The sequence below is a fragment of the Enterobacter cloacae complex sp. IR5458 genome (assembly GCF_049238025.1).
GTDB lineage: Bacteria > Pseudomonadota > Gammaproteobacteria > Enterobacterales > Enterobacteriaceae > Enterobacter > Enterobacter kobei.
On the sequence record NZ_JBMKIF010000003.1, the window covers coordinates 57,672 to 173,014 of the forward strand.

Here is a 115,343-nt window from a genome sequence, read left to right on the forward strand (position 1 = left end):
AGTCGCCCATGCTCAGTACGCGAACACGTTCGTCATACTTCTCACCAAACAGCGCCATCGCACCTTTTTTCTTCGCGTCCTCGAGGTCCATGATATGGGTCTCGATCGGCAGGTTACGACGGATCTGAGCGTTCACCAGATCCTCCACCGCACGGATTTCCGACGGTTTCATCGCTTCAAAGTGCGAGAAGTCGAAACGCAGCACTTTGTCATTAACCAGAGAACCTTTCTGTGCAACATGGGTGCCCAGCACGTCGCGCAGGGCAGCGTGCATCAGGTGGGTTGCAGAGTGGTTCAGACGAATACGCGCACGGCGTGCTTCATCAACATTCGCCTGCACGCCCTCGCCCACTTTCAGCGAACCGGAAACCAGTTTGCCCTGGTGACCAATCGCCTGACCGAATTTCTGGGTGTCGCTTACGCTGAAGCTGAAACCATTGCCTTTCAGTTCGCCCTTATCGCCAACCTGGCCGCCGGACTCAGCGTAGAACGGCGTTTTGTCCAGAATGACAACCGCATCCTGACCTGCACTGATGCTGTCTACGGCTTTACCGTCAACAAACAGGGCGGTCACTTTACCGGTCAGTTCCAGTGCGTCGTAGCCTTTGAATTCAGACGCGCTATCAACGCGGATCATCGCGTTGTAGTCTGCGCCGAAACCGCTGGATTCACGCGCACGACGACGCTGTTCTTCCATCGCGGCTTCGAAGCCCGCTTCGTCAACTTTGATGTTACGCTCACGGCAAACGTCCGCCGTCAGGTCAACCGGGAAGCCGTAGGTGTCGTACAGGCGGAAAGCGGTTTCGCCATCCAGCGTGTCGCCCTTCAGTTTTGCCAGTTCTTCATCCAGCAGCGCCAGACCGCGCTCCAGCGTACGGGCAAACTGCTCTTCTTCGGTTTTCAGAACCTGCTCGACCTGCGCCTGCTGGCGTTTCAGCTCGTCACCGGCTGCACCCATCACGCCAATCAGTGGCCCAACGAGTTTGTAGAAGAAGGTGTCCTTCGCGCCCAGCATGTTGCCATGACGGATCGCACGACGAATGATACGACGAAGCACGTAGCCACGGTTTTCATTCGACGGGATTACGCCGTCGGCAATCAGGAACGCACAGGAACGAATGTGGTCTGCAATCACGCGCAGCGATTTGTTGTTCAGATCGGTCGCACCGGTCACTTCCGCAACGGCTTTGATCAGGGTGCTGAACAGGTCAATTTCGTAGTTGGAGTTAACGTGTTGCAGCACGGCGGCAATACGCTCCAGGCCCATACCGGTATCAACGGACGGTTTCGGCAGCGGCTCCATGGTACCGTCTGCCTGACGGTTGAACTGCATGAAGACGATGTTCCAGATCTCAATATAGCGATCGCCGTCTTCTTCCGGGCTGCCAGGAGGTCCACCCCAGATGTGGTCGCCGTGATCGTAGAAGATCTCGGTGCACGGACCGCAAGGACCGGTATCACCCATCTGCCAGAAGTTGTCAGACGCGTATGGCGCGCCTTTGTTATCACCGATGCGAATAATGCGCTCGCGCGGGATACCGACCTCTTTTTCCCAGATTTCGTAGGCTTCGTCATCGGTTTCATAGACGGTAACCCACAGACGCTCTTTCGGCAGGTTGAACCAGTTTTCACCGGTCAGCAGTTCCCACGCATATTGAATGGCATCGTGTTTGAAATAGTCGCCGAAGCTGAAGTTACCCAGCATTTCGAAGAACGTGTGGTGACGCGCGGTGTAACCGACGTTTTCCAGGTCGTTGTGTTTACCGCCCGCACGCACGCAACGCTGTGAGGTTGTGGCGCGGGAATAATTACGCTTGTCGAGACCAAGGAACACATCCTTGAACTGGTTCATCCCGGCGTTGGTAAACAGTAAAGTCGGGTCGTTGTTCGGTACCAGGGAGCTGCTGGCAACAACCTGGTGTCCCTTACTATGGAAAAAATCGAGAAACGCCTGACGGATCTCAGCGGTGCTCTTGCTCATAATTATCCTGAAATCAAGCTAACGAAATGTCGCAGCCAGCCTGTATCGATAAACCGTTGGACAGACCAGCTACTGGAAAAAGTGGGAATAAGATAAGTTTTCTTTGGTGGGAAGTAAAATCCCGCATGCGTTCAATCCACAAAATTGCGCCAGATATCCTGAATATCTTCCATCAGAAAGCCGCGGTAGAGCAAAAAGCGCTGGATTTTGACTTTATCTGAAAAATCACGCGGCAGCGGTTCGCCGTACTTTCGAATCGCCTGCTCTTTCGCCAGTTCACACCAGTCTGTGTCGCATTCACGCATCGCTTTTTCAATCGATTCCCGGGCAACCCCTTTCTGATTCAGTTCCTGGCGGATGCGTGCAGGACCGTAGCCTTTACGTCCGCGGCTGGCGAGAAAGCGGGCGGCAAAGCGTTCGTCATCGAGGTAATGATGTTCATAGCACCAGGCAACCACGCGGTCATAATCTTCGGCAGTGGCATCAATCTCTTCCGGCCCGTTTTTGCTCATGACAGGCGCTGACAGTTTTCGTCTTAGCTCCTGTTCGCTGTGGTCACGCACGGCAAGTATACGTACGGCACGGTCCAGCAAGCGCGAGTAGGCGGGTCGGCGTGTGGTCGGTTCACTCATATAAAACCTGCAGATTCAGAAATGCAAAAAGGGCCGCATCAGCAGCCCTTCATCTTTACACGAGAGACTTAAAAGTCTTCGTTGGTTTCTTCAGCATCCGCAGCATCCACCACGAAATCAGGTTTAGAGTCCTGGTTGCTCAGCAGAAGCTCACGCACCTTCTTCTCAATCTCTTTCGCCGCAGCCGGGTTCTCTTTCAGCCAGGAAATCGCATTCGCTTTACCCTGACCAATTTTGTCACCGTTATAGCTATACCAGGCGCCCGCTTTTTCAATCAGCTTCTCTTTCACGCCCAGGTCAACCAGCTCACCGAAGAAGTTAATCCCTTCGCCGTAGAGGATCTGGAATTCAGCCTGTTTGAACGGTGCGGCGATTTTGTTCTTCACAACCTTCACGCGCGTTTCGCTACCAACGACGTTTTCACCCTCTTTCACCGCGCCGATACGGCGGATATCCAGACGGACAGAGGCGTAGAATTTCAGTGCGTTACCACCGGTTGTGGTTTCCGGGTTACCGAACATCACACCAATTTTCATACGGATCTGGTTGATGAAGATCAGCAGCGTGTTGGACTGCTTCAGGTTACCTGCCAGCTTACGCATCGCCTGGCTCATCATACGTGCCGCGAGGCCCATGTGAGAGTCGCCGATTTCACCTTCGATTTCCGCTTTTGGCGTCAGTGCAGCAACGGAGTCGACCACGATAACGTCAACAGCACCAGAGCGCGCCAGCGCGTCACAAATTTCCAGCGCCTGCTCACCGGTGTCCGGCTGAGAACACAGCAGGTTGTCGATGTCCACGCCCAGTTTACGCGCATAAACAGGATCCAGCGCGTGCTCGGCATCGATAAACGCACAGGTTTTACCTTCGCGCTGTGCCGCAGCAATCACCTGCAGCGTCAGGGTGGTTTTACCGGAGGACTCTGGCCCGTAGATCTCTACGATACGGCCCATTGGCAGACCGCCCGCGCCCAGCGCGATGTCCAGAGAAAGCGAACCGGTGGAGATCGTTTCAACATCCATGGTACGGTCTTCACCCAGGCGCATGATGGAGCCTTTACCGAATTGCTTTTCGATCTGGCCCAGTGCTGCCGCCAACGCTTTCTGTTTGTTTTCGTCGATAGCCATTATTACTCCTGTCATGCCGGGAGAAGCGACTGTGCTTCACCGTGGATTTCTGTTCTGTTGGTGCAATTATACTGTATAGTCATACAGTATCAAGTGTTTTGTAGAAATTGTTGCCAGAGCGTTTTTAACGCATATTCCGTTGCCTGACGACGCACGCTTTCACGATCGCCGCTAAAGCACTCCCGGCGAGTGATCCCTTCACCTTTCGAGGTCGCAAAACCAAACCAGACGGTGCCTACGGGCTTCACGTCACTGCCGCCGTCCGGGCCCGCGATGCCGCTGATTGAAATCGCGTAATCTGCCCGCGCCTCTTTTAGCGCGCCAATGGCCATCTCGATCACCACCGGCTCGCTGACCGCGCCGTGCTGTTCCAGCGTGGATTCGCGCACGCCAATCATCTGTGCTTTAGCTTCGTTACTGTAGGTCACAAAGCCGCGTTCAAACCAGGCGGAACTGCCGGCAATATCGGTAATCGCTTTCGCCACCCAGCCGCCGGTGCAGGATTCCGCGGTGGTAAGGGTCGCCCCGCGTTGCTTAAGCGCCAGTCCGACTATCTCGCTAAGCTGCATCAATTCATGGTCAGTCATTCTCGCTCCAGGCTTCAGAAAAACGTGCAGCACAAGATAGCACTTTCTCGTCAAATATGGGGATGCGCTTCGGGTTTTACGAGGGGGCTTCAGAAAAAAGCCGATGCGGGCGCACCGGCTATGGGGGAGGTTATTTCATACTGTCAGCGAGGGTGTTCACGTTGTGGCGAAATGCCTTAACGTAGGTATCAGCAACCCCACCTTTTGCCGACAGGGCTTCCGGGTAAAGTTCGCCTCCCGGCTGCGCGCCTGTCGCCGTCGCAATTTGCTTCACCAGACGCGGATCGAGCTGGTTTTCCATAAACCAGGTTTTCACGCCATCGGCTTTGATCTGATTGATAATCTCAGCGACCTGCGCTGCGCTGGCCTCGCTCTCTGAAGAGAGCCCTTGCGGTGCCATGAAGGTGACGCCATACGCGCGGCTAAAATAGCCGAATGCGTCATGGCTGGTCAGCACGTTACGTTTTTCCTGTGGGATCTGGCTAAAGCGGGTTTTGGCCCAGCCGTCCAGTTGCGTCAGTTGCGCGATATACGGCTGGCCTGAAGCCTCCAGTGCCGCTTTATCCTCTGGATCTGCTTTCACCAGCCCGTTCAGAATATTTTGTGCATACAGCGCACCGTTCGCCGCGCTATTCCAGGCATGCGGGTCGGTCACGGTCTTTCCATCTTCCTCGAGCGTGTGCGTTTTTACCCCGGTTGAGGCCACAACCAGCTGCCCTTTGAAACCGGAGGCTTTCACCAGACGGTCGAGCCACCCTTCCAGCCCCAGGCCGTTGACCACCACCACGTCAGCCTTGCTCAGCGCCGCGCTGTCTTTAGGTGACGGTTCGAAGGTATGCGGATCGCCGTCCGGCCCGACCAGCGTCGTCACGTTCACATGGTCGCCGCCCACTTCCTGCGTAATATCTCCCAGTATCGAAAAGCTGGTCACCACATTCAGCGTTTTCGCCATCACGCCGTTCGACAGCATACCCAGCGCAAGCGCCATCACTAATCCTGTAAGTTTCATCGTTTCCCCTTGCCTTAAAAAAGCGCGCGCAGACTGCCAGCCAGCCTGCTTCGCGTGCCAAATAAAACAGAAATAAAGAACAACGCGCTGGCGGTCAGCACAATGGACGGTCCGGCGGGAAGACTGATTGCCCAGGACAAACTTAAGCCCAGCCACGCGCAGAAAATTCCGCTGATGCCGGCCATCAAAAGCAAACCTGGCAATGTGCGCACCCAGCAGCGTGCCGCCACCGCCGGGAGCATCATCAGCCCGACGGCCATCAGCGTGCCGAGCACCTGAAAACCGGCCACCAGGTTAAGCACCAGCAGCGCCAGAAACAGTCCGTGGAGCAGGCCGGGCAACCCGCGGGCATTGACCTGCAACCAGGCGGTATCAAAGGCTTCGGTCACCAGCCCACGATAGAAAATCGCCAGCGTTATCAGGGTGAACATGCAAACGCCCGTGACAAACAGCGCCGCATCGTTGTCCACCGCAAGAATGGAACCAAACAGCAGATGCAGCAGATCGACATTCGACCCGCGCAGCGACACCAGCGTGACGCCCAGTGCCAGTGAGCCAAGGTAAAATCCGGCAAAGCTGGCATCCTCTTTAAGCGGCGTGCGTCGGCTGACCAGGCCGGCCACCAGCGCCACGGTAATGCCGGCAATAAAACCACCGATACTCATCGCCAGCAGCGACATGCCGCTGAGCAAATACCCTACGGCGACACCGGGTAAAATGGCGTGAGAAAGGGCATCACCCATCAGGCTCATCCGGCGCAGCTGGAGGAATACGCCGAGTGCGGTGGTACTGACAGAAAGGGCCAGGCAGACCACCAGCGCACGACGCATAAAGCCGTACTCAATAAACGGCTGGAAAAAGAGATGCCAAATCATGCCACCCTCACCCGCTCGGTTTTCCAGTGGGGAATGTCAGCATCCAGCATTAATGTCTGCGGGAAGTGGCGTGCCACACGCTCGCTGTCATGCAATACCGCAAGCAGAGTCTGGCCCTGCATATACATCTCCAGCATCAGATCCATCAGCACGTTGCAGGTCGCTTCGTCGACGCCGGTGAAAGGCTCATCGAGCATCACAAGCGGTGCCTGCTGCACTAAAACGCGGGCAAATAACATGCGCTGAAACTGGCCACCGGAGAGTTCATCAATGGTGGAAAGCGCCATCGACGCCAGCCCGACCCGCTCCAGCGCGCTGGCAATGCGTAACCGCGTTTCCCGACGAAACCCGGATAAGAGCGATATGCCCGGCCAGCAGCCCATACTCACCACGTCCTGAACGGTAAGCGGAAATTGCGCCTCGAGTGCGTGGCGCTGTGCCAGCCAGCCAATCACCGGGCGCTTACCCTGCCAGCGAAAGCTGCCGCCCACGGGAGGAATAAACCCGGCGAGCGTTTTCAGCAGCGTGGATTTTCCGCAGCCATTGGCGCCGACGATAGCCGTCATACTGCCGCGCTCAATCGTGCCTGAGAGGGGCCGCGTTACAGGCTGGCGGTCATAGCCCGCGACCAGTTCATTCATCAGGATCATGGCAGCGCCACCGCCCAGCGCACGGCCAGCCCGATAAAAACAATAAGCACCAGCGCCAGTAAAAGCCGAACCGGAGCAGACAGAGAGAAAAGGGACGTTGACATCTCGATACCACGTTAAATGTTATAACATAACAATAATGAAAGGTGATTGAGATGTAAATGGCGGGTTTGAAAAGGGAGTGTGGCGAAATGTTTCTGTAAAACGTCCCTCTCCCGTGGGAGAGGGTCAGGGTGAGGGCATCAGGCCTACCCGTCAGAACGACTTACTGACTAAACGGTGACGCCGCCGGCACGCGGGCCTGCGAGACCGCCAGCCCCAGCTGCCACACGGCCATGGCATAATGAGTGCTGTGGTTATAGCGGGTGATGGTGTAGAAGTTCGGCATGCCGTACCAGTACTGATAACCGGTTCCCACGTCCAGACGCAGCAGGCTTACCTGGTCAACATTGCCCAGCGGCTGCGTTGGCGTTAAGCCTGCCGCCGTCAGCTGCGCGACGCTGTATTTGGTTTTAAAGCCGTTTTCCAGACCAAATGCCTCGCCGTTCGCCTGCACGGCTACCTGTCCACCTGGCGTCCAGCCGTGCGCTTTGAAGTAGTTTGCCACGCTGCCGATGGCATCCACCGGATCCCACAGGTTGATATGACCATCGCCATTGAAGTCGACGGCATATTGTTTATAGGAGGATGGCATAAACTGGCCGTAGCCCATCGCACCGGCAAACGAACCTTTCAGATCGAGCGGGTCGTCCTGCTCGTTGCGCGCCATCAGCAGGAAGGTTTCCAGCTCGGAAGAGAAATACTCCGCGCGGCGCGGGTAGTTAAAGGAGAGCGTCGCCAGCGCATCGAGGATGCGGGTTTTGCCCATTACGCGGCCCCAGCGGGTTTCCACGCCGATAATCCCGACGATGATCTCCGGCGGCACGCCGTATACCTGCCACGCGCGATTAAGGGCATCTTCATACTGATTCCAGAACACCACGCCGTTTTGCACGTTGTCCGGGGTAATAAACTGTTTGCGGTAGCGCAACCATGCGCCGTTTGGCCCGGTAGGGACCTGTGCCGTCGGTGCCTGTCTGTCCATCAGGCGCAGCACATAGTCCAGACGCTTTGCCTGGGACAAAATTTCGTGCAGCTGCTGGCGGTCAAAGCCGTGTTTGCTCACCATTTTATCAATGAACTGCTCGGCCGCCGGGTTATTCGCGAAGTCGCCACCCATCTGCATCATATTGTGCTGCGGCTCCAGCAGGAACCCTCCGGAAGGGGCGCCAGCCGTTTGCTGAACAGCTTCGGTCTTAGGTTTGCTACTGCAGGCAGACAGCAGAATAAGCGCTGGCAACAGCGCTGCATAACGACGCTTGAACATGAGACATCCATTTAACGGGTTCGATAAGAACCCAGTATGGTAAAGCATCCGTAACACCTCAAGGAAGCGGTACGCACCTCCCCAACGCAAATCCGTGCTTTTTTCCACCGGAAATCATTCATCACATCAATTAACTTTCAAAATAATCCATTTTTCTTTCATTGTGAGATCTAACTAACACTTTAAAACCTTTCAAAGTGATTATTATTAGCCCCAGTAATACAAAACAAAAAAGCCCCACAGGAGAGAAGAATGATAGAAACCATCACCCACGGCGCCGAGTGGTTCATCGGGCTGTTTCAGAAAGGCGGAGAAGTGTTCACCGGCATGGTGACCGGGATCCTGCCCCTGCTGATCAGCCTGCTGGTGATCATGAACGCGCTGATTAACTTTATCGGCCAGCATCGCATTGAACGCTTCGCTCAGCGCTGCGCCGGGAACCCGCTGTCCCGCTACCTGATTTTGCCGTTCATCGGCACCTTCGTGTTCTGCAACCCGATGACCTTAAGCCTCGGCCGCTTTATGCCAGAAAAGTACAAGCCGAGTTATTACGCCGCCGCCTCCTACAGCTGCCATTCGATGAACGGCCTGTTCCCGCACATCAACCCCGGAGAGCTGTTTGTTTACCTCGGTATCGCCAGCGGCCTTACCACCCTTGGTCTGCCGCTCGGCCCGCTGGCGGTCAGTTACCTGCTGGTTGGCCTGGTGACCAACTTCTTCCGCGGCTGGGTCACAGACCTCACCACCGCCATTTTCGAGAAAAAAATGGGTATCCAGCTTGAACAAAAAGTCCATCTTTCAGGAGCCACAGCATGAACCGGATCCGCATTGAGAAAGGCACGGGTGGCTGGGGCGGCCCGCTGGAGTTCGACGCCACCGAAGGCAAAAAGATCGTTTACATCACCGCAGGCACGCGCCCGGCGATCGTCGATAAGCTGCGTGAGCTGACCGGCTGGGAAGCCATCGACGGCTTTAAAGAGGGTGAGCCGCCGGAAGCGGAAATCGGCGTGGCGGTGATCGACTGCGGCGGCACGCTGCGCTGCGGCATCTATCCGAAGCGGCGTATTCCGACGGTGAATATCCACTCCACCGGCAAATCCGGCCCGCTGGCACAGTACATCCTTGAAGACATCTATGTGTCGGGCGTGAAAGAGGACAACATCACTCTGGTGAATGGCAGTCCCGCGCCGCAAAAAGTGGCCCCGCGAGATTACGATACCAGCAAGAAAATCACCGAGCAGAGCGACGGCCTGCTGGCGAAGGTCGGGATGGGGATGGGCTCCGCCGTGGCGGTGCTGTTCCAGTCCGGGCGCGACACCATCGACACGGTACTGAAAACCATTCTGCCGTTTATGGCGTTCGTCTCGGCGCTGATCGGCATCATCATGGCGTCCGGCCTGGGCGACTGGATTGCCCACGGCCTCGCCCCGCTCGCCAGCCACCCGCTCGGGCTGGTGACGCTGGCCCTGATCTGCTCCTTCCCGCTGCTGTCGCCGTTCCTCGGCCCGGGCGCGGTGATCGCTCAGGTCATCGGCGTACTGATTGGCGTACAGATTGGCCTCGGCAATATTCCGCCACACCTCGCCCTGCCCGCCCTGTTTGCCATTAACGCCCAGGCCGCGTGCGACTTCATCCCCGTCGGACTGTCACTGGCCGAAGCGCGCCAGGACACCGTGCGCGTAGGCGTGCCGTCCGTACTGGTCAGCCGCTTCCTGACGGGCGCGCCGACGGTGCTGATTGCCTGGTTTGTCTCCGGCTTTATCTATCAATAAGAGGTTCCTGCGATGACCGTGATTTATCAGACCACCATTACCCGCATCGGCCAGAGCGCAGCGGATGCGCTCAGCGACCAGATGCTGATTACTTTCCGCGAAGGTGCCCCGGCGGATATCGAAGAGTTTTGCTTTATTCACTGCCACGGCGAGCTTAACGGCGAGCTGAAAGCAGGAAGCCAGCTGGAGCTGGGCGAGACGCGCTATGCGGTAACCGCCGTCGGCGATGTCGCCGAGCAAAACCTGCGCGAACTGGGCCATATCACCCTGCGTTTTGACGGACAGCCGCAGGCGGAGTATCCCGGTACGGTTCACGTAGCGGGCCCGGTTCCGCAGGCTGTCACCCCAGGCTGCACGTTAAAATTTGTTGCGTAATTAAGGAGAAACACATGAGTCAGGTTGCCGTTGTCATTGGTGGAGGACAAACCTTAGGTGAGTTCCTTTGCCGTGGGCTTGCCGCAGAAGGCTACCGCGTGGCGGTCGTGGATATTCAGAGTGAAAAAGCCGCCCGCGTGGCGGACACCATCAACACCGAATTTGGTGAAGGGATGGCGTACGGGTTTGGTGCCGACGCCACCAGCGAGCAAAGCGTAATGGCGCTCGCCCGCGGCGTGGACGAGATTTTTGGACGTACCGACCTGCTGGTCTACAGCGCGGGAATTGCGAAAGCGGCGTTTATCAGCGATTTCGAACTGGGGGATTTTGACCGCTCGCTGCAGGTCAATCTGGTGGGTTATTTCCTCTGCGCCCGCGAGTTTTCCCGCCTGATGATCCGCGACGGTATTCAGGGGCGCATTATTCAGATCAACTCGAAATCCGGGAAAGTGGGCAGCAAGCACAACTCCGGCTACAGCGCGGCCAAGTTTGGCGGCGTGGGGCTGACGCAGTCTCTGGCGCTGGATCTGGCTGAATACGGCATTACCGTTCACTCGCTGATGCTGGGCAACCTGCTGAAATCGCCAATGTTCCAGTCCCTGCTGCCGCAGTACGCCACCAAGCTCGGCATCAAGGCTGAGGACGTGGAGCAGTACTACATCGACAAAGTGCCGCTGAAGCGCGGGTGCGATTATCAGGACGTGCTGAACATGCTGCTGTTTTACGCCAGCCCGAAAGCGTCGTACTGCACCGGGCAGTCGATTAACGTCACCGGCGGGCAGGTGATGTTCTGATCGAGCGGTTTTGCCCGGTGGCGCTAACGCTTACCGGGCCTACAAAAACCTTCAAACCGTAGGCCGGGTAAGGCGCAGCCGCCACCCGGCAATTAAAGGAGTCAATATGGTCACCGCACTCATCACCGTCGCCGCCCTCGCCTGGATCTGCCAGATGGCGTTTGGCGGCTGGCAGATCCATCAGTTCAACCGCGCGTTTGATGCCCTGTGTCAGAAAGGTCGCGTGGGCGTCGGACGTTCCGGCGGACGCTTTAAACCGCGCGTGGTGGTCGCCGTTGTGTTGGATGAACACGATCGCGTATGCGATTCCCTGATCATGCGTGGCATGACGGTGTTTGCTCGTCCGACTAAAATCCAGGCAATCAACGGCATTTCACTGCAGGAATTACGGCCTGATGTGATCTTTCCCCATGATTCAGGCTGTCAGAATGCACTATCATTAGCGCTTAATCTGAAACATGGATAATTTCGTTGTGAAAGCTATAGACTTGCGAAATTATCATTTCGCAACCTAAGGAACGAAGCGCCTATGAAACCACGTCAGCGGCAGGCGGCCATTCTCGAGTATCTGCAAAAACAGGGGAAATGCTCGGTGGAGGATCTGGCCCACTACTTTGACACCACCGGCACGACAATACGCAAGGACCTGGTATTGCTCGAAAACTCTGGCGCCGTCATCCGAACTTACGGCGGGGTGATGCTGAATAAGGACGAAGCTGACCCGCCTATCGATCACAAAACGCTGATCAATACCCACCAGAAAGCGCTTATTGCCGAGGCCGCCGTTAAATTTATTCACGATGGTGATTCCATCATCCTCGACGCAGGCAGCACCGTCCTGCAAATGATCCCCCTGCTCAGCCGCTTTAACAACATCACGGTGATGACCAACAGCCTGCATATCGTCAACGCCCTGTCGGAATTTGACAGCGAGCAGACTATCCTGATGCCCGGCGGCACCTTTCGCAAAAAATCGGCGTCGTTTCACGGTCAGCTGGCCGAGAACGCTTTCGACCACTTCAGCTTCGATAAGCTGTTTATGGGCACCGACGGCATCGATCTGAACGCAGGCGTCACGACCTTCAATGAGGTATTCAGCGTCAGTAAAGCGATGTGCAACGCCGCACGGGAAGTGATTTTGATGGCAGACTCGTCGAAGTTTGGCCGCAAAAGCCCCAACATTGTCTGTAGCCTTGAAAGCGTTGATAAGCTGATTACCGACGCGGGGATTGATCCGGCGTTCAAAAAGGCGCTGGAAGAGAAAGGTATCGACGTGATCGTAACCGGAGAGAGAGATGAGTGATTTTCTGTTAGAAACGGGCCGCCAGACGCTGATGCTGGAGCTGCAGGAAGCCAGCCGCCTGCCAGAACGTCTGGGCGAGGATTTTGTCCGCGCCGCCAACACGATTATCCACTGCGAAGGCAAAGTGATCGTGGCGGGCATCGGTAAATCCGGCCATATCGGCAAAAAAATTGCCGCGACGCTGGCGAGCACCGGCACCCCGGCCTTCTTCGTGCATCCCGCCGAGGCGCTGCATGGCGATCTGGGGATGATTGAAAGCCGCGATGTGATGCTGTTTATCTCCTACTCCGGTTCGGCCAAAGAGCTGGATCTTATTATTCCGCGTCTGCAGGAAAAATCGGTCGCTCTGCTGGCGATGACCGGCAAATCCCGCTCGCCGCTGGCGCTGGCCGCCAAAGCGACGCTGGATATTTCCGTTGAGCGTGAAGCCTGCCCGATGCACCTTGCCCCGACCTCCAGCACCGTCAACACCCTCATGATGGGTGACGCGCTGGCGATGGCGGTGATGCAGGCGCGCGGATTTAACGAAGAAGATTTTGCCCGTTCGCATCCGGCGGGCGCGCTCGGCGCGCGGCTGCTCAATAAGGTTCATCATCTGATGCGCACTGACGATGCCATTCCCCAGGTCAAGCTCGATACCAGCGTGATGGACGCGATGCTGGAACTGAGCCGCACCGGGCTGGGGCTGGTCGCGGTGTGTGACGACAACGGTAGCGTCCAGGGCGTATTCACTGACGGCGACCTGCGGCGCTGGCTGGTGGGGGGTGGCAAACTGGAAACGAAAGTGTCTGACGCGATGACCAAAGGCGGGCTGACGCTGAATGCCGACAGCCGCGCCATTGAGGCCAAAGAGGTGCTGATGAAGCGCAAAATCACCGCCGCACCGGTGGTGGATGACGCCGGCAAGCTCTGCGGTGCCATCAACCTGCAGGATTTCTACCAGGCGGGGATTATTTAACCCTTCAGCCCAAGACGCTTCGCCAGCCGGTGCAGGTTGGCGACGTCCATCTCCAGCGCCCGCGCGCACGCCGCCCAGCTGCGGTTGTTCTGCTCCAGCGCGCGGGTAATCATCTGACGCTGGAACGCTTCCGTCGCCTCGCGCAGGTTTTCATTTGCATTCTCCGGCACACGCTGAGCCACCGCCTGCACGGCGTCATCGTGCAACGCAAAATGACGCGCGTGGATCACAACCTCATCACCCGCACGCGCCGCCCGCGCCAGCACCACCGCACGGTGAATCGCATGCTCCAGCTCCCGCACGTTGCCCGGCCAGCCGTAGCTCAACAGATGCGCCCTTGCCCCCGGGCTGAGTACCACGCGGGAAAGCCCCATTCTGAGACGGCATTGCTCGCAGAAATAGCCCGCCAGCAGAACCACATCTTCTCCGCGCTCGCGCAGCGGCGGCACGGTAAGCGGGAACACGCTCAGACGGTGGAAAAGATCCGCGCGGAAATGCCCGGCCAGCACCGCTTCTCGTAGATCGCGGTTGGTCGCCGCCAGCACGCGCACGTCCACCCGTAAGCTGCGGTCATCCCCCACCCGCTGGATGTCACCGTACTGCAATACGCGCAGCAGTTTGGCCTGGAGCGAGAGCGAAAGCTCTCCAATCTCATCGAGAAACAGCGTCCCGTTATCGGCCATCTCAAACTTACCGCTGCGGTTGCTGATGGCCCCGGTAAATGCCCCTTTGACGTGACCAAACAGCTCGCTTTCCGCCACGCTCTCCGGCAATGCGGCACAGTTAAGGTATACGAGCGGGTTGGCCGCGCGTGGTGAGACTTCATGAATTGACTTCGCCACCAGCTCTTTACCGGTGCCGGTTTCACCGAAGATCAGCACGTTCAGGTCGGACGCGGCGACAATCTCAATCTCTTTTTTAAGCTGCGCTATGCCCGGCGACAGACCGATCATCTCCGTGTGCGCCACCGGCTCAAACGCCGACGGGCTGCCGGGAAGAATATTCTGGCTTTCCAGCTGTTCTATCAGCAACGCGTTATTGAGCGCCCCGGAGGCCAGCGCGGCAATCAGCCTTAACTCTTCATCACTGAAGGTGTCGAACTGGTCCGGCGACATGCCGTCGAGGGTTAATGCGCCAATCAGGTGTTGTCCGGCAAACAGCGGCAGACCGATACAGGCGTGCACCTTCAGGCTCTCCTGCCCCGGGATCAGACCGTCGTAGGGATCCGGCAAGTCGCTGTCCGCCGGGAAACGTACCACGTCACCCGCACGGGCAATGGTTTCCAGCCGCGGATGCCCTTCAAGAGTAAACCGCCGCCCGAGAACATCTTTCGCGAGCCCGTCGATAGCCAGCGGAATAAACTGTCTCCCCTCGTAGCGCAACAGCGCCGAGGCATCGCACGCCAGCACGTGACGCAGCGTGGAGATAAGCCGCTGAAAACGGTCCTGATGACCGATACCGGTTTGCAGTTCAATGGCGATCTTCGCCAGCACATCTACGGAAAAACTCATGGCTGCCTCGCTGTCATTTTGACAATAAATAGTGTCATATTGACCGTCATCAGGATAGTCATAATGACTACTCATCACGAGGCATAGAAAAAATAATCCATTAAAATCAATAAAATAAAAGTTGGCACGCTATGTGATATAGGCAAATCATCTTATTCAAAAACGCTGTATTACGTTGAGGTTGCTATGTCTATTCTGGTTAAAAATAACATTCATTGGGTGGGTCAACGTGACTGGGAGGTGCGTGATTTCCACGGGACGGAATACAAAACGCTGCGCGGCAGCAGCTACAACAGCTATCTTATCCGTGAAGGCAAAAACGTCCTGATCGATACCGTCGATCACAAATTCAGCCGCGAGTTCGTGCAGAACCTGCGCAGCGAAATCGATCTCGGCGCAATCGACTACATCATCATCAACCACGCGGAAGAGGATCACGCCGGTGCGTTGACCGAGCTGATGTCGTACATTCCGAATACACCGATCTACTGCACCACCAACGCCATCGACTCGATCAACGGTCATCACCACCATCCGGAGTGGAATTTCCACACCGTGAAAACCGGCGACTCGCTGGATATCGGCAACGGCAAACAGCTGATCTTCGTTGAAACCCCGATGCTACACTGGCCGGACAGCATGATGACCTACATGACCGGCGACGCGGTATTGTTCAGCAACGACGCCTTTGGCCAGCACTACTGTGACGAACGCCTGTTCAATGATGAAGTGGATCAGACCGAACTGTTTGAGCAGTGCCTGCGCTACTACGCCAACATTCTGACCCCGTTCAGCCGTCTGGTGACGCCAAAAATCACCGAGATCCTCGGCTTTAACCTGCCGGTGGACATGATTGCCACCTCCCACGGCGTGGTGTGGCGTGAAAACCCCACCCAGATCGTCGAGCTGTACCTGAAATGGGCGGCGGATTATCAGGAAGACCGCATCACGATTTTCTACGACACCATGTCCAATAACACCCGCATGATGGCGGACGCCATTGCCCAGGGCATCAACGAAGTGGATCCGAACGTGGCGGTGAAAATCTTCAACGTGGCGCGCAGCGATAAAAATGAGATCCTCACCAATGTCTTCCGCTCAAAAGGCGTGCTGGTGGGCACCTCCACGATGAACAACGTGATGATGCCGAAAATTGCTGGCCTGGTGGAAGAGATGACCGGCCTGCGTTTTCGCAACAAACGCGCCAGCGCGTTTGGCTCTCACGGCTGGAGCGGCGGCGCGGTAGATCGCCTCTCTACCCGTCTGCAGGATGCAGGTTTTGAGATGTCCCTGAGTCTGAAAGCGAAATGGCGCCCGGATATCGACGCGCTGGAAATTTGCCGTCAGCATGGCCGCGACATTGCCCGTCAGTGGGCGCTCGCACCGCTTCCTGAGGCGTCTGCAAAACCTACCGAACAGCAGGAAGCCTGTGCCTGTGCAGCTGCCGCTGCTGCAAACCGCGGCCCACGCATGCAGTGCAGCGTTTGCCAGTGGATATATGACCCGGAACGGGGCGAACCCCTTCAGGACGTTGCCCCGGGCACACCGTGGTGCGACGTGCCAGATACCTTCCTCTGCCCGGAATGTTCCCTCGGTAAAGACGTCTTTGACGAACTGGGTACGGAGGCAAAATGAATCACGGAATCGTCATCATCGGTTCGGGCTTCGCCGCCCGCCAGCTGGTGAAAAATATCCGCAAACAGGACGCTAACGTGCCGGTGACGGTGATCGCCGCCGACAGCATGGATGAGTACAACAAGCCTGATTTAAGCCATGTCATCAGCCAGAATCAGCGCGCCGAAGACCTCACCCGCCAGACGGCGGGGGAGTTCGCGGAACAGTTTAACCTGCGCCTGTTTCCCTACACCTGGGTTACCGATATCGACGCCGCCGCGCACGTCGTGAAGGCGAAAGACAAAATCTGGCAGTACGACAAGCTGGTCATGGCCACAGGGGCCTCTGCCTTTGTGCCGCCCGTTGAAGGGCGAGAGCTGATGATCACCCTAAACAGCCAACAGGAGTATCAGGCAAGCGAAACGGGGCTTCGCGATGCGCAACGCGTAATGATCGTCGGCGGTGGGCTGATTGGTACCGAGCTGGCGATGGATTTCTGCCGCGCGGGTAAAACCGTTACCCTGGTTGACCACGCGGCGAGCATTCTGTCGGCGCTGATGCCCGCAGAAGTAAGCAGCCGCTTACAGCATCGTCTGACCGACATGGGCGTCCATCTGCTGCTCAAATCGCAGTTACAGAGTCTGAGCAAAACCGCAGGCGGCATTCGTGGGGCGCTCGACCGCAACCGCAGCGTTGAGGTGGATGCGGTGGTTGCCGCGACGGGTCTGCGCCCGGAAACCGCGCTGGCACATCGCGCAGGCGCCGAAACAGACCGCGGCGTAAAGGTCGACAGCTACCTGCAAACCTCACAGCCGGACATTTATGCCCTGGGCGACTGCGCGGAAATTAATGGCCGGGTGCTGCCGTTTCTGCAACCGATCCAGTTGAGCGCCATGGTCCTGGCGAAAAACCTGATCGGCGTCAGCGCGCCGCTAAAGCTTCCGCCGATGCTGGTGAAGGTGAAAACGCCGGACCTGCCGCTGCACCTTGCGGGAGAAACGCAGCGACAGGATCTGAACTGGCAAATCGCCATTGAATCACAGGGGATGGTGGCGCGCGGCATCGACGCAGATGACCAACTGCGCGCCTTTGTGGTGAGCGAAGAGAGAATGAAGGAGGCGTTCGCGCTGCTGAAATCGCTACCTGCTTAACCGTCGTATTGCCGGGTGGCGCTGCGCTTACCCGGCCTACAAAACAACAAAAAGAGAGTTGAGGCAAAAATTCAGGAGCGCACCACCAGCGCATCGTAGCCGCGCCAGCGGTAGTTGGCCATGGAGATCAGCCAGCAGGCGACAAACAGCCCGACCACCACAAATCCGGCGTTGCCGAGGTTATCGTTCACCGCGCCCACCACATCCCAGACGCCGCCGCTAAGGGCAAATTTATCCATCAGCAGACCCAGCGCTTCCAGCCCACCAATGAACAGCGCCACCACCACGGAGGTACCGGTAATGGTCATGTTGTAGTAGAGCTTGCGCTGCGGTTTGTTAAACGCCCAGCCGTAGGCACCGACCATCAGCAAATTGTCGAGGGTATCCACCAGCGCCATACCGCTGGCGAAGAGCGCCGGGAAGATCATGATTGACCACACCGACATCCCGCTGGAGGCGCTGGCGGCAGAAATCCCCAGCACGCCAATTTCAGTGGCGGTATCAAACCCGAGACCAAACAGGAAGCCCACCAGGTACATCTGCCAGCTTTTATTGACGAGGCGGAAGGTTTTGCCAAACAGCCAGCTCATCACCCCACCCTGGGCGGGAAGCTCCACGTCGCTGCGGGCCGCATGCCCCTTTTTCAGCCCCTGGAAACTGCACCATACGCCGCGCAAAATCACCATATTCACCAGCGCCATCGCCAGCAGGAAGGTGGCGGAAACGGCGGTGCCAATCAGGCTCCCGGTCTCGTGGAACCATGCCATATTTTTCTGAAACGCCGTGGCGGTGGCGGCGATAGCGATGGAAGCCAGCACCACGATGGTGGAGTGCCCCAGCGAGAACCACGCCCCCACGCCGGACGGGCGTTTGCCCTGCTGCATCATCTTACGCGTCACGGTATCAATGGCAGCAATGTGGTCGGCATCCACCGCATGACGCAGCCCGTAACACCAGGCCAGCAGGCTTGCCGCCATCAGCGCCGTACTGCCGCTGAAGGTGTGCCATGCCCAGCCCCAGGCCAGCAGGTTTGCCATTACCAGTGCCAGCAGCAGAAGCGCGGCGCGAGGTTCATTGCGTAACAGTCGTAACATTTTAAATCCTTTGTGAACATGACCGGGCAGCGGCGACCACCGCCTGCCCGAAGGAGATCGCTCCGTCACCTGCAGGCAGGCGCGAAGGAAAAAGAAGCGTAAAGTCAGAAAGATAATGCCGCAGGCGCGCGCGCAGCAGGCGGTTATGTAACACACCGCCACTGAGGCAGATTGTTGAAAGCGATAAGCGTCGGGCATGGGATGCGGCATGCTCCGACAGCCCTCTTGCCAGCGCATCGTGAAACGCCCACGCGCGCTCGCAGGGCTCCGCCTGCCAGGCAAGCCACTGTTGCCAGAAAAGTGCAAGGTCGTCCACCGACAGCGTAACCGGGTGTTTCACACCGTTGCACCGTGCCGCCAGCGCCTCCAGCCTGCAGGCCGCTTCGCCTTCGTAGCACTGCGTATCGATGCCCAGCGCACAGGCAACCGCATCAAACAGGCGTCCACAGGACGAGGCCTGCGGCGCGTTGATGCCACGCTGGATCGCCGTCGCCAGTAGCGGCCAGTTCTGGCCCTGAACTGCCCGCGTTTCCGGGAACTGCTGCCAGTCAGGCACAAAGGCCAGGCAGTGGGCGAGCAAATTGCGCCACGGCTGCTTCGCTGCCAGATCGCCCCCCGGCAGCGCAACGGCAGGCAGGCCACCCAAATGTTCGCAGTCGACATAGTTCACCCGCAGGCACTCTCCGCCCCACAGCGCGCCGTTCTCGCCCATGCCGATCCCGTCCAGCGTCAGGGCGATAACGTCCCCACCGCCGAGCGGCCAGCCATTTTCAGCCAGACACGCCGCCGCATGGGCATGATGATGCAGCAAGGTTTCAACGGGCAGCGCCTGCTCCAGCGCCCACTGACTGGCGTGATACGCCGGATGGGCATCGCACACGACACGCGCGGGCTTAAAGGCATAAACCTGTTGCATCATTGCCAGCGCCGAACGCCACTGTGCGTCGACCCCCTCGTCACTGAGATCGCCAAAATGCGGGCTCAATACAGCCTGATTTCCGCGCACCAGGCAGAAGGTATTTTTCATCTCTGCCCCGGTAGACAATATGGCAGGGATATCGCCAAACCCGGCGGGTAACGTGATGGCATCCGGCACGAAACCGCGCGCGCGACGCAGCATCGCGCCCTCCCGATCCACCACCGAATCATCCATTCGTTGCAGAATGTCGCGGTTGTGCAGCAGGAAGCCGTCAGCCATTTCGCCGAGCGTATCCAGCGCTTCCTGATTCGTCATCGCAGGCGGGCGGCCGCTGAGGTTGCCGGAGGTCATCACCAGCGGGCGCTGGCAGTCCATCATCAGTAAATGCTGAATCGGATTCGCGGGCAGCATCACGCCGACACAATCGAGCCCCGGCGCAATGGCCTCAGGCAGTGCGGGAAGCGAGGCTTTGGGCGTCAACACAATGGGCGCAGCAGGAGAGCGTAGCAGGGTCTGCATCGCCTCCGGCAGGTCAGACGCATCGGGGATCATCACCGCCAGCGGCTTCGTCGGGCGCTGTTTGCGTGCCCGTAGCGTCGCCACCGCCTGCGGGTTAAGCGCGTCGCAGGCAAGGTGAAAGCCTCCCAGCCCCTTGATGGCGACAATACCGCCGCTTTTTAGCTTCTCCACTGCTGCGCGTAATGCCGGTTCGCGCGTGGCGACGCTGTCCCCGGCTCGCCACATCAGCGCTGGCCCGCAGTCCGGGCAGGCCACCGGCTGAGCGTGAAAACGCCGATCGGCCGGGTTGCGATACTCGGCTTCACACGGTGCGCACAGCGGGAACTCGGCCATTGACGTGGCCGGGCGATCGTAGGGCATGGCGCGGATGATGGTGAAGCGCGGGCCGCAATGGGTACAGTTGATAAACGGGTAACGATAACGGCGCTCGCGGGGATCGCGCATCTCCGCCAGGCACGCCGGACAGGTCGCGGCATCCGGCACGATTTGCGTGTCCATCGCTCCGCTCTCGCTCTGGCGGATGGTAAAATCCGTCGGCAGAGCGGACCAGCTAAAGGGCTGCGTGTCTACGTCGTCAATCCGCGCCAGCGGTGGGCAGTCCTGGCGCAGCCTCGCGGTAAAGTCCCCCCCATTACCCGCGAGACGCACCAGGACACCCTCTCCGTCGTTACAGACGTCGCCCGTCAGCATCATCTGGTGCGCCAGCTGCCAGACAAAGGGACGAAACCCCACGCCCTGCACTTTGCCACGCACCCGAAGCTGTACGCCGTTAACGCGCATTGCGACTTAAAACAGCAGCGATGACGAGGTATCGAACGCCGCGCGACGGCGTTTTTCTGCGCTCATCTGCTCGAGCTTGTCGCGATCCACGCAGACCAGCGCGTGTGTCGGGCAGGCTTCCATACAGGCCGGGCCAGCTTCGCGGTGGTAGCAAAGGTCGCATTTGTTGGCCTCGGCTTTCTCCGCCCGCACGCTCAGGCCCATACCGCTGTTACGTACTACCGGACGGACAACCACTTCCATCGCGCCATACGGGCAGGCGACCACGCAGGTTTTACAGCCAATGCAGCGCTCCTGCATCACATGCACAAAGCCCTTCTCGCGTTTAATCGCCCCGTTCGGGCAGACGTTCGCGCACGGTGCGTCTTCGCACTGGCGACAAATAGCGGCGGTGGAAATATTCACGCCTTTAATGACGTGGATGCGTGGCAAAAACGTGTCGGGGGTAAGTGATGCGCAATCCTGCTCCGCCTGATGGGAAACTACGCACGCCACTTCACAGGTACGGCAACCAATGCACTTACTGGCATCGGCCATAATAAAACGGTTCATCTGCTTCTCCAGCATTACAGTTATGCGCGGAGCTATTCATAAACCGTGCCAATTATTAACCAATTGATTTTAAATGACTTTAAAAATCACAGCCGCGCTGTCATCGTCACTTATGACGATGACAGCTGTCGACATCAGCAGTGGGGGCCGTCAGTCACGGAGTCGCGCAGGATAAGCTCGCCGGAGAACGTTTGCTGATATTTGAATTCACCGCCGTCGAGCATGAAAATCAGACGACTGATGGTTTCCTGGATCATCTCCGTGACCGGAATACGCACGCTGGAGAGCGAAGGCACAATGTACGGCGCTATCGCCACGTCGTCGAAGCCGATAACTGACACCGCGTCCGGCGTGGCAACGCCGCTCTCGTGCAGCTGTTTAATGGCGCCAATCGCCATGTCGTCATTGCTCGCCACCAGCGCCGTAAAGCGTTCGCCGCGTGCGAGCAGTTCGGATACCGCCGCCGCGCCGCTGGCCGGGTTCCACTTCCCTTCGGCGATAAGCTCGTCGCGCAGGGCAATACCGTGCTGCGTCAGCGCATCTTTGTAACCGGATAGTCGCTCAACGCCGGTCGGGGAATCCAGCGAACCGGTGATAAACGCAATCTCCCGGTGCCCTTTTGCAATCAGCTGCGACACCGCGTCCTGACAGGAAGCTTTATGATCGGACCAGACGCTGTGGCTGCTGTTTTTCCGCAGGCGGCGGTTGAGCACCATAATCGGCTGCTCACACTTCTCGACGATCGCATCCAGTTCATCCACGTTCAAAAAGCGCGGGTAGATGATCACCGCGTCGCAGCGCATATCGAGCAGATACTGGATCGCCTCGCGCTCTTCATCCGCGCTGTGCTTGCCGTCCGCGAGGATCAGCTGCCGCCCTTTCTCTTCCGTCATTCGTGCGGCATGAAACAGCAGTTCGCTAAAGTAGACGCCGTGATAAAGGGTGTTCGTCACCACCAGCCCCAGGGTCTGGGTACGTTTGGTCGCCAGGTTTCGCGCCAGTAAATTCGGGCGATAACCGCTCTCTTCAATGGCCTGAAAAACCCGGTCTTTGGTCTCCTGGCTGACATAGCCATTTCCCGACAGCACGCGGGATACCGTCGCTTTCGAAACGCCTGCCCGCTTCGCCACTTCAAGCATCGTGGTCATGTTGTTATTCCATCTGAATCTGATGAAGCGCAGTGTACTGCACTGCAGAAAAATTGTCGCAGCGGCGAAATCACGCTTTCGCTACCGACCAGTGATCATCATCACGAATTGAAAAAATGACTAAAAAGCGATCTTGTTTCACTCAAAGAAACTCATGATGATTATGTGGAACCGGTTTCCTACATTTCACACAACGATAACAGGATCACATCCGATGGCCAAAAATTACGCTGCGCTGGCGAACGACGTTATCAGCGCGCTGGGCGGCAAAGAGAACATCGTCGCCGTCACCCACTGCATGACGCGACTGCGTTTCGTTCTGAAAGACGAAACCCTCACCGACGCCGCGCGCCTGAAAAGCATCAGCGGCGTGCTTGGCGTAGTGCGTAACGACAACCAGTGCCAGGTGATCATTGGCAACACGGTTTCTCAGGCCTACCGCGAAGTGGTAAGCCTGCTGCCCGTTGACCTACAGCCCGCGGTGCCGGAAGGCCCGCAGAAGCTGACGTTACGCCGCATTGGCGCCGGGATCCTCGACGCGCTGATCGGCACCATGTCGCCGCTGATCCCCGCGATCATCGGCGGTTCGATGGTCAAGCTGCTGGCGATGATCCTTGAGATGACCGGCGTGCTGCCAAAGGGCGCGCCAACGCTAACCATTCTGACGGTGATTGGCGACGGGGCATTCTTCTTCCTGCCGCTGATGGTGGCCGCCTCGGCGGCAGTGAAATTCAAAACCAATATGTCGCTGGCGATCGCCATTGCGGGCGTGCTGGTGCACCCGAGCTTTATCGAGCTGATGGCGAAAGCCGCGCAGGGCGAGCATGTTGAGTTCGCCTTTATCCCGGTGACGGCGGTGAAATACACCTACACCGTTATCCCCGCGCTGGTGATGACCTGGTGCCTGTCTTACATCGAACGCTGGGTCGATCGCATTACCCCGGCGGTGACGAAAAACTTCCTCAAGCCGATGCTGATCGTCCTGATTGCCGCCCCGCTCGCCATCGTGCTGATTGGGCCGCTCGGGATCTGGATCGGGAGCGCTATCTCCGCACTGGTTTACACCATTCACGGCTATCTGGGCTGGCTCTCCGTCGCCATCATGGGCGCACTCTGGCCGCTGCTGGTCATGACGGGGATGCACCGCGTCTTTACGCCAACCATCATTCAGACCATTGCCGAAACGGGTAAAGAAGGGATGGTCATGCCGTCAGAAATCGGCGCCAACCTGTCGCTCGGCGGTTCATCTTTGGCGGTGGCATGGAAAACCAAAAACCCGGAACTGCGCCAGACGGCGCTGGCTGCGGCGGCTTCTGCCATCATGGCGGGGATCTCTGAACCGGCACTGTACGGTGTGGCGGTACGTCTCAAGCGTCCGCTGATTGCGAGCCTGATCAGCGGCTTTATCTGCGGCGCGGTGGCCGGCATTGCGGGTCTTGCCAGCCACTCCATGGCGGCACCGGGGCTGTTTACCAGCGTGCAATTCTTCGATCCGGCCAACCCGATGACCATCGTCTGGGTATTCGGCGTGATGGCGCTGGCAGTTGTGCTGTCGTTTGTTCTGACCCTGCTGTTAGGGTTTGAGGATATCCCGGTCGAAAACGAGGCCGAAAAAGCGCGCGCTCTTCATACCGCGCCGGTACAGAACAACGCAGCAAAAGCATAAATTGAAAGCGAGGTAAGAATGTCTGTTTTTCCACAAGGATTTTTATGGGGCGGCGCGCTTGCCGCTAACCAGAGTGAAGGTGCTTACCGTGAAGGCGGCAAAGGACTGACGACGGTCGATATGATCCCCCACGGCGCCAATCGTCTGGCGGTGAAACTCGGCAAGGAAAAGCGTTTTTCGCTGCGTGACGACGAGTTTTACCCGAGCCACGAGGCGATTGATTTTTACCATCGCTATAAAGAAGACATTGCCCTGATGGCGGAGATGGGCTTTACGGTATTCCGCACCTCAATTGCCTGGAGCCGCCTCTACCCGAACGGCGACGAACCGCTGCCGAACAAAGAGGGCATAGCCTTTTACCGCGCGGTATTTGAGGAGTGCAAAAAGTACAACATCGAGCCGCTGGTGACGCTCTGCCACTTCGACGTGCCGATGCACCTGGTGACGGAATACGGCTCCTGGCGCAACCGCAAGATGGTCGACTTCTTCGCCCGCTACGCCCGCACCTGCTTTGAGGAATTTAACGGGCTGGTGAAATACTGGCTGACTTTCAACGAAATCAACATCATGCTGCACAGCCCGTTCTCCGGTGCCGGGCTGGTGTTTGAGGAAGGTGAAAACGAAGATCAGGTAAAATATCAGGCCGCGCACCACGAGCTGGTGGCGAGCGCGCTGGCAACCAAAATCGCCCACGAGGTGAACCCGGAAAATCAGGTGGGCTGTATGCTGGCGGGCGGTAACTTCTATCCGTACTCCTGCAAACCGGAAGACGTGTGGATGGCGCTGGAGAAAGACCGCGAGAACCTGTTCTTTATCGACGTGCAGGCACGCGGCCGCTATCCGGCCTACTCCGCTCGCGTGTTCCGTGAGAAAGGCGTGGTCATTGTCAAAGACCCCGGCGATGACGAGCTGCTGAAAAACACCGTCGATTTTGTCTCGTTCAGCTATTACGCCTCGCGCTGCGCGTCGGCGGATATGAACGCGGGCAACACCAGCGCGGCAAACATCGTGAAGTCCCTGCGTAACCCGCACATTCAGGTGAGCGAATGGGGCTGGGGCATTGACCCGCTTGGCCTGCGCATTACCATGAACATGATGTACGACCGCTACCAAAAGCCGCTGTTCCTGGTGGAAAACGGCCTGGGTGCGAAAGATGTCATTGATGAAAACGGCGAGATTAACGACGACTACCGCATCAGCTATCTGCGCGAGCATATCCGCGCGATGGGTGATGCGATTGAGGACGGCGTGCCGCTGATGGGCTACACCAGCTGGGGCTGTATCGACCTGGTTTCAGCGTCTACCGGCGAAATGAGCAAACGCTACGGGTTCGTGTACGTTGACCGCGACGATGCGGGGAACGGCACGCTGGACCGGAAGCGCAAGAAATCGTTCTGGTGGTATAAGAAGGTGATTGCGAGTAACGGGGGCGATCTCGAGTAGCCTGTTGCCCTCACCCCGGCTCTCTCCCACAGGGAGAGGGAACGGGTTTGGCAGGCCGGGTAAGGCGAAGCCGCCACCCGGCACTGCTCAGAGCGGAGAAAACCCCCCGTCCCCAACCCACCCTTCAAGCCGTGAATAAACCACTTCCACCGCCTCTTTTACCGGCGGCGTCATCGGGTAATAAAACCCAACAATGTCCGGCTGAATCCCCAGAAACAGCACCTCACCCACGTCGTCCTTGATCTGATCCACGAGGTAATTCAGCGGCATATTGTGGGTCGTCATCATAAACATCCCGGCAATGTCGTCCGGGTCAATGAGTCGGATCTCTCCGGGGTTGAGCCCCATATCGGTAGCATCGACAATCAGCAGCCTCTCCGGGCGCAGCTCGCGGATGGCGACCACGTCATTTTCTGGCGCGCTACCGCCGTCAATCACCACCCAGTTGCCCTGCGGGTTCGCGGCGCACATCTCTGCCAGCAGCGGGCCCGCGCCGTCGTCGCCCATCATGCTGTTGCCGACACACAGTAAAACGTCAGTCACGTAATCTCCTCACCATCAGGTAGATGGCACTCTCCTGATGAATATCATGCAGCATGCTGAGCAACGTTTTGCTCCACGCCTGCTGTTCGGCGGATTGCCTGCTCAGCGCCGCATCAAAGGCGTTGGCGAGCATCGCAATGTGGTTGGCATCGATGACGATCTCACCGTACTTTGGCACGCCTTCCATTTTACGCCGCGCCGTGCTGCCCTCCTCCAGCGTGGCGATCCACGCCAGATACTCAGGCCAGGGGCAGCTCAGCGCGGCCTCCAGACAGTCAATCACCCCGAGGTGATGCCCAATCGCCAGGCTGTAATAGACCACCTGCTGCGCCGCATCCGGCGTGGCATCGTTCTCATCAATAAACTTACGGCTCAGTTGACTGAACACCACCGTTTCACTCATCGGATACGCGCCTCGTCCACAATGCTGTTCAGGTTCGCCACAATCTCATTCAGACGCGGATCGTTTTCCGCCTCCAGCCAGCGGGCAACCTGCTGCTCGCCCTGGCTCAGCAAACGCAGATAATCGTCGGCAATCTGACGACCATAACGGTAGCCCGCCAGCCTGCGCGCCGTACGGTCGACCTTCACCCGCAGCGGCTGCACCATATCCGGATGGAGGAGCATCGCGGGCTGGTTGTCGAGCTCGCCCGGTTCACGGGCGTGGATTTTCTGCTCCAGCAGGCCAAGCGCCATCGCAAAGCCGTACAGCGTGGCGGCAGGCGTCGGCGGGCAGCCCGGAATATAAACATCCACCGGTACGATTTTGTCGGTGCCGCCCCAGACGCAGTAGAGATCGTGGAAGATGCCGCCGCTGTTGCCGCAGGCACCGTAGGAGATGCAGATTTTCGGGTCTGGCGCAGACTGCCAGGCACGCAGCGCGGGCGAGCGCATGGCACGGGTGACCGCCCCGGTAAACAGCAGAATATCCGCATGGCGCGGAGACGGCACCACTTTGATACCGAAGCGTTCAGCGTCAAACAGCGGCGACAGCGTAGCGAAGATCTCGATCTCGCAGCCGTTACAGCCGCCGCAGTCCACGCGGTAGACGTAGGCCGAACGTTTGATTTTTTTCAGCAGCGACGCCTTCATGCTGGCAATGGATTCCTCCACCGTCATTGGCACCGGCATGCCATTGTCGTCGCGCGGGCCGAGTAAGTGTTCCATCAGCTGGCCTCTCTCATATGGCGGGTGATATCAATCCGGTCGGACGGCAGCAGGCATTTCTGACGCTTACACTCCGGGCAGGTTTCAAAACTTTCACGGTGATGTTCCGCCCGGACGTCACCGTTGTGCTGCAGCAGCGCGATGGCGTAGTCGATCTCTTTTTGCACGGCGAACGGACGCTTGCAGACGCGGCAGTGACACAGCGCGAAACGCGACTGCTGGAGGAAATCGGCTTTCTTCCACACTGCCAGCTCGTACTCCTGCGACAGGCGAATGGCGACCGTCGGGCAAACTTCCTCGCAGCGGCCGCAGAAAATGCAGCGTCCGAGGTTAAACTGCCAGGCCAGTTCGCCGGTTTTGAGATCCGTTTCCACCGTCAGGGCATTCGACGGGCAGGCATTGACGCAGGCCGCGCAGCCTATGCACTGCTGCGGATTGTGCTCCGGCTTGCCGCGAAAGTTTTTATCGACCGGCATCGGCTCCAGCGGATAACGGCTGGTCTGCGTGCCGGTTTTGATCACTTTTTTGATAAAGGTAAACATGACGAGTCCTTATTTCAGCGGCGAGTTCTTACGCTCGATGCTGTAGCGCTCAAGCTCTTTGTACGGCACCACCTGACTTTTCTTCTTGCGCACGTCCACCACGGTCATGCGGTCGGTGCAGGAGTAGCACGGGTCGAGGCTACCGATGATCAGCGGCGCATCGGAGACCGTATTGCCGCGCAGCATGTAGCGCAGCGTTGGCCAGTTGGCGTAGGTCGCCGCACGGCAGCGCCAGCGGTAGAGCTTCTGGTTGTCGCCAGTCATGCTCCAGTGGATATCGTCCCCGCGCGGCGCTTCTGCAAAGCCGAGCGCGAAGCGGTTCGGGATGTAGGTGAAGCCCTCTACCATCAGCGGACCGCCCGGCAGGTTATCGAGGCCGAAGTCGATCATGTTCAGGGCAGTGAACACCTCGTTAATGCGGACTTTCAGACGTGAGATGACGTCGCAGCCCTGCTCGCTGTGCACGGTCATGGGCAGCAGGCCGTAGCCGACGAACGGGTGATCGGCGCGGGTGTCGCGGGCGTGGCCGCTGGCGCGCACCATCGGGCCGACGTTGCTGAAGTCGCGGGCAATTTCCGGATCAAGACGGCCAATCCCTACGGTGCGCTGCTCGATGTTTGGCGTGCTGAGCAGCATATCCACCAGCTCCTGCACGTCCCGGCGCATCTGCTGCGCCAGCTGACGGGTCTGGATCATGTCATCTTTCAGCAGGTCGCGGCGGATCCCGCCGATCAGGTTCAGCCCGTAGGTTTTACGTGCCCCGGTGAGGATCTCCGCCATCTTCATCGACACCTCACGCACGCGGAAGAACTGCATAAACCCGGAGTCAAAACCGACGAAGTGGCAGGCCAGGCCGAGGTTTAGCAGGTGCGAGTGCAGACGTTCCACCTCCAGCAGAATGGCGCGGATCATCTGCGCACGTTCCGGCACCACGATCCCCATACCGTTTTCTACCGACGTGGTGTAAGCGGTGCTGTGGGCAAAGCCGCAGATGCCGCACACGCGGTCAGAAAGGAACGTCACTTCGTTGTAGCCCATGCGGGTTTCCGCCAGCTTTTCCATGCCGCGATGGACGTAGAACAGGCGGTAGTCGGCGTCGATAATGTTTTCGCCGTCGACGAACAGACGAAAGTGGCCCGGTTCGTCGGAGGTGACGTGCAGCGGACCAATCGGCACCACGTTGTTCTTTTTGCTGCCCAGCTCGTTGATGAACTCGTAGGTTTCGCTGTCGGTGGTCGGCGCCGGGCGCTGGCGGTAGTCCATGCTGTCTTTACGCAGCGGATAGAGTTCATCCGGCCAGTCGTCCGGCAGCACCAGACGGCGCTCGTCCGGCAGGCCGACCGGCACCAGGCCGTACATGTCGCGCACTTCGCGTTCGCCCCAGACGGCAGCAGGCACCCGCGGCGTAACGGACGGATATTCCGGCTTATTCGGATCGACTTCAACGCGCACGGTCAGCCAGCACTTCTCGCCCTGCTCCATCGACATCACGTAGTACACGGCGTAATTGCCGCACAGCTGGCGCTCGTCGTTACCGAACAGCACCGACAGCCAGCCGCCCTGCTGGTAGTAAAGAAACTCCACCACCTCCGGCAGGTCGTTCACCTTTATGGTGACGGTGATCTGGTCTTTGGTTTGCCAGGACTCTTCCAGCACCACGCCGGGGAAAGCCTGGTGCAACGCGGCGAGATACTGCTGACCTTTCTTTTCTTCAGACATAAACACTCTCTTTAATCACGCCACCAGCAAGGAGACGAACGCTAAAAATGCAAAGCCAAAACCGGCCCAGGTGATGCGCGAGGTCGCCACAAAACGCAGACGCGCCATGCTGTTCTCGAACAGCGCAATCACCAGCACGCCGATAAGCAGCTTGATCGCAGCAACCACGAAGGCCAGCACCAGGCCGCCCGCGGAAAAGTGCGTCATCTGCCCCCACGGGAAGAAGACGCCGACAAACATCTGCAACACCACCAGCTGCTTGAGGCTGATCCCCCACTTCAGTACCGCAAAGCCGTAGCCGCTGTATTCGGTGAGTGGCCCCTCCTGTAATTCCTGCTCGGCTTCCGCGAGATCGAACGGCAGTTTGCCCATCTCAATAAACGTGGCGAACGCGCAGGCGCAGAGTGCCAGCACCAGCGGAATGGAGCGGCTTATCGGCCAGTGATAAACGGTATGGGTGATAAAGCTGATATGGGTGGAGCCTGCGACCTGCGCGGCGACCCACAGCCCCAGCAGCAGGATCGGCTCAACCAGCACACCCAGCATCGCCTCGCGACTGGCACCGAGGCCGGTAAACGGACTCCCGGTGTCCAGACCCGCAATCGCAAAGAAGAAACGGGCGATGGCGAAGAGGTAGATAAGCGTGATCAGATCGCCGAGCGCAGGCAGCGGTGAGCCCACCGTGACGACGGGCAGCGCGGTGGCGATGGTGAGCATCACGCCAACCATCACAAACGGCGTCAGGCGAAAGACCCAGCCTGCGGCATCGGGCGCCACGCTCTGGCGAGAGAGCAGCTTGAAGAGATCGCGGTACTCCTGGAGCACGCCAGGCCCGCGACGGTTGTGCATCCGGGCGCGCGCCACGCGCGTGATGCCCGAGAGCAGCGGCGCAACGGCAAACAGCACCAGCGCCTGAAGAATTGCCAGTAACAGACTCATGTCAGGCTCCTCGTGAAATCACAATGACCACCAGCACCGACAGCTCAATCAGCGCCAGACGGCGGAACAGTGCGGGCGCGGCAGCACTCTGCCAGCCCGGAACCCAACCCTGCGGGTTGAGCCAGTGGCGCAGCTTCAGCACGGCGGCGAAGTTCTCTTTTACCGGCATGGCGAAACCGTGGGCGGTGATGACCATTGACTGCTCGTGTTTGTAGCCGCAGGCCCAGGCTGCGCCGCGCGCACGGGAGGCGAGTCGATCGCGTTTAAAGAACAGCATCAGCACGAACGGCAGTAGCGGAGAGGCAATCAGCAGCAGGGCTATCATCGGTTGGGAAACGGTGGTTTGTGCCGTCTCAAGCGGCAACGGAATAGCGTTTCCGAGCAGCGGCAGCAGCCACGGCGCGGCAACCCCACCCGCAATGCAGCACAGCGCCAGCGCAACCACGCTGGTGGCCATCAATACCGGTGCACAGCAGGCATTTTCAGCCTCACGCGTGCGCGGTGCGCCAAGGAAGGTAACGCCGTAGACTTTCGCCATACACATCACCGCCAGCGCCCCGGTAATCGCCAGGCCGACCGCCAACATAGGGCCCAGCAAACGGCCGATAAACGCATCGCTCTGACCGAGCGCGAAGAAAGACTGGTAGATCACCCACTCGCCGGCAAAACCGTTCAGTGGCGGCAGCGCGGCCATCGCCATCAGCCCCACCAGCATCGCCAGGGAAATCACCGGCATCTTTTTGCCAATGCCGCCGAGCTTTTCGATATCCCGATGACCGGTTCGGAACCAGACGCTGCCCGCGCCGAGAAACAGGGTGCTTTTAAACAGGCTGTGGTTGACGAGGTGATACAGACCACCGATAAACCCGGCGGCAATCAAGGCGGGCTGATTCAGCGCCAGACCGGTGACGCCCGCGCCAAGACCGAGCAGGATAATGCCGATATTTTCGAGCGTGTGGTACGCCAGCAAACGCTGGATGTTGTGCTCCATCAGCGCGTACAGGCCACCCACGAACGCGGTGATCATCCCGGCCAGCAGCAGCACGACACCCCACCACAGCGGCGGTTGCCCGCTGGTCAGCGTGAGTACCAAAATCCCGAACAAACCCACTTTCATCACCACCACAGAGAACAGCGCGGCGGCGGGTGCGGAGGCATTGGCATGCGCCTGCGGCACCCAGCCGTGCAGCGGGATGATCCCGGCGAGGAGGCCAAAGCCCACTACGCCCAGGAGCCAGACGTCATTCCCCAGCGGATGGCCGTTGAGCGCAGAGAAATCCAGCGTGCCATAGCGTTGCCACACCAGCCAGCAGGCCAGCGCCAGCAGTAGCGTGCCGAGGCGACCGAGGGCAAACCACAGCTTGCCGGAGGCGCTACAGCCCGTCAGGAACACGCCGCACAGGGCCATAATTTCGGCCATCACCACCAGCGCGCCAAGATTGCTGGCGATAACGGTGCAGACCGCCGTCGCCATGAGCAGGTTTACCAGCAGACCATTAGCTCTGGTGTGCTGGTTGCGGTGCCAGTCGATATTGAACAGGCTGACAAACAGCCCGCACAGACCGAACGTCACCAGCCAGATGGCATTCAGCGGCGTAATCTCAACGCTGTGACGAATCAGCGGCATCACGGCCTCTGTGGATTGCCCCCCCAGCAAAACGACACCGCCTGCCGCGAGCGTCATCAGGCTGCCGAGCGCCCCGCCGATACCGGCTATCCAGCCGCTCAGGATTTTATGGAAAGAGAAGAGCAGCGCCAGCACGGCGGCGGCCGCAAAGTACGCTACGGCGCTGTTAATCATGTCTATCGCGTTCATTTCGCCCCCTCGTTAAGCGCCTGCAGAAGCGAAAGATCGCCGACGTCGGTATTAATGGTCAGCTCGCGCTTGCGTTTGCTGGTACGGGCGATATCGCGGATGTTAACCAGAATGAGCGCCTTGGTCGGACAGGTCCGCACGCAGGCCGGTCCCTGTTCATCAAAGCTGCACAGGTCACACTTCACCGCCACGGCGCGGATGCCGGGAACCCAGTCCAGTAGCGTACTTACGCGTGCCGGAGCCGGTGGCGCGGGCGGCGCTTTCGGGGAGTTGGCATTGGCCGGAATGTGCAGCGGACGGCTGCCGGAAAATTCAATGGCGCCGAACGGGCAGGCAATGCCGCACAGCTTGCAGCTGACGCACAGGCTTTCGTTCAGCTGGACCGCGCCATCAACGCGGGTGATGGCATTCACCGGACAAACACCCGCGCAGGGGGCATCTTCACAGTGGTGGCAGAGCTGCGGAGCAGACTCTTTTTCATTACGCATGACGCGAAGGCGCGGCATGGACTGCAGCCCGTGCAGGCGGTGGGTTTCCGAACACGCCGCCTCACAGGTTCGACAGCCAATACAGACCGTCGAGTCAGCAATTACAAAACGGTTCACCGGGCAATCCTCAGGTGATGGTCATTTTTGACGACGAAAAGCTGTCTTCTCGACACTTTTCGACACTCGGTTCTCAGGCAACGTTTGCGGAAGGGTTTCCGGCGATCAGCTGTTTCAGGTCGACCGGTAAGTCGTGTTCAACCGCGTGATAAAGCCCGTTGTAAACCGGCGCGATTTTCTCCAGATAGTGTTCAAGCACCTGCTGGCGATCGCGGTTGCTGACGTAGCCATCGACCATGCCGTCAGCCATCAGTTGCGCTTGCGCAATACACTGTTTTTCACCCTCTTTGTTCTCGACGTAGTACTCAATGGTGTGGCTGTTAAAGCTGTCTGCCAGGGTGACAAAGACCGTGAAGTGGCCGAAGAGGACAAAGCGCATATCGCCTTGCGCCGCACAACTCATCGCATGATGCAGACGCGCTTTTGACAGGGTGATCCCCTGAACCAGAGAGTTGCAGTAGAGGTGCCACTGCTCCTGTAGCTGCTGGTGGCGCTGCGCGATGTAATCCGCTTTTTCGCTGATTTCCCAAATAGTCATAAAAGGTATCCGGTTAATGGAGATAGCGGCTGTTAAGCAGATTCCGTGCCAGTTTTTAATCAACTGATTTTATTGATCTTTAATTTCAAAACTGCTGTCAACGCGGCGGTGTCGACGTGTCATTTCGACAGCATTGACATCGTCACGCCCTGACAAAATACAGGCTGGCACTGTTATTGCATTACCGGGGCAATTCATTGAGGAGGCGTCATGCACGAAATCACCCTCTGCCAGCGAGCGCTTGAACTTATCGAACAGCAGGCAGTGCAAAACCACGCGAAACGCGTCACCGGCGTCTGGCTGAAGATCGGGGCATTTTCCTGCGTCGAGACCAGCGCCCTGACCTTCTGTTTTGAGCTGGTATGCCGCGGCACGCTGGCGGAAGGCTGCGAGCTGCATATCGACGAGCAGCAGGCGGAGTGCTGGTGCGAGCAGTGTCAGCAGTACGTCACGCTGCTCTCCTCAAAGGTTCAGCGCTGTCCGCAGTGCCAGCGTACCGGGCTGCGGATCGTGGCGGATGACGGTATGCAGATCCAACGCCTCGAAATCGAGAAGGAGTAATGTATGTGTAGTACCTGCGGTTGCGCCGAAGGCAACCTGTATATAGAAGGGGACGAACACCGCCCCCACTCCGCGTTTCGCTCCGCGCCCTTTTCCCCTGCCCCGCGTCCTGCGGCAGTTCTGACCGGCATTACCTTTGCGCCGCAACGCTCTGACGCGGGCGACCTGCACTACGGCCAGGGCGAAGCGGGCACTCATGCGCCGGGCATGAGCCAGCGGCAGATGCTGGACGTCGAGATCAACGTGCTGGACAAAAATAACCAGCTCGCGGCCCGCAATCGCGCGCGCTTTGCCGCCCGCAAACAGCTGGTGCTGAACCTGGTCTCCAGCCCGGGTTCAGGCAAAACCACGCTGTTAACAGAAACACTCAAGCGCCTGAACAAACGCGTCTCTTGCGCGGTGATCGAGGGCGATCAGCAGACGGTAAACGATGCCGCGCGCATTCGTGAAACCGGCACCCCGGCGATTCAGGTCAACACGGGCAAAGGCTGCCATCTGGATGCGCAGATGATTGCCGATGCCGCACCGCGTTTGCCGTTTGAAGAGAGCGGCATCCTGTTTATTGAAAACGTCGGTAACCTCGTGTGCCCGGCGAGCTTTGACCTCGGCGAGCGCCACAAAGTCGCGGTGCTCTCCGTCACCGAAGGGGAAGACAAGCCGCTGAAGTACCCGCATATGTTTGCCGCCGCCTCCCTGATGTTGCTGAACAAAGTTGACCTGCTGCCGTACCTGAATTTCGACGTGGAGAAATGCCTGGCGTATGCCCGCGAAGTGAATCCGGAGATTGCGATCGTGCTGGTCTCCGCCACGCGCGGCGACGGCATGGACGCATGGCTTAACTGGCTGGAGAGCGAACGATGTGCATAGGCGTACCCGGACAAATTCAGGCAATCGACGGTAACCAGGCCAGGGTGGAGGTCTGCGGTATATTGCGCGATGTGGATCTGACGCTGGTGGGCAGTACCGATGAAACCGGCGCGTCACGTCTCGGCCAGTGGGTGCTGGTCCATGTGGGCTTTGCAATGAGCGTGATTAACGAAGCGGAAGCCCGCGACACGCTGGATGCGCTGCAAAACATGTTTGACGTGGAGCCTGACGTGGGCGCCCTGCTGTACGGCGAGGAGCGGTAGCACATGCGTTACGTTGATGAATACCGCGCGCCAGAACAGGTACTGCAGCTTATCGGGCACCTGAAAACACGGGCGGCGCTGCTGAACAACACGAAAGAAAGGCCGCTGCGGATCATGGAGGTATGCGGCGGACACACGCACGCCATCTTCAAATTTGGCCTCGACCAGCTACTGCCAGATAACATCGAGTTTATCCACGGCCCCGGCTGCCCGGTCTGCGTGTTGCCAATGGGCCGCATCGACAGCTGTATTGAAATTGCCAGCCAGCCTGACGTCATTTTCTGTACCTTTGGCGATGCGATGCGCGTGCCGGGGAAAAATGGCTCGCTGCTGCAGGCGAAAGCGCGCGGTGCGGACGTGCGGATCGTCTACTCGCCAATGGATGCCCTGACGCTGGCGAGGGATAACCCTGAGCGCAACGTCGTCTTTTTTGGGCTGGGTTTTGAAACCACTATGCCCGCGACGGCCATTACGCTGCAGCAGGCCAAAGCCCGCAACGTCACTAATTTTTTCTTTTTCTGTCAGCACATCACGCTCATTCCCACGCTGCGCAGCCTGCTGGAGGAGCCGGATAACGGTATCGACGCCTTTCTGGCCCCGGGACACGTCAGCATGGTGATTGGCACAGACGCCTACGGTTTTATCTCTGAACAGTACAATCGTCCGTTAGTGGTCGCTGGTTTCGAGCCACTTGATCTACTGCAAGGTGTGACCATGCTGGTTGAGCAGAAAATAGCGGCCCTGAGTGCGGTCGAAAACCAGTACCGCCGCGTGGTGCCCGATGCGGGAAATGAACGGGCCCAGCAGGCCATTGCCGACGTGTTTAGCGTTGAAGGCGACAGCGAGTGGCGCGGTCTGGGGCTGATTGCCGAATCCGGCGTGCGCCTCACGCCAGCCTATCGCGCGTTTGATGCAGAAACACATTTCCGCCCGCAGCCGCAGCAGGTGTGCGACGATCCCCGTTCTCGCTGTGGCGACGTGCTCACCGGTAAGTGTAAACCTCATCAATGCCCGTTATTTGGCAACAACTGTAACCCGCAAACCGCGTTTGGCGCGCTGATGGTCTCCTCCGAAGGGGCATGCGCCGCGTGGTATCAATATCGCAACCAGGAGTGTGAAGCATGAACACGGTGGAAATGGCGCACGGAAGCGGTGGGCAGGCGATGCAGCAGTTGATTAACCGGCTGTTTATGGAGGCTTTTAACAACCCCTGGCTCGCCGAGCAGGAAGACCAGGCGCGCATCGCGCTCTCGACACTCACTGCCCAGGGCGACAGGCTGGCGTTCTCCACCGACAGCTACGTCATTGACCCGCTGTTTTTCCCGGGCGGTGATATCGGCAAGCTCGCCATCTGCGGCACAGCCAACGATGTTGCCGTCAGCGGCGCCATTCCACGCTACCTCTCCTGCGGGTTTATCCTTGAAGAGGGGCTGCCGATGGAGACGCTCACGGCGGTGGTCAACAGCATGGCACAGACGGCGCGCGAGGCGGGGATCGCTGTCGTCACCGGCGATACCAAAGTGGTTCAGCGCGGCGCCGCCGACAAACTGTTTATCAACACCGCCGGGATGGGCGCGATCCCCGCCGACATCCACTGGGGCGCACAGCAACTTAGCGTGGGCGACGTTCTGCTGGTGAGCGGCACGCTGGGATGCCATGGCGCGACGATTCTTAATCTGCGCGAAGGGTTAGGGCTGGACGGCGAACTGCGTAGCGACTGTGCGGTGCTTACCCCGCTGATTCAGACTCTGCGCGCCATTCCTGGTGTGAAAGCCCTGCGCGACGCCACCCGTGGCGGCGTGAATGCCGTCGTCCACGAGTTCGCCGTAAGCTGCGGGTGCGGGATTGAACTGACCGAGCGTGGTCTGCCTGTCAAACCCGCCGTACGCGGGCTGTGCGAGCTGCTAGGGCTTGATCCCCTCAACTTTGCGAACGAAGGCAAGCTGGTGATCGGCGTTGAACGCGCAGCGGCGGAATCTGTCCTGGCCGGGCTGCGGTCGCATCCATTAGGGAAAGATGCCGCCATCATTGGGGAAGTGGTTGAGCGCAGAGGGGTGCGCCTGACCGGGCTTTACGGCGTGAAGCGCACACTGGATCTGCCGCACGCTGAACCGTTACCCCGAATTTGCTAGAACCGCGCCATAAGCGGTCAGCACTGAATGTCTCTTTTCTGCCAGTTTCAATTGGAAAGCAATAATGCCGTATACACCGATGAGCGATCTTGGACAGCAGGGCCTGTTTGATATCACGCGCACACTTTTACAGCAGCCCGATCTCAGCGCGCTAAGCGATGCTTTGACGCGACTGGTCAGGCAATCAGCCCTGGCAGACAGCGCCGCAATTGTGCTCTGGCATAGCGGAACGCAACGCGCGAGCTACTACTCAACGCGTGATAATGGCAAAACGTTTGAATACGAAGATGAAACGTATCTGGCGCATGGTCCGGTGCGCCGCATTCTCTCCCGTCCGGAAGCCCTGCACTGCAATTTTGAGGAGTTCAGGATGGCGTGGCCGCGGCTTGCCGGGAGCAACCTCTATCAGCCTTTTGGCCACTACAGCATGCTGCCGCTGGCGGCGGAGGGCCATATCTTTGGCGGCTGCGAGTTCATCCGCACGACCGACCGGCCCTGGAGCGAAGCGGAGTACGAGCGTCTGCACACCTTTACCCAGATTGTGGCCGTGGTGGCAGAGCAGATCCAAAGTCGCGTCACCAATAACGTGGATTACGACCTGCTGAGCCGCGAGCGCGATAACTTCCGCATCCTGGTGGCAATCACTAACACCGTGCTGTCACGTCTCGATATGGATGAGCTGGTCAGCGAAGTCTCAAAAGAGATCCACCACTATTTCAAAATCGACGCTATCAGTATTGCGCTGCGGGGGCATCGCAAGGGCAAGCTGAATATCTATTCCACGCACTATCTCGATGAAGCCAACCCGGCGCATGAGCAAAGTGAAGTGGATGAAGCGGGCACCCTTTCTGAACGGGTATTCAAAAGCAAAGAGATCCTCCTGCTTAACCTGAGCGAACAGGATCCGGTGGCGCCGTATGAGCGAATGCTGTTTAACACCTGGGGCAATAAGATCCAGACCCTGTGCCTGCTACCGCTGATGTCCGGCAACACCATGCTTGGCGTGCTGAAACTGGCGCAGTGTGATGAAGCCGTGTTTACCACCGCCAACCTGAAGCTGCTGCGTCAGATTGCCGAGCGTATCTCCATCGCGCTAGATAACGCCCTCGCCTATCAGGAGATCCATCGCCTGAAAGAGCGGCTGGTGGACGAGAACCTGGCCCTGACCGAGCAGCTTAATAATGTGGACTGCGAGTTTGGCGAAATCATCGGGCGCAGCGATGCGATGTACAGCGTCCTCAAGCAGGTGGAAATGGTGGCGCAGAGCGACAGCACGGTGCTGATTTTGGGTGAAACCGGCACGGGTAAAGAGCTGATTGCCAGAGCCATCCACAACCTGAGCAATCGCAACAGCCGCCGGATGGTGAAGATGAACTGCGCGGCGATGCCTGCGGGCCTGCTGGAAAGTGACCTCTTCGGCCACGAGCGCGGCGCATTTACCGGGGCCAGCAGCCAGCGCCTGGGGCGTTTTGAACTGGCCGATAAAAGCTCGCTGTTCCTCGACGAAGTGGGCGATATGCCGCTGGAGTTGCAGCCTAAACTGCTGCGCGTCTTGCAGGAGCAGGAGTTTGAGCGCCTTGGCAGCAACAAGCTTATCCAGACTGACGTGCGGCTGATTGCCGCCACCAACCGCGACCTGAAAAAAATGGTCGCCGACCGCGAATTCAGAAGCGATCTCTACTATCGCCTGAACGTCTTCCCGATCTGCCTGCCCCCGCTGCGCGAACGTCCGGAAGATATCCCCCTGCTGGTAAAAGCCTTTACCGCGAAGATCGCCCGCCGAATGGGGCGAAATATTGACAGTATTCCTGCCGAAACGCTACGCACCCTCTCGTCGATGGAGTGGCCGGGTAACGTCCGCGAACTGGAAAACGTCATTGAGCGTGCGGTGCTGCTCACGCGTGGCAATGTGCTGCAACTCTCCCTGCCGGAGGTTTCTCTGCCTGAAACGACCGTGACCGCAGCCGAGATCGCAAAAGAGGGAGAAGATGAATATCAGCTCATTATGCGCGTGCTGAAAGAGACGAACGGCGTGGTTGCCGGCCCGAAAGGGGCTGCCCAGCGTTTAGGCTTAAAACGCACGACCCTGCTGTCGCGCATGAAGCGCCTCGGGATTGATAAAGAGAACCTGCTGTAAGTCCGCATGCTGGCGGTGTTATTCTGGCACCGCCTTTTGTCACCCTGCGCAATTGTCCCTCATTGACACAAAATCGTTTCCTCTGTATAAAATTCCGCCTTAATAATGAGTTTCATTTGCATCAAAAAATAATTTTAATGAAGGGTAGCGTTTAATGAAAAAGGTCATCTGCGCGTTGGGCCTGGCGATTGCGTCGGTCAGTTCTGCTCTGGCAACCACATATCCTCTGACCATTGAAAACTGTGGTTATAAAGAGACCTTCACCAAAGCGCCGGAACGCGTCGTGGCCCTGGGTCAGAATACCGTCGAAATTTTGCTCCTGCTCGGCCTGCAGGATAAGGTGAAGGCCAGCGCCTTCTGGCCGACCAAAGTGCTGCCACAGCTGGCTGAACAGAACGCAAAAATCAAAACCCTGACGGTAGAAATCCCTACGCTTGAATCTATCCTTGCGCAAAATCCTGATTTTGTACCTGCCCAGCTTCCTCTGTTACTTGGGCCTGAGAGTAAGGTCGCAAAACGTGAAGATTTGGCGACCGTCGGTGTGAATAGCTACGTCTCACCGGGCATGTGCGCGACCAAAAAAGCCACAGGGGATATGTACGGCAGCCGCCAGAAGCTGTGGGACATGACCTATCTCTATAAGGAGATTGAGGATTTTGCCAAAATCTTTAACGTGGAAGATCGCGGCCAGGCCGTCATTGCCGATTTCAAAAAACGTGAGGCTGACCTGCGCCAGGAGTTTGGTAAAAACAAAAAGGACCTCTCCTTTGTTTTCTGGTTCTCAAGCTCCTCTCCTTCGGCTGATGCTTACGTCGGCGGTAAAAACAGCGCCTCCGGATTTATTGCCAACGTGCTGGGCGGGCACAACGCCATTACATCTGAAACCGAATGGCCAACCGTGGGCTGGGAAAGCATTATTGCCGCTAATCCGGATGTGATTGTGGTCTCCAGTCTGGACCGTAACCGCTGGGCGCTGGATAACGCGGAAGAAAAAATCAAATTCCTGAAAAACGATCCTGCCGTCAGCCAGCTTGATGCCGTCAAAAAAGGCCATATCGTGGTGATGGACGGCCAGGCGATGAACCCAACGATTCGTACAATTTACGGTGCTGAACAGGTGGGTGAACAGCTCAGAAAACTGGGGCTGAACTGATGACAGCCGCTGTACTTCAGGCCCGCCAGGGCCTGTTCCTGACCACGTCTGCTCTGCTTGCCATTGTACTGTTGTTTCTGGTCATCGCCCTTGGCGTCAGCGTCGGTGAACTGTCCATCCCGCTGGATAACGTGTTTTATGCTATCAGCAATAAAATGGGGCTCACCGAGGTTCCGCTCAACCGCATCTATGAGAGCGTTATCTGGGACTTTCGTCTGAGCCGTGCGCTGGTTGCTGCCTGCTGTGGCGCCGGGCTAGCCATCTGCGGTGCCGTCCTGCAAAGTCTGTTGAAGAACGCGCTGGCGGAACCCTATGTTCTCGGCGTGTCTGCGGGGGCCTCAACCGGGGCGGTTTCCGTCGTGGTGCTGGGTGTGGGAACGGGAGCCGTTTCGCTGTCTGCGGGGGCCTTCGCGGGTGCCTTCGCCGCCTTTGCATTTGTCGCTTTTCTGACGAACGGCGCGCGCGGCGGCAATGAACGCACTATTCTGGCAGGCGTTGCGGCTTCGCAGTTGTTCAATGCCATTACCGCCTACACCATCAGCACGTCAGCCAGCGCACAGCAGGCGCGAGATGTCATGTTCTGGCTGCTGGGCAGCTTCAGCGGCGTACGCTGGCCGGAATTCCAGCTGGTACTGGTGGTGGTCCTGCTGGGGTTAGCCGTTTGCCTCTTCTATTCCCGGGCGCTGGATGCCTTTACGTTCGGTGACGACGCTGCCGCATCGCTGGGGATTGCCGTTCCCTGGGTACGCCTGGCGTTATTTATCACGACCGCACTGATTACCGCGACCATCGTCAGTATGGCAGGCTCCATCGGCTTTGTGGGGCTGGTGGTTCCGCACGTCATGCGTTTCCTGTTCGGACCTTTGCATCGCACGCTGCTCATTGCCAGCGCGCTGGCCGGGGCGATCCTGATGGTGCTGGCAGACATTGCCTCACGCATGCTGATTGCGCCGCAAAGCCTGCCCGTCGGCGTAGTGACCGCACTGGTGGGCGTTCCCTTCTTTGCCGTGATTATTTACCGTTCAAGGAATAAGTGATGAGTATCTGCGCTGAAAATATTACCTGGAAGGTCGGCAAAAAGGCGATCGTCAATGACGTCTCGCTGAAGGTCTCCCGGGGGAAACCGTCGGCCTGCTGGGCCCAAACGGCTGCGGAAAATCGTCTCTTTTACGTATCCTCGCGGGACTGCGTCGCCCGGATGCGGGCCGCGTGACGCTGGACGGGCAGGACATCTCCCGCATCGCCAAAAAGCAGCTTGCCCGCCGGGTAGCGTTCGTTGAGCAGCACGGGATGACCGACGCCAACATGCGCGTTCGCGACGTGGTGAAACTTGGACGAATTCCGCACCACTCCGCTTTTTCCAACTGGAGCACGCACGATGACGAGACCGTCACGGCGGCATTGCAACGCGTGGATATGCTGGATAAAAGCGACCAGGGCTGGCTGAGCCTCTCCGGCGGAGAGCGCCAGCGGGTGCACATTGCCCGCGCGCTGGCCCAGACCCCAACGGAAATCCTGCTGGACGAACCGACCAACCACCTGGACATTCATCATCAGATGCAGCTGATGCAGTTGATCAGCGAATTACCGGTCACCAGCATTGTCGCTATCCACGATCTCAACCACGCCTCGATGTTCTGCGACTCGCTGATTGTGATGCAGAAGGGGCAAATTGTGGCGACGGGGACACCTCAGGACATCTTATCCGAGTCGTTGCTGTGGGATGTTTTCCGGGTCAAAACCAAAATTGAGATCTCGCCGTTCCATGGCAAAAAGCACATCCACTTTATCGTTTAGGGGCGCGTAAATCACAATGCTCCTTCGCCCAGCCGCCACGCTCTGGCCGCCCGTCTTACTGGGTAGCCAGTTTGTTTTCAACATTGGCTTTTACGCCGTCGTTCCTTTCCTGGCGATATTCCTGCGCGACGACATGCTGCTCTCCGGCGGACTGATCGGGCTGATTCTGGGCCTGCGCACCTTCTCCCAGCAGGGGATGTTTATCGTTGGTGGTGCCCTCTCGGACCGGTTTGGCGCGAAAGTGGTTATCCTCAGCGGCTGTATTGTTCGTGTTTCAGGTTATCTGCTGCTGGCCTTCGGGGAATCGCTCTCGCCGATTATTGTGGGCGCATGTCTGACGGGCATCGGCGGCGCATTATTTTCCCCTTCGATTGAGGCATTGCTGGCCAAAGCGGGCACGCACAGTGAGGCGAAAGGGACACGAAGCCGGGCGGAGTGGTTTGCACTGTTTGCAGTCTGCGGGGAACTCGGCGCAGTACTGGGCCCGGTTGCTGGCGCCCTGTTAACGGGGCTTGGCTTCCGCCAGGTGGCGCTGGCGGGTGCAGGAGTCTTTATTATTGCGTTAGTGGTGCTCTACTTCTGCCTTCCTGCTTCTGGCCGCCGTTCACAAACGCTGAAAATACAGCCCTGGTGGACAACCTTCCGCCAGCCTCGCTTCGTCGCCTTCATCATTGCCTATAGCTCATGGCTGTTAAGCTACAACCAGCTTTATCTGGCGCTGCCGGTGGAGATCCAGCGATCTGGTGGTAACGAGAAAGATCTCGGTCCGCTTTTTATGCTCGCCTCCGTGCTGATCATTACCTTACAGCTGCCGCTGGCACGCTTTGCCCGCCGCGTGGGCGCGGTGAGGATCCTGCCGGTGGGCTTTTTGCTGCTTTCTACGGCCTTTGCGAGCGTAGCGATGTTTGCAGCGACTGAACCGCCGGAGGGCTGGTTGCGGTTGCTGCCGTCGGTCTTATTTGTCACGTTACTGACGCTGGGACAAATGCTGCTGGTCCCCTCGGCAAAAGATCTCATTCCGCGGTTCGCCGAGGAATCAACGTTGGGGGCGCATTATGGCGCACTCGCCACCGCCGGAGGGATGGCGGTACTGGCGGGAAATTTGTTGTTTGGCAGTCTGCTGGATCGCGCGCTGGTGCCTTCGGCTCAGGCAATATACCCCTGGCTGCTGCTGGCCCTCTTCCCGTTGTGCAGCGCCCTGGCCCTGCAGGTAATTTGCCGCCCACTGCGAAGCTGAACGGCTCACTTTTTCGGGCGATACTTTTCCGGTAATTCCGGCACCGGACGACGATCGTCAATCAGATGACGAACGGTCAGGACAGGATGACGCCATAACATGCGTGGCCCCGCCCAGCGCATAATCTGCTTCATCTCTTCCCGCTTTGCGGGCTGGTAGCAGTGTACCGGACACTGTTTACAGGCAGGCTTTTCTTCACCAAAAACACACTTATCCAGGCGCTTATCGGCATACGCGTTCAGCGCCTGATAATGCCCCTCTTCCCGAGACGCCTGCGGGCACTGCTTTTCAAACAACGCGATCATTTTCGCGATAGTCTCTTTTTCTCGTGATATGCGTTTACCGGACATAGCGACTTACCGATTAATAAGATGCATCAATAATACTCTTTTAAACCCTGAATTTCAGTTGTTGCATTCCGTTTTCTGAAGCCTGATTCCAGCATTAATGCTACACCTCCTGAAAATCACGGGTATTTTATACAGGCATCAGGATTGACCGTTGTCCGTATTGTCTGGAGGTTCTATGCAAGAGATCGCGACTGGCAAACCCTACCGCCATTTAAAAGTGGGATATTTCAGAAAACGTCACGAGGATCGAAAAACTAAGATACCTAAGCGTTACAGCGTACATGCGGCGTTGAGCTTAAAAGGGGACTGGCTTGAAAAGGCGGGCTTTACTACCAACGCCCAGGTCAGGGTGGGCGTGGAACATGGCAAAATTGTCATCGAGTTGATGCCGGAAGGCACGTCGTAAAGCCGCGACATTTTTCTGCGACATCGCTTTTTTTCATGCGACAATAGCAGGCACTAACGGCCACTGAGCCGCTCAAAACGGTTTCTTTTCAAAGAAATGGACATCATAACTCCATGAGCACAATCGACAATTTCGACGCACATACGCCGATGATGCAGCAGTACTTTCATTCAACATCTTACCTATTGATATTATTGAATAATTCAATATTTAACCAAATTTGGTATACATATGGGCTACTATATCTTAAAAAAAAGCAATGATAGATAGCTTAGGGGAGTATACCAAGTCATCAAAAAATAATGGAACGATACTTCTTGTTCACACAGATTTAAGTTATATTCTGAATAAGTATAGGTCATCATCCTATTAAATAAAAAATAAATTTAATTCAGATGGAGAAAGAAATGTTCAGTAGAGGCTCAGAATGGAATAAATGGGATCTTCATGTCCATACTCCTGCATCAGTTTTGAGAAACGAATATAGAGACGACTGGGATAAATATATTATTGATTTATTCACTAAAGCTATCGAAGAAAATATAAAAGTAATAGGGATTACTGATTATTTTTTCATAGATGGATATAAAAAGATAAAAAATGACTACTTATCTAACCCTGAAAGAATGGAGCAATTATTAGGTGCTGAAAATTATGAGTTAGTTAAAGAAATAAAGGTATTACCAAACATCGAGTTCAGAATTGATAAATTAGTTATCGGAAAGGAATCAGATTTAAGGTGGAATAGAAAAGTAAATTACCATCTCTTATTATGTGATTCTGTTTCTCCAGAAACCATAGAAAAAGAAATTATAAACTGTCTGAAATTTGATTTTTATTCAGAACCAGGTGCCAGAACAGACAGAAGAAACTTCACAAAAGAGAATATAATCGAATTTGGCGAAAAACTATGCCAACATCAACATAATTTTGCTGGACAAAATCCTTTATTTGTAGGGATGATAAATTCATGCTTCAATCTTGATGAACTCAAAGACATATTAAACACGAACGGAAAATTCAAAGGAAAATATATATTAGCTTTACCAGCAGACGAAGATCTAAGTAAAGTCAGTTGGAAGAGTCAAGGCCATGCCGTTCGGAAGCATCTCATAATGCAATCACACATGCTCTTCACTTCAAATAGTGGCACTATTGATTTTTGCAAAGGTGAAAAACACGAGACGATAAGAGATTATCTGAAAGAGTTTGGAAACATAAAACCTTGCGTTTGGGGTTCAGATGCACACTCCTCAGATAAAATGTTTAAACCTGACGATAACAGACACACCTGGATAAAAGCTAATCTCAGTTTTGATGGGCTAAAACAAATAATATATGAGCCTGAGTCGAGAGTTAAAATCCAAGAATCTCACCCTCAGACAAAAGCTGGATATCAAACGATATTAAGAGCAAGATTTATATGTGAAGATAAAAAATTCCCCAAAAATTGGATATATTTAAATAAAGATTTGAATACAATAATAGGTGGAAAGTCTTCTGGAAAATCACTTTTACTTTACTTCATTGCAGCGGCTATAAATAAAAGTGCTGTTTTAGAAAATATAAACTTAGCTGACACCGATAACTATAATACACAAGGTGTTGACTTTGAGGTAGAATGGGATGATGGAAGTATTAGTTTGCTCTCTGACTTAGAGGATACAAAACCTATAACTTACATACCTCAATTGTATATTAATAAACTTGCGGAAGTTGAAGGAAAAAATCAGCTCAAAAAACTTATCGAGTCAATTCTGAAGCAGAATAGAGATTTTTATGAATTCAGTGAAGTAAAAGACTCTGAAATTAAATTAAAAAACAAAGAGATAAAAGAAAAAATTGAACTTCATCAGACATTTTCAGATAATTACACAACATTATGTGATGAAAGAAATAAGATTGGTGATAAATTCTCTATTGAAAAGGAGATCAGTTCATTAGAAGAACAATGTAAAAAACTAAGAGAAAAATCAGGATTCAATCAGCAAGAAATAATAAAATACAATAAACTCAACACCATTCTAAAAAACTCTGAGAATAGACTAAGAGTAGTTGATAACTATCATTTAAACTCCACAAAGCTAATAACTGGCCTACACGAAAGGTTTCTAGATTACACTAATGCTTTAAAATCTGATTTAGCATCCTCATTAAGTGTTGCGGATACTGCTATTTTTTCCAGAAAATACTATTCCATTATTGAAAAAGGTATGGACAGTATTCGCTTAGAAACTCAAAAGCATTTTGAGTTGAAAACAAATAAAATACCAAAACTCATCGATAAAATCACACAAATAAAAGAAAAATCAGAGTTAGAGATCACTCCTTTATTATTAAAAGTTAAGGAAAAACAAAGCCTCGACTTATTTACCAAAAAAATAAGTATCGAAAGAGAAAAACTAAGCAAAATAAATGGACTGCAACAAGTAATAGATAAATTATTAGTAGATGCAAAAGACAACCTTTCTAATTTACAAACAAACTATGCAGAATTAATGTCTTTATATCAAGACTATATTATTGAGTTATCATCCGAGCAATATAGTATTTCTGATGATATGAAAATAATCCCTAAACTGAGTTTCAATAAAGATGGATTTGATAAATTCATAGATAATTATGACATGAGAGGCAATTTACAACCTTTAATGGGTGATGCATATGATCCTAAAGAGATTTTTGCTTTTGATGTAGTAAACCATATAGAAAAAATAAATACCATTTTAGCAAATACAAAAAAAGAAACCTGTCCCAAAGTGAAGAAAGGGATTACTAAAAAGGATATCCTTTACACACTCTACGATGACTATTTCTTCATTGATTATGAAATTATCTATAATAATGATGAAATAATAAAAATGTCTCCCGGTAAAAGAGGGTTAGTTCTTTTGAATTTATTGCTGCACCTGAGCAATGCATCGCATCCAATACTCATAGATCAACCAGAAGATAACTTAGATAACAGAACTATTTATGAACAGTTGAACAGGTTTATTAAGCAACGCAAAAAAACGAGACAAATAATATTGGTTACTCATAACGCAAACCTTGTTGTTTCCGCTGATTCAGAATGTGTTATTGTTGCAAACCAAACTGGTCAAATTAAAGATGGTGAGAATGAAGAGTATCAGTTTGAATATATCAGTAATGCACTTGAAAATACTTTTGAAAAAATACAGGATACTTGCCTTCTCAAGAGTATGGGTATAAGGCAACATGTATGTGAAATTCTGGAGGGAGGCCAGGATGCATTTAAAGAAAGAGAAATAAAATATGGCCTAAGATTCTAAATGATATATAGGAATGTTAGCAAGGTATGACTAAGAGAAGCTCCGCTTCTCTTGTCCCTTGCTCTTTTCACCGTTCTGTTGAAAAAATCAAAATCTAAGCACGAAGATTGACCTACACTGAGATTCTTAATGCTAAACGTGGAAACAAAAGCAAGGCGAATGGCTTCGATTAACCTCTTTGATAGGCTTCCTCCTGTCGTTCCTGCTATCAATGTTGAAGCTTGGAAATCACAGTCTAACATATCCCAAAAGCTGAACCGCCTTATAAGCCATCTTGATGCAAAAAGTAGCAATAGTGAGTTAGCTAAAACAGAGATCTTCGCAGTCAAGAAACAGATCAAAGAGCTTCGCTCGTGCCAGACAGCCTCTATGAGTAGGTATTCCTATGAAGTGAATGCAACAGCCCCTCATCCCTCTAAAAAATGGTCATGAGAGCATGATTGTCAGGATTGCAATTAACCATCAAATTCTTTTTATGTTTTTAGCTTTATCTGAATTTTCTAATATGATTGAAGAAATTATTTTTTCTTCTTTTTTTGCAATTAGAGATTGGATATTAATAGTACCATAATCTAAATTATCACCCCACCAGTACATGAATTCTTTTATTACGGAAGTCATATTGTCTATAACCTCTTGAGATCCTTCGTTATAAATAAAAGATAGTATTTTTAAATTTTCAACATCAATCTCTTGCACAATTATCCGAAACATATCATCAGTTGGATATAAATTCGTTTCATTTAATGATATATTTAATTTCTCAAGCATCTCATTCATAAGCAAGTCTACTTCATTGAAGGCCGTATTATATTCAGTCATTATTTAACCTCTTGTTTTAAATTTATACAACATTACAATTAATCACTTTAAGAAAGAATGTCAAGCGTTTTTGTTAAATAAATAATATCTATTATAAAAAGAATTGCTTGAGTGAATAATTTTTTAATTATAAGCACCATACAGTGTCATCTATTCAACCGAAGCGGAAATTTATAGCATCTTCTGTGCTGCAAGAGAAGCTTTAAAATAAATGCAAGTTAAGCTGTATATCTTTATATAAAATATCAGGCACTGCGATTTTTTATTATTATAGCGAAATGAAGCAAGGGCTAACTCTGCGAAGCCGCTGCGCTTGCTTCTCCGGTTTCCCCTTGCTTTTCTTCCCTTCGGTTAGAAAAGAAAAACCTGGTCTTTCTCTTTCAATGTCTGCACATTTACTACAACAGATTAGACAATCGCAACTATTTATTTTATATGGAAAACTAGTGCTTAAATTGCAGCTCTCATTTTTATCAATCATTTTGCATAAGATAAATTTAAGTTTATATACCAAGGCATCCCGTTAGTTTTTACACGTAGGTAAACTAATAGTCAAAATCGAACTTTGAATTGTAGATTCTTTTAATTTAACTCTATCCATCCGGTTAGAGGTAAAGGGAGGTTCATTTCAAGATATCATTGAACACAGTTCCAGATTAATATTATCAAAGAATTGAAAAAGATAATTATTATTGCAATCCGTTAATGAGTCCACTTCAATTTTCCGTTCTTCTTACAGCGTTCTGAACAGTTAAACATATGATAGCTATTTAAAACCTTCGGTAATCTTATCCAATACGGACTTGTCTGGTTTGATAATTACCAGAATCACACTATGCTCTTCAGTCTAATTTGTCAGTGATAAGGAGATCCGACCTATCGAACTTGCGTCATTTCCTAAATTTAGTGATTATAAATGTGGTTATCTATGGTCTTGTTGTGAAGATGTAGGCTGGAATTATCATGACGAACTGCAGCCTACATAAGCCGACAGTACGGCTTTGATCGAATCATTAACTCTTTTATCATCTCAGGAACTGTGCAGACATTCCAGTTCAATTTTATAACGTTCAGTAAAAATTTAAAAAGGTGACAGCCCATGATCTCAATTGCAGACAATCAACCATCTTTGATGATCATGGGTATATAAGTTTAACAAGATGTCTTCATCTCATGTGATTAAAATATATAACAACACTAATTTAAAAATCGATTCTTAACTCTTCCAAAATATCACCCTTTATATTTCATTAAATTAATATCATAACTACACATACTAATTAGATAGTGTGTTAATTAAATTCATCTAACTGACTCAATGATCTTTTGTTCTATAACTCGCCCACCTTGCTTTCCAGACAAAGGACCAATTAGTACTTTAAAGTCGGCATAGTCATCTGCCTCAGGCCTATGCTCTATAATAACAATTGCATTGAATAATTTAGATTTTTGATATATAAAATTCAGCACCTTCGAAGCCGTCTCAGAATCAAGTCCAGCGACAGGTTCATCAATAAACAATATTTTGTTTGTTTTTCTGGACTTAGATAGTATTTCACATAATTTTATTCTACGCATTTCACCACCTGACAGGGACTGCGTTTTTCTATTAAGTTTCAAATGTGATATTCCAAGATAATGGATAGTTTCAAGAATAGTATTAATCTTAGTGTTATTAAAAAAAGAGCTTAACTCTTTCAACTCAGTATCATATACATCTATTATATTCATACCATTAATCTGAGACTTTACTTCATCTATATTGTGGTCAAACAGTTTACCCTCACATTTATGACATGATATGTAGATATCCTTTTCAAAACCCCTTTCATATTTTATCACGCCCTTACCTTCACAAACTTTACATCCACCAAGTTTGTTTGGAAGGAAATACTCTATATCTAATTTTGTTATATCGGAGAAAAATTCTGCAATTAATTTATTCAAATCCGTGATAGTTGCGACAGTAGAACGTCCTGTATATGATGACAATTTTTGGCTTATATAAATCGAATCGGTAAGACTACAAATAGCTTTAGCTAAAGATGATTTCCCCGATCCGGAGATTCCAGAAAAAACAGTAACACACTCTTTAGGGATACGTATATTTTGATTAATTATGTTATTTTTATTAAGCCCTTCAAAATAATAGTAATCAGATATATTATTTTTGGGATTGAGGTTCCTTTGCGGCTGAATTTTTTCTTTTTCACAAATTTCCCCACCAGAAGAACCAGCGTATTTACCAACATGGATTTGCTGATCAGCAAGATCTATGAAATACTGCGAGTGCTCTACTAAAATAACTGTGTTTTTTTCTGATAATTTTTTTAGCTTTTGAAAGATAACTTCAAAATCGACAGGGTTAATTTGGGATGATATTTCATCGATAACAATCAGAATACCTGTTGTATTAGATGTTAAAAGCCTGCTGAAAATAAGTTTTTGTATTTCCCCCCCAGAAAGACTGGGAATTGAACGAGACAAATTTAAATATCCCAATCCCATATTATTTATTGAGGACAACACTCTAATTAATACTGAGTCACCTATAGTTTTTTTCAGGGTATTACATAATTCAGATATAGGAGATAGTAAAAATTCATCAAATGTAAATCCTAAAACATCAAGTTGGGCTGTTTCTTGGTTAATTCTGCTTCCATTACAAAATGAGCAATTTTCTTCCTTTTTATACTTTGAATTGTTTTGGCTCCGTCCTATATTCGAATTAGCAAAAGACATTACGCCTTTATAAAAAGCTCTTCTTTGCTTCGTTTTTCCTTTGTGTTTAAATCTAAAAGATAATTTCTCAGCGCTTTCTCCATATAGTATTAGGTTTTTCTTTTCAAGTGATAGTGAATCAAAAGTATCATCTACTTTTATATTATTTTTATCACAATAGACCATAAGTAATTGGTGATAATAATCAGATAACTCACCAGTCCGCCAACATAAAAATGGTTTTTGATCTAGTCTACATTTTTCATTAATTAATTCAGATTCATCCACACTAACTATCTCGCCAAGGCCTAAGCAGTGTGGACATTCATTTCTATAATTGTTTATTTTTAATTTATCATAATTAGGTACTGCTACGTTTCTTTTGATTTTTAAAGATGACAAAGCTTGAGCTATATTCAGATATGAATATATAGTTGAACGAGGGTTGTTATTTGTGTTTCTTTGTGGTATCGCAACAGCGGGAATTAACCCACTGAAATTTGCAACTTTATAATCACTTTCATTCAAATAACCGTTTTCTACAGCATCAAACTCATCTTTGCATAATTGATAAATTGATGAAAATGCTAAAGAACTTTTTCCTGCGCCCGAACGGCCATAAATAGCGGTTATTGTATTAAATGGTATAGTAACATCTAAATTTTTTAAATTATGGGTGGCTATTCCCTCAAAAATGATCTTATTCATACTTTCCTCTACACCAATCACATTCAGGATCACGTGGAACATCTTGGACGTTAAAAGATAAACTTCTAAGACTAAATTCGACTCTTTTATTTTCTTGTTGCAAGTGATCTACTTTCCCGGCAAGTAATTTTATAGCGTCCAAGCTTGCAAGGCTTGCAGCCAGACCTGATAGTGGTGAAAATGAACCTAATTTTCGTTTTACCCGGTGCAATTTCTTCACATTAACAAGGTCTTTGCTATTTATTTTTCCTAAAAATAGGTTAAAACAATTAAAGCATGCTGACTTAAATGGAATAATTGTCTGACCGATAAGGGTTTGATGAAGATTATATCCCCCGCCAACTATATGTGGGATATTATGAATCATACTAAAGAGGGCGATTATTTTACTGGTGTAATCCACATTAGGTTCATCAGCGCAGTTTATTATCAAATCTATATCAGAGGGTAGAATATTTCTTTTAAAAAAATCATCATCGATAATGTCATTGATAATGTCAATCTTAATATCTGGAGATATCTTTTTCAAAGAGTTGAGTAACGCTATATTTTTATCAGAGTTAATTTCATCCTCGAAATAAAACTGACGATGTAAATTACTTATATCTACATTATCGTGATCTACAAATATTATCGAACCAACATTGCAATGAGCAAGATACGTTGCCACATTACTACCGACTGCTCCAATACCTACAATCATTACTTTTGATTTTTTAAGATTAATTATACATTCTAAAACCTCACTGGTGGTATGACAGTAGTCTTCAAATGTATTGATCATTCTATATTGTTCAGTGACAAGCTCTGCAGGGTATTGGCAATCTTGATCGATAATTATATTGTTTTCATTCAAAAACAAAGCTAATTTTTCAAGTTGTTGAATATCGATTCCTGAATAATTTGCTACAATTTCTTGAAGAGAAGTTTGCCCATCAAACATCTTTAAGAGTTCAACTATATTTGGAAAGTTGATTTTTATTTTTATACTTTCTCTAATATTGGATTTAAAAAACTCTACAGTATCATCATTTACGACGATACCAATACTTTGTCGCAGTCTAAAATTATTCATTACAGATTTTGCATCCACTTTGTTTTACCAATTCAAAATTAGTCATTTTGCCTTCGTTTGGAAGGTATTCATACCGACTATTTACATATGAAAATGCTGAATCATCCAACAGGAAGTGAATTAATTTCATGCAACTTAGATTAGCTGAAAAACCATTCATCATTGCTAATCCACCAGGCCCTCCTGGAATATAATTATCATAGACAGATTTTGAAAGGTCCAGTTGAGGATTATTGACTATACTATATACAGGCTTCCATCCTTTTAATGCCTTTGAAAACGTATTTTGGGCACAATCTATACAGGGTGTATGTGGAGGGAATATTAATTCTCCTGAACTCATTAAGTGGGCGTCAAATCCACCTGATACATACAGCGGAATAGCTCTTGCTTGTGCATATCTACCAAGTTTTAAAGAAGTATGACCTATATAAGGCTCATCACAAGTATTAATAATCAGATCTGTATCATCAGAAATGATAGAGGATAGATTAGTAGTAGGTATAAGTTTTTCAAAATGTTTTGTTATTATTACTCGACTATCGATCCAACTCAAAAATTCTGACAGGACATCTACCTTTGGTTTTCCGATTTTCTTATAGTTATAATAACAATGCCTTGCTGCATTTGACTTTGAAAGGGACTTATAATCAACCAAAACTATATTTTTAACACCTGCGCGGACAAGTATTTCTATAATTTTGGCTCCTACAGCTCCACACCCAAATAAAACAACCTTTTTGCTCTCCAAGATATGTTGAGTTTCTACACCAGGTCGTTCAAGGACAAAATCGTCCCAAAATGTAATTTGTCGTGAAAAACGAGGTTCAATATCGCAAATGTTATTTACATCATAAATAAAATGTTGATTTAGTAAAAAAGCAATTAGTTTATCGACATCTTTTGAGCGTAGGGACCCCATCTCAGTAACTATATCATTTATAGTTTTTATACCATCAAGGCTGGCAATAAATCGAGCGACATTTTTATTAGTTTTTATTTCTAATCTATCACGCGTTGTCATCACATGAAATGTGAGTTTGACATTATCAGTATTATCTTCATTCGATATAAAAATATCCACAGTTTCTTTTATTTTATATTTTTTGGAGTCCATTGTATATTCCCAATAAAATCGCCCATCAAGGGCGATTTTGAATTTAGATTAATATTGGAGAACGCCGGCGTTAACCTCCAAGTATTTTTCCCAAGCATCTAAATTCGACGCTGAGTTTTGCTCGTCGTTACCAGCTCGCGTGCATACACGAGTACAACAGTCACTACGTTCTCCAGAGCAACCACCCGTATAGTTGGCGGTAGCATTGGTATTGCTGATGACTTCAAATGTTAAATCTAAACACTGCATATCAGGTCCTTTGCAAGTCAATTGATTAGCAAGCTAAGCATTCTCTTTGATATAGCTTAATTTTAAGAAAAAACTTACCCTTCATGATGATTAAATCACAAAACTTCTGTTCATGGGAATGGTAATTTTTTGTGCGGATTCAATGCCAAATCTCATCAACAGATCGTCCTAAATAGATGCTCGGAATAGTAAAACAGTTTGAGGGAACTCAGCACGCACTGAGCGAAGCAGATCGTAGCACTTCTTCTCCGTAGCGAACGATGCCCGATACATAAAACGCTTCATAAAACCCATGACAAGACCCACACCCGCAGATTGATCACCATGCTGATGTAGCATCGTGGTGACCGTGGCAGAGACACTGCCAAAACGCTCAGCTATGCCCGTTCATCCACTGAGCGTTGGATAAACTGGTTTACAGTTTCGAGGATTGAAGACCAGAAATCGTTGCCTACCGGACACTCTCGTCGCTAGTCGTTAGAGCAAATTCATTCAACAATATAGGCTTACATAAATGCGAACTCGCGTAGTCATACCATGAAGTTTAATGGCTATCTTGCAGATGCTAAATAACCAAGGTGGGGTTCCACTGAGAGTATGTACCTAGCTGAGTATTTTGTGGGATGATAGGCACATGAAAACGGGAGACTTTGAGTGAATATTATACCGATTCGGGGCGATGCCGAATGGACCGCTTTGGAATTCTTTGCTGGTATCGGCCTGGCGAGAGCTGGGATGGAGCAGGCGGGAATCAAGACTGTTTGGTCTAATGACTATGACCTGAACAAAAAATCGATGTATGAAGGCCATTGGAAAACTCACAAGCTTTTTCTGGCAGACATTCATACCCTGAATAGCGAAGACCTGCCAACTGCAGATGTTGCTTGGGCCTCTTCTCCCTGCACTGATCTTAGTCTGGCGGGTAAGCGTGTCGGCCTGCGGGGAGGCAGGGAATCGTCCGCCTTCTTCGGATTTACTGATTTGCTTGCAGGGATGAATGAACGCAAGCCTGAAGTGATCGTCCTCGAAAATGTCACAGGCCTTGCATCCTCCCATAACAGAGAAGATTTGAGAGCTGCGGTTAAAGAATTTAATGAGTTAGGTTATGCAGTCGACGCAATCACTCTGGACGCCCGACGTTTTGTGCCACAGTCCCGACCAAGGTTATTCCTGATAGGAGCAAAAAATCCTATTGATGGAGGCGAACAGGATTCGTGCCTGAGACCAGACTGGCTTTCCTGGCTGCATAAAGATGCTGAAGTACGCACCTTCATGATGCCTTTACCTAAAGCACCTGAGCTACTAAGCCAAGGGTTCACTCTTGAGATTGAGGCTATCCCAGACAGCGACCCTCGGTGGTGGAATGCTGATAAAGTTTCTCTTTTTAAAGAGTCCATGGCATCGGTACAGCGTGAAAGGTTAGAACATTTTGTCAATCTAGACTGTACAACTGCCCGCACAGCCTATCGTAGAACTCGTAATGGCATTCCCGTATGGGAAATGAGAGCAGAAGACATTTCAGGATGTTTACGCACAGCACGTGGCGGTTCCTCCAAACAGGCGGTGGTGATCATGGGTAGGGGCGCACTCAAAATCAGGTGGATGACCGGACTTGAGTATGCACGTCTGATGGGGGCTGGCTGGTACACGCTGGAAAATTTGCGCGACTCACAAATTCAATATGGTTTTGGGGATGCCGTCGCTGTTCCTGTTGTTGGCTGGGTCGCCCGGCACATGATCCTCCCTCACCTTGAGGCCGCAAAAAAAGCGCAAGGAATAAAAGTGAATGAATAAGTTGAATTACTCCGAAGCGTATCTTGCAGCGGCGAAAGCCTGGTACGAAGGTGAACGAGCCAAGAGTGGCGCGATAAATACCAATGTAATGAATGCAGGACTGATCGTCTCACGTATGATGGCTGATGGTATGCCTATTACTGACGAACGTCTGTACAGCGAAGGAAAAAGCCAAGTACGAGGGCTCAGTGGTGCCACCATATCAAAGATTCTGGAACAACATGGCGAAACCCGCGTTTTTACCCGTGAAGGTGGGCGTACGTCCAGAGGGACTATTTTCCTTGCTGCTGCATTTCGGGATGTACTTAACAATACTCAAGTAAATGGAAATGAGCCTGTCGACACAAAACTGGTTTCCAACCAGCTCGAAGCTTTCTTCACTCAATGCGTGCGTCTGGACTATTTTGACAAACAGAGAATAACAGTCGACCTAGATTACAACAAGCCAGTTGCATCTGTGGTAAGCGATATTCTTAAAGCGTCGGCGGAACGTTCAGACAAACCCACTGGAGCTGTGCTACAGCATCTTATTGGAGCCAAACTCCAATTGCGCTTTCCCAATGTTAAAATCGGCAGTGACAGAGCCAATGCAGCTGACTTACACACTGACCGTGAGGGTGATTTTCAGGTGGGTACTACTGCATTCCACGTGACCACCGCACCTATGGAGAAATTGATTTCGCGCTGTGTCGAAAACAAACGTGCAGGCTACAGGCCGGTCATCCTAACTCTTGAAAGCAAAGTCATTGCAGCACGCCAGATGGCTGATAACGTTGGTATGTCTGAACAGATAGCCGTCCAGGCAGCCGAAACTTTCATCGGTAACAATATTGAAGAGATTGCTATCTATGACGGCGATAAAATCCGTGAGGGTCTCGCAAGACTGATACGTACGTACAACGTCCGTATCAATACTATCGAGATAGATAAATCCCTTATGATTGATGAGCCTCGTTGGATCGTTAACTTACTGACCGACTCCTGAAATACATAGAGATCAGCAAGCTTAACGAGTCGCTTTTTTCCACCATACCTAATCCCCAGAACTAAAGCACTACGGCTTGGTTGGGCTGGCGTAAGTCTGCACACTGGGCCTTTTGCATTATGATTTACTCAGAATATATAACCAATATGTCGGAAAAGGTTTAAAGTGAATGATTCGTTTTGACGGGATACTTACGATTATCATAGCACCATCACATATTGTGTCTCAGACACAAAGTTGAAAATTAAACCTGGAGTAAAAGATATAACATTCCCCCGCTACAATAAGATTCGCCTCAAACATAAAATCTTTAATGGAACACATTTCCTCCTAAGCATTGGGAAACAAAAACCCACCAATCAACCGCGAAATAAAAAAAGCACTTTTTGCTAAATATAAATTTATTTATATAAAACATCGCATTAAATTAATCATATAAAAAGAAAACGTTTACTTATTTTTCATTATTAAAAATAAATTTGATTTTTAATTATTTAATAATATATATTCATTCCATCAATAAAAATAATAAAGGAGAATAAAAATGAAAAAACAAAACCACTCAACCCTGACAAGTTACCTCTCTAAAACAAAAAAGAATACAGACCTCTACCGCCTGTATAACCCGCACTTCTCAGTATTCTGTAAAAATAGCACTGAAGATCATGATTTTTATCTTAATTATTTTTCCAGACATATGGTGACGGAAAGAAACATTCTGACCATATTTGCTATCCATACCTTTTTCTCTTATGGCATGGACAAAAAAGAGACCATAAAAGCCTTTACTCGTTTCCTTAAAGAGGAGAATAACGACGCTTTTTATCAGTCATTTTCTTTTCGTGGCTGCAATATCATTTACACAAACAAAAAAAGAGAAGTGAAAGAGATCTCATGGTTTTCCTTTTCACGGATCTATGACGAGATCGTTAAGATAAAAGAATATGAATACAACAATAATACCTGGCACAAAATGGCCGCTTAAAAAAGGAGCCCCCCATGAGTAACTATACAGAAGATAATTTATTTGACAGCATATCTAAAAAAGACGTCCAGAATTGCATTGCTGCAGGCATTGACATTAACACACTAAATGAACACGGTGAAAACGCCCTTTTCGGTTGCGACAGTATCGGGGCTTTAAAAGCTATGATTGAAGCAGGCATAGCGCTGAACCATACAGATTGTTATGGTAATAATGCCCTGTTTAGCAGAAAAAGCCCACGAGCACTGGGGCTATTGATAAAATCAGGTATTAACGTTCATCACAAAAATAATAAAGGCCAGTCCTGTCTTCACTGGCAGCACTACGACATAGATTGTGCGGAACTCCTCATTAACGCGGGCGTTGATATCCACAGCACAGATAATGAAGGTCAAACGCTTCTTTACAACCTCCACGATCATGACGTCTTTGATTACTGGGTAAATAAAGGGTGTGACATAAACCACAGAGATTATAATGGCAAAGCGGTGCTGGACCTTCCGACTGACGACGAGTGGTGGATATATGATTTCAGTATTAATGCCCTCAAACGCCATGTTGACAGAATAGACAGCACACCAGTTTTATTTAAACATATTTCAACTGAGGCGTTGCCTCTGATTGCTTTGCTTCATGAAAAAGGGCGTAATATCCTTATCGCTGAACACTGTACCTTCGCATTATATGTCAAAAACATGAAGTCCTTCTTTACCTCACTGAAAAAATATACCGATATCAGTCATGTTCAGTTTTATAATTGTTATCATGACAGACATATTGGTGTCTATACTGGTATTGAGACAGTAAAATGGTTTATTCGAAATGGTATCAGAGTGGACGACGATATACTGAGACAGCGTGCTGACTCTGATAAAATTTTTGACTATATAAGCGGAAGAGAGAAAAAAGATTTTCTCAAAATCATGAAACCAGAAATCACCCATGCGCCGAAGAGAAAAAGAATGTGATAATTTAGCCCTTTATTCAGCCTGAGCAGGTTTCATTTCATGATAACTGACCTGATAAATCCTGATAAGTAAGCCATTCAGCCAATGGCTTACTTATTTTATTTTCTCTGATTATATGCATTATATTTCACATGACGTATTGACTTATTTACATCATCCGTTATCTGTAGTAATAAACAAACAATACAAGGATAACTATGAATAATGACATAACAAGACTATCAAGGCGTGGAAAATTCCATACTGACAAACTTCCGCCTGATGAAAGACGAAGCCACTGCGTCAGTGTCAGATTAAATGAAGAAGAATTAACTATTCTCGACAGTAAAAGAGGCCAGTATAAAAAAGGGGAATGGTTGAGAATGGCTTCCCTGAACAAACTCCCACCGGTTCTGCCCGAAATAAATCGCGAAGCATGGATTAAACTCGGCAGCCTTTCCCAGGATTTAAATTACCTACTGAATCATCTTGACAAGAAAAGTCCTGACAGCGAACTAACCCGTACAGAACTCTTTGCCCTGCGCAGACAAATCAAAACGCTTCGGGATCACCTTATTCCCTCAACATTTCTGGAGCAAGACCGATGAAAGGCATGCAGAAAATAAAAAGGGGTAAACAGTTTGCAGGAGTGGTGCTTTACAGCCTCAAATCCGGTCCACACCACAACGTTATGCCTTATGTCATCGGTGGTAATATGATCGGAAGTTCGGTGGCTGAGCTTATCAGTGAGTTTGAAATTTCTAAACAATTGCGTCCCGATGTCGCCAAACCCGTCTGGCATAATTCACTTCGCCTGCCAAAGGGAGAAACACTGTCAGCCAGACAGTGGGCGGCATTCGCCGACGATTATATGACCCGGATGGGGTTCACTGAAACGCACCTTCGCTGTTATATCCTTCACGATGATACCGACGGGCAGCATATCCATATCATTGCAAGTCGCATTAACATGGCCGGTGGAAAGCTGTACCTGGGGAAAAATGAAAATCTCATCAGCACCCGCATTATCAGCGAACTGGAGCGAATACACGGACTCACTGAAACAACACCTGCAACCAGCAGTCGCCCTCAGGCTAAAAGAAAACCCTCACGCAATGAGCTGATGATGGCAGAACGAACAGCAGTTCCCTGCCCTAAGTCTCAGTTGCAGACCCTGATTGATAATGTCTTAACGCATCGTCCCGATTTACTGACTTTTATCGACATGCTGGAACAGAAAGGTGTGACCTGTAAACCCAATATCGCGTCGACCGGAAAAATGAATGGATTTTCATTTCAGTACCAGGGTATTGCCTTTAAAGCGTCTCAGCTTGGAAAAAAGTATGGCTGGTCTTCTCTGCAAACGCAGATTGATTTTACACCAGAGCACCTGGCCTTACTGAAAAAAGAGCAACAACAGACTGTACCAGTGCCAGTGCCAGTGCCAGTGCCAGTGCCAGTGCCAGTGCCAGTGCCAGTGCCATCATGCGAGCCTGAAGAACAGGTTGCAAACCGGGAAACGATTCTGGAGAAAATCCTTCAGCTTGAAGAAAAAATTCGTCTGGAAAGACAACAGGAAACAGTGGGTGTCATTCAACTCAGGAGCAAACTGCACAATACAGCTCGTCAGATACCCCGCCAGCGTCGTCTGCATTCGTGGTTTGTATTGCTCGGCCATATTGTGGCACTTCTCAGGCGCAGGGGCATGTCTCTGTTACATGCCACTGCACATCCTTTCCACCAAATCCTGCACCTGCATCTTCTGACACCCTGTCATTCCATGACAACAAATCCCATTAAAGAACAATTAGTTAAAAATAACCCCCATCCTGCACCATAAGTTAACTAATCCATATTTTAGTGATAGTCAATAAAATATTGATCGTTTATATAGATCGATAATCTTGTTATGATAGTTACAACCTATTAACAGAGATCCATCGATCGGTACAAGCAATTTTACTAAAGCGGATCATTCATCGAAAATGTTCAAAAATACATCACCTTAAATCAGGCCACGGAGTCATGATGGATAATAAAACTATTAGCTGCCCCTTCTGCTTTACACAAAGCCCGCACGGCGTGCGGATTTGCAAAGGCTGCCATGCAAAAGTCGCCTACGGTGAGAGTCCGCTCAGTGTGGCATTCCTGTTTCAATTCGTGGCATTAGCTCTCGCCTGGTTAGTATTTTCATTGACCGGCAGCACTCCTGTCTCAGTCATTACGTTTTTTGCCAGCGTCATTATTCTTATCTGCATTATTAAAAAGAAATATGCAGACAGAGTTGTTTTTATACGGTGATATTAATTTCATACCACCGCAAACATAAAAAATTAATATGAGAGAACTTATGAACAGATTCATGATTTCTGTGTTTTTTATTTCTGCTTTCCTTATTTCTGGTTGTTCAACATCAGGCAACCAGCATCTAAAAAAAGAAACAGCACAAAGTCTGCAGTCGAAAATTATAAAAAATAAAACAACGAAATCAGAAATCATTACCGCATTAGGTCAGCCCGAAACCAAAACTACACTTGATAGTGGCAATGAAGAATGGACTTACTCGATGGACAACAATCAGTTTGATGCCACCACATTCATTCCCGTGATTGGACTGCTGACAGGGGGTTCACAGACGCAGGCCAAAACGCTGGAAATCGAATTTAAAGGCGAAACGGTCAGCAATTGGACGTTCTCTGAAAACAACAGCAAGATGAAAACCGGTCTTATTCAATAACGTACTCTACAGTCTGGGATTATTTTATGAAAACATATGCATTTACCACACTCATTGCGTCCATTTTTTTGCTGAGTGGCTGTACCGGTGAACCGTCTGAGCAGGATATTTACACTGCGATGAATAAGGTCGTGGAGCAGACGAATGCCATCGTTAAATCCATAGCAGGTAAAGATGTCCCGAAAGACGCACTGCGGGAATTAAAATCTGTCAAAAAGCATGACTGCGTGAAAGTATCGGATAAAAGCTATAAATGCAATGTAACAGCTGTTGTCGATAACGAAAAACGCACAGCGGCTGTCACGCTGGTCAAAACGGATGATGGCTGGCAGGTCGTTGATAAGTAAACCCACCTTAAAGCCATCACGACAGGCGGGACGCCAACTGGGTGGCTCCTGCCTTTTTAATACTCGATTATGACCTGCCGGAAACGCCAGCTCCATTTCTCTCCACCATTCAGCATCCCATTCCTTGTACACGCTGCTGCCGCTATCAAAGTCTTTTCCTGATCACTGAGCCTGCCGGAGTATAAGCCAGAGAGCCTGCAATGCGTTTCTTTTCATACTGAGCCAGCAAATCAGCATAAATATGCTCTGCTTCGTCCAGATTGCCTGAAATATAATTCACAAGTGAATTCAGGCAATGCAGCAATGTATTGCTGTTTGCAAGCTTCCTGAGCAGAGTTGTGTTCAGGGTTGAAACGACTCCTGTAAACATCTGCATAATATTATCAACGTGATAACATGAATTGCGATACTGCGCCCGTGAATAAAAATACTTCAGATGATACCCGGCGAAGAGAACATAAAGTTTTTTGTAAAAGACATTGTTATTAACGCTGTTGTGATGATGGGTTATAAATTTATCAACAACATGTATAAACTTTTCCTCCTGAGATAAAACATCAATAGCACTCATAATTTTCTCCATTTTTTGTTTTTTAATTAAGTACTATCATCTTCAAAAATAAAATCAATAGTAATTTAAAAATATTTTTATAAAACAATATTTATTCTATTCTCACTTAAAACAGCTTTCACTGTGGAGATATTGAGTCCTCCAGATTGCATTACTATTTCATATTTCAATTATCTGAGTCATTTCCATATTTCAGATAAAAAAACCACAGGAATTTTTTTGAGAGCGTGCTACGCACTGGCTTACGCCCCGACTACCGATAAATGTTAATTATTTTTACCAAACCGGTGAAAACCATAATTTTGTTTCCCTGGCAGCGCCGCTGAGTGCCCACAGCACTCACTCGCTGAAGCAGAAAGGGTTTTTCCGAAGGGTCCCGGCGTGAGCCGTACTCAGCAAATGGGCAAATCATGTATCTGTGTTCGCTTTCCCGATCAACTCAGCCTCCTGATTTTTTGCGCGAAGCGTATTTGTAATGACAGTTAACCTCAGGTCTATGAACTCGTGCGCGAAGCGTATTTATACTTACAGAAAATACTGTAGTAATGTTCTGAAGCCCAATGGCGCAACATACAGTTGCGCAGGCTTCACTTAAGAAATGATATTATGTACGAAAAACAATAATAAAAGTGTTTTCATCAGGTACACCAAGGCCTTGAGTATCGTTCTAATGCAAAACTGTGGTTTCTTATTTCTTTATCACTCTTTTATCTTGCAGAACACAATTGAAAATTAACCAATAAAATCAAATAATTAAACAAACCCTGCCGTTATTAATTTCAGAACCAAAAATCATTAATTACATAACAGGTGATGGTGAAATTTAGCACCCCTTGTTTTAAATTTGATAACCAACCATCTCCCACTAAATAACAACCGTAAAATCTCAAAAGTAAATACAATTAAATAATGCTACCAATCAAGTTGACAAATAAATTAAATGTGCCATATATGTAATCACAACAATAAAAAAGGAGCCATCATGTCAATCACAAGCGTTGTATTAACTAAAGAACAAAAGTCCATTATTGCAGAAGCATTAGAGGTTATGCCCGAAGATCTGGAAGAAATAAAGATTAAAGCAAATAGCTATAAAAAAACGTCATTCAGAGACGATTTCTCAATGATATTCAAAGGCAATATGGCCACACTCGCCAGGATGGATTTGACGCCCACAGCGTTTAGAATTGTGCTTTATCTCTTCTCAGTAATTGATTATGGAAATATTATCCCTGATTTTTCACAGTCACGTATAGCCAAAGATCTTGGGCTGAATAAATCAAATGTCTCACGCGCATTCAAAGAGTTATTTGAGAGAAAAATACTTATTCGTGACGCCATAGATAACCAAGTATACCTTAATTCAAACTTGTGTGTTAAAGGAATCCCTCGTCGTTTCAATGAAGATCTGATGGATAAATTTAGAAAGTCCAGACTGGAGACAGAAGACTTTGCCAATTCGTTTAACTTTTATCGTGCAGGGAGTAAAACAAAGCCGGTTAAAAATCCCAAAAGAAGATATCCTACAGACGGCATTCCATTTGATTAAAATAATAAATAATGCTGTTGAACAATTTATACTTCCGCAAATGACTATTTCCCAACATAAATTCAATTTTATATTGGGAATGAAATTAATCATAAAATATCATTAAGTATATGACGTTCTTGTTCAATTTCACATGATTTAACCATCCCACTTAGTACACTAACAAAAACGTCATTCCATTTCTGGCGCTCTCTCGAAGCATGCCAGTTCTCAAACAACACTTTCTCAAGAGAGATCCAAATAACTTCTGCGCGAGAGGTATTTAATAGCTCCTTGAATACTTCGTCAGATACAGTAAGGGCATGAGAATAAATTTTATTATCAATAGTCCAGAAAGGCTCTGGCTTGGTAAAATCAGCCAAAGAAGCAAAAGCCAACCCACGGACCTGTGCTGCTTCCATTGTGCTGTTCACTTTATGATTATCCCGCCAGGTTTTTAAATCACCCAACAGATAATTTACGCGTTGATTTCTTGCTTTGCTATCTTCAGCTTGGTATTGGATATAAGCAGGGCCATTACCAGTCTGGCGATAACGAGCCAATGTTTTGACACTTACACCAAGGTAAAGGGCCGAAACTTCAGCACTCAGGGTTGCATCATCTGGCATACTACCAAATAGCCGCCATACTTCAGCATATTCTCTTAAAGTATCGATTGCACTCATTCCCTGTCCCCCTAATTTGTTGGCAATGGTTGATATTTCGCCGAAGCCAAAAGTGTATTATACAACTCAGGTACTGTCATCAGCATATGAAGCTCAATCCGTTGAAGTGCCTCAAAAACTCGCTCGTTATCAGGCTCAGCATATCTTTCAGTAGGGTCCGTGGTATTACGGTGGTTAAGCAATCTTTTCACCACTGCATACGAAGTTAGTTCTTCTGCAACACGGCCAAAAGTTCTTCGCAGATCGTGCATTCCCAGCTTCATTATTCCAGCTTCCTGACAGATATACTCGCGCAAGCTTTTACTGTCAGAATAATGTCCAACCTTGCTTCGTGATGAACGAGCCGGAAAAACCCATTTGCGTTTATCTGCCCGTATTTCGGTATCGTTGACGATATCTCGTCGGTCTTCCAGAATTCGCTTTGTAGCATCACAGATTGGAAGCTCATGGTCGTTACGATTTTTCGTGTCGTAAAAGCGAATAACCCGGTTTTCGAGATCGACATAGCTTGTCGTTCTGACTTCCTCTTCTGTCAGGGCCTCTCGCCAGCACAGTGTTGCTGTCTCTTCTTTCCTGGCTCCTGTCAAAATGGTCAGCAACAGATAATCACAACCCAAACGATTAAAACCTCTCTTATTGTGTAATGCAGCTAGAAACCGTCCCAAAGTATCTTTGGGGGACAATGGATTTCGTACGCCCTTGGCACGATAGCTATCTTCCAGCTCAGATCGTGTTCTGAACTTCTTCTGTACCTTTAAAATTGAAAAAGGATTATAGGACAACGAAGGTTGTCGTTGCTGGGTCTGAGCATTCCCAGCTTCAATCTCGATTGCGTGTTTTACAGCAACATTGGCCCACCTAAAAGTCTGTTCTGCTGCTGTTCTGGCTCTTGAAGCAATCTCGTCAAACTTTCGAAGGATTTCATTACCAGTAAGATCCTTGATTCGAAGGTTTTGCCATTCTTTCAACCGATTCTCAGCTTTGTCTAACACATTGAGAGTGTTTGGTTTAGCAGGTTTGGTTCTGCCAAGTAAGTGACTCCTGTATTGGGCAAAAGCTTCACTCACGGTCAATTCAGCCAGATCGAGTTCCCTTTTAATCTTGTTGGGATTTCTCTTTGTTGCAATCATTGTCTGAACCAACTGCCGAGCTGCCTCACGGGCTTGATCGATACTCGGAAAATCGGACACATTCCCAACCTTTACTTTCAAGACAGAGCTTGGCTTCTTACCCTCACTGACATTACGATCTGAAGAGGCTACTCTTCGCTGGATTACATAGGTTTTTTTCGTCAAACTGACCTTCACACCGAAGCCAACGGGTGAACCTCGATGATCGTCAAAAACTATGTAAGGTTTTTGGTCAGGGTTGGCTTCGAAAACGACTTTTCCAGAGCTACTGAGCTCAGGCTTAACATTAATACTTAACTTGTTGATAATAAAAGCCTGATTGAGAGTTGTTTTCAAAGTATCACCACCATTTGTAACCCAAAGAAGGAGTACAACCAATCTATCACGCTTTGGGCTACAAGTGAGCTACAAATTTATGGGTTTATGTGGGTTTAAAGGGGTTTTACCTGGGGCCATATGAGCACTTGAAAGAATTAAAAAATGAGTAAAATCAATATGAATGAAGACATTGATAAGGACTTCTCTAGCCATACCCCCATGATGCAGCAGTATCTGAAGCTGAAAGCACAGCATCCGGAAATCCTGCTGTTTTACCGTATGGGCGATTTTTACGAGCTGTTTTATGACGATGCCAAACGTGCATCGCAGTTGCTCGACATTTCGCTGACCAAACGTGGCGCATCGGCAGGTGAGCCCATCCCGATGGCAGGCATCCCGCACCATGCGGTAGAGAACTACCTGGCCAAACTGGTCAATCAGGGAGAATCCGTCGCCATTTGCGAACAGATTGGCGATCCGGCGACGTCGAAGGGGCCGGTTGAACGCAAAGTCGTGCGCATCGTCACGCCTGGTACCATCAGTGATGAAGCCCTGCTTCAGGAGCGCCAGGATAATCTGCTGGCGGCGCTGTGGCAGGACGGCAAAGGGTTTGGTTATGCCACACTGGACATCAGCTCCGGGCGTTTTCGTCTGAGTGAACCCGCTGACCGTGAAACGATGGCTGCCGAATTGCAGCGCACCAACCCGGCCGAGCTGCTCTATGCCGAAGATTTCGCCGAGATGGCGCTGATTGAAGGTCGCCGAGGTTTACGCCGTCGCCCGCTGTGGGAATTCGAAATAGATACCGCGCGCCAGCAGCTGAATCTGCAGTTTGGCACCCGCGACTTGATCGGTTTTGGCGTTGAAAATGCGCCGCGCGGGCTGTGTGCAGCAGGTTGCCTGCTGCAATACGTGAAAGACACCCAACGCACCGCCCTGCCGCATATCCGTTCTATCACCATGGAGCGCCAGCAGGACAGCATCATCATGGATGCCGCCACGCGCCGCAACCTGGAGATCACGCAGAACCTGGCGGGTGGCATAGAAAATACCCTCGCGTCGGTCCTCGACAGCACGGTGACGCCGATGGGGAGCCGTATGCTGAAACGCTGGCTGCATATGCCCATTCGCGATACGAATACGCTTGTCTGCCGTCAACAGACGATTGCCGCATTGCAGGATCGTTACACCGAGCTGCAGCCCGTTCTGCGCCAGGTGGGCGATCTCGAGCGTATCCTTGCCCGTCTGGCATTGCGCACCGCGCGCCCACGCGATCTCGCACGTATGCGTCATGCTTTCCAGCAGTTACCGGAACTGCGTGCTCAGTTGAGCGACGTTGACAGCGCTCCGGTTCAGAAACTCCGTGAAACGATGGGCGAGTTTACCGAGCTTCGCGAACTGCTGGAACGCGCCATTATCGATGCGCCTCCGGTTCTGGTGCGTGACGGCGGCGTCATTGCCCCTGGCTACAATGAGGAGCTGGACGAATGGCGGGCGCTGGCAGACGGTGCAACGGATTATCTTGATAAACTGGAAATCCGCGAGCGCGAGCGTCTTGGGCTCGACACCCTGAAAGTGGGGTATAACGCGGTACACGGTTACTATATTCAGATCAGCCGCGGGCAGAGCCATCTGGCACCAATTCACTACGTCCGTCGTCAGACGTTGAAAAACGCCGAGCGCTACATTATTCCCGAGCTGAAAGAGTACGAAGACAAAGTGCTCACCTCGAAAGGTAAAGCACTGGCGCTGGAAAAACAGCTGTATGAAGAGCTGTTTGACATGCTGATGCCACACCTGGCCGATCTGCAGCTTAGCGCCAGCGCGCTGGCGGAACTGGATGTGCTGGTGAACCTGGCTGAACGCGCGGAAACGCTGAACTATACCTGTCCGACCTTTACCGACAAGCCCGGTATCCGTATCACAGAAGGCCGTCACCCGGTGGTCGAGCAGGTACTGAATGAGCCGTTCATCGCCAACCCGCTGAACCTCTCGCCGCAGCGAAGAATGCTGATCATTACCGGGCCAAACATGGGCGGTAAAAGTACCTATATGCGCCAGACCGCTTTGATTGCGCTGCTCGCCTATATCGGCAGCTACGTCCCGGCGCAACACGTTGAGATTGGCCCTATCGACCGTATCTTTACCCGCGTCGGGGCGGCAGACGATCTGGCGAGCGGTCGCTCAACCTTTATGGTGGAGATGACCGAAACGGCTAACATTCTGCACAACGCGACGGAACACAGTCTGGTGCTGATGGACGAAGTCGGACGCGGAACATCAACCTACGATGGCCTGTCGCTGGCATGGGCCTGCGCTGAAAGCCTCGCGAACAAAATCAAAGCCATGACGCTGTTCGCCACCCATTACTTCGAGCTGACGCAGCTACCGGAGAAGATGGAAGGAGTGGCTAACGTCCACCTTGATGCGCTGGAACACGGCGATACCATCGCCTTCATGCACACGGTGCAGGACGGTGCGGCGAGCAAGAGCTATGGCCTGGCCGTCGCGGCGCTGGCTGGCGTACCGAAAGAGGTAATTAAGCGCGCGCGTCAGAAACTGCGTGAGCTGGAAAGCCTGTCACCGAATGCGGCGGCGACGCAGATTGATGGCACGCAGATGTCGCTGCTGGTGCCTGCGGAAGAGACGTCGCCTGCGGTGGAAGCACTTGAGAATCTCGACCCGGATTCACTGACGCCGCGTCAGGCGCTGGAGTGGATTTATCGGTTGAAGAGTCTGGTTTAGTTCTCTGCGATCTTTATTGCCCGGTGGCGCTGCGCTTACCGGGCCTACGGGTTTTGTAGGCCGGGTAAGGCGAAGCCGCCACCCGGCTTTTTTTACAGCAGCGGCGGGATCGTCGGCACCTGCGGTGCCTCGTCAATATCCTTCTGCGTCATACGAAACGCTTCCGGATAATGTTCACGGCTGGTGCGGCGCAGCGGCTCGGTATCGCGCCAGGTATAGAGACAATGCTGGCACTGATAAACCGTCCAGACCCCCTTCACGGGTGATGTCGCCATCACTTCAATATGTTCATCGGCACAACGTGGACAAATCATCTTTTCCTCCTTATTGACGTGCTGCCAGCATCGCGGTCAGTTTTTCAGCCCAGGCTTTGGTCTCAGGCAGATCCTGTACCGGCTGGCTATAGTGGCCTCGGGTATCCGGGGCGACAGGCGTCGTCGCATCAATAATCAGTTTGTCGGTAATGCCCGCCGGGCTGGAGCCTGGGTCGAGTTCAAGCACCGACATGTTCGGCAGTTGCACCAGATCGCCTGCCGGGTTGACCTTCGATGACAGCGCCCACATCACCTGCGGGAGGTTGAACGGGTCAACATCTTCATCCACCATAATCACCATCTTCACGTAGCCCAGGCCATGCGGCGTAGTCATGGCACGCAAACCGACCGCGCGGGCAAAACCGCCGTAACGCTTTTTGGTGGAGATAATCGCCAGCAAACCGTGGGTGTACATCGCGTTCACCGCCTGCACTTCCGGGAATTCGGCTTTCAGCTGCTGGTATAACGGCACGCAGGTGGCTGGGCCCATCAGATAGTCAATTTCGGTCCACGGCATACCGAGGTACAGGGATTCGAAAATCGGTTTCGTGCGATAAGAAACTTTATCAATACGTACCACCGTCATATTACGGCCACCGGAATAATGCCCGGTAAACTCTCCAAACGGCCCTTCGATTTCACGTTTACGACCTTCAATCACCCCTTCCAGGATCACTTCAGAGCCCCACGGTACATCGAAGCCGGTCAACGGTGCGGTGGCAATCGGGTATGGGCTTTCGCGCAGGGCACCCGCCATCTCATATTCTGACTGATCGTATTTCAGCGGCGTCGCGCCCATCAGGGTGATGATCGGATCGTTGCCGAGAGTAATTGCAATCGGCAGATCTTCCCCACGCTCTTCCGCTTTATGCAGATGCAGGGCGATATCGTGCATCGGCACCGGCTGCAGGCCGAGCTTGCGCTTACCTTTCACCTCCATGCGATAAATGCCGACGTTCTGCTTGCCGAAATTATCCGGGTCAAGCGGATCGCGCGAAACAACGCACGCTTTGTCGAGATAAAAACCACCGTCTCCGTCATTCAGGCGAAACAGCGGCAGGATGTCGAACAGGTTGATGTCTTCACCGTCCACCGTATTCTCAGCCCAGGCCGGGTTGGCGCGGCGCTCCGGTGCGATGGGGAATTTATCCCAGCGGCGGATAAACTCGTCGATCTGTTTTTTTACCGGGGTATTCGCAGGCAGCCCCATCGAAATGGCGTGGTTCTGCCAGGAGCCGATGGTGTTCATCACCACGCGGGCATCGGTAAACCCGCGAATATTGTCAAACCACAGCGCGGGCGCACCGTCGCCAATGCGACCGGTGGCGTTGGCTGCCGCCGCCAGATCCGGCTCCGCATTCACCTCTTCCTCAATTTTCAGCAGTTGCCCTTGCTCATCGAGTGCCTGCAGAAAGCTTCTCAAATCATCAAATGCCATTTTTATTCTCCTGTGAAAAATCTTTCGCCTCCCGCAGCCCATTCCAGCGGCGTGCCTTTTTATGCTCCAGACCAAACTGGTCGAGCACGCGGGTCACGATATGCTGGGTGATGTCATCGGCGGTCTGCGGATGGTTGTAATACGCAGGCATGGGCGGCACCATCGCCACGCCCATTCGGGACAGCGCCAGCATGTTCTCCAGATGGATGGTGCTGAGCGGCGTTTCGCGGGGAACCAGCACCAGCTTGCGCCCCTCTTTCAACACCACATCCGCCGCACGGCCCACCAGCCCTTCGGCGTAGCCTGCGCGGATCCCCGCCAGCGTTTTCATGCTGCAGGGAATAACGATCATGCCGTCGGTACGAAACGACCCGGAGGAGATAGTGGCGGCCTGGTCAGCCGGGCTGTGGACAACGTCAGCCAGCGCAGCAACGTCCTGCGCGGTGTAAGGCGTTTCCAGCTCGATGGTGGTTTTAGCCCACTTCGACATCACCAGATGCGTTTCCACCTCAGGCATCTCCCGCAGCGCCTGCAGCAGCGCCACGCCCAGCGGAGCCCCCGTCGCCCCCGTCATTCCCACGATCAATCTCATTCATCACCTCAATTAATTTGTTCGTGTACGAACATTATAGGTAAACTACTCCCGGATCGTTTTTCTGACAAGATCGTTCGCATACGATCACACTAATTGCTAAAAAATGCCGCGTTATCATCCCGGGCTTTAGCGGCTATCATAGGGGGAGATTTTTTCCGTCGGAGTGTTCATGGAACTAAGACAAGAGGCGTTCCACCTGTTACGTCAGCTTTTTCAACAGCATACCGCGCAGTGGCAACATGCCTTACCGGAGCTAACCAAGCCGCAGTATGCGGTTATGCGCTCTGTTGCCGAGCATCCGGGCATTGAACAGGTGGCATTGACCGAAGTGGCAGTCAGTACGAAAGCGACCCTGGCGGAAATGCTGAGCCGCATGGAGGCGCGCGGGCTGGTCAAACGCGAGCATGACCCCGCCGATAAGCGCCGCCGGTTTGTCTTCCTGACACCAGAAGGCGAAGCCCTGCTTGAAGGCTGCAAGCCGGTAAGCAATGAAGTAGATGAGGCATTTTTAGGGCGCCTGAGTCAGGCCGAGCGGGAGCAGTTCTCCGCGCTTATCAAGAAAATGATGCACGATTAATTCACGCTGGCGCGCATAAAATCAATAAAGGTGCGTACTTTCGCCGGCACGTGCCGGGCATCCGGATAAACCGCGTAAATGCCCTGCCGCGCGAAGGTATATTCCGGTAAAACCGGCACCAGTTTTCCCGTATCCAGCGCATCGCGCACCAGCCATTCCGGCAGTAATGCCACTCCACCTCCGGCGAGTGCAAAGGCCATAAGAGCCTGCGCACTGTCGGCAAACAGGCGCGGCGCTTTTTTTATCTCCAGCGTGTCGGGCAAACCACCGGCATTTTTCACCTGCCAGCGCAGCGGCGAGGTTAAGCGCTCGTGGATAATCCAGTCCGCATGGGCAAGCTGCGCCAGCGATGCGATCGGATGAGTACCGAGCCACTCGGGTGTCGCAACGGGCAGGATCGAAAAGTGCGCGATCAATGCAGCGTGATAGCGTGAATCGGTAAGCGTTCCCAATCGGATAGCCACATCAAAGCGCTCTGAGATAAGGTCGGCATGCAGTGATGACGAAACATGACGCACGCGAAGATCCGGGTGCTGCTGGCTGAACCTTGCCAGCATCGGCACCACGACCTGTGAGCCATACTCAGGCGTGGTCGTGATCCGCAACTCCCCGGTGAGCCCGGCATGATTCGCGCGGACATCATCCTGCAACTGTTCTGCATCCTTCAGAAGCGCGACGCTGCGTTGATGAAAAAGAGTACCCGCGTCGGTTAACGTCAGGCGGCGGGTGGATCGCAGCAACAGGGTAACGCCCAGTTCGGCTTCGAGCTGACGAATATTAAAGCTGACCACGGCTTTTGTCAGCCCCATCGCCTCAGCTGCCGCAGTGAAACTGCCGGTGTCTGCCACCGCAACAAACATCTGCGTCCGCTGTAAGTTAATCATCATCACGCCTTTTACCGTCAAAATATTTTTGACAGTATATCGCGCTTTGTCTGGTTTATCCGTACCTGGCGCGTCGATACGATACGCCTCCTCACGGGAGGAACCACCATGACCTATCGCAGCAAAGTCGCCGTTGTCTATCTGCTGGGCTTTTTTCTTGATTTGATTAACATGTTTATTGCCAGCGTCGCTTTTCCGGCAATGGCTCACGCCTTTCACGCCACGCCTTCAGCACTTGCCTGGGTCAGTAACGGGTACATTGCTGGTCTGACGCTGGTGATCCCGTTTAGCAGCGTGCTCACGCGCCGAATCGGACCGAAGCGCGTCATCCTGCTCTCGCTTTTTCTGTTCAGCGCTGCCTCTGCTGCGGCAGGCTTGTCTGCCACGCTGGAAAGCCTGATTGCCTGGCGAGTGTTGCAGGGGGTGGGAGGAGGCTTATTGATTCCCGTTGGACAGGCGTTGACCTGGCAACAGTTTAAGCCTCACGAGCGAGCCAGACTCTCCTCAGCGGTTATGCTGGTCGCACTGCTTGCCCCCGCCTGCTCCCCTGCTCTCGGAGGCGTGCTGGTGCAAACGCTAAGCTGGCGATGGATATTTTTCGCCACGCTCCCGGTTGCCATCGTGACCTTTGTTCTGGGCTGTTTGTGGCTTAAACACGAACAGCCCGCGATGAAAGCAAGCCGGCTGCTAAACCTGCCTTTACTTGCGGACCCGCTTTTGCGTTTTTCCATGCTGGTCTATGTCTGTGTACCAGGCATATTTATTGGTGTGAACGTCACGGGTATGTATTACCTTCAGAGCGAGGCCAATATGACACCCGGCGCAACGGGAATGCTGATGCTGCCGTGGTCTGTGGCATCGTTTGTCGCTATCACGGCAACGGGACGCTATTTTAACCGTATTGGTCCTCGTCCCCTTGTCGTCACAGGCTGTCTGCTCCAGGCGCTGGGCGTTCTGCTTTTACTGAGCGTCGGTCCGGCCAGTACAGAGCTGTTACCCACCCTTGCGTTTGTGTTGATGGGTGCAGGGGGAAGTCTTTGCAGCAGCACGGCTCAGAGCAGCGCTTTTCTGACAACGCGCCGGGAAGATATGCCGGATGCCAGTGCGCTGTGGAATCTTAATCGTCAGTTGAGCTTTTTTGTGGGTACCCTGCTGCTGGCACAGGTCCTGAACCTTGCGCAGGCCTGGCTACCCCCGCTCGCCGCGTGGCACGGGATGTTTATTTTTGCCGCAGGCATGACCTTACTGCCTGTACTGTACGTTTTTCGTCTTAACAATACGCAGGTGCTCACCCAGCTGCGACAGGAGAATTCATGACGCCTTTCGAACACGAGATTATCGACCTCCACATTGCACTTGAAAACTGGCTAGGCAAAGGCGAAGGCGATTCCGACGCCCTGCTCGCCCGTTTTCGGTCTGATTTTCTGATGATCCCACCCGGTGGGGTCCATATAGACTACAACGGGCTTGTTCGTTTTCTGGATAACCAGCGCGGAAGTCGTCCTGGGCTTAAGATCGTCATTGACGAATTATCGACGCGACAGAGCTGGGATGATGGCGCGGTGCTTCACTACCGGGAGACGCAAACCCGCCCGGATCACCCCATCAACGTGCGCTGGTCAACCGCAGTGCTGAATCAGGGAGATGGCAGGATCACATGGCGTCTGCTGCACGAAACGGCGCAGCCATAGCACAAAAGAAAAAGGCCCGTCTCACGACGGGCCTTTTTTGACGAAAAGTTGCTTATTCGCGGAACAGCGCTTCGATATTCAGACCTTGCCCCTGCAGGATTTCACGCAGGCGGCGCAGACCTTCAACCTGAATCTGACGAACACGTTCACGAGTCAGACCAATTTCGCGGCCAACATCTTCCAGTGTCGCAGCTTCATACCCCAGTAAACCGAAACGACGTGCCAGCACTTCACGCTGTTTGGCGTTCAGTTCGAACAGCCATTTGACGATGCTCTGTTTCATGTCATCGTCCTGCGTGGTGTCTTCCGGACCGTTGTCTTTTTCATCGGCCAGGATGTCCAGCAGCGCTTTTTCGGAGTCGCCACCCAACGGGGTGTCAACGGAGGTAATGCGCTCGTTGAGACGCAGCATACGGCTTACGTCATCAACCGGTTTATCGAGTTGTTCGGCAATTTCTTCTGCGCTTGGCTCGTGGTCCAGTTTATGGGACAACTCGCGCGCGGTACGCAGATACACGTTCAACTCTTTGACGATGTGGATCGGCAGGCGGATCGTACGGGTCTGGTTCATAATAGCCCGTTCGATGGTCTGACGAATCCACCAGGTCGCGTAGGTTGAGAAACGGAACCCGCGTTCCGGGTCAAACTTCTCAACTGCGCGGATGAGACCCAAGTTGCCCTCTTCAATCAGATCCAGCAGAGCCAGACCACGATTGCCGTAACGGCGGGCAATTTTCACGACCAGTCGCAGGTTACTTTCGATCATGCGACGACGCGAGGCAACATCACCACGCAAAGCACGACGTGCGAAATAGACTTCTTCTTCGGCCGTTAGCAGTGGGGAGTAACCAATCTCCCCAAGGTAAAGCTGAGTCGCGTCCAGTACACGCTGTGTGGCGCCCTGCGATAACAGCTCTTCTTCAGCCAAATCGTTATCACTGGGTTCCTCTTCTACTAAGGCTTTTTCGTCAAAAGCCTCTACTCCGTTCTCATCAAATTCCGCATCTTCATTTAAATCATGAACTTTCAGCGTATTCTGACTCATAAGGTGGCTCCTACCCGTGATCCCTGAACGAGACACCCTGGCTGGCATGCCCCGTCAAATTATCGCTGCGGCAAATACTGCAGCGGGTTTACGGATTTCCCCTTGTAACGAATTTCAAAATGCAAGCGTGTAGAACTGGTTCCGGTGCTACCCATGGTAGCGATTTTTTGCCCCGCCTTAACTTCTTGTTGTTCCCGGACCAGCATTGTGTCGTTATGGGCGTAGGCACTCAGGTAATCATCATTGTGTTTGATGATGATAAGATTACCGTAACCGCGCAGCGCGTTACCGGCATACACAACGCGTCCGTCTGCGGTCGCGATGATAGCCTGTCCTTTACTGCCTGCGATATCGATCCCTTTGTTCCCACCCTCAGAAGTGGCGAAGTTTTCGATAATCTTGCCGTCAGTTGGCCAGCGCCAGGTATTGATTGACGAGCTGGCATTCTGACTGCTTGCAGTCGGTTCAGTAGAGCTAACCACAGGTGCCGTAACCGGTGCTGTGACAGTAGTCGCAGTCCCTTTATTATTCGGCAACATTTTGTTAGCAGTCTGATCACCTGAATCCTCAGAATACGTAATTACAGGTTGTGAAGCAACCACCGTGGTGGATTTTTGTGCAGGCTTAACGCTGTTATTTTGTGCGGTCACATCGGCCGCTGAAACCGTGTTGCCAGGCGTCAGTGGCGTACCCGTTGCGTTGCCCACCTGGAGCGTTTGCCCAACCTCCAGACCATACGGGGCCTGGACGTTGTTACGCTGCGCGAGGTCACGGAAATCGTTCCCGGTGATCCAGGCAATATAGAACAGCGTATCGCCGCGCTTCACGGTATAGGTGCTGCCGCCGGTATAGCTGCCTTTCGGAATGTTCCCATACTGGCGGTTATACACTATGCGGCCATTTTGGGTCTGAACAGGCTGTTCAACTGGCTGAACCTGCATTGGCTGTGTAACAGGATGTTGCACAGGCTGAATTTGTGGTGTTTGCTGCTGCGCAGCCGTCCCCATTTTAGGTGGCGGCGTGATTAACATTCCGCTGGATGTGTTACCGGAGCCGCTGTTTCCTCCGACGGAACTGACGGGCGCAGGCGCGTTGTTAGAACTTGTACAGCCAGCCAGCCAGAGCGAAACCAGTGATAATGCCGCAACACGGCTGATGGTGAATTTAGGGCTTCCCGCGCTCATTTATCCCCCAGGAATGTGTTAACTACCAGTGACTTAAAATTTACCGTGATGGCACGAATCTTTCGCGCCACACCATACGCTGAATTTGCCTTAATAACCCTGGATAAATCCGAGTCTCAGGCCAACTCCCCCTTTACCAGAGGCACAAAGCGCACGGCTTCCACGGTGTCGATAATAAACTCGCCGCCACGTCGACGAACGCGCTTCAGGAGCTGCTGCTCATCGCCGACGGGCAGAACAAGAATGCCCCCCTCATCCAGCTGCGACAACAGGGCTGCAGGAATTTCAGGCGGGGCTGCCGTCACGATGATGGCGTCGAACGGGGCGCGAGCCTGCCAACCCTGCCATCCATCACCGTGTCGTGTCGAAACATTGTGTAAATCAAGTTGTTTCAGGCGACGACGCGCCTGCCACTGTAAACCTTTAATCCGCTCAACGGAGCAGACATGGTGCACCAGATGCGCCAGGATCGCGGTCTGATAACCCGAGCCGGTGCCAATCTCCAGCACGCGCGAATTGGGCGTGAGCTCAAGCAGCTCCGTCATGCGCGCCACCATGTAAGGCTGCGAAATCGTCTGGCCTTGCCCAATAGGCAGCGCCACGTTTTCCCACGCTTTGTGTTCAAACGCCTCGTCTACAAATTTCTCACGCGGAACCTGGGCAAGCGCTTCAAGCACATGCTCGTCGCGGATCCCCTGTGCGCGAAGTTGTTCCAGAAGAGTTTGTACACGTTTGCTTACCATTGCGCGTTCACTCCTGCGCGATCCAGCCAGCCCGACACCACATCTTGCGCACTATACGCCGTTAAATCTACGTGCAGTGGCGTAACAGAAACATAGCCTTCATCCACAGCGGCAAAGTCGGTATCCGGACCCGCATCGCACTTATCGCCAGGAGGGCCAATCCAGTAAAGCGTGTTGCCGCGAGGATCCTGCTGCGGGATCACCTGATCGGCCGGATGACGGCTGCCGCACCGTGTGACGCGAATGCCTTTAATTTCATCCAGCGGGAGATCCGGCACGTTGATGTTCAGAATACGCCCGGTACGCAGCGGCTCGCGGCCGAGCGCCCGCAGGATCGAGCAGGTCACCGCGGCGGCGGTGTCGTAGTGCGTGTGGCCGTTTAACGAAACCGCCAGCGCCGGGAACCCCAGATGACGACCTTCCATTGCGGCCGCCACGGTACCGGAGTAAATCACGTCGTCGCCGAGGTTCGGCCCGGCATTAATACCGGAGACAACAATATCCGGACGCGGTCGCATCAGGGCATTCACGCCCAGAAAGACGCAGTCGGTCGGTGTGCCCATCTGTACGGCAATTTCGCCATTTTCAAAGGTAAAGGTGCGAAGCGACGACTCCAGGGTCAGTGAGTTAGACGCTCCACTGCGGTTACGATCGGGCGCCACAACCTGCACATCCGCAAATTCACGGAGGTGCTTCGCCAGGGTCTGAATGCCTGGCGCGTGGATCCCGTCATCGTTACTCAGCAATATTCGCATAATCACCCGAGGTGTTGATAAGTTCCCTGACAACGCTGGTGGCAAAGCTACCGGCCGGCAGCCAGAAGCGTAACTCGACGGTGACGTCATCCCACCAGTTCCAGCTTAGCTGCTGCGGGTAGAGCAGCATCGCGCGGCGTGCTGCTTCGACTTTTTCCCGCACCAGCAAAGATTGTAATGCCTGCGCATCGGCGACAGCCGTCTGCTCAGCGCTCAGCGCGTCGCCCTGCGTCCCCCACTCACCGGAGCCGGGTAACGCGGCGGTAATCATCAGCGATTTCGCGTCCACGCGCGACTGCACATCGGCCATTTCGTCGGCCGTTGCCACAAACCAGCTTCCGCGTCCCGCTAATTGTAGCGCATCGCCAACAACAACTTGATTCGCGTCCGGTTTTTTCAGCCTTTCGCTCACAATCTGATTAAACAACGCACTGCGGGCCGCCGACAACCAAAAACTGCGCTTATTCCTGTCGCGCACCGGCGCATCGCTTTGTGCCCAGCGCAGCGCGCCCTGCAGGTTACTGCCGCCAATGCCAAAGCGCTGGGCGCCAAAGTAGTTCGGTACGCCGCGTTCATTGATGGCGTTGAGGCGTTTTTCAACGTCTGAACGGTCGGACACTTCACGCAATACCAGCGTAAACGCATTGCCTTTCAACGCCCCCAGGCGCAGTTTGCGCTTGTGACGGGCGTATTCCAGCACTTTACAGCCTTCCAGCTCAAACTGGCTTAAATCAGGCATCGTATTGCCGGGAACGCGCGCGCACAGCCACTGTTCGGTGACGGCGTGTTTATCTTTCTGTCCGGCGAAGCTCACCTCGCGGGCATGAATTTTGAGGAATTTTGCCAGCGCATCGGCCACAAACCGGGTATTGCAGCCGTTTTTAAGAATTCGTACCAGGATATGTTCGCCTTCACCGTCCGGCTCAAACCCCAAATCCTCAACCACCACGAAATCTTCAGGACTGGCCTTCAGCATGCCAGAACCCAGCGGTTTACCGTGCAGATAAGTCAGGTTATCGAAGTCCGTCATTTGGCGGCCTTCACCAGCAGCGCCACCGCTTCACAGGCAATGCCCTCGCCGCGACCGGTAAAGCCCAGCTTCTCGGTGGTGGTGGCTTTGACGTTCACGTCGTCCATGTGACAGCCCAGATCCTCAGCAATAAACACGCGCATCTGCGGTATATGCGGCAGCATTTTCGGCGCCTGAGCGATGATCGTCACGTCGACGTTGCCCAGCGTATAGCCTTTGGCCTGAATGCGGCGCCAGGCTTCGCGCAGCAGTTCGCGGCTGTCTGCCCCCTTAAACGCCGGATCGGTGTCCGGGAACAGCTTGCCGATATCCCCCAGCGCAGCGGCACCCAGCAGGGCGTCGGTCAGCGCATGCAACGCCACGTCGCCATCAGAATGCGCCAGCAGACCTTTTTCGTAAGGAATACGTACGCCGCCAATGATAATTGGGCCTTCTCCGCCAAAGGCGTGTACATCAAAACCGTGTCCAATTCGCATTATGCCTTCTCCTGATGGGTCGAACGGGTAAGATAAAATTCCGCGAGCTGTAAATCTTCCGGGCGCGTCACTTTTATATTATCAGCGCGTCCTTCAACCAGTTCGGGGTGAAAACCGCAATACTCCAGCGCGGAGGCTTCATCCGTGATGGTCGCCCCTTCTTTAAGCGCACGCGTTAAGCAGTCGTGGAGTAATTCGCGGGGGAAAAATTGTGGCGTCAGCGCGTGCCAGAGATCGACGCGCTCAACGGTGTGGGCGATAGCCGGCTTGCCAGGCTCGGCGCGCTTCATGGTGTCACGCACCGGAGCGGCCAGGATGCCCCCCACTTTACTGGTTTCACTCAGCGCCAGCAGGCGCGCGAGATCGTCCTGATGCAGACACGGACGTGCGGCGTCGTGCACCAGCACCCACGGCGCGTCTCCGGCAGCCTGAATGCCCGCCAGCACGGAATCGGCGCGCTCGGCGCCGCCGTCAACAACGGTAATCTGTGGATGGTTTGCCAGCGGTAGCTGCGCAAAACGCGCATCGCCGGGGCTGATGACAATGATCGCTCGCGTCACCCGAGGGTGCGCCAGCAGCGCCGCCACGGCGTGCTCGAGGATCGTTTTATCACCAATTGAAAGGTACTGCTTGGGACACTCTGTTTGCATGCGCCGGCCAAAACCTGCGGCCGGCACCACGGCACAGACGTCCGAAAAAGTTGCTGCCATGTCGTAATCCTGGGCCTGATTATCGATTATTTTGTGCTGAGCCCTGATTGCGTTTAGACGCATCCGGAACCAGACGATAAAAGGTTTCGCCCGGCTTAGTCATACTGAGTTCATTGCGTGCGCGTTCCTCAATCGCCTCCTGCCCGCCATTGAGGTCATCAATTTCAGCAAAGAGTTGATCGTTACGCGCCTTAAGTTTGGCGTTTGTTGCCTGCTGAGCCGCGACGTCATCGCTCACCCGGCTGTAGTCGTGCAGTCCGTTCTTACCGAACCACAACGAGTATTGCAGCCAAATCAGCAAAGCCAGCAACAGCAGCGTTAGTTTACCCATCCTGCCCCCTGAAAAAACGGCTTCATCATCCCATAACTTTCCGCTGGACTCTACTCTGGGGTTTTAATTATGCCGCAAGTTAACCCATCAGCCATAAAAATAGCAGCCCAAATATGATGACTACGGCGGCGATAGTGAACACGGCACTATACAGGAGTCTGCCATTGAACAGGGAGTGCAAAGCAATGCCGACGACAACCGCGACGGGCATCAGCGCCAGGAAGAAAGGCCAGGTGTAGAGGAAGAAGAACAGCGTATTGCCGCCATACATAAGAAACGGGATGCCAAGCGCCAGCAACCAGGAGACGAAGCCAATAATGGCCCCGGGAAATGACCAGGTCGTTTCGTCGTCGGTCGCGAGCGGCTCCGACCCGGTGGTGATAATGTAGTTTTCACTGTTGCGCATAGCTAATCCTGTGACCGTGACTCATCGTTCGGAAAGACAGCTCCCGAACGATACCGCCTCAGGATCTGATAATATCGTCCCGTCTGAGCAGGTCTAATAATTGGCTTACTAAATTTGTTACCAATTGTTGACCTTCCAGGTGAATCTCAGGCGATTCAGGCGCTTCGTAAACCGCGTCAATTCCTGTGAAGTTGCGCAGTTCGCCGGCACGCGCTTTTTTGTACAGCCCTTTCGGGTCGCGAGCTTCGCAGACCGCCAGTGGCGTATCGACAAACACTTCGATAAAGCGATCCGGCCCCACGCGCTCACGCACCATCTGGCGCTCAGCACGATGCGGCGAGATAAACGCCGTTAACACCACCAGCCCGGCATCCGCCATCAGGCTGGCGACTTCTCCCACCCGGCGAATATTCTCTTTGCGGTCGTCGTCGCTGAAGCCTAAATCGCTGCACAGACCATGACGGACATTATCCCCGTCCAGCAGGTAGGTGCTCACGCCCCTCTGATGCAGCGCCTCTTCCAGCGCGCCCGCTACCGTGGATTTACCGGAGCCAGACAGCCCGGTAAACCACAGCACAACCCCACGATGTCCGTGGAGTTGCTCACGCTGCGCGACGGTGACCGGATGAGGATGCCAGACGACGTTCTCATCATGTGCGGCCATTATTTGCCTCCCAGCAGATCGCGGGCGCCCCAGTGCGGGAAGTGCTTACGCACCAGCGCGTTCAGCTCCAGTTCGAAGGCGCTGAATTCAGAGGCGACGGTCGCCTGCTCGTTTGGCTCACGAACCATCCCCGCGCCAACGGTGACGTTAGTCAGACGGTCGATAAAGATCAGGCCGCCCGTTACCGGGTTCTGCTGATACGGATCCAGCACCAGCGGCTCATCGAAAGTCAGATCCACCAGGCCAATACCGTTCAGCGGCAGCTCGCTCACGTCACGCTGGGTGAGATTGTTGATGTCCACCTGGAACTGAATGCCGTCCACGCGGGCGCGCGTTTTCTTGCCCGCAATTTTGATGTCGTAGCTCTGGCCTGCGGTCAGCGGCTGTTCCGCCATCCAGACCACATCCACAGACGCGCCCTGCACGGCTGCCAGCGTTTCCTGCGCGTCGACCAGCAGGTCGCCCCGGCTGATATCAATCTCGTCTTTCAGCACCAGGGTGACCGCCTCCCCTGCCCCGGCTTCCTGCAGGTCGCCGTCGAACGTCACGATGCGCGCGATTGCCGATTCGACGCCGGAGGGCAGCACTTTGACACGTTGGCCCACCTTCACGGAGCCGGAGGCAATCGTGCCGGAGAAGCCGCGGAAATCGAGATTTGGACGGTTAACGTACTGCACCGGGAAGCGCATCGGCTGGGTATCAACCACGCGCTGAATTTCAACGGTCTCCAGCACTTCCAGCAGCGTCGGGCCGCTGTACCACGGCATATTCGCGCTCTGGGAGGCGACGTTATCGCCTTCCAGCGCGGAAAGCGGCACGAAGCGGATATCCAGATTACCCGGCAGCTGTTCGGCAAAGGTCAGGTAACTCTGGCGGATCTCCTCAAATTTCTCTTCGCTGAAGTTCACCAGATCCATCTTGTTGACCGCCACGACCAGGTGTTTGATCCCCAACAGCGTGGAGATAAAGCTGTGACGACGGGTTTGATCCAGCACGCCTTTACGGGCGTCGATCAGCAGGATCGCCAGGTCGCAGGTCGACGCGCCGGTCGCCATATTACGGGTATACTGCTCGTGCCCCGGGGTGTCGGCGATAATAAATTTGCGCTTCTCCGTTGAGAAATAGCGATAGGCCACGTCAATGGTGATGCCCTGCTCGCGCTCCGCCTGCAAACCATCCACCAGCAGCGCCAGGTCGAGTTTTTCACCCTGGGTACCATGACGTTTGCTGTCGTTGTGCAGAGAAGAGAGCTGATCTTCGTATATCTGGCGTGTATCGTGCAACAGGCGACCAATCAGGGTACTTTTCCCGTCATCCACGCTGCCGCAGGTCAGAAAACGCAGCAGACTTTTGTGTTGTTGCGCGTGCAGATACGCTTCCACGCCGCCTTCGTTGGCAATTTGTTGAGCAATAGTGGTGTTCATGGCGGCTCCTTAGAAATAACCCTGACGTTTCTTCAGCTCCATGGAGCCTGCCTGGTCGCGGTCAATCACGCGCCCCTGTCGCTCACTGGTGGTCGACACCAGCATCTCTTCAATGATCTCCGGCAGCGTCTGCGCGTTGGATTCCACCGCGCCGGTCAGCGGCCAGCAGCCGAGGGTACGGAAACGCACCATCTGTTTTTTGATGACTTCGCCCGGCTGCAGGTCGATGCGATCGTCGTCGATCATCATCAGCATGCCGTCGCGCTCGAGCACCGGACGCTCAGCCGCCAGATACAGCGGAACGATCTCGATATTTTCCAGATAGATGTACTGCCAGATATCCAGCTCGGTCCAGTTGGAGAGCGGGAAAACGCGGATGCTTTCGCCTTTGTTGATCTGGCCGTTGTAGTTGTGCCACAGCTCCGGGCGCTGATTTTTCGGATCCCAGCGGTGGAAACGATCGCGGAAAGAGTAGATACGCTCTTTAGCACGAGACTTCTCTTCGTCACGGCGCGCGCCGCCGAAGGCGGCATCAAAGCAGTATTTGTTCAGCGCCTGCTTCAGCCCTTCGGTTTTCATGATATCCGTGTGTTTGGCGCTGCCGTGCACGAAGGGGTTAATGCCCATCGCCACCCCTTCCGGGTTTTTATGCACCAGCAGCTCGCAGCCGTAAGCTTTTGCGGTACGGTCGCGGAATTCGTACATTTCTCGGAATTTCCAGCCGGTATCGACGTGCAGCAGCGGGAACGGCAACGTACCCGGATAAAACGCTTTACGCGCCAGATGCAGCATGACGCTGGAATCTTTACCGATGGAGTACATCATCACCGGGTTAGAAAATTCGGCTGCCACTTCGCGGATAATATGGATACTTTCCGCTTCGAGCTGCCGCAGGTGAGTAAGTCGTTTTTGGTCCATAACCGTTCCTTAAGCCAGATTCACCACAGAGGAACCAAACCCCTCTGAGTCTGTAGTATGTTGAAACCAGGCGAGCGTACTGTGCAGCTGTACCACTTCCCCCACCACGATCAGGGCGGGCATCGGGGCATCTTTCGCCAGGTCTGCAAGTTCGAGTAATGTGCCGATAGCAACATGCTGATCGACGCGGGTGCCACGAGAAATCACGGCAACGGGCGTCGTTGCCTCGCGACCGTGCTGAATCAGCTGTTCGCTGATGTCTGCGGCTTTCATCGTGCCCATGTATATCGCCAGCGTTTGCCGGCTCTGGGCGAGATGCGACCAGTCAAACGGCGTGCTGTCGGCCTTGTAGTGCCCGGTCACAAACGTGACGCTCTGCGCATAATCGCGATGGGTCAGCGGAATACCGGCATAGGCCGTTACTGCTGATGCCGCCGTAATGCCAGGCACCACCTGGAACGGCACGCCCGCTTCGGCTGCCGCCTGCAACTCTTCTCCGCCGCGTCCGAAGATAAACGGATCGCCCCCTTTCAGACGCACCACGGTTTTGCCCGCTTTAGCGGCAGCAATCAGCATCTGATTGGTGTCGTGCTGCGGCACAGAGTGCTCGCCTGCCCGTTTGCCGACGCAGATCTGCTCCGCGTCGCGACGGATCAGCTCGCGTACGCCGTCGGTGACCAGATGGTCGTAGAACACCACGTCCGCGTCCTGCAGCACCTGAAGGCCACGCAGCGTCAGAAGCCCGGCATCGCCCGGCCCCGCGCCCACCAGAATGATCTCCCCGTTCGTACTGCCAGGGTTGTCCAGTTCGTCTTCGAGAATTTTCTGCGCCGCCGTCTCATTGCCGGCCTGCATCAGGCTGGCAAAGCGGCCGCGAAACACCCGCTCCCAGAAGCGACGACGTTCCGCCACGCTGGTCAGCCGGGTCTTCAGATGGTTACGCCAGTAGCTGGCTGTCTCCGCCATGCGCCCGAGGCTTGTCGGCAGCAGTGCTTCGATTTTTTCCCGCAGCACGCGCGCCAGCACCGGAGCAGTACCGCCGGAGGAGATCGCCACCAGAAGCGGCGAACGGTCAACGATCGACGGGAAGATAAACGAGCATAACGGCTGGTCGTCCACCACGTTCACCAGGCGGTAACGGGCCTGAGCGGCGTCGGAAACACGACGGTTCAGGTCGCGATCTTCGGTCGCCGCTATTACCAGCACTACGCTGTCGATTTGTGATTCGTCAAAATCCGCTTCTGCCACTACCCGCACCTGCGCCCCCGCACGTTGCAAAAACGCGATTTTGCGATCGGCAATTTCACCCGTGCCAACAACCAGCACCGGTTTCTCTTTAATCGCGGCAAATAAGGGCAGATAGTCCACAGGCAACAACTCACTAACAACGAGGAATAGAGGGACTATAGGGGGCGGCTTAGACCGAATGAAATTACGAATTGGAATGAGTAGTTACTCAATGGAATAACGATGTGAAAAAGTTAATATCAAAAAGTGCTTAACACGCGAATTTTCGGGCATTTAAGAGCAATTCAAATTGTGTATGGGCGATCACAGTTTCATACTAGGCCAGTTAAAATTTTGCTCTGTTTTTAAGGACTCACTATGTTTTCCGCAACGCGCCACTGTGTTGCTGCCCTGGCGCTAGGCGTTTGCTTTATTCTTCCGGCTCAGGCAAAAAATCAACCCTATGGTGAAATCGCCACTCAGCAGGCGCGGCATATTGCCACCGTTTTCCCTGGCCGCATGACCGGTTCACCTGCGGAAATGCTCTCTGCTGACTATATTCGCCAGCAATTTGCTGATATGGGTTACCAGAGCGATATCCGGTCGTTTCACAGCCGCTATATCTATACCTCGCGCAATAAAACACAAAACTGGCACAACGTGACCGGCAGTACGGTTATTGCGGCTCACGAAGGTCGCGCGGCGGAACAGATTATTATCATGGCGCATCTCGATACTTACGCACCGCTCAGCGATGCCGACACCGATAACAACCTCGGCGGGCTGACGCTGCAGGGCATGGACGATAACGCAGCGGGTCTTGGCGTGATGCTCGAACTGGCCGAGCGAATGAAGAACATTCCGACGCAATATGGCATTCGTTTCGTTGCCACCAGCGGTGAAGAGGAGGGTAAGCTCGGCGCTGAGAATCTCCTTAAACGCATGAGCGCTGAAGAGAAGAAAAATACGCTGCTGGTAATTAACCTCGATAACCTGATTGTCGGCGATAAACTGTATTTCAACAGCGGGCAGAGTACACCGGGTAGCGTGCGTAAACTGACGCGTGACCGGGCGCTCGCCATTGCCCGCAGCCACGGGGTGTATGCCGCCAGCAACCCGGGCGGCAATCCAAATTATCCGCGAGGAACGGGCTGCTGCAACGACGGCGAAGTGTTCGATAAAGCGGGCATTCCGGTCCTGTACGTGGAAGCAACCAACTGGGCGCTGGGGAAAAAAGATGGCTACCAGCAACGGGGAAAATCGAAAGCCTTCCCGGACGGGACAAGCTGGCATAACGTGATGCTGGATAATCAGCAGCATATTGATAGCGCCCTGCCGCAGCGCATTGAACACCGCAGCCGGGACGTGGTGAAAGTGATGCTGCCGCTGGTGAAGGAGCTGGCGAAGGCGGGGAAAGGTTGAAGTTTTTAAGTATAGCGCGGCCTGATGCCCTCACCCCAACCCTCTCCCACAGGGAGAGGGCGGTTAAGGAATTACCCTTCGTGCAACCCGCACTCGCGCTTCAGCCCAAAGAATCGCGTCTCTTCTTCCGCCATTCCCGGTTCCCATTTGCGCGTGGTGTGGGTGTCTCCAACTGACAGGTAGCCCTGGTCCCACAGCGGATGGTACTTCAGCCCGTGTTTTTGCAGGTACTGGTACACCGTCCTGTTATCCCAGTCGATAATCGGCAGCACCTTAAAGACTCCGCGCTGGACTGCCAGCACCGGCAGCGTGGCACGGCTGCCGGATTGCTCACGGCGCAACCCTGCAAACCACGTCTGCGCGTTAAGCTCTTTCAGTGCCCGGTTCATCGGCTCGACTTTGTTGATCTCATTGTATTTCTCAATGCCCTCAACGCCCTGCTCCCACAGCTTGCCGTAGCGTGCTTCCTGCCAGGCCGCGCTTTCCGTCGCGCGGTAGATTTTCAGGTTCAGCCTGAGCTTGTCCGTCAGCTCGTCAATAAAATGGTAGGTTTCCGGGAACAGGTAGCCGGTGTCGGTGAGGATTACCGGAATGTCCGGACGGATCTGATTCACCAGATGCAAACTCACCGCCGCCTGAATACCAAAGCTCGACGAAAGCACATAGTCTCCCGGCAGGTTTTCCAGCGCCCAGGCCACGCGCCCTTCGGCGTCGAGCTTTTCCAGTTGGGCGTTGGTTTCTGCCAGTGCCAGAATGCGTTCGACTTTTGGCAGTTCGTTAAGGGCGTTTAGATCGAGTACGGACATAATTACCTCTCGTGGTTACTCCCAGAAATCCCTTGCGGGATCGAGCACCGGGCGAATGATGCCCGCACGCACCGTAAAGTCGCCGAAGCCTTCACCCGCTTCGCGCTCTTTCGCCCAGCGCCCGACAAGCTCATCGATGGAATCAAGGATTTCCGGCTCGGTGATGTTCTCGCGGAACATACGCGGAATACGTGTGCCGATACGGTTACCGCCCAGATGCAGGTTATAGCGACCCGGCGCTTTCCCCACCAGCCCCAGCTCGGCCAGCATCGCGCGGCCGCAGCCGTTCGGGCAGCCGGTCACTCGCATAACAATATGCTCGTCCGGAATGCCGTGTTTTTCCAGAATCGCTTCCACTTTGTCAGTAAATGACGGCAGGAAACGTTCCGCTTCGGCCATCGCCAGCGGACAGGTCGGGAACGACACGCAGGCCATGGAGTTTTCACGCTGCGGTTTGACCGCATCCATCAACCCATGATCGCGCGCCAGCGTCTCGATCTTCGCCTTCTGGCTCTCCGGCACGCCGGCAATGATCAGGTTCTGGTTAGCGGTAATGCGGAACTCGCCTTTGTGGATCTTCGCAATTTCCAGCAGACCGGTTTTCAGCGGACGGCCCGGATAATCCAGAATTCGACCATTTTCGATAAACAGCGTCAGATGCCATTTATTGTCGATACCTTTCACCCAGCCAATACGATCCCCGCGACCGGTGAATTCGTAAGGACGGACTGGCTCAAATTTGATCCCCGCGCGCCGCTCCACTTCCGCTTTGAACGTCTCCACCCCCACGCGCTCGAGGGTGTATTTGGTCTTCGCGTTTTTACGGTCGGTACGGTTACCCCAGTCGCGCTGGGTCGTGACCACGGCTTCCGCCACCGCCAGCGTGTGCTCCAGCGGCAGGAAGCCGAACTCGCTCGCGGTGCGGGCGTAGGTTTTCTTGTTACCGTGCTCAATGGACAGGCCCCCGCCCACCAGCAGGTTAAAGCCGACCAGCTTGCCGTTTTCGGCAATCGCCACGAAGTTCATGTCGTTGGCGTGCAGGTCAATATCGTTCTGCGGCGGGATCACGACCGTGGTTTTGAACTTACGCGGCAGATAGGTCTGGCCGAGAATCGGTTCTTCATCGGTGGTCGCGACTTTCTCCTGATCGAGCCAAATCTCTGCATAGGCGCGGGTGCGCGGCAGCAGATGCTCAGAGATCTTCTTCGCCCACTCATACGCTTCGGCATGCAGCTCAGACTCGTACGGGTTCGACGTGCAAAGCACGTTACGGTTCATGTCGTTGGCAGTAGCCAGTGCGTCCAGCCCAACGGAGTGCAGCATCTGGTGCACCGGCTTCACGTTCTTCTTCAGAATACCGTGGAACTGGAAGGTCTGACGGTTGGTCAGGCGGATGCTGCCGTAGATCGTGTTTTCGCCAGCGAATTTATCAATCGCCTGCCACTGTTTGGTGGTGATGACCCCACCCGGCAGACGGCAGCGCAGCAGCATCGCATGACGCGGCTCCAGCTTCTGTTCGGCACGCTCAGCGCGAATATCGCGGTCGTCCTGCTGGTACATACCGTGGAAACGGATCAGCAGGAAGTTGTCACCTTTAAAACCGCCGGTGAGACCGTCATTCAAATCTTCAGCAATGGTGCCGCGCAGGTAGTTGCTTTCCAGCTTCATGCGCTCGGCGTCTGTCAGTTTACCTTCGACCACCAGTGGCCCTGGATGTTTTTCGCTCATTAGTAGACATCTCGCTGATAACGGCGCTCAACGCGCAGCTCACTTAAAAATTCATCCGCCGTTTCGGCATCCATACCACCGAATTCGGCAATCACTTCCAGCAGTGCCTGCTCAACGTCTTTCGCCATGCGATTGGCGTCGCCGCAGACATAAATGTGGGCACCGTCATTGATCCAGCGCCACAGCTCTGCGCCCTGTTCGCGCAGTTTGTCTTGTACGTAGACTTTTTCTTTCTGGTCGCGGGACCAGGCCAGATCGATACGGGTCAGCACGCCCTCTTTGACGTAACGCTGCCACTCAACCTGGTAGAGGAAATCTTCGGTAAAGTGCGGGTTACCGAAGAACAGCCAGTTTTTGCCTGCCGCGTCGTCCGCCGCACGTTGCTGCATAAAGGCGCGGAACGGCGCAATACCGGTGCCTGGACCAATCATGATCACCGGGGTTTCCGGGTTTGCCGGCAGACGGAAGTTGTCGTTGTGCTCGATAAAGACGCGCACTTCACCCTCTTCTTCCACGCGGTCCGCCAGGAAACTTGATGCCCCACCCGCACGGGCGCGGCCTTCGATGTTATAACGCACCACGCCCACGGTGATATGCACTTCGCTCTCCACCTCTGCCTGAGAAGAGGCGATGGAGTAGAGGCGCGGGGTCAATGGACGCAGCAGCCCGACCACTGCATCGGCATCCAGCTGCGCCGGAGAGAAGCGCACCATATCGACAATCGGCGTCGTCGCGGCGTAATGCTGCAGTTTCGCTTTGTCGCCCACCAGCGGCAGCAGCGATTCACTGCGCGTTAAGGTGGCGTAATTTTCGACGATGTTCGGAGTGTTGACCGTCAGTTCGAAATGCCACTGCAGCGCATCAGAAAGCGACTGGGTTTTGCCGTCAACGGTGACAGGCTCATCACCTTTCAGCCACAGCAGCTCAACCAGCTCTTTCACCAGCGCCGGATCGTTCTGATACCAGACGCCCAGCGCATCGCCAGGCTGATAACGCAGGCCAGAGTCACCGAGATCGATTTCGATATGACGCACGTCTTTTTCCGAGTCGCGGCCAGTGATTTTCTGGTTCACCGACAGGCTTGCCGCCAGCGGTGCTTCTTTCGTGTAAGGGCTGGTATGGATATCGTTGACGACGCCCGCTGAGGTCAATGCGGCCTGCGCCGGCGTCTCTTTCGGCACGCGCGCTTTCAGCACCTCAACGATGCGCGCGCGCCATTCGGCGGCGGCAGTCTGGTATTCCACATCCGCGTCGACGCGGTCCAGCAGGCGCTCTGCGCCGAGCTCCGCCAGCTTACTGTCGAAGTCTTTACCGGACTGACAGAAGAATTCATAGGAGGTATCGCCCAGACCAAACACGGCAAACGCCGTGCCATCCAGTTTTGGGGCTTTTTTCGAGAACAGAAACTTATGCAGCGCTACCGCTTCTTCAGCGGGTTCACCTTCGCCCTGGGTAGAGGCGACCACCACCAGCAGCTTTTCTGACGCGATTTGCTTAAATTTATAATCGCCGGCGTTGACCAGGTTCACGTTCAGTTTGGCGGCCAGCAGGTCGTCACGCAACGCTTCGGCCACGCGGCGGGCGTTGCCCGTCTGCGAGGCGGAAATCAGCGTAATAGCGGGAATTTCCACAGCCGTTGCCGGTGCGCCCGCGACAGCGCCAGGCTGCTGATTGAGCATTCCCCAGAAATAACCGGAGACCCAGGCAAGCTGAGTGGGAGAAAAATCAGAGGTGGCAGCCTGAAGGCGCGCCAGTTGCTCCGGGTTCAGGGGAAGCAAATTTGATGGTGGGGCCTGTGTTGTCATGCGTCGTTATGTTCCAGTAGCCAAGCGGACTTTAAGCGAATAAATCCAAACTGAAGATAAGGTTAACGGCGAGGATAATAACAATTAAAGAAGGGATGGAAATAATAAATAACCAAATGGACTAACCTGTTTTAGTTATCGTTCTTAGCGATAAAACAGGTTAACTAACTCATTGAAAATAAATAGTTAAAAACCAAAAAAGCACCTTACCACCATGGCTGCGCCTTCAGAGCCGTTTTAGTTAATGCTAAAAATTGTGCTTTCCGGTACTATGCGGCGGTTTTTTCCGCATTACTGAGAGCGATCATGTCCACCACACTGTTTAAAGATTTCACCTTCGAAGCCGCCCACCACCTTCCGCATGTTCCTGAAGGGCATAAATGTGGCCGTCTGCATGGGCATTCGTTTATGGTGCGTCTTGAGATCACCGGTGAAGTTGATCCGCATACCGGTTGGATCATGGATTTTGCCGAACTGAAGGCCGCGTTTAAACCGACCTACGACCGTCTGGATCACTACTATCTGAATGAGATCCCGGGCCTTGAAAACCCGACCAGCGAAGTGCTGGCAAAATGGATTTGGGATCAGATGAAGCCGCTGGTACCACTGCTGAGCGCGGTGATGATCAAAGAGACCTGCACGGCAGGCTGCGTGTATCGCGGAGAGTAAAAAAATAGCCCGGCAAAACCGGGCTTTTTTTAGGCTATATTCAGGTACTTGTGCGTCTGCATCGACAGGCGCCAGTTACGCGCGATGCAGGTTTCAATACACAGACGCGTCGCATCTTCTTTCTGGCTGATAGGCTGCAGGGCAATCACCCGCTGCTTTTCATCCGTCAGCGTCGCCAGCAGTTCGTCCAGCGCTTCGATATCGCGCACGCGCCCTACCGGGTGCTTAATCTCATCCGCGCGTTCCAGCGCCTGAGAGAGCACGTCATACCCGCCGCGCATATTCACTTTTGGCGAAACCGTCACCCAGGTAGAGTGAGAGCAGCGCACTTCGTGGGTGCCGCTGGTTTCAATCTGGCAGCTGTAGCCGTTCTTTTCGAGCAGCTCGGTCAGCGGAGTCAGATCGTGGATACAGGGTTCACCGCCGGTGATCACCACATGGCGCGCCGTCCAGCCCTGACGACCAATAATCGCCAGCAGATCTTCTGAACTGCCCGCGCCCCACTTATCGCTCTCTTTGGTTTTCGCCAGAATGCTAAACAGCGACACTTCCCGATCTGCGAGCTTATCCCACGTATGTTTGGTATCACACCAGGCACAGCCAACCGGGCATCCCTGTAAACGAATAAAGATAGCGGGAACACCGGTAAAGTAACCCTCGCCTTGCAGGGTCTGGAACATCTCGTTAATCGGGTACTGCATAGTCATCTCAGTTAAGGGGATAAACGATAAGTATCGCAGATCCCCGCCGGATGGTCATGCTCCATCGGTGCTTTGCGCGCTAATCGCCGCCATAAACCGTTCGGTAATTTGCTGTGGACGGGTGATCGCGCCGCCGACGACGACCGTGTGCGCCCCCAGCGCCAGGCACCGGGCCGCGCGTTCAGGCGTATCCACGTTCCCTTCGGCAACCACGGGAACCGTCACGGCCGCCAGCACGGCCTTCAGGAACGCGCAGTCGTTCTCCGGAAGCAAATGGCCCGCCGTTTCCGCCGTATAGCCGTAAAGCGTCGTGCCGACGCAGTCAAAGCCCAGCGCCTGCGCCGTCACGGCTTCGTCCACGGTGGAAATATCCGCCATCAGCAGTACCGAGGGGTAGCGCGAGCGGATGCGCATGACCAGCGTTTCCAGGGATTCCCCACCGGGACGCTCCCTGGCCGTGGCATCAAGGGCTATGATTTCCGGAGCGACGGCCATGAGCTCATCCACCTCTTTCATCGTGGCGGTGATAAACACTTCGCTTTCCGGGTAATCCCGTTTGATGATGCCGATGACAGGCAAAGAGACCTGCTGCTTAATGGCCTCGATATCCACCACGCTGTTGGCACGAATGGCAGCGGCCCCGCCCTGCGCCGCCGCCAGCGCCATCCGCGACATAATAAACGGGCTATGCAGCGGTTCATTCTCCAGCGCCTGACAGGAGACGACCAGTTTTCCCTTCAGGTTATCCAGTACAGTTTTCATTACGATAAAATCTCTTCCACTTCGTTTTTGATAATGGTGACGTGCGGGCCATAAATGACCTGAACCCCGTTACCGCGCACGATAACGCCGCGCGCGCCGGTCGCTTTCAGCGCCGCGTCATCCACCTTGCTGCCGTCTTTGACCGTGACGCGAAGGCGCGTGGCGCAGCAGTCCACCTCGTCCAGATTGTCTTTTCCACCTAATCCGGCGATCACCGCCGCAGCACGCTCGCTTTGCGGCAGACTCACTTCATCAACCATCGCCGTCTTTTCACGGCCCGGCGTGGCGAAATCAAAACGGTTAATCAGGTAGCGGAAGGTGAAGTAGTAAAGGAAGAACCACGGCACGCCGACCAGCGGAACGAACATCCAGTTGGTTTTGGCCTCCCCCTGCAAAATACCGAACAGCACGAAGTCGATAAAACCGCCGGAGAAGGTTTGCCCGATGGTGATATGCAGCATATGTGCAAGCATGAACGCCAGCCCGTCAAACAGCGCATGGATGACGTAAAGCACCGGCGCAATAAACAGGAAGGAGAACTCGATGGGCTCGGTAATGCCCGTCAGGAAAGAGGTTAACGCCGCAGAGAGCAGCAGCCCGGCAACCCGCTTTTTGTTCTCGGGTTTTGCCGTGTGGTACATCGCCAGACACGCGCCGAGCAGGCCAAACATCATCGTAATAAAGCGCCCGGACATGAAGCGCGACGTGCCTTCATAAAACTGACGCGTCGTCGGGTCAGCCAGTTGGGCAAAGAAGATACGCTGCGTACCCTCCACCAGATGACCATTGACGATCTCGCTGCCGCCAAGGGCCGTGGTCCAGAACGGAAGATAGAAGATGTGGTGCAACCCGAACGGGCCCAGCATGCGTAAAATGAAGCCGTACAGCAGGGTGCCCAGATAACCAGTGGCGTCTACCAGCCCGCCCAGACCAAAGATCAGTTTCTGGAAATGCGGCCAGACCACGGTCATCAGCGCGCCGACGAGTATCGCCGCCAGCGAGCTGATAATCGGGACAAAGCGCGAGCCGCCAAAGAAGCCCAGGAACTGCGGAAGGGCAATTTTATTAAACCGGTGATGCAACGCGCAGGTCACGAGACCAATCACTACGCCGCCAAATACACCCGTTTCCAGCGTCTGAATCCCCAGCGTCATCCCCTGCCCCACGGCCCCCGGGTTTTCCTGCGCCAGTTTGCCGGTGAGGATCAGCAGCGCGTTGATGGTGGCGTTCATCACCAGAAACGCCAGTAACGCCGCCAGCCCTGCCGTGCCTTTATCACTTTTTGCCAGCCCAACGGCCACCCCAACCGCAAACAGCACCGAGAGGTTCGCAAATACGATGGAACCTGCACTGCTCATGATGGTGAAAACCGCCTGCAGCCAGCCCACATCTAAAAACGGATAGGCCGTTAGCGTATTGGGATTCGACAACGCGCCGCCTATCCCAAGCAGCAGACCCGCCGCAGGCAACACGGCGATGGGCAACATAAACGATTTGCCGAAGCGCTGCGCTTTTTCAAACCATCCCCCCGAAGAGGCTCCACTGAACATTTGCATCATTTTTTCATCCCCTCATTTATTGATGAAAATTTTTACCATATAAATATTTAATAGTGAAAATTATCATCAAAAACCAGGAGACCGATCATACTTTTTCAAAATGACTGGCATCTTTCCCCCGCTTTCCGTCACACTAGTCACAGAGAAACGCATTAAGGACCTGGCATGTCGGACCATGAAAATCTGCTGCTGAAGCTCCGCCAGGAGGCTTCCGGGTACAGCCCAACACAACAAAAACTCGGCGAGTTTGTCCTCAGCGATCCCGCCCGAGTGCTCTACCTGACGATCACGGAACTGGCGCGCGAGAGTCACACCAGCGAGGCCAGCGTGACGCGTCTTTGCCGGACGCTGGGCTGCAAGGGTTATAACGAATTCAAAATGGCGCTGGCGCTGGATATTCAGCAGGGTCAGCCCGCGCGAGAGGCCGGGGATGAAATTGATAACGTGGTGGATGAGTCAATCCTGGCTCTGCAGGATACCGCCAGGCTCCTGGACCGGGCGCTGCTTGAAAAAGCCGCACTGGCACTGCATCAGGCGCACTCCGTGCAGATCTATGGCGTCGCGGCCAGCGCAATCCTCGGTGAGTATCTGCATTACAAGTTATTAAGGCTGGGTAAACCCGCACAGTTATTTAGCGACATGCACCGCGCAGCCATGAATGCGGCAACGCTCTCGGCTGAAACGCTGGTCGTGGCTATCTCCAGTTCCGGTTCTACGCGGGATTTACTTCATGTGGTGAAACTGGCCCGCAAGCGCGGCGTAAAGGTTCTGGCGCTCAGCAACACGCCACGTAGCCCGCTGGCTTCCCTGAGTGATATGCAACTGGTAGCCGCCAAGCCAGAAGGCCCGCTTAGCGCTGGCGCGCTCAATGCAAAGGTGGGTGTCATGCTGCTGGTCGAATTGCTGACCACCTCTCTTATTACGCTGGACAACCATTACGCGGATGTTAGCCAGCAAACAGCCAGCGCTACGCTTCCTTTGCTGCTCTGAAAATATTACGCAGGCTACATAAACTAGCCTGCTTTTAAGTTACTCAATTTCCCTTAAGCAAAATTTAATTTATTTTCCAGAGAAATGTTTGGTGTAACAAAATATTTTATTTATTACATTTTCAATGCTGTAACCACCCTATCCCTGAAGCATAAAAATCAATACAAATCATAAAGTTGAAATATAATATACTTATAAATTGAATTTTTCACCTTTCCGCAATGTCCAATATCTCCACCTGATTTCCTTTCCTTAAAATAAGCTTAAGACGCAGCCTGTTTCGGCGATTTATTATTTAAATGCCGTTTACTTTTGCGCGCCTACAATCCGCCTCATCAATCATAATGAGACGGTATTAATGAAGATGTTATTGATTACAGGCGTGACCGGTTTCCTGGGCGGTGCAGTACTTGAAAAAATCCTGACGAGCGATCAATCCGTGAAACTCCTTTTGCTTGCCCGCGCCGGCGATCCGCAAAGCGGGCTGGAGCGCGTGCAGGAGAACATGCGTAAGTTCAACGTTTCTGAGGAGAAACTGGCTTCCCTGAGCGTGGAGAATATTCTCATTGGCGACCTCAGCCAGCCGGAGGCCTTTCTGAACGATCCGCGACTGAACCAGGTCACGCATGTGGTTAACTGCGCAGCTGTCGCCTCATTTGGAAACAACCCGCTTATCTGGAAGGTAAACGTCGACGGTACCCTTGCGCTGGCACGCCGCATGGAACAGGTCACTGGACTGCAGCGTTTCCTGCACGTAGGCACCGCAATGTCATGCACCCCGGAGCAGGATTCACTGGTCGCGGAAAGTGCTGAATTTAGAGAAAATGCTGAACATCTGGTGGAATACACTTATTCGAAGTCAACCATTGAAAAGCTGATGCGTCAGGCGTGCCCGGACCTGCCGCTTCTTATCGCCCGCCCCTCCATCGTCGTCGGCCATACCCGTCACGGCTGCACGCCGTCGAGCAGCATCTTCTGGGTCTTCAGTATGGGCCTGATGCTGCAAAAGTTTATGTGTTCAATGGAAGACCGGATCGACGTAGTGCCGGTGGATTATTGCGCCGACGCGCTGTTAATGCTGCTCGGCAGCAACGCGCGTCCGGGTGAGGTGGTGCATATTTCTGCCGGGGAAGAAAACAGCGTTCGCTTTGCAGACATCGATCAGGCGATGGCGCAGGCGCTGGAGAAAGCGCCCGTCGGTGATAAGTATGCGCAGGTCAGCTACGAAACGCTGGTCAGAATGCGCCGCGAGCTGAAAACGATTTTTGGTCCATGCAACGAACGCCTGATGCTGAGAGCGATGCGCTTATTCGGCGCCTTTGCCACGCTGAACGTGCGCTTCAGCAACGATAAGCTGCTCAGCATGGGAATGCCGAAACCCCCGCGTTTTACGGATTATATCGCCCGCTGCGTCCAGACCACCCGGGGATTGACCATCCCGGAGCAAATGGCGGTCGATTTTAAATAGCCAAAAAAAATGCCAGTCTTTCGACTGGCATTTTCATTTAAGGCTTAAGCAATTATGCCTGGCCTTTGATCTCTTTACGACCGTTGTATGGTGCTTTTTCGCCCAGCGCTTCTTCGATACGAATCAGCTGGTTGTATTTAGCAACACGGTCAGAACGGCTCATAGAACCGGTTTTGATCTGGCCTGCAGCGGTACCCACTGCCAGGTCAGCAATGGTTGCATCTTCAGTTTCACCAGAACGGTGAGAGATGACAGCGGTGTAGCCAGCGTCTTTCGCCATTTTGATCGCAGCCAGGGTTTCGGTCAGAGAACCGATCTGGTTGAATTTGATCAGGATGGAGTTAACGATGCCTTTCTCGATGCCTTCTTTCAGGATCTTGGTGTTGGTTACGAACAGATCATCACCAACCAGCTGGATTTTGTCGCCCAGTACTTTGGTCTGGTATGCGAAACCATCCCAGTCAGACTCGTCCAGACCGTCTTCGATAGAGACGATTGGGTACTGTTTGGTCAGGTCTTCCAGGAAGTGAGTGAACTCTTCGGAGGTGAACGCTTTGTTGCCTTCGCCAGCCAGAACGTATTTACCGTCTTTGTAGAATTCAGATGCTGCACAGTCCATCGCCAGGGTGATGTCTTTGCCCAGCTCGTAGCCAGCAGCTTTTACTGCTTCTGCGATAACAGCCAGAGCTTCTGCGTTAGAACCCAGGTTTGGCGCATAGCCACCTTCGTCACCTACAGCCGTGTTCATACCTTTAGCTTTCAGAACTTTAGCCAGGTTGTGGAACACTTCAGAACCCATACGTACCGCTTCTTTCAGGGATTTCGCGCCAACTGGCTGAATCATGAATTCCTGAATATCAACGTTGTTGTCTGCGTGCTCACCACCGTTGATGATGTTCATCATTGGTACAGGCATGGAGTATTTGCCTGGGGTGCCGTTCAGTTCAGCGATGTGCTCGAACAGTGGCATACCTTTAGCAGCCGCTGCTGCTTTGGCGTTCGCCAGGGAAACCGCCAGGATTGCGTTCGCACCGAAGTTAGATTTGTTTTCAGTACCGTCCAGATCGATCATGATCTTGTCGATGCCAGCCTGGTCTTTAGCGTCTTTGCCAATGATGGCCTGAGCAATAGGACCGTTTACAGCGCCAACCGCTTTCAGTACGCCTTTGCCCATGAAACGGGATTTGTCGCCATCGCGCAGTTCCAGCGCTTCGCGGGAACCCGTAGAAGCACCTGATGGAGCAGCTGCCATACCGACGAAACCACCTTCCAGATGAACTTCAGCTTCAACGGTCGGGTTACCACGGGAGTCGATGATTTCACGACCGATGACTTTAACGATTTTGGACATTAGATTTTCCTCAGTACAAGTTAAACTAAAACTCCAGACAAACAACGCGTACCAAAGGTACGCGTTGCCGTTCTAACTTTTTTTACTTCGCCTGACGCTTCTGGTACTCGCTGGCGGCTTTCACGAAGCCTGCAAACAGCGGATGCCCGTCACGCGGCGTTGAAGTAAATTCCGGGTGGAACTGGCAGGCAACAAACCATGGATGGTTTGGCACTTCAATGATCTCGACTAACTGATCATCCCCGGAGCGGCCCGCAACGCGCAGGCCCGCAGCTTCAATTTGTTTCAACAGCATGTTGTTGACTTCATAGCGGTGACGATGGCGCTCGGTGATGACCGATTCGCCATACAGCTTGCGAACCACGCTATCGTCGGACAGTTGGCAGGCCTGTGCGCCAAGACGCATTGTGCCACCCAGATCGCTCTTCTCGGTACGGACTTCGACGTTACCGTCTTCGTCGCGCCATTCCGTAATCAGCGCCACTACAGGGTACTTACAGTCTGGCACAAATTCCGTAGAGTTCGCGTTTTCCATTCCCGCTACGTTGCGCGCAAATTCGATCAGCGCAACCTGCATACCCAGGCAGATGCCGAGGTAAGGAATATTGTTTTCACGCGCATAGCGTGCAGTGGCGATCTTGCCTTCAACACCGCGGTAGCCAAAGCCGCCAGGGATGAGAATCGCATCCAGATCTTTCAGAATTTCCACGCCACGCGTTTCAACATCCTGCGAATCGATCAGCTTGATGTTCACGGAGACGCGGTTCTTCAGACCACCGTGTTTCAGCGCTTCGATAACTGACTTATAGGCATCCGGCAGTTCAATGTACTTGCCGACCATACCGATAGTCACTTCGCCCGCCGGATTGGCTTCTTCATAGATAACCTGTTCCCATTCAGACAGGTTAGCTTCCGGACAGTTCAAGCTGAATCGTTTACAAATATAATCGTCCAGGCCCTGCGATTTCAACAGGCCCGGGATTTTATAAATGGAATCGACATCTTTCATTGAAATAACGGCTTTTTCAGGCACGTTACAGAACAATGCAATTTTCGCACGTTCGTTCGCCGGGATAGCGCGATCGGAACGGCAAACCAGGATGTCAGGCTGAATACCGATGGAGAGCAGCTCTTTAACAGAGTGCTGAGTCGGTTTGGTTTTCACTTCACCTGCAGCCGCCATGTAAGGCACCAGCGTCAGGTGCATGAACAGCGCATGCTCACGACCAATATCTACCGCCAGCTGACGAATCGCTTCGAGGAACGGCAGGGATTCGATATCCCCTACGGTACCGCCGATTTCAACCAGCACAACGTCATGCCCTTCGCCACCGGCAAGGACACGCTCTTTGATGGCGTTAGTGATGTGTGGGATAACCTGAACGGTCGCGCCCAGGTAGTCACCGCGGCGCTCTTTACGCAGAACGTCGGAGTAGATGCGGCCAGTCGTAAAGTTGTTACGACGGGTCATTTTGGTACGAATGAAACGCTCGTAGTGGCCAAGATCCAGATCGGTTTCAGCGCCGTCTTCAGTAACGAACACTTCCCCGTGCTGGGTTGGGCTCATGGTGCCAGGATCGACGTTGATGTACGGATCCAGTTTCATCATGGTCACATTGAGGCCACGGGCTTCAAGAATGGCTGCGAGGGAGGCTGCGGCAATGCCTTTACCCAGAGAGGATACGACCCCGCCGGTCACAAAAATATAGTTCGTTGTCATGCTGAACCTGAGAAGTTAGGGTGAAACGATGGAATAACCAGGACGGGAAAGTAGTATACCCGAACACGGCGAGCGCCACAAACTTTCATTCTCCGTCTCCATTCCAGGCCATGACAAACATAAGGAGTGAGAAAATAGCCCCTTTTGGGTAAATGTTTTTGACGCAAATCAAGCGCTTGTCATTTAAAAAATCACACAAATTGCGCTTGATCGCAAAATTCCGTTAGAGATCAGATTCCTGGCGTTTTACTTCCTGCCAGACTTCTTCCATCGCCTGGAGGTCAATTCCGGTCATTTCCAGGCCGCGCGAGGCGACAATCCGCTCCACTTCACGAAAACGACGTTCGAATTTCAGATTGGCTTTTTGCAATGCGGTTTCCGCTTTTACACCTAAATGGCGCGAAAGGTTGACGGTCGCAAACAACAGATCGCCCATCTCTTCCTCAAGCTTTGCTTCATCCACCACCGCCTGCTGTGCTTCGTGCATAACCTCGTCGATCTCTTCATGCACTTTATCCAGCACCGGTCCCAGAGAGTCCCAGTCAAAACCGACGGCGGAACAACGCTTTTGAATTTTATGCGCGCGCATCAGCGCAGGCAGACTCAGAGGAATATCGTCCAGCGCCGAATGCTGGGATTTTTCAGCACGCTCGGCGCTTTTTATCTGCTCCCAGCGGGCCAGTACTTCCGCGCTGTTGCCTGCGGTGGCATCGCCAAAGATATGCGGGTGACGGCGCTCAAGCTTGTCGCTGATAGCGGCGCAGATATCATCAAAGTTAAAGCGCCCTTCTTCCTGCGCCATCTGGGCGTAGAACACCACCTGGAACAGCAGGTCGCCGAGTTCACCACGCAGGTCGTCAAAATCCTCGCGAGAAATGGCGTCCAGCACCTCGTAGGTCTCTTCAAGCGTGTACGGGGCGATGGTGGAGAAAGTCTGCTCTTTGTCCCACGGGCAGCCGTTTTCCGGATCGCGCAGGCGTTTCATGATGCCGAGCAGGCGGTCGATTTGAGTCATAGTGTTTTCCATCAAAAAACAAGCCGGGTGGCGGCAAAGCCTTACCCGGCCTACAGAAGAGTGTATTTACCCGCCGTGCAGACGACGCGCGTCAATCACATCCGGCACCTGGTTCAGTTTGCCGAGCACGCGACCCAGCACCTGCAGGTTGTAGATTTCGATGGTCATATCGATGGTGGCAAGCTGCTCGCGGGTATCGCTGCGGCTGGCAACACCCAGCACGTTGACCTTCTCGTTGGCGAGAATGGTGGTGATATCGCGCAGCAGGCCGCTGCGGTCATTGGCGGTAACACGCACCACCAGCGAGTAGCCGGCGGAGTAGCTCTCCCCCCAGACCGCTTCCACGATGCGCTCCGGCGCATGGGACTGCAGCTCGGCAAGCTGGTCACAGTCGGAACGGTGGATCGAGATCCCGCGCCCCTGGGTGATAAAGCCGACGATGTCGTCGCCCGGAATTGGCTGACAGCAGCGGGCAATGTGGTGCATCAGATTGCCCACTCCCTCGACCACTACCCGGCCATTGTCTTTACTGCGCTGCTGCGGGGCGTAGGTTTTCTGCTGCAGCTGCTTCAGCGCCGCCGCGTCCTGCTCTTCCGCGCTTGGCTTATTGAACTGCGCCTGCAGGAAGTTAACCATCTGATTGAGACGAATATCGCCGCCGCCAATTGCCGCTAACAGTTCGTCAAGCTCGTTGAAGTTGTAGCGCGGCAGCAGGAATTTCTCGGCCTCTTTCAGGCTGATCCCGATATGTTCCAGTTCGTCGTCAAGGATCTGACGACCGGCAAGGATATTTTTGTCTCGATCCTGCTTGCGGAACCAGGCGTGAATTTTTGAGCGTCCGCGGCTGGTGGTGACGTACCCCAGGTTCGGATTAAGCCAGTCCCGGCTCGGGTTAGGCTGCTTCTGGGTGATGATTTCAATCTGATCGCCCATCTGCAACTGGTAAGTGAACGGGACGATGCGCCCGCCGATTTTCGCCCCGATACAGCGGTGCCCCACGTCACTGTGGATGTGGTAGGCAAAATCAAGCGGCGTTGAACCGGCTGGCAGGTCGACCACATCCCCTTTCGGGGTAAAGACGTAGACCCGGTCATCAAAGACCTGGCTGCGGACTTCGTCGAGCATTTCGCCCGAGTCGGCCATCTCTTCCTGCCACGCAATCAGCTTGCGCAGCCAGGCGATGCGATCCTCGTGACCAGAACGCGCCCCGCCCGACGTTCCCTCTTTGTATTTCCAGTGCGCGGCAACGCCCAGCTCGGCATCTTCGTGCATCTGTTTGGTGCGGATCTGAATTTCGACCGTTTTGCCGCCAGGGCCAAGCACCACGGTGTGAATGGACTGATAACCGTTAGGTTTAGGGTTAGCCACATAGTCATCAAACTCATCCGGCAGATGGCGGAAGTGAGTGTGGACGATCCCCAGCGCGGCGTAGCAGTCCTGCAGACGTTCCGCCACGATACGCACGGCACGCACGTCAAACAGCTCGTCAAAGGCGAGGTGTTTCTTCTGCATTTTGCGCCAGATGCTGTAGATGTGCTTAGGTCGCCCGTAGACTTCGGCGCGCACGTTCTCTTCTTTCATCGCCTGGCGCAAGCCGCCGACAAACTCCTCGATATAGTGCTCGCGGTCAATGCGGCGTTCATGCAGAAGTTTGGCAATGCGCTTATATTCCGCCGGGTGCAGATAACGGAAGCAGTAATCTTCCAGCTCCCATTTGAGCTGACCGATACCTAACCGGTTCGCCAGCGGCGCATAGATGTTTGTACACTCTTTGGCGGCCAGCACGCGCTCGTCTTCCGGCGCATCCTTCACCTCACGCAGGTGGGCAATACGCTCGGCCAGTTTGATGACCACACAGCGAAAATCATCCACCATGGCCAGCAGCATCCGGCGGACATTATCGACCTGCTCAGAGGAGACGGAATCGGTGTGCGCGGCTTTAAGCTGGCGGATAGCCGCCATATCGCGCACGCCGTGGATCAGCGCGACGACGGATTGTCCGACGCTCTCACGCAGCACGTCTTCCGTCACGACGTTCGCATCGGCGAGAGGAAACAGCAACGCGGCCTGCAGCGTTTCAATATCCATGTTCAGCATGGATAAGATTTCAACCATCTCCACGCCGCGCCACAAAAGGAGATCGGCATCCGGATGACCCTGTGTGGTGCGAAGACAGTAGGCCCAGGTTTCGGTTAAGCGTTCACACGACTGCTGGCTGGAAATTCCCAGACTTGCGATCCATTTTTGTGGGTCAAACTCCCCAGCTTTATTGAGATGTGCACTTCTTACCGCAACCATTGTCCTCTCCTTTAGGGACCAGGGCCTGTCGAAGTCGACAAGCCAAACAAATTAGATGTGCTCGAACAACACCATCGATTCCAGATGCCCAGTGTGCGGGAACATGTCCAGCATTGCCAGACGCTGAATTTGGTAACCCGCGCTGATTAATACCTCACTGTCACGGGCAAGCGTTGCCGGGTTACAGGAAACATAGACCACACGCTTCGGGGCAAGTTTAATCACATGCGCCATGACGCCCGGGGCACCGGCGCGCGCCGGGTCGAGCAGGATTTTGTCAAATCCCTGCAGTGCCCACGGCTGTTGCGTCACATCTTCCTCAAGATTTTGATGAAAGAATGTCACATTTTGCAAGCCGTTCTGTTGTGCGTTCTCCTGCCCTTTAGCCACCAGCGCTTCAACGCCTTCCACGCCAACGACGCTTGCTGCTTTTCGCGCCAGCGGCAGCGTGAAGTTGCCCATGCCGCAGAACAGATCGAGCACCCGATCGGTGGGCTGTATATCAAGCCACGCCAGCGCTTTCTCAACCATCTGCTGGTTTACGCCATCATTTACCTGAATGAAATCCCGCGGGCTAAACGTTAAGCGTAGCCCGTTTGACGCATACCAGGGCGCATCACCGGTAACCTGTTCAAGTATCTCGCTTTGTGGAGCAAGGAAAAGCGCCAGGTCGTGGGAATGCGAAAAGCGTTCCAGTTTTTCGCGATCTTTTTTCGATAATGGCGCGGTGTGGCGCAACACCATCAGCGGGCCATTATTGGCCATGACCAGTTCGACATGCCCAAGATGGCGAACGCCGTCCAGTCCTGAGAGGCAAGTGCGCACGTGCGGAAGCAATGCTTCAAGATGGGGCACCAAAACAGGGCACTGCTTCACATCAACAATATCGCTGGAGGCCGCTTTGCGAAAACCCATCTCCAGCCGCGCCGTTTTGGGCTGATAGCTCAGACTCAGACGCGCGCGGCGACGGTAGCCCCAGGGCTCATCGGCAATAACTTCATTCACGTCGTGCTTCAGCAGACGCGCCAGGGCGCGGCTTTTGCTTTTTTGCTGTAATTCTGTGCTCGCATGCTGTTGCTGGCAGCCTCCGCAAACGCCAAAATGCGGACAGCGTGGCGCAACGCGCGCCGGGCTATCGTTGAGGCGACGCTTCACCTGTCCGCGCGCGTACTGGCGTTTGTCTTCCGTCAGCGTAATTTCTGCTCGTTCTGTTGGCAGCAAACCTGTTATAAACAGAGTCTTACCATTGTGATGAGCCACCCCCTGACCAAACGGGTCAAGGTCTGTGGCTTCAACAGTAATGATTTGACGCGTCGTCACGCGTCGTTTTGCAGAGTAGAATTGCGCCATCGCCGAGATTTTTCTCACATAAACATAATTATCTTAATTGTCCCATAACGGAACGCCATGACCAACTACAGCCTGCGCGCGCGCATGATGATTTTGATCCTCGCCCCCACCGTTCTCATCGGTTTGCTGCTGAGTATCTTCTTTGTGGTGCACCGCTATAACGATTTGCAGCGACAGCTGGAGGATGCAGGCGCCAGCATCATCGAACCGCTCGCCGTCTCAAGCGAGTACGGGATGAACCTGCAAAACCGCGAATCCATTGGGCAGTTAATCAGCGTGCTTCACCGACGCCACTCGGACATCGTACGCGCCATTTCCGTTTACGACGAACATAACCGCCTGTTTGTCACCTCGAATTTTCATCTCGATCCGGCGGCCCTGAAAATCCCGGACGGTACACCTTTCCCGCGCCATCTCACCGTACTGCGGCGCGGCGATATCATGATCCTGCGCACGCCGATCGTGTCGGAAAGTTATTCCCCCGACGAGTCTGCGCAATCTGACGCCAAATCCAGCGATAACATGCTGGGCTATGTGGCGCTGGAGCTGGATCTCAAGTCAGTCCGGCTACAGCAGTACAAAGAGATTTTTATCTCTGGCGTGATGATGCTGTTCTGTATTGGTATTGCACTGATCTTCGGCTGGCGCCTGATGCGCGACGTAACGGGCCCCATCCGCAATATGGTCAATACCGTTGACCGCATCCGCCGGGGACAGCTCGACAGCCGCGTAGAAGGTTTTATGCTGGGCGAGCTGGATATGCTGAAAAACGGCATCAACTCGATGGCCATGTCGCTGGCGGCCTATCACGAAGAGATGCAACATAACGTTGACCAGGCGACGTCTGACCTGCGCGAAACGCTGGAGCAGATGGAGATCCAGAACGTTGAGCTGGATCTGGCGAAAAAGCGCGCCCAGGAAGCGGCGCGGATTAAATCTGAATTCCTTGCCAATATGTCGCACGAGCTGCGTACACCGCTCAATGGGGTGATCGGCTTTACCCGCCTGACGCTGAAAAGCGAGCTTAACCCGACGCAGCGCGATCATCTGCACACCATTGAACGTTCGGCCAACAACCTGCTGGCGATCATTAACGACGTGCTGGACTTCTCCAAGCTGGAGGCGGGCAAGCTTATTCTGGAGAGCATACCGTTCCCGCTGCGCGGTACGCTCGATGAAGTGGTCACGCTGCTCGCCCACTCGTCACACGACAAAGGCCTTGAACTGACGCTTAACATCAAAAACGACGTGCCGGATAACGTCATCGGCGATCCTCTGCGCCTTCAGCAGGTCATTACCAATCTTGTTGGCAACGCCATTAAATTCACCGAAAGCGGCAACATCGACATTCTGGTAGAAAAACGCGCGCTCAGTAACAACAAGGTACAGATTGAGGTTCAGATCCGCGATACCGGGATTGGTATTCCCGAGCGCGATCAGTCGCGTCTGTTCCAGGCGTTCCGCCAGGCGGATGCCAGTATCTCCCGTCGTCATGGCGGTACCGGTCTGGGGCTGGTGATTACGCAGAGGCTGGTAAACGAGATGGGCGGCGATATCTCTTTCCACAGCCAGCCAAACCGCGGTTCAACCTTCTGGTTCCACATTAACCTGGATCTCAATCCGAACGCGTTGACCGACGGTCCGGTGACGGGCTGCCTGAAAGGTAAGCTTCTGGCCTACGTCGAGCCTAACGCGGCGGCCGCGCAGTGCACGCTGGATATTTTAAGCACCACCCCCCTGGAGGTAGTCTACAGCCCTACCTTCTCGGCGCTTGCCGTTGAGCACTACGACATTCTGCTGATGGGTATTCCGGTGACGTTCACCGGCGAACTGACCATGCAGCAGGAGCGGCTGGCGAAAGCCGCGTCGATGACTGACTATCTGCTGCTGGCGCTGCCCTGCCACGCTCAGATAAACGCGGAAGAGTTGAAAAACGACGGGGCAGCTGCGTGTCTGCTTAAACCCCTCACCGCCACCCGCCTGCTGCCCGCCCTCACGGAGTATTGCCGTCTTAGCCAGCATGCCCTTCCGCTGATTAACGATGAGCAAAAACTGCCGATGAGCGTGATGGCAGTTGATGACAACCCGGCAAACCTGAAGCTCATTGGCGTGTTGCTGGAAGATCAGGTTCAGCATGTGGAGCTGTGCACCAGCGGCACGCAGGCCGTTGAACAAGCCAAACAGATGCAGTTCGATTTAATTCTGATGGATATTCAGATGCCGGGCATGGATGGCATTCGGGCCTGTGAGTTGATCCACCAGCTGCCACATCAGCAGCAAACGCCGGTGATTGCGGTCACCGCGCATGCGATGGCCGGTCAGAAAGAGAAGTTACTGAGCGCCGGGATGAATGATTATCTGGCGAAACCTATCGACGAAGAGAAGCTTCATAACCTGCTGTTACGCTATAAGCCGGGACATATTGGCGGAAGCTACACGGTTTCCAGCGAGCCGGTTGAGGTCGCCGTCAATCAAAACGCAACCTTTGACTGGCAGCTTGCGCTGCGTCAGGCGGCAGGTAAACCCGATTTAGCCCGCGAGATGCTGCAAATGCTGGTCGCGTTTCTGCCGGAGATACGTAATAAGGTTGAAGAACAGCTTGTGGGGGAACACCCGGATGAACTGCTGGAAGCCATCCACAAGCTTCACGGCAGCTGCGGCTATAGCGGCGTACCGCGGCTTAAAAATCTCTGCCAGCTGCTGGAGCAGCAACTGCGCGCAGGTACGCCAGAATCGGAGCTGGAACCCGAGTTTCTGGAGCTGCTGGATGAAATGGATAACGTGACGCGTGAAGCGATGAAGGTATTGGGGAGCTGAGATAAAAGCCCGGTGGCGGCTTCGCCTTACCGGGCCTACGATTGCGGGTGCGGCCTGATGCCCTCACCCCAACCCTCTCCTACGGGGAGCGGGAGAACTACATTCCCTGCCCCACTTTCAGCACCGCCGCGATATTTCTGGCGGTCATCTGTACATTCGCGCTGGCATTTTCCAGCGCATCTTCCAGCGAGCAGATGGTGTAAATCACGCTAAACACCGCATCAATGCCGTGATCGTGTACCACGCCAACATCCGCCGTCAGACTGCCCGCAATCCCGATAACGGGTTTGTTAAAGCGTTTCGCGACCTTCGCTACCCCCACCGGGACTTTGCCGTGGATCGTCTGGCTGTCGATGCGGCCTTCGCCGGTGATAACCAAATCTGCATCGGCCACCTGGTCGGCCAGGTGTAGCGCATCGGTTACAATCTCAATGCCCTGGCGCAACTGCGCGCCGCAAAAAGCGTACAGCGCCGCGCCCATGCCCCCCGCCGCACCACCGCCAGCAAGGTTTAGCACATCCATATCCAGATCCCGGGCAATAATCCGCGCATAATGAGCAAGCGCATTGTCCAGGGTGATGATCATCTCAGGCGTGGCCCCCTTTTGCGGGCCAAATACGGCTGACGCGCCATCCTTTCCAACCAGAGGATTGGTCACGTCGCAGGCGACCTCAATCCGGCACTCGGCCAGACGCGTGTCCAGGCCGCTCAGGTCGATACGCGCGAGTTTTCCCAGCTCGCCTCCGCCCTGCCCCAGCGGCTGTTCACTGGCGTCGAGCAGCTTCGCACCCAGCGCCTGCATCATCCCGGCCCCGCCGTCATTGGTGGCGCTGCCGCCGATACCGATGATGATATGCTTAACGCCCGCATCCAGCGCGTGACGGATAAGTTCACCTGTGCCCCAGGAGGTCGTTTTCAGGGGATCGCGCTGCGAAGGCGCAACCAGTTCCAGACCGCTTGCCGCCGCCATTTCAATAAAGGCGCTCTGTTCGTCACCCGAAATCCCGTAAAATCCTTCCACCCGCTCGCCGAGGGGACCGGTCACCGGGACATGTACCCTTCGCCCCTGCGTTGCCGCGATCATCGCCTCAACGGTGCCTTCTCCCCCATCCGCGACCGGCAGTTTGACGTAAACCGCCTCGGGAAAGATCTCGCGAAAACCGCGCTCTATCGCTGTCGCAACCTCAAGCGCACTCAAACTTTCCTTATACGAGTCCGGTGCGATAACAATTTTCATAAGCCATCCTTACGCATAGTCGTTACGTTAAGCATACACCACGTAAAGAACCGCTAATGGGAGCGGTCCCAGTGCGTTTATCGTACCATGCACGGACGTTTATTGTCGAATGTCCAGTCGGGGATCAGATACTGCATCGCCATCGCGTCGTCCCGCGCGCCCAGACCGTGTTTCTGATAAAGCTCGTGCGCTTTCATCACCTGGTCCATATCGAGCTCAATGCCCAATCCCGGCGTTGAAGGCACCTGCACCATGCCACCTTTTATCTCAAACGGCGCTTTGGTCAGACGCTGATTCCCCTCCTGCCAGATCCAGTGGGTGTCGATAGCAGTAATGGTGCCCGGTGCGGCGGCGGCAACGTGGGTGAACATTGCCAGCGACACGTCGAAGTGGTTATTAGAATGCGATCCCCAGGTCAGGCCAAACTCATGGCACATCTGCGCCACGCGGACCGAGCCCTGCATCGTCCAGAAGTGCGGGTCAGCCAGCGGAATATCGACGGATTGTAATGACAGGGTATGCCCCATCTGACGCCAGTCGGTGGCAATCATATTGGTCGCGGTCGGCAGCCCCGTGGCGCGACGGAATTCCGCCATCACTTCGCGGCCCGAGAAACCTTGCTCGGCCCCGCAGGGATCCTCGGCATACGCCAGCACACCTTTGAGCTGTTTACCTATTTTGATCGCTTCATCAAGCGACCATGCACCGTTTGGATCAAGCGTCACGCGCGCCTGTGGGAAGCGTTTTGCCAGCGCGGAAATGGCCTCTGCCTCTTCTTCACCCGCCAGCACGCCGCCTTTCAGTTTGAAATCATTGAAGCCATATTTTTCGTATGCCGCTTCCGCCAGCCTCACCACCGCATCCGGGGTCATCGCCTCTTCATGGCGCAGCCGGTACCAGTCGCATGCTTCCTTCGTCTGGCTTTGGTACGGCAGCGGCGTCAGTGTGCGATTGCCGACAAAGAACAGATAGCCAAGCATTTCTACTTCTGAACGCTGCTGCCCCTCACCCAGCAGCGAGGCGACGTTAACGCCCAGGTGCTGACCCAGCAAATCCAGCATTGCGGCTTCAATCCCGGTCACCACGTGGATGGTGGTTCGCAGATCGAAGGTTTGCGGCCCCCTGCCACCCGCATCGCGGTCGGCAAAGGTGTTGCGCACGGTGTTGAGGACATTTTTGTACTCACCCAGCGTTTTGCCCACCACCAGCGGAATGGCATCCTCCAGCGTTTTACGGATCTTCTCCCCGCCCGGAATTTCACCCACACCGGTATGGCCGGCATTGTCTTTGATAATGACAATATTGCGGGTAAAGAACGGTGCATGTGCCCCGCTCAGGTTCATCAGCATGCTGTCATGACCCGCGACCGGAATGATTTGCATGGAAGTGACGACAGGGGTCGTAAAAGTACTCATCGTGTAATCCTTTTATCAGTGACGTCCAAAAACAGGGCGCTTACGGTCAAATGTCCAGCCGGGAATAAGGTATTGCATCGGGCCTGCGTCATTACGCGCACCGCCCGGTAGCTTTTTATACGCCTCGTGGGCTTTATGAAGCTGATCCCAGTCAAGCTCCACGCCCAGGCCCGGCGCATCGGGAACGGCAATCTTGCCATTTTTGATTTCCAGCGGATTTTTCGTCAGGCGGGCTTCGCCTTCCTGCCAAATCCAGTGGGTGTCGATAGCGGTCGGGTTTCCCGGTGCCGCGGCGCCAACGTGGGTGAACATCGCCAGCGAAATGTCGAAGTGATTGTTGGAGTGGCAGCCCCAGGTCAGTCCCCAGTCATCGCACAGTTGCGCCACACGCACCGCGCCGGAGAGCGTCCAGAAGTGCGGGTCCGCCAGCGGAATATCGACGGCGTTCAGCATCACCGCATGACCCATTTCGCGCCAGTTAGTGGCAATCATATTGGTGGCGACCGGTAAGCCGGTGGCACGTCGGAATTCGGCCATGACTTCACGGCCAGATAAGCCCTGCTCCGCGCCACACGGGTCTTCTGCGTAGGTCAGCACGTCTCCCAGACCTTTGCACAGGCTGATGGCTTCCTCCAGCAGCCAGGCGCCGTTAGGGTCAACGGTGATACGCGCCTCCGGGAAACGTTTTTTCAACGCCCGGGCGGTTTCAATCTCCTGCTCACCGGGCAGCACGCCACCCTTGAGCTTGAAATCTTTGAAGCCGTAGCGATCCTGAGCCGCCTCGGCCAGGCGGACCACCGCGTCGCGGGTAAGGGCTTGCTGGTGGCGCAGCTGATACCAGTCGTGGTTACCCGGTGATTGCGCCAGATAGGGGAGATCGGTTTTCGTGCGATCGCCCACGTAGAACAGATAGCCAAGCACGGTGACGGCATCACGCTGTTTGCCCGGCCCCAGCAGCTCGCAGACCGGGACATTCAGCGCTTTACCCAGTAAATCAAGCAGGGCGGCCTCCAGCGCGGCCACCGCGTTGACGCGCAGCTCAAACGTCCAGGCTCCTTTACCGAAGGTATCAAAATCTGCCGACTGATTACCCTTATGCACCCGTTGAACCACCTTGTTCAGGCGGGCAACCTCCTGGCCCACCACCTGCGGAATGGCTTCGACCAGGGTCTGGTAGATCACCTCCCCACCAGGTGCCTCACCCACGCCAGTATTTCCTGCGCTATCAGTCAACACCACGATATTGCGGGTAAACCACGCATTGTGCGCGCCGCCAATATTGAGCAGCATGCTGTCCTGCCCGGCCACGGGAATAACGTTCATTTCAGTCACGATGGGGCTTGATTGCGTTGTCATCAGCCACGCTCCACTACGGGTTTGAGTTCAATACGTTTGATATCCCCCACCAGCACCAGGTAACTCAGGACTGCCACCAGCGCATGCACGCCGACGTAGATCAGTGCACCGTTGAATGACCCCGTCGTACCAACGATGTAGCCAATCGCGATTGGCGTAACAATCCCGGAAATGTTGCCGAACATGTTGAAAAGACCGCCGCTCAGGCCGCTGATCTCTTTTGGCGCGGTATCCGCCATCACCGCCCAGCCCAGCGCGCCAATGCCTTTGCCGAAGAAGGCCATCGCCATAAAGCCGATAACCATCCACTCGGCGCTGACGTAGTTGCAGAACACCATGGTCATGGAGAGCAACATGCCGAGCACAATCGGCGTTTTACGCGCGATATTCAGCGATCCGGTGCGGCGCATCAGCCAGTCGGATATCACCCCGCCGAGCACGCCACCGATAAAGCCGCAGATCGCCGGGATCGAAGCAACAAATCCCGCTTTCAGGATCGACATCCCTCGCGCCTGCACCAGGTACACCGGGAACCAGGTGATGAAAAAGTAGGTTAGAGCGTTGATACAGTACTGGCCCAGATAGATGCCGATCATCATCCGCGTACCGACAAGCTGTTTGATCTGCGCCCATTTCTGGCTGAACGGGACTTTTACTTTCCCGGACTTCTGATCCATGTTGATCAGCGCACCACCTTCCGCAATGTACTCCAGCTCTTTCTTGTTTACGCCAGGATGCTGATTCGGTTCGTGGATCACTTTCAACCAGACGAAGCTAATGATGATCCCTAGCCCGCCCATAAAGAAGAAGACGTGCGACCAGCCCACTTCGTGCGTCAGCCAGCCCATAATGGGTGCGAAGATCACCGTGGCGAAATATTGGGCGGAGTTAAAAATCGCCACCGCCGTTCCCCTCTCCTGCGCCGGGAACCAGGCCGCGACAATACGACTGTTCCCCGGGAAGGAAGGCGCTTCTGCCAGACCTACCAGGAAGCGCAGCGTAAAGAGCGCGACGATAATGCCAAAACCGTTGAAAACATCGACAAAGCCCTGCAAAAGGGTAAATGCAGACCAGATAAAGATGGACCAGAAATAGACACGTTTAGAGCCAAAACGGTCCAGAAGCCAGCCGCCTGGAATTTGCCCGATGACGTAGGCCCATGAGAATGCGGAGAAAACGTAACCCATGCCCACCGGATCAAGGCCGATATCTTTTGCCATTTCAGAGCCGGCAATCGACAGCGTGGCGCGGTCACCATAGTTAAAGGATGTGACGATAAACAGCATCACCACTATCCAGTAGCGGGCATTCGTGCGCTTCTCAGCGCTGCTCGCTGCGTGGCTTAATGTACTCATTGTTGCACTCCTGAAACATAGCTTTCGCCTGGTTCATTCTGTACAGCACCGGTAGGGTAATCAGAATGAGATGTGTTTTGTCGTTTTGGTACGGCCTGAAGCCGTTTTATAAGTGACCGGAAAAGTATATGAAGGAGTGACTCGTTCTCTCACCGTGCAAAAACACAGTATTAAAGGGTGTGCGAGCGGTTGTTTATGGCATAAGCCCAGGCAAGTGGAAGGTGGTTCACGGAATTGAGGTTTGGTGCGGAGTGTATTGCCGGGTGGCGGCTTCGCCTGACCCGGCCTGGAAAACTATTTCAGGAGCGTAGCCCACTGCTCGACCCACGGGTTCGATTCGCTTTCCGGTTCAGGATGCTCACCGGCATCAATCAGCAGCATCTCGCCGACGCGCTGGGCGCTCTGTTCCTGCAGGAGCGCATCAAACTGCTTGCCGCCGCCGCAGAAGTTTGCGTAAGAGCTATCGCCCAGGGCAATGATGCCGTAGTGAACGTCCGGCTGATAGCCAAGCTGGTCTTTAATGCCCTGGAAAAGTGGCACGATGCTGTCCGGCAGATCGCCCTGCCCGGTAGTGGACGTCACCACCAGAATGTATTTATCTTTATACTTTTCCCAGTCTGCCAGTTCCGGGTCTTCATAGACCGTGGCTTTATGGCCCTGGCTTGCCAGAATCGCCTCAGCCTCTTCCGCTACCAGCAGTGAGTTGCCGTACATAGTGCCGACAAAAATGCCTACTTCAGCCATGATATTTTTCCCTATGAATGCGTTTACTGTTCATCCTGAACGTTGCCAGATACAAACTCAACCCTTTCATTTTCGGGGAGTTGCCCCAGCCAGCCAAACTGTGACAGCGCCTGCATCCAGACATCATCCAGCCCTGCACGGATATTCAGCGGTTCGCCGGTAAACGGGTGGGTCAGGCTAAGCTCGCTGGCGTGTAACATCAGTCTGTTACAGCCAAAATGCTCGGTCGCGCTGCGATTCTGGCGCAGATCGCCGTGCTTGCTGTCGCCAATAATCGGGTGGCGCAGGTGCGCAAGATGGCGTCGCAGCTGGTGTTTACGCCCGGTTTTGGGCAAAAGCTCAACCAGGCTGTAGCGCGTAGTGGGGAATTTGCTGGTTGCCACCGGCATTTCCGTGGTCGCCATGCCGCGATAATCCGTCACGGCAGGCTGCGGGCCTTTGTCATCGCGGGCAAATTTATCGGCGATTTTATCCAGCTCCTCTACCAGCGGATAGTCGAGCGTGGCGGCGTCCGTCAGCCAGCCGCGCACGATCGCGTGGTAGCGTTTCTGGATCTGGTGCTGTTCGAACTGCTGAGACAGCAGACGTCCCGCCTCGCTGGAAAGCCCCATCAGCAGCACGCCGGAGGTCGGTCTGTCGAGACGATGGGCGGTAAAAACATGCTGACCAATCTGGTCGCGTACGGTCTGCATCACGACCACTTTCTCGTCGCGATCCAGCCAGCTGCGGTGCACCAGCCAGCCAGACGGTTTATTCACCGCCACCAGCCACTCGTCCTGATAGAGGATCTCAAGCGTCATGCATCTTCACCGGCAAACAGGGCATCCAGTTTTTCCAGCTCAACCAGCATGACCGCGCGCGCAGGGTGCGTCGCCTCAAGAGCCATTTCATAATAGGGAGAGACCGCAAACGCCTGCGGCAGCGGATGACCGCCTTCCAGCAGCGCGTGCATGCGCGGAATTAACACCCACTGGAGCCACTCGAACGGGGCCAGGGTATCCAGACAA

At 53.4% G+C, this 115,343-nt stretch carries 106 protein-coding genes and 3 pseudogenes (2 of these 109 cut by a window edge); 44 read left to right on the top strand and 65 right to left on the bottom strand.

Annotated features, from left to right (window positions below; all coding sequences use genetic code 11):
• The 8 genes from alaS to mltB form a co-directional block, all read right to left on the bottom strand.
• On the bottom strand, positions 1-1,981 hold the 5' portion of the coding sequence (gene alaS / locus ACOTYN_RS03155; protein ID WP_023331147.1) for an alanine--tRNA ligase. The gene continues 647 nt to the left of window position 1, outside the view; only the first 1,981 of its 2,628 coding nucleotides appear in the window; its start codon is at positions 1,979-1,981; the stop codon falls past the left edge of the window.
• Between the two features lie 131 nt (positions 1,982-2,112).
• Positions 2,113-2,613 carry a recombination regulator RecX gene (recX, locus tag ACOTYN_RS03160; protein ID WP_014884977.1) on the bottom strand — a complete coding sequence of 167 codons (501 nt, stop codon included), beginning with the start codon at positions 2,611-2,613 and terminating at the stop codon, positions 2,113-2,115.
• 68 nt (positions 2,614-2,681) lie between these two features.
• Positions 2,682-3,740 carry a recombinase RecA gene (recA, locus tag ACOTYN_RS03165; protein WP_014884978.1) on the bottom strand — a complete coding sequence of 353 codons (1,059 nt, stop codon included), beginning with the start codon at positions 3,738-3,740 and terminating at the stop codon, positions 2,682-2,684.
• An 89-nt stretch (positions 3,741-3,829) separates the two neighbouring features.
• Positions 3,830-4,327: a nicotinamide-nucleotide amidase gene (pncC, locus tag ACOTYN_RS03170; RefSeq protein WP_023331148.1), complete on the bottom strand. Its 498-nt coding sequence runs from the start codon at positions 4,325-4,327 to the stop codon at positions 3,830-3,832.
• 130 nt (positions 4,328-4,457) lie between these two features.
• Positions 4,458-5,336 (bottom strand): metal ABC transporter substrate-binding protein, encoded by an 879-nt coding sequence (locus tag ACOTYN_RS03175; RefSeq protein WP_032635721.1) that lies wholly within the window; start codon positions 5,334-5,336, stop codon positions 4,458-4,460.
• A 14-nt stretch (positions 5,337-5,350) separates the two neighbouring features.
• On the bottom strand, positions 5,351-6,211 hold the full coding sequence (locus tag ACOTYN_RS03180; protein WP_014884981.1) for a metal ABC transporter permease: 861 nt from the start codon (positions 6,209-6,211) through the stop codon (positions 5,351-5,353).
• On the bottom strand, positions 6,208-6,861 hold the full coding sequence (locus tag ACOTYN_RS03185) for a metal ABC transporter ATP-binding protein (protein ID WP_023331152.1): 654 nt from the start codon (positions 6,859-6,861) through the stop codon (positions 6,208-6,210). Before ACOTYN_RS03185 ends, ACOTYN_RS03180 begins: the two co-directional genes overlap by 4 nt.
• 265 nt (positions 6,862-7,126) lie before the next feature.
• Positions 7,127-8,227, bottom strand: coding sequence for a lytic murein transglycosylase B (gene mltB, locus ACOTYN_RS03190; protein WP_023331153.1), 1,101 nt, complete (start codon positions 8,225-8,227; stop codon positions 7,127-7,129).
• Between the two features lie 252 nt (positions 8,228-8,479).
• Between mltB and srlA the strand changes: the two genes are divergently transcribed.
• From srlA to gutQ, 7 genes are all read left to right on the top strand, one after another.
• On the top strand, positions 8,480-9,043 hold the full coding sequence (srlA, locus tag ACOTYN_RS03195; RefSeq protein ID WP_023331154.1) for a PTS glucitol/sorbitol transporter subunit IIC: 564 nt from the start codon (positions 8,480-8,482) through the stop codon (positions 9,041-9,043).
• Positions 9,040-9,999 (top strand): PTS glucitol/sorbitol transporter subunit IIB, encoded by a 960-nt coding sequence (gene srlE / locus ACOTYN_RS03200; RefSeq protein WP_071922949.1) that lies wholly within the window; start codon positions 9,040-9,042, stop codon positions 9,997-9,999. The genes srlA and srlE overlap by 4 nt, the downstream gene beginning before the upstream one ends.
• A 12-nt stretch (positions 10,000-10,011) precedes the next feature.
• Positions 10,012-10,374 carry a PTS glucitol/sorbitol transporter subunit IIA gene (gene srlB / locus ACOTYN_RS03205; protein WP_014884987.1) on the top strand — a complete coding sequence of 121 codons (363 nt, stop codon included), beginning with the start codon at positions 10,012-10,014 and terminating at the stop codon, positions 10,372-10,374.
• A gap of 14 nt (positions 10,375-10,388) precedes the next feature.
• A complete protein-coding gene (srlD, locus tag ACOTYN_RS03210) occupies positions 10,389-11,168 on the top strand; it encodes a sorbitol-6-phosphate dehydrogenase (RefSeq protein ID WP_014884988.1) in 780 nt (259 codons plus the stop codon).
• Between the two features lie 106 nt (positions 11,169-11,274).
• Entirely contained in the window at positions 11,275-11,634 is a 360-nt protein-coding gene (gene gutM / locus ACOTYN_RS03215) for a transcriptional regulator GutM (RefSeq protein ID WP_014884989.1), read from the top strand.
• Positions 11,635-11,697: 63 nt separating this feature from the next.
• Positions 11,698-12,471: a glucitol operon DNA-binding transcriptional repressor SrlR gene (gene srlR / locus ACOTYN_RS03220; RefSeq protein ID WP_014884990.1), complete on the top strand. Its 774-nt coding sequence runs from the start codon at positions 11,698-11,700 to the stop codon at positions 12,469-12,471.
• Entirely contained in the window at positions 12,464-13,429 is a 966-nt protein-coding gene (gene gutQ / locus ACOTYN_RS03225) for an arabinose-5-phosphate isomerase GutQ (protein ID WP_014884991.1), read from the top strand. The genes srlR and gutQ overlap by 8 nt, the downstream gene beginning before the upstream one ends.
• On the opposite strand, the gene norR is transcribed toward gutQ, so the two are convergent.
• A complete protein-coding gene (norR, locus tag ACOTYN_RS03230) occupies positions 13,426-14,940 on the bottom strand; it encodes a nitric oxide reductase transcriptional regulator NorR (protein ID WP_332956493.1) in 1,515 nt (504 codons plus the stop codon). The two genes, gutQ and norR, sit on opposite strands and share 4 nt — an antisense overlap.
• 186 nt (positions 14,941-15,126) lie before the next feature.
• Here norR and norV point away from each other — a divergent pair, with 186 nt between their 5' ends.
• Entirely contained in the window at positions 15,127-16,575 is a 1,449-nt protein-coding gene (gene norV / locus ACOTYN_RS03235; RefSeq protein WP_241819932.1) for an anaerobic nitric oxide reductase flavorubredoxin, read from the top strand.
• Positions 16,572-17,705: an NADH:flavorubredoxin reductase NorW gene (gene norW, locus ACOTYN_RS03240; protein WP_241819931.1), complete on the top strand. Its 1,134-nt coding sequence runs from the start codon at positions 16,572-16,574 to the stop codon at positions 17,703-17,705. The genes norV and norW overlap by 4 nt, the downstream gene beginning before the upstream one ends.
• A 71-nt stretch (positions 17,706-17,776) precedes the next feature.
• Here the strand turns inward: norW and ACOTYN_RS03245 are convergent, their stop codons facing one another.
• From ACOTYN_RS03245 to ACOTYN_RS03260, 4 genes are all read right to left on the bottom strand, one after another.
• On the bottom strand, positions 17,777-18,799 hold the full coding sequence (locus ACOTYN_RS03245) for a HoxN/HupN/NixA family nickel/cobalt transporter (protein ID WP_241819930.1): 1,023 nt from the start codon (positions 18,797-18,799) through the stop codon (positions 17,777-17,779).
• 1 nt (position 18,800) lies between these two features.
• Positions 18,801-21,017 carry a carbamoyltransferase HypF gene (hypF, locus tag ACOTYN_RS03250; protein ID WP_332956488.1) on the bottom strand — a complete coding sequence of 739 codons (2,217 nt, stop codon included), beginning with the start codon at positions 21,015-21,017 and terminating at the stop codon, positions 18,801-18,803.
• A 6-nt stretch (positions 21,018-21,023) separates the two neighbouring features.
• Entirely contained in the window at positions 21,024-21,569 is a 546-nt protein-coding gene (hydN, locus tag ACOTYN_RS03255) for an electron transport protein HydN (RefSeq protein ID WP_008499565.1), read from the bottom strand.
• 134 nt (positions 21,570-21,703) lie between these two features.
• Positions 21,704-22,717 carry a LacI family DNA-binding transcriptional regulator gene (locus ACOTYN_RS03260; RefSeq protein ID WP_023337691.1) on the bottom strand — a complete coding sequence of 338 codons (1,014 nt, stop codon included), beginning with the start codon at positions 22,715-22,717 and terminating at the stop codon, positions 21,704-21,706.
• A 214-nt stretch (positions 22,718-22,931) separates the two neighbouring features.
• Between ACOTYN_RS03260 and ascF the strand changes: the two genes are divergently transcribed.
• Together ascF and ACOTYN_RS03270 are read left to right on the top strand one after the other, a co-directional pair.
• Positions 22,932-24,383 (top strand): PTS cellobiose/arbutin/salicin transporter subunit IIBC, encoded by a 1,452-nt coding sequence (gene ascF, locus ACOTYN_RS03265; RefSeq protein WP_241819928.1) that lies wholly within the window; start codon positions 22,932-22,934, stop codon positions 24,381-24,383.
• A gap of 18 nt (positions 24,384-24,401) precedes the next feature.
• On the top strand, positions 24,402-25,826 hold the full coding sequence (locus ACOTYN_RS03270) for a 6-phospho-beta-glucosidase (RefSeq protein WP_332956483.1): 1,425 nt from the start codon (positions 24,402-24,404) through the stop codon (positions 25,824-25,826).
• 87 nt (positions 25,827-25,913) lie between these two features.
• Here the strand turns inward: ACOTYN_RS03270 and hycI are convergent, their stop codons facing one another.
• The 9 genes from hycI to hycA all read right to left on the bottom strand — a co-directional run bounded on the left by hycI (position 25,914) and on the right by hycA (position 33,695).
• Positions 25,914-26,369, bottom strand: coding sequence for a hydrogenase maturation peptidase HycI (hycI, locus tag ACOTYN_RS03275; protein WP_014884999.1), 456 nt, complete (start codon positions 26,367-26,369; stop codon positions 25,914-25,916).
• Positions 26,362-26,772, bottom strand: coding sequence for a formate hydrogenlyase maturation HycH family protein (locus ACOTYN_RS03280; protein ID WP_032635702.1), 411 nt, complete (start codon positions 26,770-26,772; stop codon positions 26,362-26,364). The genes hycI and ACOTYN_RS03280 overlap by 8 nt, the downstream gene beginning before the upstream one ends.
• Positions 26,769-27,536 (bottom strand): NADH-quinone oxidoreductase subunit B family protein, encoded by a 768-nt coding sequence (locus ACOTYN_RS03285; protein WP_014885001.1) that lies wholly within the window; start codon positions 27,534-27,536, stop codon positions 26,769-26,771. The genes ACOTYN_RS03280 and ACOTYN_RS03285 overlap by 4 nt, the downstream gene beginning before the upstream one ends.
• Positions 27,536-28,078 carry a formate hydrogenlyase complex iron-sulfur subunit gene (locus tag ACOTYN_RS03290; protein ID WP_014885002.1) on the bottom strand — a complete coding sequence of 181 codons (543 nt, stop codon included), beginning with the start codon at positions 28,076-28,078 and terminating at the stop codon, positions 27,536-27,538. Before ACOTYN_RS03290 ends, ACOTYN_RS03285 begins: the two co-directional genes overlap by 1 nt.
• Before the next feature lie 9 nt (positions 28,079-28,087).
• A complete protein-coding gene (gene hycE, locus ACOTYN_RS03295; RefSeq protein WP_332956479.1) occupies positions 28,088-29,797 on the bottom strand; it encodes a formate hydrogenlyase subunit HycE in 1,710 nt (569 codons plus the stop codon).
• A 15-nt stretch (positions 29,798-29,812) separates the two neighbouring features.
• The gene (locus ACOTYN_RS03300; RefSeq protein ID WP_180262244.1) at positions 29,813-30,736 is read right to left on the bottom strand and encodes a respiratory chain complex I subunit 1 family protein; all 924 of its coding nucleotides are present in this window, start codon (positions 30,734-30,736) and stop codon (positions 29,813-29,815) included.
• A gap of 1 nt (position 30,737) precedes the next feature.
• The gene (hycC, locus tag ACOTYN_RS03305) at positions 30,738-32,552 is read right to left on the bottom strand and encodes a formate hydrogenlyase subunit 3 (protein ID WP_332956477.1); all 1,815 of its coding nucleotides are present in this window, start codon (positions 32,550-32,552) and stop codon (positions 30,738-30,740) included.
• A complete protein-coding gene (locus tag ACOTYN_RS03310) occupies positions 32,549-33,157 on the bottom strand; it encodes a 4Fe-4S dicluster domain-containing protein (protein ID WP_023331169.1) in 609 nt (202 codons plus the stop codon). Before ACOTYN_RS03310 ends, hycC begins: the two co-directional genes overlap by 4 nt.
• Before the next feature lie 73 nt (positions 33,158-33,230).
• Positions 33,231-33,695 carry a formate hydrogenlyase regulator HycA gene (hycA, locus tag ACOTYN_RS03315; RefSeq protein ID WP_014885007.1) on the bottom strand — a complete coding sequence of 155 codons (465 nt, stop codon included), beginning with the start codon at positions 33,693-33,695 and terminating at the stop codon, positions 33,231-33,233.
• Between the two features lie 210 nt (positions 33,696-33,905).
• On the opposite strand from hycA, the gene hypA reads away from it, so the two are divergent.
• The 10 genes and pseudogenes from hypA (at position 33,906) to ACOTYN_RS03365 (ending at position 43,842) form a co-directional block, all read left to right on the top strand.
• Positions 33,906-34,256: a hydrogenase maturation nickel metallochaperone HypA gene (gene hypA, locus ACOTYN_RS03320; RefSeq protein WP_032635694.1), complete on the top strand. Its 351-nt coding sequence runs from the start codon at positions 33,906-33,908 to the stop codon at positions 34,254-34,256.
• Between the two features lie 3 nt (positions 34,257-34,259).
• The gene (gene hypB, locus ACOTYN_RS03325; RefSeq protein WP_332956475.1) at positions 34,260-35,123 is read left to right on the top strand and encodes a hydrogenase nickel incorporation protein HypB; all 864 of its coding nucleotides are present in this window, start codon (positions 34,260-34,262) and stop codon (positions 35,121-35,123) included.
• The gene (locus ACOTYN_RS03330; protein WP_014885010.1) at positions 35,114-35,386 is read left to right on the top strand and encodes a HypC/HybG/HupF family hydrogenase formation chaperone; all 273 of its coding nucleotides are present in this window, start codon (positions 35,114-35,116) and stop codon (positions 35,384-35,386) included. The genes hypB and ACOTYN_RS03330 overlap by 10 nt, the downstream gene beginning before the upstream one ends.
• A 3-nt stretch (positions 35,387-35,389) precedes the next feature.
• On the top strand, positions 35,390-36,511 hold the full coding sequence (hypD, locus tag ACOTYN_RS03335) for a hydrogenase formation protein HypD (protein ID WP_332956473.1): 1,122 nt from the start codon (positions 35,390-35,392) through the stop codon (positions 36,509-36,511).
• Positions 36,508-37,518, top strand: coding sequence for a hydrogenase expression/formation protein HypE (gene hypE / locus ACOTYN_RS03340; RefSeq protein ID WP_045134142.1), 1,011 nt, complete (start codon positions 36,508-36,510; stop codon positions 37,516-37,518). Before hypD ends, hypE begins: the two co-directional genes overlap by 4 nt.
• Positions 37,519-37,582: 64 nt before the next feature.
• Positions 37,583-39,655: a formate hydrogenlyase transcriptional activator FlhA gene (flhA, locus tag ACOTYN_RS03345; RefSeq protein WP_071922943.1), complete on the top strand. Its 2,073-nt coding sequence runs from the start codon at positions 37,583-37,585 to the stop codon at positions 39,653-39,655.
• 154 nt (positions 39,656-39,809) lie between these two features.
• On the top strand, positions 39,810-40,808 hold the full coding sequence (locus tag ACOTYN_RS03350) for an ABC transporter substrate-binding protein (protein ID WP_023331175.1): 999 nt from the start codon (positions 39,810-39,812) through the stop codon (positions 40,806-40,808).
• Positions 40,808-41,845, top strand: coding sequence for a FecCD family ABC transporter permease (locus tag ACOTYN_RS03355; protein ID WP_045282199.1), 1,038 nt, complete (start codon positions 40,808-40,810; stop codon positions 41,843-41,845). The genes ACOTYN_RS03350 and ACOTYN_RS03355 overlap by 1 nt, the downstream gene beginning before the upstream one ends.
• Positions 41,845-42,605, top strand: a pseudogene (locus ACOTYN_RS03360) (ABC transporter ATP-binding protein). The gene ACOTYN_RS03355 and the pseudogene ACOTYN_RS03360 overlap by 1 nt, the downstream one beginning before the upstream one ends.
• Before the next feature lie 16 nt (positions 42,606-42,621).
• Positions 42,622-43,842, top strand: coding sequence for an MDR family MFS transporter (locus ACOTYN_RS03365; RefSeq protein WP_014885016.1), 1,221 nt, complete (start codon positions 42,622-42,624; stop codon positions 43,840-43,842).
• Between the two features lie 5 nt (positions 43,843-43,847).
• Here ACOTYN_RS03365 and ACOTYN_RS03370 read toward each other — a convergent pair whose 3' ends face one another.
• Positions 43,848-44,192, bottom strand: coding sequence for a nitrous oxide-stimulated promoter family protein (locus ACOTYN_RS03370; RefSeq protein ID WP_014885017.1), 345 nt, complete (start codon positions 44,190-44,192; stop codon positions 43,848-43,850).
• A 175-nt stretch (positions 44,193-44,367) separates the two neighbouring features.
• Here ACOTYN_RS03370 and ACOTYN_RS03375 point away from each other — a divergent pair, with 175 nt between their 5' ends.
• The 3 genes and pseudogenes from ACOTYN_RS03375 to ACOTYN_RS03385 all read left to right on the top strand — a co-directional run.
• Positions 44,368-44,598, top strand: a complete 231-nt coding sequence (locus tag ACOTYN_RS03375; protein WP_014885018.1) for a SymE family type I addiction module toxin — start codon at positions 44,368-44,370, stop codon at positions 44,596-44,598.
• 407 nt (positions 44,599-45,005) lie between these two features.
• Entirely contained in the window at positions 45,006-47,891 is a 2,886-nt protein-coding gene (locus tag ACOTYN_RS03380) for a TrlF family AAA-like ATPase (protein ID WP_061069676.1), read from the top strand.
• Positions 47,892-48,010: 119 nt separating this feature from the next.
• A pseudogene (locus ACOTYN_RS03385) lies at positions 48,011-48,323 on the top strand (hypothetical protein); the annotation flags it as partial.
• Between the two features lie 30 nt (positions 48,324-48,353).
• Here ACOTYN_RS03385 and ACOTYN_RS03390 read toward each other — a convergent pair.
• From ACOTYN_RS03390 to ACOTYN_RS03405, 4 genes are all read right to left on the bottom strand, one after another.
• The gene (locus tag ACOTYN_RS03390) at positions 48,354-48,713 is read right to left on the bottom strand and encodes a hypothetical protein (RefSeq protein WP_048213044.1); all 360 of its coding nucleotides are present in this window, start codon (positions 48,711-48,713) and stop codon (positions 48,354-48,356) included.
• 1,302 nt (positions 48,714-50,015) lie between these two features.
• Positions 50,016-52,142: an ATP-binding cassette domain-containing protein gene (locus ACOTYN_RS03395; protein ID WP_032175260.1), complete on the bottom strand. Its 2,127-nt coding sequence runs from the start codon at positions 52,140-52,142 to the stop codon at positions 50,016-50,018.
• The gene (locus ACOTYN_RS03400) at positions 52,135-53,235 is read right to left on the bottom strand and encodes a HesA/MoeB/ThiF family protein (RefSeq protein WP_223813298.1); all 1,101 of its coding nucleotides are present in this window, start codon (positions 53,233-53,235) and stop codon (positions 52,135-52,137) included. The genes ACOTYN_RS03395 and ACOTYN_RS03400 overlap by 8 nt, the downstream gene beginning before the upstream one ends.
• Positions 53,210-54,334 carry a ThiF family adenylyltransferase gene (locus tag ACOTYN_RS03405; protein ID WP_007777516.1) on the bottom strand — a complete coding sequence of 375 codons (1,125 nt, stop codon included), beginning with the start codon at positions 54,332-54,334 and terminating at the stop codon, positions 53,210-53,212. The genes ACOTYN_RS03400 and ACOTYN_RS03405 overlap by 26 nt, the downstream gene beginning before the upstream one ends.
• Positions 54,335-54,814: 480 nt before the next feature.
• Here ACOTYN_RS03405 and ACOTYN_RS03410 point away from each other — a divergent pair.
• From ACOTYN_RS03410 to ACOTYN_RS03455, 10 genes and pseudogenes are all read left to right on the top strand, one after another.
• Positions 54,815-55,054: pseudogene (locus tag ACOTYN_RS03410) on the top strand (IS630 family transposase); the annotation flags it as partial.
• A 183-nt stretch (positions 55,055-55,237) separates the two neighbouring features.
• Entirely contained in the window at positions 55,238-56,377 is a 1,140-nt protein-coding gene (locus ACOTYN_RS03415) for a DNA cytosine methyltransferase (RefSeq protein WP_007777519.1), read from the top strand.
• A complete protein-coding gene (locus tag ACOTYN_RS03420; protein WP_007777521.1) occupies positions 56,370-57,362 on the top strand; it encodes a DUF4928 family protein in 993 nt (330 codons plus the stop codon). The genes ACOTYN_RS03415 and ACOTYN_RS03420 overlap by 8 nt, the downstream gene beginning before the upstream one ends.
• A gap of 544 nt (positions 57,363-57,906) precedes the next feature.
• Positions 57,907-58,347, top strand: a complete 441-nt coding sequence (locus ACOTYN_RS03425) for a hypothetical protein (protein ID WP_007777535.1) — start codon at positions 57,907-57,909, stop codon at positions 58,345-58,347.
• A 14-nt stretch (positions 58,348-58,361) separates the two neighbouring features.
• Complete coding sequence (locus ACOTYN_RS03430) at positions 58,362-59,315, top strand: ankyrin repeat domain-containing protein (RefSeq protein WP_094338249.1); 954 nt, start codon at positions 58,362-58,364, stop codon at positions 59,313-59,315.
• Between the two features lie 197 nt (positions 59,316-59,512).
• Positions 59,513-59,902 (top strand): hypothetical protein, encoded by a 390-nt coding sequence (locus tag ACOTYN_RS03435; RefSeq protein WP_007777547.1) that lies wholly within the window; start codon positions 59,513-59,515, stop codon positions 59,900-59,902.
• A complete protein-coding gene (locus ACOTYN_RS03440; RefSeq protein WP_032986871.1) occupies positions 59,899-61,134 on the top strand; it encodes a relaxase/mobilization nuclease domain-containing protein in 1,236 nt (411 codons plus the stop codon). Before ACOTYN_RS03435 ends, ACOTYN_RS03440 begins: the two co-directional genes overlap by 4 nt.
• A 188-nt stretch (positions 61,135-61,322) precedes the next feature.
• Positions 61,323-61,595, top strand: a complete 273-nt coding sequence (locus tag ACOTYN_RS03445; protein ID WP_001594380.1) for a hypothetical protein — start codon at positions 61,323-61,325, stop codon at positions 61,593-61,595.
• 49 nt (positions 61,596-61,644) lie between these two features.
• Positions 61,645-62,031, top strand: coding sequence for a hypothetical protein (locus ACOTYN_RS03450; protein ID WP_094338248.1), 387 nt, complete (start codon positions 61,645-61,647; stop codon positions 62,029-62,031).
• 26 nt (positions 62,032-62,057) lie between these two features.
• The gene (locus ACOTYN_RS03455; protein ID WP_016239768.1) at positions 62,058-62,378 is read left to right on the top strand and encodes a hypothetical protein; all 321 of its coding nucleotides are present in this window, start codon (positions 62,058-62,060) and stop codon (positions 62,376-62,378) included.
• 145 nt (positions 62,379-62,523) lie between these two features.
• Here ACOTYN_RS03455 and ACOTYN_RS03460 read toward each other — a convergent pair whose 3' ends face one another.
• On the bottom strand, positions 62,524-62,949 hold the full coding sequence (locus tag ACOTYN_RS03460) for a hypothetical protein (RefSeq protein ID WP_094338247.1): 426 nt from the start codon (positions 62,947-62,949) through the stop codon (positions 62,524-62,526).
• A gap of 982 nt (positions 62,950-63,931) precedes the next feature.
• On the opposite strand from ACOTYN_RS03460, the gene ACOTYN_RS03465 reads away from it, so the two are divergent.
• Complete coding sequence (locus ACOTYN_RS03465) at positions 63,932-64,498, top strand: helix-turn-helix domain-containing protein (RefSeq protein ID WP_016239675.1); 567 nt, start codon at positions 63,932-63,934, stop codon at positions 64,496-64,498.
• 89 nt (positions 64,499-64,587) lie between these two features.
• Here ACOTYN_RS03465 and ACOTYN_RS03470 read toward each other — a convergent pair whose 3' ends face one another.
• Positions 64,588-65,163, bottom strand: coding sequence for a hypothetical protein (locus ACOTYN_RS03470; RefSeq protein WP_004114867.1), 576 nt, complete (start codon positions 65,161-65,163; stop codon positions 64,588-64,590).
• Positions 65,164-65,174: 11 nt separating this feature from the next.
• Complete coding sequence (locus tag ACOTYN_RS03475; protein ID WP_332956440.1) at positions 65,175-66,629, bottom strand: tyrosine-type recombinase/integrase; 1,455 nt, start codon at positions 66,627-66,629, stop codon at positions 65,175-65,177.
• A gap of 159 nt (positions 66,630-66,788) precedes the next feature.
• Here ACOTYN_RS03475 and mutS point away from each other — a divergent pair, with 159 nt between their 5' ends.
• On the top strand, positions 66,789-69,356 hold the full coding sequence (gene mutS, locus ACOTYN_RS03480) for a DNA mismatch repair protein MutS (RefSeq protein ID WP_234107125.1): 2,568 nt from the start codon (positions 66,789-66,791) through the stop codon (positions 69,354-69,356).
• Positions 69,357-69,448: 92 nt separating this feature from the next.
• On the opposite strand, the gene ACOTYN_RS03485 is transcribed toward mutS, so the two are convergent.
• The 3 genes from ACOTYN_RS03485 to ACOTYN_RS03495 are packed head-to-tail and all read right to left on the bottom strand — an operon-like array spanning position 69,449 to position 71,700.
• Positions 69,449-69,670 carry a non-oxidative hydroxyarylic acid decarboxylases subunit D gene (locus ACOTYN_RS03485; protein WP_003862116.1) on the bottom strand — a complete coding sequence of 74 codons (222 nt, stop codon included), beginning with the start codon at positions 69,668-69,670 and terminating at the stop codon, positions 69,449-69,451.
• 10 nt (positions 69,671-69,680) lie between these two features.
• On the bottom strand, positions 69,681-71,108 hold the full coding sequence (locus ACOTYN_RS03490; RefSeq protein ID WP_032635686.1) for a non-oxidative hydroxyarylic acid decarboxylases subunit C: 1,428 nt from the start codon (positions 71,106-71,108) through the stop codon (positions 69,681-69,683).
• Positions 71,098-71,700 (bottom strand): non-oxidative hydroxyarylic acid decarboxylases subunit B, encoded by a 603-nt coding sequence (locus tag ACOTYN_RS03495; protein ID WP_014885021.1) that lies wholly within the window; start codon positions 71,698-71,700, stop codon positions 71,098-71,100. The genes ACOTYN_RS03490 and ACOTYN_RS03495 overlap by 11 nt, the downstream gene beginning before the upstream one ends.
• A gap of 172 nt (positions 71,701-71,872) precedes the next feature.
• Here ACOTYN_RS03495 and ACOTYN_RS03500 point away from each other — a divergent pair, with 172 nt between their 5' ends.
• Positions 71,873-72,280, top strand: a complete 408-nt coding sequence (locus ACOTYN_RS03500) for a MarR family winged helix-turn-helix transcriptional regulator (protein WP_023331181.1) — start codon at positions 71,873-71,875, stop codon at positions 72,278-72,280.
• On the opposite strand, the gene ACOTYN_RS03505 is transcribed toward ACOTYN_RS03500, so the two are convergent.
• Positions 72,277-73,164 carry a LysR family transcriptional regulator gene (locus ACOTYN_RS03505; RefSeq protein WP_045134139.1) on the bottom strand — a complete coding sequence of 296 codons (888 nt, stop codon included), beginning with the start codon at positions 73,162-73,164 and terminating at the stop codon, positions 72,277-72,279. The genes ACOTYN_RS03500 and ACOTYN_RS03505 overlap by 4 nt on opposite strands.
• A 108-nt stretch (positions 73,165-73,272) precedes the next feature.
• Between ACOTYN_RS03505 and ACOTYN_RS03510 the strand changes: the two genes are divergently transcribed.
• Together ACOTYN_RS03510 and ACOTYN_RS03515 are read left to right on the top strand one after the other, a co-directional pair.
• Positions 73,273-74,481 (top strand): MFS transporter, encoded by a 1,209-nt coding sequence (locus ACOTYN_RS03510; RefSeq protein WP_332956438.1) that lies wholly within the window; start codon positions 73,273-73,275, stop codon positions 74,479-74,481.
• Positions 74,478-74,855 carry a DUF4440 domain-containing protein gene (locus tag ACOTYN_RS03515; RefSeq protein WP_332956436.1) on the top strand — a complete coding sequence of 126 codons (378 nt, stop codon included), beginning with the start codon at positions 74,478-74,480 and terminating at the stop codon, positions 74,853-74,855. The genes ACOTYN_RS03510 and ACOTYN_RS03515 overlap by 4 nt, the downstream gene beginning before the upstream one ends.
• Before the next feature lie 52 nt (positions 74,856-74,907).
• Here the strand turns inward: ACOTYN_RS03515 and rpoS are convergent, their stop codons facing one another.
• The 13 genes from rpoS to cysG form a co-directional block, all read right to left on the bottom strand.
• Positions 74,908-75,900, bottom strand: a complete 993-nt coding sequence (gene rpoS, locus ACOTYN_RS03520) for an RNA polymerase sigma factor RpoS (RefSeq protein WP_008499600.1) — start codon at positions 75,898-75,900, stop codon at positions 74,908-74,910.
• 59 nt (positions 75,901-75,959) lie between these two features.
• Positions 75,960-77,084, bottom strand: coding sequence for a murein hydrolase activator NlpD (nlpD, locus tag ACOTYN_RS03525; RefSeq protein ID WP_332956434.1), 1,125 nt, complete (start codon positions 77,082-77,084; stop codon positions 75,960-75,962).
• Between the two features lie 116 nt (positions 77,085-77,200).
• Positions 77,201-77,827 (bottom strand): protein-L-isoaspartate(D-aspartate) O-methyltransferase, encoded by a 627-nt coding sequence (locus tag ACOTYN_RS03530; RefSeq protein WP_014885027.1) that lies wholly within the window; start codon positions 77,825-77,827, stop codon positions 77,201-77,203.
• Positions 77,821-78,582, bottom strand: coding sequence for a 5'/3'-nucleotidase SurE (gene surE, locus ACOTYN_RS03535; RefSeq protein ID WP_332956432.1), 762 nt, complete (start codon positions 78,580-78,582; stop codon positions 77,821-77,823). The genes ACOTYN_RS03530 and surE overlap by 7 nt, the downstream gene beginning before the upstream one ends.
• A complete protein-coding gene (gene truD / locus ACOTYN_RS03540; RefSeq protein ID WP_023338755.1) occupies positions 78,563-79,612 on the bottom strand; it encodes a tRNA pseudouridine(13) synthase TruD in 1,050 nt (349 codons plus the stop codon). Before truD ends, surE begins: the two co-directional genes overlap by 20 nt.
• A complete protein-coding gene (gene ispF, locus ACOTYN_RS03545) occupies positions 79,609-80,088 on the bottom strand; it encodes a 2-C-methyl-D-erythritol 2,4-cyclodiphosphate synthase (protein ID WP_006811766.1) in 480 nt (159 codons plus the stop codon). The genes truD and ispF overlap by 4 nt, the downstream gene beginning before the upstream one ends.
• On the bottom strand, positions 80,088-80,798 hold the full coding sequence (ispD, locus tag ACOTYN_RS03550) for a 2-C-methyl-D-erythritol 4-phosphate cytidylyltransferase (protein WP_332956430.1): 711 nt from the start codon (positions 80,796-80,798) through the stop codon (positions 80,088-80,090). The genes ispF and ispD overlap by 1 nt, the downstream gene beginning before the upstream one ends.
• A 19-nt stretch (positions 80,799-80,817) precedes the next feature.
• Positions 80,818-81,129 (bottom strand): cell division protein FtsB, encoded by a 312-nt coding sequence (ftsB, locus tag ACOTYN_RS03555; protein ID WP_008499609.1) that lies wholly within the window; start codon positions 81,127-81,129, stop codon positions 80,818-80,820.
• A 79-nt stretch (positions 81,130-81,208) separates the two neighbouring features.
• On the bottom strand, positions 81,209-81,535 hold the full coding sequence (locus ACOTYN_RS03560; RefSeq protein ID WP_014885031.1) for a DUF3561 family protein: 327 nt from the start codon (positions 81,533-81,535) through the stop codon (positions 81,209-81,211).
• Positions 81,536-81,593: 58 nt separating this feature from the next.
• Positions 81,594-82,199, bottom strand: a complete 606-nt coding sequence (gene cysC / locus ACOTYN_RS03565) for an adenylyl-sulfate kinase (protein ID WP_023331188.1) — start codon at positions 82,197-82,199, stop codon at positions 81,594-81,596.
• Positions 82,199-83,623, bottom strand: coding sequence for a sulfate adenylyltransferase subunit CysN (gene cysN / locus ACOTYN_RS03570; protein ID WP_014885033.1), 1,425 nt, complete (start codon positions 83,621-83,623; stop codon positions 82,199-82,201). Before cysN ends, cysC begins: the two co-directional genes overlap by 1 nt.
• Positions 83,624-83,632: 9 nt before the next feature.
• Complete coding sequence (gene cysD / locus ACOTYN_RS03575) at positions 83,633-84,541, bottom strand: sulfate adenylyltransferase subunit CysD (RefSeq protein WP_071922941.1); 909 nt, start codon at positions 84,539-84,541, stop codon at positions 83,633-83,635.
• Between the two features lie 9 nt (positions 84,542-84,550).
• Positions 84,551-85,909, bottom strand: coding sequence for a siroheme synthase CysG (gene cysG, locus ACOTYN_RS03580; RefSeq protein ID WP_071922940.1), 1,359 nt, complete (start codon positions 85,907-85,909; stop codon positions 84,551-84,553).
• A gap of 237 nt (positions 85,910-86,146) precedes the next feature.
• On the opposite strand from cysG, the gene ACOTYN_RS03585 reads away from it, so the two are divergent.
• On the top strand, positions 86,147-87,190 hold the full coding sequence (locus ACOTYN_RS03585; protein WP_014885035.1) for an aminopeptidase: 1,044 nt from the start codon (positions 86,147-86,149) through the stop codon (positions 87,188-87,190).
• Between the two features lie 71 nt (positions 87,191-87,261).
• On the opposite strand, the gene cysH is transcribed toward ACOTYN_RS03585, so the two are convergent.
• The 3 genes from cysH to cysJ are packed head-to-tail and all read right to left on the bottom strand — an operon-like array spanning position 87,262 to position 91,529.
• Entirely contained in the window at positions 87,262-87,996 is a 735-nt protein-coding gene (gene cysH, locus ACOTYN_RS03590; protein ID WP_071922939.1) for a phosphoadenosine phosphosulfate reductase, read from the bottom strand.
• Between the two features lie 15 nt (positions 87,997-88,011).
• Positions 88,012-89,724, bottom strand: coding sequence for an assimilatory sulfite reductase (NADPH) hemoprotein subunit (gene cysI, locus ACOTYN_RS03595; RefSeq protein ID WP_014885037.1), 1,713 nt, complete (start codon positions 89,722-89,724; stop codon positions 88,012-88,014).
• Positions 89,724-91,529 carry an NADPH-dependent assimilatory sulfite reductase flavoprotein subunit gene (cysJ, locus tag ACOTYN_RS03600; RefSeq protein WP_332956426.1) on the bottom strand — a complete coding sequence of 602 codons (1,806 nt, stop codon included), beginning with the start codon at positions 91,527-91,529 and terminating at the stop codon, positions 89,724-89,726. The genes cysI and cysJ overlap by 1 nt, the downstream gene beginning before the upstream one ends.
• Before the next feature lie 306 nt (positions 91,530-91,835).
• On the opposite strand from cysJ, the gene queD reads away from it, so the two are divergent.
• Positions 91,836-92,198 (top strand): 6-carboxytetrahydropterin synthase QueD, encoded by a 363-nt coding sequence (queD, locus tag ACOTYN_RS03605; RefSeq protein ID WP_014885039.1) that lies wholly within the window; start codon positions 91,836-91,838, stop codon positions 92,196-92,198.
• A gap of 29 nt (positions 92,199-92,227) precedes the next feature.
• Here the strand turns inward: queD and queE are convergent, their stop codons facing one another.
• The 3 genes from queE to ACOTYN_RS03620 are packed head-to-tail and all read right to left on the bottom strand — an operon-like array spanning position 92,228 to position 95,220.
• Positions 92,228-92,899: a 7-carboxy-7-deazaguanine synthase QueE gene (queE, locus tag ACOTYN_RS03610; protein ID WP_014885040.1), complete on the bottom strand. Its 672-nt coding sequence runs from the start codon at positions 92,897-92,899 to the stop codon at positions 92,228-92,230.
• Positions 92,900-92,953: 54 nt separating this feature from the next.
• Positions 92,954-93,661 carry an N-acetylmannosamine-6-phosphate 2-epimerase gene (locus ACOTYN_RS03615; protein WP_014885041.1) on the bottom strand — a complete coding sequence of 236 codons (708 nt, stop codon included), beginning with the start codon at positions 93,659-93,661 and terminating at the stop codon, positions 92,954-92,956.
• Entirely contained in the window at positions 93,661-95,220 is a 1,560-nt protein-coding gene (locus tag ACOTYN_RS03620) for a maltose/glucose-specific PTS transporter subunit IIC (protein ID WP_014885042.1), read from the bottom strand. The genes ACOTYN_RS03615 and ACOTYN_RS03620 overlap by 1 nt, the downstream gene beginning before the upstream one ends.
• 165 nt (positions 95,221-95,385) lie before the next feature.
• Between ACOTYN_RS03620 and ACOTYN_RS03625 the strand changes: the two genes are divergently transcribed.
• Together ACOTYN_RS03625 and ACOTYN_RS03630 are read left to right on the top strand one after the other, a co-directional pair.
• Entirely contained in the window at positions 95,386-96,210 is an 825-nt protein-coding gene (locus ACOTYN_RS03625; RefSeq protein ID WP_045134133.1) for a MurR/RpiR family transcriptional regulator, read from the top strand.
• Between the two features lie 358 nt (positions 96,211-96,568).
• Positions 96,569-97,678, top strand: a complete 1,110-nt coding sequence (locus ACOTYN_RS03630) for an SDR family oxidoreductase (protein ID WP_332956424.1) — start codon at positions 96,569-96,571, stop codon at positions 97,676-97,678.
• Positions 97,679-97,730: 52 nt separating this feature from the next.
• Here the strand turns inward: ACOTYN_RS03630 and eno are convergent, their stop codons facing one another.
• The 5 genes from eno to rlmD all read right to left on the bottom strand — a co-directional run bounded on the left by eno (position 97,731) and on the right by rlmD (position 105,412).
• Entirely contained in the window at positions 97,731-99,029 is a 1,299-nt protein-coding gene (eno, locus tag ACOTYN_RS03635; RefSeq protein WP_014885045.1) for a phosphopyruvate hydratase, read from the bottom strand.
• 82 nt (positions 99,030-99,111) lie between these two features.
• Positions 99,112-100,749, bottom strand: a complete 1,638-nt coding sequence (gene pyrG / locus ACOTYN_RS03640) for a glutamine hydrolyzing CTP synthase (protein WP_014885046.1) — start codon at positions 100,747-100,749, stop codon at positions 99,112-99,114.
• 223 nt (positions 100,750-100,972) lie between these two features.
• Positions 100,973-101,764: a nucleoside triphosphate pyrophosphohydrolase gene (gene mazG, locus ACOTYN_RS03645; RefSeq protein WP_014885047.1), complete on the bottom strand. Its 792-nt coding sequence runs from the start codon at positions 101,762-101,764 to the stop codon at positions 100,973-100,975.
• Between the two features lie 66 nt (positions 101,765-101,830).
• On the bottom strand, positions 101,831-104,062 hold the full coding sequence (gene relA, locus ACOTYN_RS03650) for a GTP diphosphokinase (RefSeq protein ID WP_071922934.1): 2,232 nt from the start codon (positions 104,060-104,062) through the stop codon (positions 101,831-101,833).
• Between the two features lie 51 nt (positions 104,063-104,113).
• Positions 104,114-105,412 carry a 23S rRNA (uracil(1939)-C(5))-methyltransferase RlmD gene (gene rlmD, locus ACOTYN_RS03655; RefSeq protein ID WP_023338758.1) on the bottom strand — a complete coding sequence of 433 codons (1,299 nt, stop codon included), beginning with the start codon at positions 105,410-105,412 and terminating at the stop codon, positions 104,114-104,116.
• A 57-nt stretch (positions 105,413-105,469) separates the two neighbouring features.
• On the opposite strand from rlmD, the gene barA reads away from it, so the two are divergent.
• A complete protein-coding gene (barA, locus tag ACOTYN_RS03660) occupies positions 105,470-108,229 on the top strand; it encodes a two-component sensor histidine kinase BarA (protein WP_332956422.1) in 2,760 nt (919 codons plus the stop codon).
• A 97-nt stretch (positions 108,230-108,326) separates the two neighbouring features.
• On the opposite strand, the gene ACOTYN_RS03665 is transcribed toward barA, so the two are convergent.
• The 7 genes from ACOTYN_RS03665 to ACOTYN_RS03695 form a co-directional block, all read right to left on the bottom strand.
• Entirely contained in the window at positions 108,327-109,466 is a 1,140-nt protein-coding gene (locus tag ACOTYN_RS03665; RefSeq protein ID WP_014885051.1) for a glycerate kinase, read from the bottom strand.
• Between the two features lie 77 nt (positions 109,467-109,543).
• A complete protein-coding gene (gudD, locus tag ACOTYN_RS03670; protein WP_071922932.1) occupies positions 109,544-110,881 on the bottom strand; it encodes a glucarate dehydratase in 1,338 nt (445 codons plus the stop codon).
• Positions 110,882-110,896: 15 nt separating this feature from the next.
• Entirely contained in the window at positions 110,897-112,237 is a 1,341-nt protein-coding gene (locus ACOTYN_RS03675; protein ID WP_071922931.1) for an enolase C-terminal domain-like protein, read from the bottom strand.
• Entirely contained in the window at positions 112,237-113,592 is a 1,356-nt protein-coding gene (locus ACOTYN_RS03680) for an MFS transporter (protein ID WP_014885054.1), read from the bottom strand. Before ACOTYN_RS03680 ends, ACOTYN_RS03675 begins: the two co-directional genes overlap by 1 nt.
• Before the next feature lie 294 nt (positions 113,593-113,886).
• Positions 113,887-114,336, bottom strand: a complete 450-nt coding sequence (locus ACOTYN_RS03685) for a flavodoxin (protein ID WP_023337703.1) — start codon at positions 114,334-114,336, stop codon at positions 113,887-113,889.
• 23 nt (positions 114,337-114,359) lie between these two features.
• Complete coding sequence (truC, locus tag ACOTYN_RS03690; protein ID WP_071922930.1) at positions 114,360-115,136, bottom strand: tRNA pseudouridine(65) synthase TruC; 777 nt, start codon at positions 115,134-115,136, stop codon at positions 114,360-114,362.
• Positions 115,133-115,343, bottom strand: the 3' portion of a protein-coding gene (locus ACOTYN_RS03695) for a YqcC family protein (protein WP_014885057.1). The gene runs 119 nt beyond the window's last position; the window shows 211 of its 330 coding nt (coding positions 120-330); the start codon falls outside the window, past its right edge — the gene reads right to left on this strand; it ends in the stop codon at positions 115,133-115,135. The genes truC and ACOTYN_RS03695 overlap by 4 nt, the downstream gene beginning before the upstream one ends.

Coding starts and splice junctions, on each gene's coding strand:
- recX (WP_014884977.1), bottom strand. CDS start 2,613: ATGAGTGAACCGACCACACGCCGACCCGCCTACTCGCGCTTGCTGGAC.
- recA (WP_014884978.1), bottom strand. CDS start 3,740: ATGGCTATCGACGAAAACAAACAGAAAGCGTTGGCGGCAGCACTGGGC.
- pncC (WP_023331148.1), bottom strand. CDS start 4,327: ATGACTGACCATGAATTGATGCAGCTTAGCGAGATAGTCGGACTGGCG.
- ACOTYN_RS03175 (WP_032635721.1), bottom strand. CDS start 5,336: ATGAAACTTACAGGATTAGTGATGGCGCTTGCGCTGGGTATGCTGTCG.
- ACOTYN_RS03180 (WP_014884981.1), bottom strand. CDS start 6,211: ATGATTTGGCATCTCTTTTTCCAGCCGTTTATTGAGTACGGCTTTATG.
- ACOTYN_RS03185 (WP_023331152.1), bottom strand. CDS start 6,861: ATGATCCTGATGAATGAACTGGTCGCGGGCTATGACCGCCAGCCTGTA.
- mltB (WP_023331153.1), bottom strand. CDS start 8,227: ATGTTCAAGCGTCGTTATGCAGCGCTGTTGCCAGCGCTTATTCTGCTG.
- srlA (WP_023331154.1), top strand. CDS start 8,480: ATGATAGAAACCATCACCCACGGCGCCGAGTGGTTCATCGGGCTGTTT.
- srlE (WP_071922949.1), top strand. CDS start 9,040: ATGAACCGGATCCGCATTGAGAAAGGCACGGGTGGCTGGGGCGGCCCG.
- srlB (WP_014884987.1), top strand. CDS start 10,012: ATGACCGTGATTTATCAGACCACCATTACCCGCATCGGCCAGAGCGCA.
- srlD (WP_014884988.1), top strand. CDS start 10,389: ATGAGTCAGGTTGCCGTTGTCATTGGTGGAGGACAAACCTTAGGTGAG.
- gutM (WP_014884989.1), top strand. CDS start 11,275: ATGGTCACCGCACTCATCACCGTCGCCGCCCTCGCCTGGATCTGCCAG.
- srlR (WP_014884990.1), top strand. CDS start 11,698: ATGAAACCACGTCAGCGGCAGGCGGCCATTCTCGAGTATCTGCAAAAA.
- gutQ (WP_014884991.1), top strand. CDS start 12,464: ATGAGTGATTTTCTGTTAGAAACGGGCCGCCAGACGCTGATGCTGGAG.
- norR (WP_332956493.1), bottom strand. CDS start 14,940: ATGAGTTTTTCCGTAGATGTGCTGGCGAAGATCGCCATTGAACTGCAA.
- norV (WP_241819932.1), top strand. CDS start 15,127: ATGTCTATTCTGGTTAAAAATAACATTCATTGGGTGGGTCAACGTGAC.
- norW (WP_241819931.1), top strand. CDS start 16,572: ATGAATCACGGAATCGTCATCATCGGTTCGGGCTTCGCCGCCCGCCAG.
- ACOTYN_RS03245 (WP_241819930.1), bottom strand. CDS start 18,799: ATGTTACGACTGTTACGCAATGAACCTCGCGCCGCGCTTCTGCTGCTG.
- hypF (WP_332956488.1), bottom strand. CDS start 21,017: ATGCGCGTTAACGGCGTACAGCTTCGGGTGCGTGGCAAAGTGCAGGGC.
- hydN (WP_008499565.1), bottom strand. CDS start 21,569: ATGAACCGTTTTATTATGGCCGATGCCAGTAAGTGCATTGGTTGCCGT.
- ACOTYN_RS03260 (WP_023337691.1), bottom strand. CDS start 22,717: ATGACCACGATGCTTGAAGTGGCGAAGCGGGCAGGCGTTTCGAAAGCG.
- ascF (WP_241819928.1), top strand. CDS start 22,932: ATGGCCAAAAATTACGCTGCGCTGGCGAACGACGTTATCAGCGCGCTG.
- ACOTYN_RS03270 (WP_332956483.1), top strand. CDS start 24,402: ATGTCTGTTTTTCCACAAGGATTTTTATGGGGCGGCGCGCTTGCCGCT.
- ACOTYN_RS03280 (WP_032635702.1), bottom strand. CDS start 26,772: ATGAGTGAAACGGTGGTGTTCAGTCAACTGAGCCGTAAGTTTATTGAT.
- ACOTYN_RS03285 (WP_014885001.1), bottom strand. CDS start 27,536: ATGGAACACTTACTCGGCCCGCGCGACGACAATGGCATGCCGGTGCCA.
- ACOTYN_RS03290 (WP_014885002.1), bottom strand. CDS start 28,078: ATGTTTACCTTTATCAAAAAAGTGATCAAAACCGGCACGCAGACCAGC.
- hycE (WP_332956479.1), bottom strand. CDS start 29,797: ATGTCTGAAGAAAAGAAAGGTCAGCAGTATCTCGCCGCGTTGCACCAG.
- ACOTYN_RS03300 (WP_180262244.1), bottom strand. CDS start 30,736: ATGAGTCTGTTACTGGCAATTCTTCAGGCGCTGGTGCTGTTTGCCGTT.
- hycC (WP_332956477.1), bottom strand. CDS start 32,552: ATGAACGCGATAGACATGATTAACAGCGCCGTAGCGTACTTTGCGGCC.
- hycA (WP_014885007.1), bottom strand. CDS start 33,695: ATGACTATTTGGGAAATCAGCGAAAAAGCGGATTACATCGCGCAGCGC.
- hypA (WP_032635694.1), top strand. CDS start 33,906: ATGCACGAAATCACCCTCTGCCAGCGAGCGCTTGAACTTATCGAACAG.
- hypB (WP_332956475.1), top strand. CDS start 34,260: ATGTGTAGTACCTGCGGTTGCGCCGAAGGCAACCTGTATATAGAAGGG.
- ACOTYN_RS03330 (WP_014885010.1), top strand. CDS start 35,114: ATGTGCATAGGCGTACCCGGACAAATTCAGGCAATCGACGGTAACCAG.
- hypD (WP_332956473.1), top strand. CDS start 35,390: ATGCGTTACGTTGATGAATACCGCGCGCCAGAACAGGTACTGCAGCTT.
- hypE (WP_045134142.1), top strand. CDS start 36,508: ATGAACACGGTGGAAATGGCGCACGGAAGCGGTGGGCAGGCGATGCAG.
- flhA (WP_071922943.1), top strand. CDS start 37,583: ATGCCGTATACACCGATGAGCGATCTTGGACAGCAGGGCCTGTTTGAT.
- ACOTYN_RS03350 (WP_023331175.1), top strand. CDS start 39,810: ATGAAAAAGGTCATCTGCGCGTTGGGCCTGGCGATTGCGTCGGTCAGT.
- ACOTYN_RS03355 (WP_045282199.1), top strand. CDS start 40,808: ATGACAGCCGCTGTACTTCAGGCCCGCCAGGGCCTGTTCCTGACCACG.
- ACOTYN_RS03365 (WP_014885016.1), top strand. CDS start 42,622: ATGCTCCTTCGCCCAGCCGCCACGCTCTGGCCGCCCGTCTTACTGGGT.
- ACOTYN_RS03370 (WP_014885017.1), bottom strand. CDS start 44,192: ATGTCCGGTAAACGCATATCACGAGAAAAAGAGACTATCGCGAAAATG.
- ACOTYN_RS03375 (WP_014885018.1), top strand. CDS start 44,368: ATGCAAGAGATCGCGACTGGCAAACCCTACCGCCATTTAAAAGTGGGA.
- ACOTYN_RS03380 (WP_061069676.1), top strand. CDS start 45,006: ATGTTCAGTAGAGGCTCAGAATGGAATAAATGGGATCTTCATGTCCAT.
- ACOTYN_RS03390 (WP_048213044.1), bottom strand. CDS start 48,713: ATGACTGAATATAATACGGCCTTCAATGAAGTAGACTTGCTTATGAAT.
- ACOTYN_RS03395 (WP_032175260.1), bottom strand. CDS start 52,142: ATGAATAAGATCATTTTTGAGGGAATAGCCACCCATAATTTAAAAAAT.
- ACOTYN_RS03405 (WP_007777516.1), bottom strand. CDS start 54,334: ATGGACTCCAAAAAATATAAAATAAAAGAAACTGTGGATATTTTTATA.
- ACOTYN_RS03420 (WP_007777521.1), top strand. CDS start 56,370: ATGAATAAGTTGAATTACTCCGAAGCGTATCTTGCAGCGGCGAAAGCC.
- ACOTYN_RS03425 (WP_007777535.1), top strand. CDS start 57,907: ATGAAAAAACAAAACCACTCAACCCTGACAAGTTACCTCTCTAAAACA.
- ACOTYN_RS03430 (WP_094338249.1), top strand. CDS start 58,362: ATGAGTAACTATACAGAAGATAATTTATTTGACAGCATATCTAAAAAA.
- ACOTYN_RS03435 (WP_007777547.1), top strand. CDS start 59,513: ATGAATAATGACATAACAAGACTATCAAGGCGTGGAAAATTCCATACT.
- ACOTYN_RS03440 (WP_032986871.1), top strand. CDS start 59,899: ATGAAAGGCATGCAGAAAATAAAAAGGGGTAAACAGTTTGCAGGAGTG.
- ACOTYN_RS03445 (WP_001594380.1), top strand. CDS start 61,323: ATGGATAATAAAACTATTAGCTGCCCCTTCTGCTTTACACAAAGCCCG.
- ACOTYN_RS03450 (WP_094338248.1), top strand. CDS start 61,645: ATGAACAGATTCATGATTTCTGTGTTTTTTATTTCTGCTTTCCTTATT.
- ACOTYN_RS03455 (WP_016239768.1), top strand. CDS start 62,058: ATGAAAACATATGCATTTACCACACTCATTGCGTCCATTTTTTTGCTG.
- ACOTYN_RS03460 (WP_094338247.1), bottom strand. CDS start 62,949: ATGAGTGCTATTGATGTTTTATCTCAGGAGGAAAAGTTTATACATGTT.
- ACOTYN_RS03465 (WP_016239675.1), top strand. CDS start 63,932: ATGTCAATCACAAGCGTTGTATTAACTAAAGAACAAAAGTCCATTATT.
- ACOTYN_RS03470 (WP_004114867.1), bottom strand. CDS start 65,163: ATGAGTGCAATCGATACTTTAAGAGAATATGCTGAAGTATGGCGGCTA.
- mutS (WP_234107125.1), top strand. CDS start 66,789: ATGAATGAAGACATTGATAAGGACTTCTCTAGCCATACCCCCATGATG.
- ACOTYN_RS03485 (WP_003862116.1), bottom strand. CDS start 69,670: ATGATTTGTCCACGTTGTGCCGATGAACATATTGAAGTGATGGCGACA.
- ACOTYN_RS03490 (WP_032635686.1), bottom strand. CDS start 71,108: ATGGCATTTGATGATTTGAGAAGCTTTCTGCAGGCACTCGATGAGCAA.
- ACOTYN_RS03495 (WP_014885021.1), bottom strand. CDS start 71,700: ATGAGATTGATCGTGGGAATGACGGGGGCGACGGGGGCTCCGCTGGGC.
- ACOTYN_RS03500 (WP_023331181.1), top strand. CDS start 71,873: ATGGAACTAAGACAAGAGGCGTTCCACCTGTTACGTCAGCTTTTTCAA.
- ACOTYN_RS03505 (WP_045134139.1), bottom strand. CDS start 73,164: ATGATTAACTTACAGCGGACGCAGATGTTTGTTGCGGTGGCAGACACC.
- ACOTYN_RS03510 (WP_332956438.1), top strand. CDS start 73,273: ATGACCTATCGCAGCAAAGTCGCCGTTGTCTATCTGCTGGGCTTTTTT.
- ACOTYN_RS03515 (WP_332956436.1), top strand. CDS start 74,478: ATGACGCCTTTCGAACACGAGATTATCGACCTCCACATTGCACTTGAA.
- rpoS (WP_008499600.1), bottom strand. CDS start 75,900: ATGAGTCAGAATACGCTGAAAGTTCATGATTTAAATGAAGATGCGGAA.
- nlpD (WP_332956434.1), bottom strand. CDS start 77,084: ATGAGCGCGGGAAGCCCTAAATTCACCATCAGCCGTGTTGCGGCATTA.
- ACOTYN_RS03530 (WP_014885027.1), bottom strand. CDS start 77,827: ATGGTAAGCAAACGTGTACAAACTCTTCTGGAACAACTTCGCGCACAG.
- surE (WP_332956432.1), bottom strand. CDS start 78,582: ATGCGAATATTGCTGAGTAACGATGACGGGATCCACGCGCCAGGCATT.
- truD (WP_023338755.1), bottom strand. CDS start 79,612: ATGACGGACTTCGATAACCTGACTTATCTGCACGGTAAACCGCTGGGT.
- ispF (WP_006811766.1), bottom strand. CDS start 80,088: ATGCGAATTGGACACGGTTTTGATGTACACGCCTTTGGCGGAGAAGGC.
- ispD (WP_332956430.1), bottom strand. CDS start 80,798: ATGGCAGCAACTTTTTCGGACGTCTGTGCCGTGGTGCCGGCCGCAGGT.
- ftsB (WP_008499609.1), bottom strand. CDS start 81,129: ATGGGTAAACTAACGCTGCTGTTGCTGGCTTTGCTGATTTGGCTGCAA.
- ACOTYN_RS03560 (WP_014885031.1), bottom strand. CDS start 81,535: ATGCGCAACAGTGAAAACTACATTATCACCACCGGGTCGGAGCCGCTC.
- cysC (WP_023331188.1), bottom strand. CDS start 82,199: ATGGCCGCACATGATGAGAACGTCGTCTGGCATCCTCATCCGGTCACC.
- cysN (WP_014885033.1), bottom strand. CDS start 83,623: ATGAACACCACTATTGCTCAACAAATTGCCAACGAAGGCGGCGTGGAA.
- cysD (WP_071922941.1), bottom strand. CDS start 84,541: ATGGACCAAAAACGACTTACTCACCTGCGGCAGCTCGAAGCGGAAAGT.
- ACOTYN_RS03585 (WP_014885035.1), top strand. CDS start 86,147: ATGTTTTCCGCAACGCGCCACTGTGTTGCTGCCCTGGCGCTAGGCGTT.
- cysH (WP_071922939.1), bottom strand. CDS start 87,996: ATGTCCGTACTCGATCTAAACGCCCTTAACGAACTGCCAAAAGTCGAA.
- cysI (WP_014885037.1), bottom strand. CDS start 89,724: ATGAGCGAAAAACATCCAGGGCCACTGGTGGTCGAAGGTAAACTGACA.
- cysJ (WP_332956426.1), bottom strand. CDS start 91,529: ATGACAACACAGGCCCCACCATCAAATTTGCTTCCCCTGAACCCGGAG.
- queD (WP_014885039.1), top strand. CDS start 91,836: ATGTCCACCACACTGTTTAAAGATTTCACCTTCGAAGCCGCCCACCAC.
- queE (WP_014885040.1), bottom strand. CDS start 92,899: ATGCAGTACCCGATTAACGAGATGTTCCAGACCCTGCAAGGCGAGGGT.
- ACOTYN_RS03615 (WP_014885041.1), bottom strand. CDS start 93,661: ATGAAAACTGTACTGGATAACCTGAAGGGAAAACTGGTCGTCTCCTGT.
- ACOTYN_RS03620 (WP_014885042.1), bottom strand. CDS start 95,220: ATGATGCAAATGTTCAGTGGAGCCTCTTCGGGGGGATGGTTTGAAAAA.
- ACOTYN_RS03625 (WP_045134133.1), top strand. CDS start 95,386: ATGTCGGACCATGAAAATCTGCTGCTGAAGCTCCGCCAGGAGGCTTCC.
- ACOTYN_RS03630 (WP_332956424.1), top strand. CDS start 96,569: ATGAAGATGTTATTGATTACAGGCGTGACCGGTTTCCTGGGCGGTGCA.
- eno (WP_014885045.1), bottom strand. CDS start 99,029: ATGTCCAAAATCGTTAAAGTCATCGGTCGTGAAATCATCGACTCCCGT.
- pyrG (WP_014885046.1), bottom strand. CDS start 100,749: ATGACAACGAACTATATTTTTGTGACCGGCGGGGTCGTATCCTCTCTG.
- mazG (WP_014885047.1), bottom strand. CDS start 101,764: ATGACTCAAATCGACCGCCTGCTCGGCATCATGAAACGCCTGCGCGAT.
- relA (WP_071922934.1), bottom strand. CDS start 104,062: ATGGTTGCGGTAAGAAGTGCACATCTCAATAAAGCTGGGGAGTTTGAC.
- rlmD (WP_023338758.1), bottom strand. CDS start 105,412: ATGGCGCAATTCTACTCTGCAAAACGACGCGTGACGACGCGTCAAATC.
- barA (WP_332956422.1), top strand. CDS start 105,470: ATGACCAACTACAGCCTGCGCGCGCGCATGATGATTTTGATCCTCGCC.
- ACOTYN_RS03665 (WP_014885051.1), bottom strand. CDS start 109,466: ATGAAAATTGTTATCGCACCGGACTCGTATAAGGAAAGTTTGAGTGCG.
- gudD (WP_071922932.1), bottom strand. CDS start 110,881: ATGAGTACTTTTACGACCCCTGTCGTCACTTCCATGCAAATCATTCCG.
- ACOTYN_RS03675 (WP_071922931.1), bottom strand. CDS start 112,237: ATGACAACGCAATCAAGCCCCATCGTGACTGAAATGAACGTTATTCCC.
- ACOTYN_RS03680 (WP_014885054.1), bottom strand. CDS start 113,592: ATGAGTACATTAAGCCACGCAGCGAGCAGCGCTGAGAAGCGCACGAAT.
- ACOTYN_RS03685 (WP_023337703.1), bottom strand. CDS start 114,336: ATGGCTGAAGTAGGCATTTTTGTCGGCACTATGTACGGCAACTCACTG.
- truC (WP_071922930.1), bottom strand. CDS start 115,136: ATGACGCTTGAGATCCTCTATCAGGACGAGTGGCTGGTGGCGGTGAAT.